95 protein-coding genes and 1 tRNA gene (2 of these 96 only partly in view) are annotated in these 115343 nt (G+C 35.0%); 64 read left to right on the top strand and 32 right to left on the bottom strand.

Going from position 1 to position 115343, the window contains the following annotated elements; all coding sequences use genetic code 11:
- Positions 1-475, top strand: the final stretch of a protein-coding gene (locus ACGLWY_RS04965) for an aspartate kinase (RefSeq protein ID WP_396618548.1). Its footprint begins 848 nt before the window's first position; 475 of the gene's 1323 nt are visible here — the last part of the coding sequence; the start codon falls outside the window, past its left edge; it ends in the stop codon at positions 473-475.
- Positions 476-536: 61 nt separating this feature from the next.
- On the opposite strand, the gene ACGLWY_RS04960 is transcribed toward ACGLWY_RS04965, so the two are convergent.
- Entirely contained in the window at positions 537-1829 is a 1293-nt protein-coding gene (locus ACGLWY_RS04960; protein ID WP_396618547.1) for an aminopeptidase P N-terminal domain-containing protein, read from the bottom strand.
- Positions 1830-2019: 190 nt separating this feature from the next.
- Here ACGLWY_RS04960 and ACGLWY_RS04955 point away from each other — a divergent pair, with 190 nt between their 5' ends.
- The 6 genes from ACGLWY_RS04955 (at position 2020) to ACGLWY_RS04930 (ending at position 9003) form a co-directional block, all read left to right on the top strand.
- The gene (locus ACGLWY_RS04955; RefSeq protein ID WP_396618546.1) at positions 2020-3834 is read left to right on the top strand and encodes a T9SS type A sorting domain-containing protein; all 1815 of its coding nucleotides are present in this window, start codon (positions 2020-2022) and stop codon (positions 3832-3834) included.
- 272 nt (positions 3835-4106) lie between these two features.
- Positions 4107-4787 carry a succinate dehydrogenase cytochrome b subunit gene (locus ACGLWY_RS04950; RefSeq protein ID WP_396618545.1) on the top strand — a complete coding sequence of 227 codons (681 nt, stop codon included), beginning with the start codon at positions 4107-4109 and terminating at the stop codon, positions 4785-4787.
- Between the two features lie 10 nt (positions 4788-4797).
- Positions 4798-6810 (top strand): fumarate reductase/succinate dehydrogenase flavoprotein subunit, encoded by a 2013-nt coding sequence (locus ACGLWY_RS04945; protein WP_396618544.1) that lies wholly within the window; start codon positions 4798-4800, stop codon positions 6808-6810.
- 26 nt (positions 6811-6836) lie between these two features.
- Positions 6837-7199, top strand: coding sequence for a four helix bundle protein (locus ACGLWY_RS04940; RefSeq protein ID WP_396618543.1), 363 nt, complete (start codon positions 6837-6839; stop codon positions 7197-7199).
- A gap of 42 nt (positions 7200-7241) precedes the next feature.
- Positions 7242-7985 carry a succinate dehydrogenase/fumarate reductase iron-sulfur subunit gene (locus ACGLWY_RS04935; protein ID WP_396618542.1) on the top strand — a complete coding sequence of 248 codons (744 nt, stop codon included), beginning with the start codon at positions 7242-7244 and terminating at the stop codon, positions 7983-7985.
- A gap of 82 nt (positions 7986-8067) precedes the next feature.
- The gene (locus ACGLWY_RS04930) at positions 8068-9003 is read left to right on the top strand and encodes a M28 family peptidase (RefSeq protein WP_396618541.1); all 936 of its coding nucleotides are present in this window, start codon (positions 8068-8070) and stop codon (positions 9001-9003) included.
- A 112-nt stretch (positions 9004-9115) separates the two neighbouring features.
- On the opposite strand, the gene ACGLWY_RS04925 is transcribed toward ACGLWY_RS04930, so the two are convergent.
- The gene (locus ACGLWY_RS04925; RefSeq protein WP_396618540.1) at positions 9116-12538 is read right to left on the bottom strand and encodes a hypothetical protein; all 3423 of its coding nucleotides are present in this window, start codon (positions 12536-12538) and stop codon (positions 9116-9118) included.
- Between the two features lie 170 nt (positions 12539-12708).
- Between ACGLWY_RS04925 and ACGLWY_RS04920 the strand changes: the two genes are divergently transcribed.
- From ACGLWY_RS04920 to ACGLWY_RS04900, 5 genes are all read left to right on the top strand, one after another.
- The gene (locus ACGLWY_RS04920; protein ID WP_396618539.1) at positions 12709-13473 is read left to right on the top strand and encodes an exodeoxyribonuclease III; all 765 of its coding nucleotides are present in this window, start codon (positions 12709-12711) and stop codon (positions 13471-13473) included.
- Positions 13474-13513: 40 nt separating this feature from the next.
- Positions 13514-14473, top strand: coding sequence for an OmpA family protein (locus ACGLWY_RS04915; RefSeq protein ID WP_396618538.1), 960 nt, complete (start codon positions 13514-13516; stop codon positions 14471-14473).
- A 245-nt stretch (positions 14474-14718) separates the two neighbouring features.
- Positions 14719-15759 (top strand): NADP(H)-dependent aldo-keto reductase, encoded by a 1041-nt coding sequence (locus tag ACGLWY_RS04910; protein ID WP_396618537.1) that lies wholly within the window; start codon positions 14719-14721, stop codon positions 15757-15759.
- Between the two features lie 356 nt (positions 15760-16115).
- The gene (locus tag ACGLWY_RS04905; RefSeq protein WP_396618536.1) at positions 16116-16976 is read left to right on the top strand and encodes a cupin-like domain-containing protein; all 861 of its coding nucleotides are present in this window, start codon (positions 16116-16118) and stop codon (positions 16974-16976) included.
- A 62-nt stretch (positions 16977-17038) separates the two neighbouring features.
- Complete coding sequence (locus ACGLWY_RS04900) at positions 17039-17530, top strand: DUF6646 family protein (RefSeq protein ID WP_396618535.1); 492 nt, start codon at positions 17039-17041, stop codon at positions 17528-17530.
- A gap of 340 nt (positions 17531-17870) precedes the next feature.
- On the opposite strand, the gene ahcY is transcribed toward ACGLWY_RS04900, so the two are convergent.
- Entirely contained in the window at positions 17871-19187 is a 1317-nt protein-coding gene (gene ahcY, locus ACGLWY_RS04895) for an adenosylhomocysteinase (RefSeq protein WP_396618534.1), read from the bottom strand.
- A gap of 137 nt (positions 19188-19324) precedes the next feature.
- Between ahcY and ACGLWY_RS04890 the strand changes: the two genes are divergently transcribed.
- Positions 19325-19951: a 4'-phosphopantetheinyl transferase family protein gene (locus ACGLWY_RS04890; protein ID WP_396618533.1), complete on the top strand. Its 627-nt coding sequence runs from the start codon at positions 19325-19327 to the stop codon at positions 19949-19951.
- 42 nt (positions 19952-19993) lie between these two features.
- Positions 19994-20716: a geranylgeranylglyceryl/heptaprenylglyceryl phosphate synthase gene (locus ACGLWY_RS04885; RefSeq protein ID WP_396618632.1), complete on the top strand. Its 723-nt coding sequence runs from the start codon at positions 19994-19996 to the stop codon at positions 20714-20716.
- A 62-nt stretch (positions 20717-20778) separates the two neighbouring features.
- On the opposite strand, the gene ACGLWY_RS04880 is transcribed toward ACGLWY_RS04885, so the two are convergent.
- From ACGLWY_RS04880 to ACGLWY_RS04870, 3 genes are read right to left on the bottom strand one after another with little or no spacing between them, the layout of a single operon-like run.
- The gene (locus ACGLWY_RS04880) at positions 20779-23619 is read right to left on the bottom strand and encodes a sugar-binding domain-containing protein (RefSeq protein ID WP_396618532.1); all 2841 of its coding nucleotides are present in this window, start codon (positions 23617-23619) and stop codon (positions 20779-20781) included.
- A 32-nt stretch (positions 23620-23651) separates the two neighbouring features.
- Positions 23652-25595, bottom strand: coding sequence for a rhamnogalacturonan lyase (locus ACGLWY_RS04875; RefSeq protein ID WP_396618531.1), 1944 nt, complete (start codon positions 25593-25595; stop codon positions 23652-23654).
- Positions 25596-25628: 33 nt separating this feature from the next.
- Positions 25629-27800, bottom strand: a complete 2172-nt coding sequence (locus ACGLWY_RS04870; protein WP_396618530.1) for a T9SS type A sorting domain-containing protein — start codon at positions 27798-27800, stop codon at positions 25629-25631.
- Positions 27801-28249: 449 nt separating this feature from the next.
- On the opposite strand from ACGLWY_RS04870, the gene pnuC reads away from it, so the two are divergent.
- From pnuC to ACGLWY_RS04845, 5 genes are all read left to right on the top strand, one after another.
- Entirely contained in the window at positions 28250-28888 is a 639-nt protein-coding gene (gene pnuC, locus ACGLWY_RS04865; RefSeq protein ID WP_396618529.1) for a nicotinamide riboside transporter PnuC, read from the top strand.
- Positions 28843-29412 (top strand): AAA family ATPase, encoded by a 570-nt coding sequence (locus tag ACGLWY_RS04860; RefSeq protein WP_396618528.1) that lies wholly within the window; start codon positions 28843-28845, stop codon positions 29410-29412. The genes pnuC and ACGLWY_RS04860 overlap by 46 nt, the downstream gene beginning before the upstream one ends.
- Positions 29412-30953 carry a DUF4301 family protein gene (locus ACGLWY_RS04855; RefSeq protein ID WP_396618527.1) on the top strand — a complete coding sequence of 514 codons (1542 nt, stop codon included), beginning with the start codon at positions 29412-29414 and terminating at the stop codon, positions 30951-30953. Before ACGLWY_RS04860 ends, ACGLWY_RS04855 begins: the two co-directional genes overlap by 1 nt.
- Positions 30954-30957: 4 nt before the next feature.
- Positions 30958-31365: an alternative ribosome rescue aminoacyl-tRNA hydrolase ArfB gene (arfB, locus tag ACGLWY_RS04850; protein WP_396618526.1), complete on the top strand. Its 408-nt coding sequence runs from the start codon at positions 30958-30960 to the stop codon at positions 31363-31365.
- A gap of 427 nt (positions 31366-31792) precedes the next feature.
- Positions 31793-33961, top strand: a complete 2169-nt coding sequence (locus ACGLWY_RS04845) for a TonB-dependent receptor (RefSeq protein ID WP_396618525.1) — start codon at positions 31793-31795, stop codon at positions 33959-33961.
- 155 nt (positions 33962-34116) lie between these two features.
- Here ACGLWY_RS04845 and ACGLWY_RS04840 read toward each other — a convergent pair whose 3' ends face one another.
- Positions 34117-34569 carry a hypothetical protein gene (locus tag ACGLWY_RS04840; protein ID WP_396618524.1) on the bottom strand — a complete coding sequence of 151 codons (453 nt, stop codon included), beginning with the start codon at positions 34567-34569 and terminating at the stop codon, positions 34117-34119.
- 406 nt (positions 34570-34975) lie between these two features.
- On the opposite strand from ACGLWY_RS04840, the gene greA reads away from it, so the two are divergent.
- Complete coding sequence (greA, locus tag ACGLWY_RS04835) at positions 34976-35449, top strand: transcription elongation factor GreA (protein ID WP_117173337.1); 474 nt, start codon at positions 34976-34978, stop codon at positions 35447-35449.
- A gap of 92 nt (positions 35450-35541) precedes the next feature.
- Positions 35542-35931, top strand: a complete 390-nt coding sequence (locus ACGLWY_RS04830) for an HIT family protein (RefSeq protein ID WP_396618523.1) — start codon at positions 35542-35544, stop codon at positions 35929-35931.
- Here the strand turns inward: ACGLWY_RS04830 and ACGLWY_RS04825 are convergent.
- Both ACGLWY_RS04825 and ACGLWY_RS04820 read right to left on the bottom strand, forming a co-directional pair.
- Positions 35926-36276: a hypothetical protein gene (locus tag ACGLWY_RS04825; protein WP_396618522.1), complete on the bottom strand. Its 351-nt coding sequence runs from the start codon at positions 36274-36276 to the stop codon at positions 35926-35928. The genes ACGLWY_RS04830 and ACGLWY_RS04825 overlap by 6 nt on opposite strands.
- Positions 36277-36286: 10 nt before the next feature.
- On the bottom strand, positions 36287-37435 hold the full coding sequence (locus ACGLWY_RS04820; protein ID WP_396618521.1) for a sensor histidine kinase: 1149 nt from the start codon (positions 37433-37435) through the stop codon (positions 36287-36289).
- A gap of 224 nt (positions 37436-37659) precedes the next feature.
- Here ACGLWY_RS04820 and ACGLWY_RS04815 point away from each other — a divergent pair, with 224 nt between their 5' ends.
- The 3 genes from ACGLWY_RS04815 to aat all read left to right on the top strand — a co-directional run bounded on the left by ACGLWY_RS04815 (position 37660) and on the right by aat (position 39679).
- Positions 37660-38529, top strand: a complete 870-nt coding sequence (locus tag ACGLWY_RS04815) for a flavin reductase family protein (RefSeq protein ID WP_396618520.1) — start codon at positions 37660-37662, stop codon at positions 38527-38529.
- A gap of 53 nt (positions 38530-38582) precedes the next feature.
- Positions 38583-38960 (top strand): DUF3127 domain-containing protein, encoded by a 378-nt coding sequence (locus ACGLWY_RS04810; RefSeq protein ID WP_396618519.1) that lies wholly within the window; start codon positions 38583-38585, stop codon positions 38958-38960.
- An 89-nt stretch (positions 38961-39049) separates the two neighbouring features.
- A complete protein-coding gene (gene aat, locus ACGLWY_RS04805) occupies positions 39050-39679 on the top strand; it encodes a leucyl/phenylalanyl-tRNA--protein transferase (protein WP_396618518.1) in 630 nt (209 codons plus the stop codon).
- 204 nt (positions 39680-39883) lie between these two features.
- Here the strand turns inward: aat and ACGLWY_RS04800 are convergent, their stop codons facing one another.
- Positions 39884-40450 carry a DNA-3-methyladenine glycosylase I gene (locus ACGLWY_RS04800; protein ID WP_396618517.1) on the bottom strand — a complete coding sequence of 189 codons (567 nt, stop codon included), beginning with the start codon at positions 40448-40450 and terminating at the stop codon, positions 39884-39886.
- Positions 40451-40547: 97 nt separating this feature from the next.
- Between ACGLWY_RS04800 and ACGLWY_RS04795 the strand changes: the two genes are divergently transcribed.
- On the top strand, positions 40548-41165 hold the full coding sequence (locus ACGLWY_RS04795; RefSeq protein ID WP_396618516.1) for a thioredoxin family protein: 618 nt from the start codon (positions 40548-40550) through the stop codon (positions 41163-41165).
- Here the strand turns inward: ACGLWY_RS04795 and ACGLWY_RS04790 are convergent.
- Complete coding sequence (locus tag ACGLWY_RS04790; RefSeq protein WP_396618515.1) at positions 41149-41871, bottom strand: hypothetical protein; 723 nt, start codon at positions 41869-41871, stop codon at positions 41149-41151. The two genes, ACGLWY_RS04795 and ACGLWY_RS04790, sit on opposite strands and share 17 nt — an antisense overlap.
- Before the next feature lie 549 nt (positions 41872-42420).
- Here ACGLWY_RS04790 and ACGLWY_RS04785 point away from each other — a divergent pair.
- The 3 genes from ACGLWY_RS04785 (at position 42421) to ACGLWY_RS04775 (ending at position 46023) form a co-directional block, all read left to right on the top strand.
- Entirely contained in the window at positions 42421-42795 is a 375-nt protein-coding gene (locus ACGLWY_RS04785) for a hypothetical protein (RefSeq protein ID WP_396618514.1), read from the top strand.
- A gap of 124 nt (positions 42796-42919) precedes the next feature.
- Positions 42920-43894 carry a helix-turn-helix transcriptional regulator gene (locus ACGLWY_RS04780; protein WP_396618513.1) on the top strand — a complete coding sequence of 325 codons (975 nt, stop codon included), beginning with the start codon at positions 42920-42922 and terminating at the stop codon, positions 43892-43894.
- Positions 43895-44517: 623 nt separating this feature from the next.
- The gene (locus tag ACGLWY_RS04775; RefSeq protein WP_396618512.1) at positions 44518-46023 is read left to right on the top strand and encodes an aminotransferase class V-fold PLP-dependent enzyme; all 1506 of its coding nucleotides are present in this window, start codon (positions 44518-44520) and stop codon (positions 46021-46023) included.
- A gap of 116 nt (positions 46024-46139) precedes the next feature.
- Here ACGLWY_RS04775 and ACGLWY_RS04770 read toward each other — a convergent pair whose 3' ends face one another.
- On the bottom strand, positions 46140-46628 hold the full coding sequence (locus ACGLWY_RS04770; protein WP_396618511.1) for a helix-turn-helix domain-containing protein: 489 nt from the start codon (positions 46626-46628) through the stop codon (positions 46140-46142).
- A 384-nt stretch (positions 46629-47012) separates the two neighbouring features.
- Between ACGLWY_RS04770 and ACGLWY_RS04765 the strand changes: the two genes are divergently transcribed.
- The 11 genes from ACGLWY_RS04765 (at position 47013) to ACGLWY_RS04715 (ending at position 63297) form a co-directional block, all read left to right on the top strand.
- Positions 47013-47354 (top strand): hypothetical protein, encoded by a 342-nt coding sequence (locus tag ACGLWY_RS04765; RefSeq protein ID WP_396618510.1) that lies wholly within the window; start codon positions 47013-47015, stop codon positions 47352-47354.
- A gap of 99 nt (positions 47355-47453) precedes the next feature.
- On the top strand, positions 47454-47831 hold the full coding sequence (locus tag ACGLWY_RS04760) for a sigma-70 family RNA polymerase sigma factor (protein ID WP_396618509.1): 378 nt from the start codon (positions 47454-47456) through the stop codon (positions 47829-47831).
- Between the two features lie 320 nt (positions 47832-48151).
- A complete protein-coding gene (locus ACGLWY_RS04755) occupies positions 48152-48679 on the top strand; it encodes an RNA polymerase sigma-70 factor (protein WP_396618508.1) in 528 nt (175 codons plus the stop codon).
- Positions 48680-48748: 69 nt separating this feature from the next.
- Positions 48749-49006, top strand: coding sequence for a hypothetical protein (locus ACGLWY_RS04750; RefSeq protein WP_396618507.1), 258 nt, complete (start codon positions 48749-48751; stop codon positions 49004-49006).
- 398 nt (positions 49007-49404) lie between these two features.
- The gene (locus ACGLWY_RS04745; protein WP_396618506.1) at positions 49405-50586 is read left to right on the top strand and encodes a FecR family protein; all 1182 of its coding nucleotides are present in this window, start codon (positions 49405-49407) and stop codon (positions 50584-50586) included.
- A 112-nt stretch (positions 50587-50698) separates the two neighbouring features.
- A complete protein-coding gene (locus tag ACGLWY_RS04740) occupies positions 50699-51889 on the top strand; it encodes a T9SS type A sorting domain-containing protein (protein ID WP_396618505.1) in 1191 nt (396 codons plus the stop codon).
- A gap of 228 nt (positions 51890-52117) precedes the next feature.
- Positions 52118-53737: a T9SS type A sorting domain-containing protein gene (locus tag ACGLWY_RS04735; RefSeq protein ID WP_396618504.1), complete on the top strand. Its 1620-nt coding sequence runs from the start codon at positions 52118-52120 to the stop codon at positions 53735-53737.
- 594 nt (positions 53738-54331) lie between these two features.
- Positions 54332-57592 (top strand): SusC/RagA family TonB-linked outer membrane protein, encoded by a 3261-nt coding sequence (locus tag ACGLWY_RS04730; protein WP_396618503.1) that lies wholly within the window; start codon positions 54332-54334, stop codon positions 57590-57592.
- Between the two features lie 140 nt (positions 57593-57732).
- Complete coding sequence (locus tag ACGLWY_RS04725) at positions 57733-59157, top strand: RagB/SusD family nutrient uptake outer membrane protein (protein WP_396618502.1); 1425 nt, start codon at positions 57733-57735, stop codon at positions 59155-59157.
- 194 nt (positions 59158-59351) lie between these two features.
- On the top strand, positions 59352-62024 hold the full coding sequence (locus ACGLWY_RS04720) for an alpha/beta hydrolase family protein (RefSeq protein ID WP_396618501.1): 2673 nt from the start codon (positions 59352-59354) through the stop codon (positions 62022-62024).
- Positions 62025-62094: 70 nt separating this feature from the next.
- Positions 62095-63297, top strand: a complete 1203-nt coding sequence (locus tag ACGLWY_RS04715) for a thioredoxin fold domain-containing protein (protein WP_396618500.1) — start codon at positions 62095-62097, stop codon at positions 63295-63297.
- Positions 63298-63656: 359 nt separating this feature from the next.
- On the opposite strand, the gene ACGLWY_RS04710 is transcribed toward ACGLWY_RS04715, so the two are convergent.
- The 5 genes from ACGLWY_RS04710 to ACGLWY_RS04690 form a co-directional block, all read right to left on the bottom strand.
- Complete coding sequence (locus tag ACGLWY_RS04710; protein WP_396618499.1) at positions 63657-63929, bottom strand: DUF6520 family protein; 273 nt, start codon at positions 63927-63929, stop codon at positions 63657-63659.
- A gap of 426 nt (positions 63930-64355) precedes the next feature.
- On the bottom strand, positions 64356-64628 hold the full coding sequence (locus tag ACGLWY_RS04705; RefSeq protein ID WP_396618498.1) for a DUF6520 family protein: 273 nt from the start codon (positions 64626-64628) through the stop codon (positions 64356-64358).
- A gap of 152 nt (positions 64629-64780) precedes the next feature.
- Positions 64781-65896: a hypothetical protein gene (locus ACGLWY_RS04700; RefSeq protein WP_396618497.1), complete on the bottom strand. Its 1116-nt coding sequence runs from the start codon at positions 65894-65896 to the stop codon at positions 64781-64783.
- Positions 65893-66348, bottom strand: a complete 456-nt coding sequence (locus ACGLWY_RS04695) for a MauE/DoxX family redox-associated membrane protein (protein WP_396618496.1) — start codon at positions 66346-66348, stop codon at positions 65893-65895. The genes ACGLWY_RS04700 and ACGLWY_RS04695 overlap by 4 nt, the downstream gene beginning before the upstream one ends.
- A 525-nt stretch (positions 66349-66873) precedes the next feature.
- On the bottom strand, positions 66874-67557 hold the full coding sequence (locus ACGLWY_RS04690) for a hypothetical protein (RefSeq protein WP_396618495.1): 684 nt from the start codon (positions 67555-67557) through the stop codon (positions 66874-66876).
- Positions 67558-68110: 553 nt separating this feature from the next.
- On the opposite strand from ACGLWY_RS04690, the gene ACGLWY_RS04685 reads away from it, so the two are divergent.
- Positions 68111-68656 (top strand): sigma factor, encoded by a 546-nt coding sequence (locus ACGLWY_RS04685; RefSeq protein ID WP_396618494.1) that lies wholly within the window; start codon positions 68111-68113, stop codon positions 68654-68656.
- Positions 68657-69749: 1093 nt separating this feature from the next.
- Here the strand turns inward: ACGLWY_RS04685 and ACGLWY_RS04680 are convergent.
- Together ACGLWY_RS04680 and ACGLWY_RS04675 are read right to left on the bottom strand one after the other, a co-directional pair.
- Positions 69750-69829, bottom strand: a tRNA-Leu gene (locus tag ACGLWY_RS04680).
- Positions 69830-70078 (bottom strand): GIY-YIG nuclease family protein, encoded by a 249-nt coding sequence (locus ACGLWY_RS04675; protein WP_396618493.1) that lies wholly within the window; start codon positions 70076-70078, stop codon positions 69830-69832.
- A 288-nt stretch (positions 70079-70366) separates the two neighbouring features.
- Here ACGLWY_RS04675 and ACGLWY_RS04670 point away from each other — a divergent pair, with 288 nt between their 5' ends.
- The 3 genes from ACGLWY_RS04670 (at position 70367) to pth (ending at position 72919) form a co-directional block, all read left to right on the top strand.
- Positions 70367-71308 (top strand): ribose-phosphate pyrophosphokinase, encoded by a 942-nt coding sequence (locus ACGLWY_RS04670; protein WP_396618492.1) that lies wholly within the window; start codon positions 70367-70369, stop codon positions 71306-71308.
- 54 nt (positions 71309-71362) lie between these two features.
- Positions 71363-71995 carry a 50S ribosomal protein L25/general stress protein Ctc gene (locus ACGLWY_RS04665; protein ID WP_396618491.1) on the top strand — a complete coding sequence of 211 codons (633 nt, stop codon included), beginning with the start codon at positions 71363-71365 and terminating at the stop codon, positions 71993-71995.
- Between the two features lie 297 nt (positions 71996-72292).
- Positions 72293-72919, top strand: coding sequence for an aminoacyl-tRNA hydrolase (gene pth, locus ACGLWY_RS04660; protein ID WP_396618490.1), 627 nt, complete (start codon positions 72293-72295; stop codon positions 72917-72919).
- 265 nt (positions 72920-73184) lie between these two features.
- Here pth and ACGLWY_RS04655 read toward each other — a convergent pair whose 3' ends face one another.
- On the bottom strand, positions 73185-76268 hold the full coding sequence (locus tag ACGLWY_RS04655) for a reprolysin-like metallopeptidase (protein ID WP_396618489.1): 3084 nt from the start codon (positions 76266-76268) through the stop codon (positions 73185-73187).
- Positions 76269-76439: 171 nt separating this feature from the next.
- On the opposite strand from ACGLWY_RS04655, the gene ACGLWY_RS04650 reads away from it, so the two are divergent.
- From ACGLWY_RS04650 to ACGLWY_RS04595, 12 genes are all read left to right on the top strand, one after another.
- Entirely contained in the window at positions 76440-77375 is a 936-nt protein-coding gene (locus ACGLWY_RS04650; RefSeq protein ID WP_396618488.1) for a bifunctional riboflavin kinase/FAD synthetase, read from the top strand.
- A 128-nt stretch (positions 77376-77503) separates the two neighbouring features.
- The gene (gene serS, locus ACGLWY_RS04645) at positions 77504-78775 is read left to right on the top strand and encodes a serine--tRNA ligase (RefSeq protein WP_396618487.1); all 1272 of its coding nucleotides are present in this window, start codon (positions 77504-77506) and stop codon (positions 78773-78775) included.
- Positions 78776-78953: 178 nt separating this feature from the next.
- Positions 78954-79076, top strand: a complete 123-nt coding sequence (locus tag ACGLWY_RS04640; RefSeq protein WP_257791458.1) for a hypothetical protein — start codon at positions 78954-78956, stop codon at positions 79074-79076.
- Between the two features lie 340 nt (positions 79077-79416).
- A complete protein-coding gene (locus ACGLWY_RS04635; RefSeq protein WP_396618486.1) occupies positions 79417-81192 on the top strand; it encodes a tetratricopeptide repeat protein in 1776 nt (591 codons plus the stop codon).
- Positions 81193-81305: 113 nt separating this feature from the next.
- Positions 81306-81632, top strand: a complete 327-nt coding sequence (locus ACGLWY_RS04630; protein WP_396618485.1) for a DUF4286 family protein — start codon at positions 81306-81308, stop codon at positions 81630-81632.
- Between the two features lie 209 nt (positions 81633-81841).
- Positions 81842-82615 (top strand): 16S rRNA (adenine(1518)-N(6)/adenine(1519)-N(6))-dimethyltransferase RsmA, encoded by a 774-nt coding sequence (gene rsmA / locus ACGLWY_RS04625; RefSeq protein ID WP_396618484.1) that lies wholly within the window; start codon positions 81842-81844, stop codon positions 82613-82615.
- Between the two features lie 10 nt (positions 82616-82625).
- Positions 82626-83999 (top strand): magnesium transporter, encoded by a 1374-nt coding sequence (gene mgtE, locus ACGLWY_RS04620; protein WP_396618483.1) that lies wholly within the window; start codon positions 82626-82628, stop codon positions 83997-83999.
- 245 nt (positions 84000-84244) lie between these two features.
- Complete coding sequence (locus tag ACGLWY_RS04615; protein WP_396618482.1) at positions 84245-85180, top strand: 2-hydroxyacid dehydrogenase; 936 nt, start codon at positions 84245-84247, stop codon at positions 85178-85180.
- A gap of 24 nt (positions 85181-85204) precedes the next feature.
- Positions 85205-85663, top strand: a complete 459-nt coding sequence (locus tag ACGLWY_RS04610; RefSeq protein ID WP_396618481.1) for a DUF1801 domain-containing protein — start codon at positions 85205-85207, stop codon at positions 85661-85663.
- A 1-nt stretch (position 85664) separates the two neighbouring features.
- The gene (locus tag ACGLWY_RS04605; RefSeq protein ID WP_396618480.1) at positions 85665-86051 is read left to right on the top strand and encodes a VOC family protein; all 387 of its coding nucleotides are present in this window, start codon (positions 85665-85667) and stop codon (positions 86049-86051) included.
- A gap of 85 nt (positions 86052-86136) precedes the next feature.
- Positions 86137-86901, top strand: a complete 765-nt coding sequence (locus tag ACGLWY_RS04600; protein ID WP_396618479.1) for a sulfite exporter TauE/SafE family protein — start codon at positions 86137-86139, stop codon at positions 86899-86901.
- Positions 86902-86966: 65 nt separating this feature from the next.
- Positions 86967-87311, top strand: coding sequence for a TM2 domain-containing protein (locus ACGLWY_RS04595; RefSeq protein WP_396618478.1), 345 nt, complete (start codon positions 86967-86969; stop codon positions 87309-87311).
- Positions 87312-87482: 171 nt separating this feature from the next.
- Here the strand turns inward: ACGLWY_RS04595 and ACGLWY_RS04590 are convergent, their stop codons facing one another.
- From ACGLWY_RS04590 to ACGLWY_RS04580, 3 genes are read right to left on the bottom strand one after another with little or no spacing between them, the layout of a single operon-like run.
- Entirely contained in the window at positions 87483-89312 is a 1830-nt protein-coding gene (locus ACGLWY_RS04590; RefSeq protein ID WP_396618477.1) for a GNAT family N-acyltransferase, read from the bottom strand.
- A 22-nt stretch (positions 89313-89334) separates the two neighbouring features.
- On the bottom strand, positions 89335-90585 hold the full coding sequence (locus tag ACGLWY_RS04585; protein ID WP_396618476.1) for an aspartate kinase: 1251 nt from the start codon (positions 90583-90585) through the stop codon (positions 89335-89337).
- Position 90586: 1 nt separating this feature from the next.
- Positions 90587-91066: a GNAT family N-acetyltransferase gene (locus tag ACGLWY_RS04580; protein ID WP_396618475.1), complete on the bottom strand. Its 480-nt coding sequence runs from the start codon at positions 91064-91066 to the stop codon at positions 90587-90589.
- 208 nt (positions 91067-91274) lie between these two features.
- Between ACGLWY_RS04580 and fbp the strand changes: the two genes are divergently transcribed.
- A complete protein-coding gene (gene fbp / locus ACGLWY_RS04575) occupies positions 91275-92282 on the top strand; it encodes a class 1 fructose-bisphosphatase (protein WP_396618474.1) in 1008 nt (335 codons plus the stop codon).
- 51 nt (positions 92283-92333) lie between these two features.
- Here fbp and ACGLWY_RS04570 read toward each other — a convergent pair whose 3' ends face one another.
- The 8 genes from ACGLWY_RS04570 to gltB form a co-directional block, all read right to left on the bottom strand.
- The gene (locus ACGLWY_RS04570) at positions 92334-94199 is read right to left on the bottom strand and encodes a SulP family inorganic anion transporter (protein ID WP_396618473.1); all 1866 of its coding nucleotides are present in this window, start codon (positions 94197-94199) and stop codon (positions 92334-92336) included.
- A gap of 98 nt (positions 94200-94297) precedes the next feature.
- The gene (locus ACGLWY_RS04565) at positions 94298-94954 is read right to left on the bottom strand and encodes a DUF2490 domain-containing protein (protein ID WP_396618472.1); all 657 of its coding nucleotides are present in this window, start codon (positions 94952-94954) and stop codon (positions 94298-94300) included.
- Between the two features lie 25 nt (positions 94955-94979).
- A complete protein-coding gene (locus tag ACGLWY_RS04560; RefSeq protein WP_396618471.1) occupies positions 94980-95609 on the bottom strand; it encodes a carbonic anhydrase family protein in 630 nt (209 codons plus the stop codon).
- A 60-nt stretch (positions 95610-95669) separates the two neighbouring features.
- Positions 95670-96488 carry a universal stress protein gene (locus ACGLWY_RS04555; RefSeq protein WP_396618470.1) on the bottom strand — a complete coding sequence of 273 codons (819 nt, stop codon included), beginning with the start codon at positions 96486-96488 and terminating at the stop codon, positions 95670-95672.
- 6 nt (positions 96489-96494) lie between these two features.
- Entirely contained in the window at positions 96495-98087 is a 1593-nt protein-coding gene (locus tag ACGLWY_RS04550; RefSeq protein ID WP_396618469.1) for a SulP family inorganic anion transporter, read from the bottom strand.
- Between the two features lie 257 nt (positions 98088-98344).
- Complete coding sequence (locus ACGLWY_RS04545; RefSeq protein ID WP_396618468.1) at positions 98345-98599, bottom strand: hypothetical protein; 255 nt, start codon at positions 98597-98599, stop codon at positions 98345-98347.
- A gap of 220 nt (positions 98600-98819) precedes the next feature.
- Positions 98820-100283 carry a glutamate synthase subunit beta gene (locus ACGLWY_RS04540; RefSeq protein ID WP_396618467.1) on the bottom strand — a complete coding sequence of 488 codons (1464 nt, stop codon included), beginning with the start codon at positions 100281-100283 and terminating at the stop codon, positions 98820-98822.
- A 4-nt stretch (positions 100284-100287) separates the two neighbouring features.
- Entirely contained in the window at positions 100288-104802 is a 4515-nt protein-coding gene (gltB, locus tag ACGLWY_RS04535) for a glutamate synthase large subunit (protein WP_396618466.1), read from the bottom strand.
- Positions 104803-105269: 467 nt separating this feature from the next.
- Here gltB and ACGLWY_RS04530 point away from each other — a divergent pair, with 467 nt between their 5' ends.
- The 7 genes from ACGLWY_RS04530 (at position 105270) to ACGLWY_RS04500 (ending at position 111877) form a co-directional block, all read left to right on the top strand.
- Entirely contained in the window at positions 105270-106292 is a 1023-nt protein-coding gene (locus ACGLWY_RS04530; RefSeq protein WP_396618465.1) for a porin, read from the top strand.
- Positions 106293-106394: 102 nt separating this feature from the next.
- Positions 106395-107678: an ammonium transporter gene (locus tag ACGLWY_RS04525; protein WP_396618464.1), complete on the top strand. Its 1284-nt coding sequence runs from the start codon at positions 106395-106397 to the stop codon at positions 107676-107678.
- Positions 107679-107806: 128 nt separating this feature from the next.
- Entirely contained in the window at positions 107807-108145 is a 339-nt protein-coding gene (locus ACGLWY_RS04520; RefSeq protein WP_396618463.1) for a P-II family nitrogen regulator, read from the top strand.
- Positions 108146-108178: 33 nt separating this feature from the next.
- Positions 108179-109420, top strand: coding sequence for an ammonium transporter (locus tag ACGLWY_RS04515; RefSeq protein WP_396618462.1), 1242 nt, complete (start codon positions 108179-108181; stop codon positions 109418-109420).
- Between the two features lie 166 nt (positions 109421-109586).
- A complete protein-coding gene (locus ACGLWY_RS04510; protein ID WP_396618461.1) occupies positions 109587-109925 on the top strand; it encodes a P-II family nitrogen regulator in 339 nt (112 codons plus the stop codon).
- Between the two features lie 23 nt (positions 109926-109948).
- On the top strand, positions 109949-111181 hold the full coding sequence (locus ACGLWY_RS04505; RefSeq protein WP_396618460.1) for an ammonium transporter: 1233 nt from the start codon (positions 109949-109951) through the stop codon (positions 111179-111181).
- Between the two features lie 357 nt (positions 111182-111538).
- Positions 111539-111877: a P-II family nitrogen regulator gene (locus ACGLWY_RS04500; protein ID WP_396618459.1), complete on the top strand. Its 339-nt coding sequence runs from the start codon at positions 111539-111541 to the stop codon at positions 111875-111877.
- Between the two features lie 122 nt (positions 111878-111999).
- Here the strand turns inward: ACGLWY_RS04500 and ACGLWY_RS04495 are convergent, their stop codons facing one another.
- Complete coding sequence (locus tag ACGLWY_RS04495; RefSeq protein ID WP_396618458.1) at positions 112000-114588, bottom strand: phosphoenolpyruvate carboxylase; 2589 nt, start codon at positions 114586-114588, stop codon at positions 112000-112002.
- A gap of 559 nt (positions 114589-115147) precedes the next feature.
- On the opposite strand from ACGLWY_RS04495, the gene ACGLWY_RS04490 reads away from it, so the two are divergent.
- Positions 115148-115343: the beginning of a hypothetical protein gene (locus ACGLWY_RS04490; RefSeq protein ID WP_396618457.1), read on the top strand. It continues 1634 nt past the right edge of the window; 196 of the gene's 1830 nt are visible here — the first part of the coding sequence; the start codon lies at positions 115148-115150; its stop codon lies beyond the right edge, outside the window.

Raw genomic sequence — 115343 nt, 5'->3', positions numbered from 1 at the left:
TACCTTAATAAACAACGACCATTCTGAATGTGGAGTGAAAGCCATGGCTGCTAAAGATGGTATTACCGCTATTAAGATAAAATCTGGTAGAATGCTACAAGCACACGGGTTTTTAAGAAAAGTATTTGAAATTTTTGAAACATACGAAACGTCTATAGACATGATTACCACATCGGAAGTTGCGGTGTCTTTAACTATTGATGACGATAAAAACTTAAATAAAATTTTAGCTGAATTGGAAAAATTCGCAACCATTGAAGTAGATAAAAACCAAAGTATTATTTGTTTGGTTGGCCATTCGGTTGTAAACCATCAAGAAACTTATAAGCTGTTTCAAATACTGCAAGATGTAAAAATTAGAATGATTTCCTATGGAGGAAGCAACAATAATATTTCACTTTTGGTAGATACCAAAAACAAAATCAATACGCTGCAAAAACTAAACGATTATTTATTTGAATTAGTCACTCTGTAAATTGCAAAACTTTAGTGTTGTAGGCAGCAAAAGGGTCGTTGAAAAACGACCCTTTTATTTTTTATGAATTCATAATATCTTCAATTTCCTCAATTTCAATAGGAATGTTTCGCATTAAGTTAAATGGTTCTCCGGACTTTTGAATAACCACATCATCTTCTAGTCTAATACCGAAACCTTCTTCTGGAATATAAATCCCAGGCTCTACGGTAAACACCATGTTGGCTTGCATAGGTTCGGTTAAAATCCCATAATCGTGCGTGTCTAAACCCATGTGGTGACTGGTGCCATGCATAAAATATTTCTTGTAAGCAGGCCAATCGGGGTTTTCGTTTTGTATATCGGCTTTGTCTAACAAGCCTAAACCTAGCAATTCCGAAGTCATTATTTTCCCAACTTCCACATGGTAATCTGCCCAAATGGTTCCGGGTGTTAATAACTTTGTGGCTTCATTTTTCACTCTTAATACGGCATTATAAACCGCTTTTTGTCTATCTGAATATTTCCCGGAAACAGGAATGGTTCTACTTAAATCGCTAGCATAATTGGCATATTCAGCAGCAGTGTCAAATAAAATTAAATCGCCTGATTTACATTGTTTGTTGTTTTCAATATAATGCAAAACGTTGGCGTTGTTCCCAGAAGCAATAATGGGTGTATAAGCAAAGCCTTTAGAACGGTTACGCAAAAACTCGTGCATTAATTCAGCTTCAATTTCATATTCCCAAACATCAGGTTTTACAAAGTTTAAAATTCTACGGAATCCTTTTTCGGTAATATTACAAGCTTGTTGGATAAGATCAATTTCAATTTGATTTTTAACCGAACGAAGGCGTTGTAAAATGGGGGCGCTTTTAGCAACACTGTGTGCTGGGTATTTTTCTTTTAACCATTTGGTATAACGGTCTTCACGGGTTTCGGTTTCAACATTGGCTCTGTAATGTTCGTTGGTGTTAATATAGACCGTGTCGCATTGTGTCATTAACTCAAACATGATTTTTTCCATGTCTTGAAGCCAATACACCGTTTTAATACCACTGGTTTCAAAAGCTTTTTCTTTGGTTAGTTTCTCACCTTCCCAAATAGCAATATGAGCATTGGTTTCTTTTAAAAATAAAATTTCTCGATGTTTTTCCTTTGGACAATCGGGAAACAACACCAAAATGCTTTCTTCCTGGTCTACACCACTTAAATAAAAAATATCACGATGTTGTTGAAAAGGTATAGTACTATCGGCACTTATGGGGTAGATGTCATTTGAGTTAAAAACAGCCAAACTATTAGGTTTCATCTTAGCTGTGAAGTTTTTTCTGTTATTAATAAAAAGTGAAGAATCTATTGGTAAATATTTCATGTGTTTGTTTTTATATGATTACTGAATATTTAGCGCAAAAAAGTAGTGGTATGCAACCTTTAAACTTCTTGTTTTGCATTATGTAATGCATTAAGAATGATAAAAGTAATAAAACTAAATAAAATTTATATTTAATAATTCGTTATATTTGATACTGCTCCATTTCGAAATTACTAAAGTAGTTAGCATAATGAAAAAAAATATAATGCATATTAAAGTGATTTTGTTATTGATGATATTAGTTTCATGTAACATAAATGCACAAATTCTACTTAAAGAGGCTTCGTTAAAAAAGCAAATTGAAAACTCAAGCTTAGTTGTTGAAGGGCAAGTTATTTCAAAAAAATCGTTTTGGGATGCTGAAAAAAAGAATATTTATACAGCAAATACAGTACGAATATATAAAGTTTTTAAAGGAGGCGTATATGAGACCATAGAGGTTATAACCAAAGGAGGAACCGTTGGTTTATCTGCTGAAATTGTTACCCCAAGTTTAAAACTGCATGCTAATGATATTGGAATATTTATGCTATATGACAATAATGTTAAGTCAAGTGTTTCTAACAAATCTTCTCTAAAGCAATTTAAACCTTATGGCTCGTTACAGGGGTTTTATAAATATAACTTATATAGTGACGAAGCTATTAATCCTTTCAATAAAAAGAAAGGAATTGCAACTTCTTTCTATGATGAAATTATGAGTCATACCAACACATCTTATATTGAAGTTACTAATTTTGACAGCTCTAAAAAACAAACGAACTTAAATAAAAGCGCATTGGCAGCTCCAGGCTCCATAACTTTTACTCCAACGACAGCTACTGCAGGAACCAAAACGGTACTTACCATTAACGGAACTGGTTTTGGTACAACCAAAGGCAAAGTGTTATTTAGTAATGCCGATGATGGAGGTGCTACTTTTATTGAAGCTTTAAATACACAAGTGCTCACTTGGTCTGACACGCAAATTACAGTTGAAATTCCTTCTGAAGCAGGAACAGGACAAATTAGAGTAACCGATAATGGGGCTGCTTCGGCAACTTCAACGAATAGTTTAACAATTACTTATTCAGAAATAAATGCATATTATGATGCTGATGATATGACTAGTACGGGCGGTAGCAATGGACCTCTTCCAGTTTATGCTTATAGAGTTCAGCACTTTAATAATAATACTGCTGGTGGTTACACTTGGCAAATGTTTACGGACTTTAATAATAATGCAAATGCAAAAGCAGCATTTTTAAGGGCATTTGACACATGGCGTTGTGAAACAGGTATTAATTGGATTATTGGAGATACCACTATAAAAGACGTTTCTTCTCAAGATGAAACCAACGTAATTAGATTTGATAACGGCGATGAATTAGAACCAACCGAAATAGGTAGAGCCCACACGTGGGTTAGTGGTTGTGCTACTAATGGAACAGGTAGTTGGATTGTTACGGAAATTGATTTGATGTTTGACGATGCTACTAATTGGAATTATAGTTCAGCTACCAACTCAACAGGGATTTCTCAATATGATTTTGAAAGTACGGCACTTCACGAGTTGGGACATGGGCATCTTTTAGCTCATGTTAACGATACAAATGATGTTATGAACTATGCTGTTTCAAACGCTGAAGAACAAAGAGTATTGGGAACCAGTAATATCACTGCTGCAAATACTATCCAAACAAGAAGTACGGGTTCCATGGTATGTGGGCAACCTTTAATGACAAACCATCCCTGTTCTTTGGGTATTGAAGAAGAAGAGTTAAATGCCGCGATTAATATATATCCCAATCCAACAAGTGGTCAGTTTTACATAAAAAACACGTCACTTATTAATTTAGATAAGATAGTTGTGTACGATGTTAGAGGTAGGTTAATATCTCAGCACGATATGACTAATGCATCAAAAACACAAACCATTAACTTACTTGGTGTGTCAAAAGGCTTGTATTTTGTTAAGATTCTTTCCGAAAGCGCAGAAATTACTAAAAAAATACTTATAGAGTAGGTTTGTTTTTCTTAGAAAACAGTTTTAAATGACACTTAAAGTATAGTTTTTGACTTTTGAAGTATTTATTTTGTTGTGATATTTTTAAAAGACAATAAAATATTTTTGTTTTATTGTCTTTTTTTGTGTTTAAAAATAGCAATTCTAAAAACGTTTTTAAAAACTAAGTATTATTACTTATAATTGTTCTAAATTAGAATTTTACAGCTCAACTTTTTGCCTATGAATTTATTGTAAATTACATTTGTAAACTATACTTAATAAATTAAATAATGAGCGGATTTTTTAAATCTTCAATCGGAAGAAAAGTAGCCATGGCGCTTTCAGCTTTTTTCCTCATGTTTTTCTTACTTCAACATTTTACAATTAACCTTTTATCAGTTTTTAGTGCCGACCTTTTTAACGAGGTCTCTCACTTTATGGGGACTAATTGGTTAGTTCAATTTGCACTACAGCCTGTGTTGATTTTTGGAGTGGTTTTTCACTTTGTTATGGGCTTTATTTTAGAAATAAAGAACAAAAAAGCAAGAAATATTGCTTATGTAAAAAACAACGGTGCTGCAAATTCTACCTGGATGAGCAGAAACATGATTTATAGTGGTGTTGCTATTTTAGCATTTATCATTTTACATTTTATCGATTTTTGGTTTCCAGAAATTAACACAAAATTCATACAAGGCGATTGGTCTGGAATGCATGAAGGTGTTGAAGGTTACCGTTATTATGAAGAACTTACACATAAGTTTGTAAGCCCAATTAGAGTAGGCGCTTATGTAATAGCGTTTGTGTTTTTAGCATTGCACTTGTTGCATGGTTTTACATCGGCTTTTCAATCTATGGGGGCAACTGCTGGAAGAAAGAAAACATTACAAAACATAGGAAAGGCATATTCAATTATAATTCCTTTAGGATTTATAGTTATTGCGCTATTTCATCATTTAAATCACCATTAATCTCAGATATATGGCATTAGATTCAAAAATACCACATGGTCCAATTCAAGATAAATGGACAGATTATAAAAATCATATCAATTTAGTAAATCCGGCTAATAAACGTCACATTGATGTTATCGTTGTTGGAACAGGATTAGCAGGAGGTTCTGCTGCGGCTACTTTGGCAGAGTTAGGTTATAATGTAAAAGCATTTGCTTATCAAGATTCACCTCGTAGAGCACACTCTATTGCGGCGCAAGGAGGGATTAATGCTGCCAAAAATTACCAAGGTGATGGTGATTCAACGTATAGGTTGTTTTACGATACTGTAAAGGGAGGCGATTACCGTTCCCGTGAAGCTAACGTATACCGTTTAGCTGAGGTTTCTGCTAATATTATCGACCAGTGTGTGGCACAAGGAGTTCCTTTTGCCCGCGATTATGGTGGATTGTTGGACAACCGTTCGTTTGGAGGTGTTTTGGTTTCAAGAACTTTTTATGCTAAAGGACAAACAGGTCAGCAATTATTATTAGGGGCTTATTCAGCAATGAACCGTCAAATTGCACGTGGTAAAATTGAAATGTTCAACCGTCACGAAATGCTTGATGTTGTTAAAGTTGATGGGAAGGCACGAGGTATTATTGCTCGTAATTTAATTACAGGTGAAATAGAACGTCATTCCGCGCATGCTGTGGTTATTGCTTCTGGTGGTTACGGAAATGTATATTTCTTGTCAACCAATGCTATGGGAAGTAACGCTACTGCTGCTTGGAAAATTCATAAAAAAGGGGCGTATTTCGCAAATCCTTGCTTTACTCAAATTCACCCAACATGTATTCCGCGTTCTGGTGATTATCAATCTAAATTAACCTTGATGTCTGAGTCGTTGCGTAACGACGGACGTATTTGGGTACCAAAGAACATTGAAGACGCTAAAGCACTACAACAACGCAAAATAAAACCAACCGATATCGCTGAAGAAAACAGAGATTATTTCTTGGAGCGTCGTTACCCAGCGTTTGGTAATTTAGTACCTCGTGATGTGGCTTCTCGTGCCGCTAAAGAACGTTGTGATGCTGGTTTTGGAGTGAACGCTACCGGTGAAGCGGTGTTTTTAGATTTTGCTTCAGCAATTACACGTTATGGAAAAACACAAGCTAAAATTCAGAATATAGAAAATCCATCGGATGCTAAAATATACGAATTAGGTCAAGCAATTGTAGAAGAGAAATACGGCAACTTATTCCAAATGTATGAGAAAATTGTAGATGAAGATCCATACAAAACACCTATGATGATTTACCCTGCAACACACTACACCATGGGAGGAATTTGGGTTGATTATAACTTAATGACTTCGGTTGATGGTTTATATTGTATTGGTGAAGCTAACTTCTCAGACCACGGAGCAAATAGACTAGGAGCTTCGGCGTTGATGCAAGGATTGGCAGATGGTTATTTTGTATTGCCTTATACTATTGGCGATTATCTTTCTAATGAAATTAGAACAGGTAAAATTCCAACCAATACGCCAGAGTTTGATGAAGCTGAAAAAGAAGTAACAGATAGAATCAATTTCTTCATCAATAATAAAGGAACACATTCAGTAGATTATTACCACAAAAAATTAGGTAAAATCATGTGGGATAAATGCGGCATGTCTCGTAACGAACAAGGTTTAAAAGAAGCCATGGTAGAAATAAAAGCATTGCGTGAAGACTTCTGGAAAAACGTTAAAGTACCAGGTTCTGCTAACGAAATGAATCCAGAATTAGAAAAAGCAGGTCGTGTAGCAGATTTTCTTGAGTTAGGTGAGTTATTTGCAAAAGATGCACTTAATAGAAACGAATCTTGTGGAGGTCACTTTAGAGAAGAGTCCGTTGAATTAGACGGCGAACAAAAAGGTGAAGCAAAACGTAATGATAAAGATTACGCTTACGTAGCTGCTTGGGAATACAAAGGAGAACCAGCCGATGCGGTTTTACATAAAGAAATATTAGAATTTAAAGATATTGAACTAAAACAACGTTCTTATAAGTAATTTAGTGACTAGGCAATAGCCATTAGATGAGTGAAATTAAAACATATAAAGATTTATTGATTTGGCAAAAAGGAATTGAAATCGTAAAGGAAGTATATTTTTTATGTAAAGAAATTCCAAACGATGAAATATTCGGATTGCAAAGCCAAATTAAACGATCTTCAATTTCAATTCCATCTAATATTGCAGAAGGCTGGGGGCGAAATTATACTAAGAATTATTTGCAATTCTTAAGATATTCAAGAGGGTCTTTATTAGAATTGGAAACTCAAATTATAATAGCAAAAGAATTAAATTTTATTTCAACAGAAAGTTTTAATAAAATTCAAGATTTAATAACTGAAGAAAGTAAAATGTTAAATGCCTTTATAAAATCAATTGACAAGTAGTTTTTACTATTCCCTTTTGACTTTTGGCTAATAAACTATAAAATGAATCTAACACTTAAAATTTGGAGACAAAAAGACTCGAAAGCAAAGGGTCAAATGGTCGATTATAAAGTAACTGATATTTCAGAGCATATGTCTTTTTTAGAAATGATGGATGTTTTGAATGAACAATTAGTAAATACTGGAGAAGAGCCTGTGGCTTTCGATCACGATTGTCGCGAAGGTATTTGCGGTATGTGTTCTATGTATATAAACGGTGAAGCCCATGGTCCAGATAGAGGCGTAACAACTTGTCAATTACACATGCGTATGTTTAAAGATGGCGATACGATTACTATCGAACCATTTAGAGCAACTGCATTCCCTGTGATTAAAGATTTAGTGGTCGATAGAACATCTTTTGAACGCATTCAACAAGCAGGCGGCTATATTTCTGTTAATACTTCAGGAAATACACAAGATGCGAATTCGATTCCAATTTCTAAACACGCTGCCGATGAAGCTATGGATGCAGCAACTTGTATAGGTTGTGGTGCATGTGTTGCTACGTGTAAAAACTCATCTGCTATGTTATTTGTTGGAGCTAAAGTATCGCAATATGCGTTATTGCCTCAAGGACAAATAGAAGCTGCAGATCGTGTTCGTAACATGGTAGCGCAAATGGATTTGGAAGGATTTGGAAACTGTACCAATACAGGTGCTTGTGAAATTGAATGTCCAAAAGGCATTTCATTAGAAAACATTGCTCGAATGAACAGAGAATTAATGAAAGCGAGTTTATCATAATAATCTCCTTTCATCGATAATTTATAAGACCCAGGCTTTTGCTTGGGTTTTTTATTTAGATTTGGTTACTTAATTCATAAGAATGAAAAAAACGCTTTGCCTTTTTGTGTTGGGATATTTTTTGAACACAACGTGTTATGCACAGACGATGCATCCTAATAATTCCAAAACATCCTTGTTTGACGAATCTATGCTCCTTCAACATATTAAAGCCCTGTCATCTGATGCTTTTGAAGGACGAAGAACAGGAACAAAAGGTGGGGAAAAAGCCGAAAAATACATTATCAATCAGTTTTCTGCTGGTCATGTTTTACCGTTAGGAAAACGTTATGGGCAACCTTTTTCATTTTCTCATGAAGGAAAGCATTATAATGGCGTTAATGTTTTAGGATTAATAAAAGGATCTTTATATCCAGAGAAATATATTGTTATTAGTGCGCATTACGACCATGAAGGTATTAAGAATGGACAAATATATAATGGTGCAGATGATGATGCTTCAGGAGTGAGTGCCTTGTTTAGTTTTGTTGAATATTTTAAAAACAACCCACCCAAACATTCGGTTATTTTAGCTGCTTTCGATGCCGAAGAATTGGGATTGCAAGGGTCTAAATACTTTGTGAATCATTCAATTATTCCTCTTAAACAAATTATGGTAAACCTGAATATGGATATGATTAGTCGAAGCGACACCAACGAATTGTTTACAGTTGGCACAGTTCATAATGAAACTTTGAAACAAGTCATTACAAATCATACCTATTCCAAAAAAATAAACTTTTTAGCAGGTCATGACGAAGGTAATTGGAAAGACAATTGGACCTATGCTTCCGATCATGCTAACTTTCATAAAAAAGGCATTCCATTTTTGTATTTTGGTGTTGACGACCATGAAGATTACCACAAACCAACCGATGATTACGAGAACATTCAACCAGAATTTTATATAGAAGCCGTAAAAGTAATCATGTCGGTTTTTGAAAAAATAGATGTATTAGCTTTTCCTGCAAGGTTTTAGCTTTTCCTGCAAGGTTTTTAAAACCTTGTAGGTCTAAAGCTATTAGTTAAATCATATTTACAGGGTTTTCTATACCTACAAGGTTTCTCAAGGTTTTAGAAACCTTGCAGGATTAAAAATAAGCTTTCAGTTGTACCGTTCCTGTATGAATGGTTTTGCTGGTTTCGGTTTTTCTGCCAAAATAACTTAGGTTTAGGTCTAAGAAGTCAGTTAGTTTTTTTTGTGCCAGTACACTCCAAGTAAAGTTTTTGCCAGGTTGCAAGCCTTCCAACATTTGATATGAAACGGGTGTGTTGGCATTGCCATCAAATCTATTGGAGAAAAAGTTAAACTCGCCAATAATAGAATTTTTTTGATTACTAGAAAACGTAAATGAAGTCCCATATTTTTGTTGTCTTAAAGTTTCTAAACCACCAATGGTATTTTCTTTACTGGCATATTGGTAGAAGAGGTCGAAACGCGAATTATCATTAAATAGATAGGATAATTTTGGGTTTAATCGGGTTTCATCAAAATGGTAATTTTTACTTGCGAAATTTTGACTTAAGCTTTCATTTTTTTCGAAATCTGATTGAAGCGTTATCAACCAACTTTCAGCAAATTTATGGTTGAAATTAAACTGATGGCTTTTCAATCCGTTTTCAACAAATCCAATAGATAAAATGTTGCGGGTTTTGTTTGAAAGGTAAGTGTAAGATGTTGTGAAATGTTGCTTTCCACGATTAAAAAACAGGACGTTCCTAAAATTTAATTGAAGCCCTAATTGGTTTTCCGTACTACTTTCAAAAGGGTTTAAGTTAAAACTACTGCCATCCCGTTTTAATTTTCTGTCTATCAAATAGCTAGTTTGGTTATAAAAATGCGACCAGAATTTTTGAGTTTTATTTTCGGAAACTGACCATTGAGCTAGATTAATAGTAAGCGTTTGACTCAGCCTATTTTGATGCGTTTTTATATAAACCCGATTGGGTAATAACACGCGAATGTATTTGCCTTGGTCTTGAAATTGGGCTATTTCAAATTCCTCTAATTCTTGAATGCCGTTTTCGTTGTAATCAATCCACGTGTAAGTGCCTTGTCCAGGCTCTACTTCAACATACGTAAAATCTTGTTGTGGTAAGGTACCCGAATTGGTTTCAAACAAAGTGTTCCATTGTACCAATTGTTTAAAGAGTTTTTGGTTGAACTGCAAGCGGGAATTTATGGATTGCTCGTCATCAATGGTTTCGTCTTCACTTTTTAAGGTTCTGTAATTTGCATATAAGGCTAAGTTGGTATTGGTATTTTGAATAAGTCGTGTGTCTAAATAAAAGGTGTTTGACGTATTTACTTTTTGCAATTGATTGTTTCTAATGCTATCATTCGCCCTGTTTTTATAACCAATTTCGGTGAAGATTTTTGTGCTATCTCCAACACCAAAAAATACTTCGTACGATTTGAATTTCTGACTTAAAGGTGTTAATTCTTGTGTTGAAACCGTTTTTTGCTCATTGTCTTCAATAGCTAATTTAGTGCCTAACCAACTTTTGTTCATACTATACGCAATGGTGTTGGATGATCTTAAAAATGTTGAGGTGTTGGTGGTTGAATTGGCATTTAAAAAGCTAGAATATGATGCAATCCTAAATTTATTAAGCACTAAAAACGTATTGAAAACATGGCGGTTTCCATTAAAATTTTCAGAAAAGCCTAAATGCTCAAATTGATAGGTAGCGTTTCCTTTTTCAGGATGATTCAAACTTATACCAGAAGTAAACAAGGTTTGATTGCCGAAATTGACGGTGGAAGTACTAGCGGACGTATCATTTAAATTCCAATCCCTATTGAATTCGGCATTGTACAAACGTTCAATAGTTTTAAAATTTTCCTGAATATAATCGGCATCTGCAAAAACTTTTAAACTCCATAAACTATCATTTTTAGTGATGTTTTGTGAGATTTTAAATTTACTGGCTACCCCGTCATTATTGGCATCGTTTATAGTTGAAAACAAGTTTAAATCGTTTTTACTTGCAGCTATTTCAAAACCTATATCTGTTTTTTTAGTAGGTGTATAGTTTCCATTTACTACGGCTATTTGAAGTTTTGTTGGTGCAATTAATTGAATTATGGGAGCATAATCTCCTTGTAAAGAACCTTTATACTCATAAATATTGTTAATGGCATTGTTGCTTTTTAAAATATAATCGCCTTGGTTGGCACCCACTTGGGTAAACGTAACGCGGTATAAGGTGTCGTTTGGATCATTTGAAAACACAAAGGTTTCAACACCATCTATAAGTTCTTTTTTGTATAAAATTCTGTTATCGCTATAAGATTCTAAAACTTCTGATGGTGCTACCATTTGTGTTCTATCGTCTCCTGCATTCGCTAATATTTGTACTTGGGCTTCAGATAAGTTTTGTTGTAATGGTTGATTTTTAGCATCATTTTCAGAATACACCGAAATACCAATATTCAGTTTATCGCTTTTAAAGTTACTGCCACCATATGCCACTAAACGCGAATAGTTGCGTTCGCTGTATTGATAATCGACTGTAATCCGCATTTCGGACGTCATAGGAAAGGTCGAATTGAAAATAATTTCACCGGCGTTATAATCAATAATATAATCTTTGTCTTCACCACGTTGCGCTACGAGTCCGTTAACATAAACCGTTTCGCTCCCCGAGACAATAAGCACAAACAACTCGCCATTTTGTCCTTGTAGTTTATAAGGCCCTTGGTTACCTTCTTGTGCTTTAAACTGACTTCTTGTAAACTGTCCACGTACCAAAGCGCCGGCGGCAAACACATTGGTTTCGGTTTCTTCATGATTTAAAGTGGCATTTACCGATAAACCTTGAACACGTTTAGAGAAGCTCGCAAAATAAGAATTGGTGTTTTGTAAATCGATATCGCCTGCACGCACATTCCAACGATCGCTGTACAGTTCAATAAAAACTTGGTCGAATTCATCCAATCGCTGGCTATAACCACTTTCTTGCAATGGGATATTGGCATCTTGAATAGAGGCTCGCAGGGACACTTTATCACTAAGTTTTCCCGAAATTTGAAGGTCTAATTCACTATTTAAAACCGAGTTTTGATTGTTGCCAACCGTAACACCCCTAGAAATACTACCAGAAGTTGTTAGGCCATCAAAAGGAATGTAGTTTTTAGTATCGTTGGATTGCGAAAGTTGGTAAAGCTTTTGAAGATTATCGGTGTTTTCAACAATAATAGCATCGTCTAATTGTTTGTAGGTTTTGGTTAAAAACTCGGGGTATTTTAAATAATTGATAATGATAGAATCGGTTTCAACAGGTTTTATAAATTTTAAAAAGGCTTTTCCAAAATCAACTTCATAAAAAGTAGAATCAATAACCACGTTGTTGTTGGTTTTAACTGAAAAATAGTTAGGGTTAATACTTATGGTATCAATAACAACACTATCTTTTACAGCAACTTTTTTAGTTCTATAGTTAGAAACTGGATTTTGTGAAAAGCCACAAAGCCCAACAAAAAAGAAAAAAAGGCAGGTTATAAATTTCATTAGATACTTAAACTTCAAATAGTTTAAAATATTTTGTTAATACATTTCGTTAAATGTGGCACAAAATAATAGTGTAAAAGTAACGCATTATTTATTTTAGCTGAAACAATACACTTTTAAAAGTGTATTGTCCCGACTTCATGTCGGGATCTCATAAAAAATAAAAAAAAATGAAAATAATCTCATACAACGTAAATGGCATTCGCGCAGCAATAAATAAAGGGTTTATAGATTGGTTAAAAAATGCCAATCCTGATGTCATTTGTTTACAAGAAATTAAAGCTTTAAAAGAGCAACTGGATTTGGATGATTTTGTTGAAGCAGGCTACGCATATAATTATTGGTTTAGTGCTCAAAAAAAAGGCTATAGTGGTGTTGCTATTTTAAGTAAAATAAAACCAAACCATGTAGAATATGGCACAGGAATTGCTTCGATGGATTTTGAAGGTCGTAACCTTAGGGTCGATTTTGATGGTGTTTCGGTAATGAGTTTGTATTTGCCTTCGGGAACTAATGACGCAAGGTTAGACCATAAATTTGAGTACATGGATATGTTTCAAGATTATATAAATACCCTCAAAAAAGACATTCCTAACTTAATTATTTGTGGCGATTACAATATTTGCCATGAAGAAATAGACATTCACAACCCTAAAGGTTTGAGCAATACCTCTGGGTTTTTACCAGCAGAACGCAAATGGATAGGGGCGTTTATTAATAATGGATTCACGGATTCTTTCAGACACTTAAACAAAGAGCCAGATAATTATACTTGGTGGAGTTACCGTGCAAATTCAAGAGCAAACAATAAAGGTTGGCGATTGGATTATGCCATGGTTTCAAATACCATACAAGAAAAGATAAAAAGAGCCGTTATACTGTCAGACGCTGTGCATAGTGACCATTGCCCTATTTTATTGGAAATTGAAAATTAAACCCAAATTTATTAAACCAAAAACCGTAAAGAATTTAAAAATGATTAAAAAAATCTCGTTAATTACGTTAACATTAGTAGTTGCTGCTTCGTGTGTATCTCCTAAAATTTACAAAGATTTAGAAGCAAAATATGCCAATCTAAAGCAAGAGAATAGAAAATTATTCGATGAAAACGAAGAGTTGTTATACCAAAAAACAACTGCCGAAAATAATCTAAAGCAACTTAAAACAGCTTATGCAGAAGCGGTTTCAGAACGCGATAAATTGCAAAGCGATTACAATGCTGCCAAGGCAAATTTAGAAACGCTAAAAGCTTCTTACGATGCTTTAGAAAAAAACAGTTCGGCAGCCATCGCATCAAATTCACAAAAAAACAGGGAATTATTGGCACAGTTAGAAGCTAAAGAACAGGCTTTGGCAGATGAAAACCAACGATTGGAAAATCTTAAAAAAGAATTGCAAGACCGCTCGAATCGTGTAGCAGAATTAGAAAAAGTTATTTCAGATAAAGATGCTGCTATGACCGCTTTAAAAGATGCCATATCTAAAGCGTTGACAGACTTTGAGGGTAAAGGACTAACCGTAGAACAACGCGATGGCAAAGTATATGTTTCAATGGAGAACAAATTGTTATTTAGTTCAGGAAGTTGGGCGGTAGGCACCGAAGGTAGAAGAGCCGTACAACAATTAGGCACCGTTTTAGCAAGCAATCCCGAAATAGCTGTTTTAATTGAAGGTCATACCGATAATGTACCATACCAAGGAAACGGTCAAATAGTTGGCAACTGGGATTTATCCACTAAACGTGCTACGGCAATCGTAAATATTTTAAGAGAGAACGCAGCTATAAACCCCGAAAATTTAACTGCAGCAGGTCGTGGTGAATTTGCACCAATAGCAACCAACGACACGCCCGAAGGAAAAGCAAAAAACCGACGCATCGAAGTTATTTTAACACCTAAGTTAGACGAGCTTTCAAGGTTGTTAAACGATAATTAATATTTGGGCGTTACCACAAGGGTCGCGCTTTCAGCTATATCTTTTTTGCTTTTATTGGCAAAAAAGGATGCCGCTTCAATCACTAACGCAATATAAAGCCTAAAAAGGTATTAACATATTTTTAAACCTTTCAGTTCATTTGTAACTGAAAGGTTTTTTATCTTTAACATCTTATTCAAAAAATTCAACCACAAACAGTCTAACTATCTAAGTGCCTAAAAGAGCATCGTTCTAACAATCTAAAAATGAAATACACTACCATACCAAAAACCGATATAAAAGTTAGTAAAATATGCCTAGGCACCATGACTTGGGGAAACCAAAATACTGAAGCCGAAGGGCATGCCCAATTAGATTATGCCCTAGAACAAGGTGTTAATTTTATTGATACTGCCGAAATGTATCCTGTGCCAGCAAGTCCAGAAACGCAAGGTGCAACCAGTAAAATTATAGGCACTTGGTTACAAAAAACAGGAAACCGAGACCAAGTTGTATTGGCAAGTAAAATTGTGGGCCGCCCGAGCGATTATACGGCCCATATTAGAACCACGGGAATAACTTCGGAATCCATAAAAGAAGCCATAGATAAGGAGCTGAAACGCCTACAAACCGATTATATCGATTTATATCAAATACATTGGCCAGAGCGCGAAACCAACACCTTTGGAACGCGCGATTACAAACACAACCCTGATGATACATGGCAAGATAATTTTAACGAGGTACTACATGCGTTGGAACAACAAATTAAAGTAGGTAAAATTCGTCATGCAGGTATGTCTAATGAAAAAGCTTGGGGAGCGATGCGTTATTTAGAAGAATCTAAAAACCATGGTTTACCACGAATGAAAACCATACAAAACGCCTATTCGTTAATAAACAGAGGCTTTGAAGGTGATATGGCAGAAATATCCATACGCGAAAATTTAGGTTTGCTAGCCTATTCGCCCATGGCATTTGGAGTCCTTTCGGGTAAATATATAAAAGGAACAGCTGCCGATAATGCCAGATTAAAATTATTTCCAAGGTTTGCACGTTATAGCAGCGAACAAAGCACCGAAGCAACAAAACATTATTTAAAAATAGCCGAAGATAATGGCATGACCTTGGCGCAAATGAGCTTAGCTTTTGTAACACAACAACCTTTTGTAACTAGTAATATTATTGGTGCTACCAATTTAGAACAACTTAAAGAAAATATTGGAAGTATTGATGTGACTTTGAGTGATTCCATTTTAAAGCAAATTAATGAGGTGCATAATGTAATTCCTAATCCTGCTACTTAATTCCTGCGAAAGCAGGAATCTTAAGATTTAAATCTAGTTACCCTTGTCGCTATCGCTAAGCTTTGCTTAGTGACGGTAAGAGTAAGTGCAATTCCAAATTTGTAGAATAATTTATTATGGTTCGCTGCTTCCGTAATAGCGAATGAAGCGGCATCCTTTTTTTCCAATAACAGTAAAAAAGATACAGCGAAATATTTATATTGATGAGTTCATATTTATAAAATATTAAACCACGAATAAAAATGCAGTGCTTTAGCAATTGCACTTAACTCAATAGAAGGGTTTGGCAATGCTCAAAATACTATTTCTTGTTTCATTACGTTTTCTTAACTTTGGCATACTAAATCAAATAAGCCTTGTCGTTGAACTTACAAGATATTCCTCGTGTAAAAACAATTACAAAAGAGGACTTTTTAAAACACTATTTTAAACCACAAAAACCTGTGGTTATAGAACGTTTTATAGACCATTGGCCTGCTTACAACATGTGGAATTTAGACTATATGAAAACCGTTGGGGGTGAGATTACCGTCCCATTATACGACGATAGACCGGTTGATTATAAAGATGGCTTTAACGAGCCACATACCAAAATGAAATTAGCGGACTATATAGATTTGTTAAAAAGCGAACCTACTAAATACCGTATTTTTTTATGGAATGCCATTAAGGAAATACCACTATTGCAAAATGATTTTTCATTTCCCGATTTTGGTTTACGCCTTATGAAAGGCCTCCCGATGCTGTTTTTTGGTGGACGCGACTCACACACCTTTATGCATTACGATATTGATCTAGCTAATATTTTCCATTTTCATTTTGAAGGCAAAAAACAAATTATTTTGTTCGACCAAAACCAGAACAAATATTTGTATAAAGTACCGCATGCACTAATTACCCGTGAAGATATTGATTTTGCTAACCCCGATTTTGAAAAATGGCCCTTGCTAAAAAAAGCATGGGGTTACCAAACCGAACTAAGCCATGGCGAAGTATTGTACATGCCCGAAGGTTATTGGCATTACATGCGCTATATAACTCCTGGTTTTTCTATGAGTTTACGTGCCATAGCCCGTAACCCTAAAAATTTCAGTAAAGCTATTTACAATATTGTTGTTATGCGGAATTTTGATAACGCCATGCGTCGTATGAAGGGTCAAAAATGGATTGATTGGAAAAACCAACAAGCTATTACAAAAACCCATAAGAACTTATAAATAAGACGGTTTTTTTACAATAACTTATATATATTTGCCCACTTAAAATTTAAACTTAAATCATGCGAAAAATAATTTTATTAGTAACTATTCTTAGTGTAACTCTTAGTAATTCTCAAGCTTTTATAGGTAGTGGAGACAACAAAATTCAGTTAGGAGCCAATCTTCAAAATAATGCTACTGGTATTACTATTAGTTACGATTTTGGTTTGGGTGAAAACATGTCGGTTGGTGTATCATCATCTTATGCTTTGGGCCTTAACGATGATATTTCTGCTAGTTTTGGCGACCGTTTTGATGTTAAAGGGCGTTTTAATGCCAACTTAGGAAACGTCGTTAATGTCGATGAGAATTTTGATATCTACCCAGGTTTAAACCTGAGCCTTAAAAATTTTGGTGGCCATTTAGGGATGCGTTACTTTTTTACAAATGGCTTTGGTGTTTTTACAGAGTTTAATGTGCCTTTTGCAAAATATAATACCGGTGTTTTAGATGCTGGCGAAAAACTACACAACCAGTTTACACTTAACTTAGGGGCTTCTTTTAATTTATAAAATGATATTAAAAAGAGGCTGTCTAAAAAGTCTAGTTCTATGTCATATTGAGCTTGTCGAAGTATTTTAACTTACTGGTAATCAATATCGGTTTCGACAAGCTCAACCTGACAAACTAACGTCATTTTATATTGCTTTTTATAAAATAAAAAGATATCTCAGACTAACAAATGCTCTATGCTTTGGTACGTCATGCTGAGACTGTCGAAGCGTATCATTGACATAACTTGATTTTGATCCTTGTGTTGAACTCAGGTCTTTAAGTGACAAAAAATCCCAAACAATTCGTTGCTTGGGATTTAATTTATTAGTGATACTGAAACAAGTTCAGCATGACGTGTTAATATCTATAATACTCAGGTTTAAAAGGACCTTCAACCGATACACCAATATATTCAGCTTGATCTGGTTTTAACTCAGTAAGCTCAACACCAATTTTAGCTAAGTGCAATTTGGCTACTTTTTCATCAAGATGTTTAGGTAACATATACACATTGTTTTCGTAGGCATCGCTATTGGTCCAAAGTTCAATTTGAGCCAAGGTTTGGTTTGTAAATGAATTACTCATTACAAAACTTGGATGGCCAGTGGCACAACCTAAATTTACTAAACGGCCTTCTGCAAGTATAATAATGTCTTTACCATTAACAGTGTATTTGTCCACTTGAGGTTTAATAGTGTTTTTGGTGTGGCCGTGGTTTTTCTTTAACCAAGCCATATCAATTTCATTATCAAAATGTCCAATGTTACAAATAATGGTTTTGTCTTTTACAGCTTCAAAATGTTCACTACGCACAATATCTTTGTTCCCAGTTGTGGTTATAATGATATCAGAGTTTGGAGCAACGGTTTCTAGTTTTTTAACTTCAAAACCATCCATAGCCGCTTGTAAAGCACAAATCGGGTCAATTTCTGTAACAGTTACGATACTTCCAGCACCTTTAAAAGAAGCTGCGGTACCTTTACCTACATCGCCATAACCACAAACAACCACACGTTTTCCAGCAAGCATTAAGTCGGTAGCACGACGAATGGCATCCACGGCACTTTCTTTACAACCATATTTGTTGTCAAATTTACTTTTTGTAACCGAGTCGTTTACATTAATGGCCGGCATTGGTAATGTTCCTTTTTTAACGCGTTCGTATAGTCTGTGAACACCTGTGGTGGTTTCTTCACTCAATCCTTTAATACCAGGTACTAACTCTGGATAACGGTCTAAAACCATATTGGTTAAATCGCCACCATCATCAAGAATCATGTTAAGAGGTTGTCTGTCTTCACCAAAGAAAAGGGTTTGTTCAATACACCAATCAAATTCTTCTTCGGTCATATCTTTCCAAGCATAAACCGATGTTCCTGCAGCAGCAATGGCAGCAGCAGCTTGGTCTTGGGTAGAGAAAATGTTACAAGAACTCCAAGTAACCTCAGCGCCTAAAGCTTGTAACGTTTCAATTAAAACTGCTGTTTGGATAGTCATATGCAAACATCCTGCAATACGTGCGCCTTTAAGTGGTTGCAAATTTCCGTACTCTTCACGTAAGCTCATAAGCCCTGGCATTTCGGCTTCAGCTAATTCTATTTCTTTTCGTCCCCAAGCTGCAAGCGAAATATCTTTTACTTTATTGGCTACATAAGGAATTGTTTTTGTACTCATATCAACTTTTTATTTTTTCTTTGTTTTATAAAAAGAAAACATCTTTGGAATCATATTAAAATAGTTAAATTGCTCAACAAAAATGTTTAATCTGCCTTAGGCAGTGCAAAGATAACTAATAACTTTTAGAAAATTAAATGCCTCTTTACAAAACCATTACTCCTAATTCACAAACTGTTGTTAAAATCTGGAAAATTTCAGAATCTTTTGATGATTTAATGCAATCAGTAAAGCTAAAACCCGAAAGTTTACAGCGTGTTTTAGGTATGAAAAGTGAATTGCACCAGCGTGGGTTTTTAAGTGTACGCTGTTTATTGGCCGAATTTGGATATGAAGATGCCGATTTGTTTTATGATGGAAACGGCAAACCTCATTTAAAAGATGGTAAGCAAATTTCCATTACCCATTCGTTTCATTTTTCGGGAGTCATAGTTAGTGACAATGTTATTGGGATTGATATTGAAAAACAACGCAATAAAATTAGCGTGATTGCTCATAAATTTATTGATTATGAGTTTAGCTATCTTAATGGACATGCAGCAGATTATGTTAATAAACTAACTGTTATTTGGTGTATAAAAGAATCGTTGTACAAACTGTTTGCAACCCCGGGTTTGAGCTTTAAAAAACATTGTTTGGTAATTCCAGTATCTGATAATGACTATGAAACCATTGCTTGGATTGATTATGAAGACAAAAAATACCGCTACCAAGTCCAATTTTTAGAGTTTGAAGGTTTTACTTGTGCATATGTCATTAAATAGAACAGACCATTTTAAGATCATATTTGTGTATTCGTGGCAGAAATAAAAAACATATACCAAAGCATATTAAAATCGATTGCTACTAAAGAGAAACTTTTAGCTGTTTTAATAGACCCCGATAAGTTCTCCATTGAAAATACTAAATTTTTTCTAGGTAAAGTTAATGCTTCTATAGTAACCCATATTTTTGTTGGAGGTAGTACGGTTGAAGAAGGCGTTACCCATATTTTAGTTGCCGAAATAAAAAAGCAAACGAAGCTTCCTGTCATATTATTTCCGGGAGATGTTACTCAAATTACAAACCATGCCGATGGTTTGTTGTTTTTAAGTTTGATTTCCGGTAGAAACCCTGATTATTTAATAGGAAAGCAAGTGGAGTCGATTTCAAAACTTCGAAAGACAAAATTAGAGGTTATATCAACAGGTTATATACTTGTTGAAAACGGTAAAAAAACAGCGGTACAAAGGGTTACAGGGACACTACCAATAGCCAAAACAGCTATTCAAAATATAATTGATACCGCCAAAGCAGGGGAGTTGCTGGGAATGAAAATGATCTATTTGGAAGCGGGCAGCGGTGCTAAAAATCCAGTATCTTCAGCAATTATTAAGTCGGTTAAACAAGAACTGCAAATACCATTAATTGTTGGCGGCGGTATTAGAAATAAACAACAACTAGCGTATGCCTATGACTCTGGTGCCGATATGGTAGTTATAGGCACTGCTTTTGAAGAAGATGAAGCGTTTTTTGATGCTTTAAAATAAAGATTGATGTTTTCAAAATATTTCCATTATCCCCATTGAATCCATCGCTGTTTAATCTAAAATTATGGGTTTTCTGAAACATATGAATTCCATACTTTGCGTTCTTTCTGTTCAAACAATTCTGAAACAATATCTAATGAAATTGCATCATTAGGATTGAAATTGTCTGAAGTTAAATACTTTAAAATACTATGATAAAGTTGTTTTGAAACGGGTTTAGTATCATCAATGGCATCTAGATTTATACTGCAAACCATTAGTTTTCCGTTATTAACTTTAGCCTCAAAAAGCATAGCTAATCTTCGGTTTAAAAACCAGGTATCAATAGGTTGGATAATGGGTCTGAAACTTGCCGGGAAATTTTCAAGATTCATGATTTGTTGTCTGTTTCCTATTTCCCACCATTGTAAATCGGCATAATAATCGGTTGGAAAATCATTAAATATAGGGTGTTCATTTTTTATAAGAATACCTGTTGTATGCGGTGGCCTCATTTTAAACCAAGAGGTATTCCAAAAAACAGGTGTCTGATATTGAACAATGTCTTTGCCATTCTCAACTTTTCCAGCTGTTAATAATAATACGTTTCCTCCTTGGTTTAAAACTTGTTTTGTTTTAGAATCTAAGGTTTTGGTGATATGAACATTTGAAGTATCTATATGATAAAGTGTTTTAGGGTATACCCAAATATTCCAACTGTTGGTGTAATTTCCAATCGAAACTTTTAGTGTGAATTTTGATGCTTTACTAATAAAGTTTAGAGGAATATTAATAGCGCCTAATGTGTTGCCTTTTCCTAATGGTATACTTTTATTTTTAAAATTTCCAGATTGAACAACGTCGTTTTGGTCATTAACCAGTTCCCATTTGGAATGAGTATTTTCTAAATGATACCCACTAAAGTTTGCTACTTCAACTTGGGCAGTTAAGGTTTCATTATTGTAAAATGTATATTTTGGGAGTCTTATTAGAGGTACAACATCGTTACAAAATGATTTAAATTCATCTGCCGAAATATATCCTTTTTCATCCCAAAAGGCATCTAAAACACCAACAAGAGCTGTTCCTTGTCCTGAAAAATCGTTTAAACTTAATAATTGAAATCCTGCTAAATTGGGCGTTCTAAGTGTCGCTTCAATTTCTTGTTTGTAACAAGATGCTTGTAATTTTCCAGAAGCCATTAAAAAATCGTGTGCTTGGTCTGCCATATGATGATCTTTTAAATCTTCTTGAAACAATTCAAAATTCTTAGCTTTTAAAGCGCCTGTGTATTTTTTAATTTCATCAAAATTAGGATATGCACACCATTGCCCCATTTCGAAGGTTACATAAGGTCTATCTTGGTTTTCAGTTTTGTTTCTGTAGTCGAACATGCTTTCAGGTTGCGTGTCTTTCCACTCCAGTCCTCTAGGAGGTGACCTTACAATAAAATCGCTATTTTCAATAATAGACCAACTTCTACCGGTAGATGCTCCAGTGAAAACTCGTTGTGGGTCGTAGGCTTTAAAATGACTTACCCAATTTTCTAAATAGGGTACATAATCTCCAGAAGGTTCGTTTCCGTAGGCCATCATACAGAACGATGGGTGATTTCCATAAGTATCGATAATCCTTTTGGTTTCTTCCATTAAATAATTATCAATTGGTTTTCCATTTCCTAAATCAACCGAGTATTTTGCCCAACTAGGCCCTTCAATTTGTAAATAGATGCCTGCTTTATCGGCAGCTAAAAAAGCAGATCCCGGTGGACAATATGAATGAAAACGCATGTGGTTTAATCCAAACGATTTACATATTCTAAAAATTCGCGCCCATGATGCTTCATCGGTTGGTGGATATCCAGTTAATGGAAATACGCTACATTCAGTGGTTCCTCTTAGAGAAATAGGACTGTTATTTATTTTAAAATGTTTGCCTTCAATTTTAAACTCTCGCATTCCAAAAACTTCTTTTTTGGTATCTAGAATGCTTTCATTCTTTTTTAAACTGATTACTATTTCATAAATATTTGGTGTAAATTCGTTCCATGTTTTGAAATGATTACCCATGGGAATAGTTGCAATTAATTCGCTTGAAGCATTATCAAATTTAAACGTTGATGTGTTTAAAATATGCTCATGGTTTAATCCGTTTATTTTAATTTCAGCATGCAATGTTGCATTTTGTTTTTTATTCAGAATTATTTTTGCTTCAATAGATTTATTGGAAATATTGGGAGTTATCTTAATTTGATTAATGCTATATTCATATTTTGGAGACAATATCATATTACCAATAATGCCGTTCCAGTTCCCTTGTGTATGGTCTGAAATACTATGTGAATTGATGCCAACATCTAAATCTCTAATGGCATTATCTAAGCGAATGGTTAAGAGGTGTTTCCCTGGTTTTATTCTTTTTTGAATTGTAAAATTGTGAGGAACAGATAAACTATTTTGTTTTCCTACATAAATAGTATCTATCCAAACTTGTGTTTGCCAATGGGGTCTTTCTAATGACAAGGCAAGGCTTTTATTTGTCCAATTCTCTGGAATTAAAATCTCTTTTTGATACCATACAGCACCAACATAACGTTTGTTTGGAGTCAACCAAAATGGAAATTTTAAGCTATCTTTTTTCCTGTATTTTTTCATGGCAGGATTAAAATACCAAGTGCTATCGTAAATACTTCCTGTCCATTCTGTTTTTAGTGTTGGGTTGTAGCCAATACCTTTATCTCTTAATGAAGCAGGTAATTTAATACTGTCTTCAAATTTAAGTGTTTGCCAATGTTCTATTAAGCCTATATTATTAGGGTCTAATTTGTATGACCAATGCCCCTCAAGATTTAATTTTTCAGGTTGATTGTCACATTGAAAGAACGCAAATATTGAAAATAAGATGCACCAGAATTTTGTTGACATACTGATATGTTGTTTGTGATGATACTATTTTTTTACTGAGACTTCATTGTCTTTTTAGCTAAATAAATATAGGGAATTTTAGGTGTTGTCATGCCATGTCCTAAATAGAAACCCGTATGTGCAGGTTGGTTATACCCTACATTTTGCCATGCAATACTGGTGCGATATAGCGGATCGTGCATCAAGGTAAAAATACGCTCCGTGGTGCTATATGGTGTTGAAAATATAACTAATTCGGTGTTTTTTGAATTTCGCCAGATAATCTCTTCTCTCCAATCTCCCAATATATCGGCAATTAAACAGGGATTGGATTTTGTACCATTATTGCTTTTTAAGCTCATGTCATCATAATTATAAGCTGTAAGCAGAATCTCTGAACTTTTACTATTGGGATTCCATTTTGTAATGACTGTCTTATCTACTATTTCACGTAGTAAATCGCCATCCCACCATGCAAACATGTTAAAACTAGCGCCTCTTCTACCAGTTGAAGGGTATGTTGTAGAGATGACTTCGCCTTTAGCATTATGCACTCCAGAGCCGTTAGATGCCCAACTTTCAGTACCCGTATGGTTAGGGTCAATATCGGCTGTAACGCCTCTTCCAAAATCGCCTTTTCCTGCAACACTCCATAATACCTCACCTGTTTTGGGGTCTCTATAGTCTATAGCGGGAATATTTTTGCCATTGGCTACTTCATGCGTCATAAAATATTCCAAACCTTCACGAGTAGGGTCGAAATCTCCTAAATGACTCGCATCACCATGTCCAAAACCTGTGGAATATAGGCCTGTGCCATCATCATCAATAGCACAAGATCCATATTGTATTTCATCTTTCCCATCACCATCAACGTCTCCAACAGTGATGCTGTGGTTCCCTTGCCCAAAATACGCTTCGTTGCCTTTTTTATTGGTGTCGAATACCCATCGATTTGTTAGTTTACCATCTCTATAGTCAAAAGCGGCTAAGACGGTACGTGTGTAATAACCTCTAGCGAATACTAAACTAGGACGTTTTCCGTCGAGATATGCTACACATGCTAAAAACCGATCTACCCTATTTCCGTAACTATCACCCCAATCGGAGATGTTTCCTCTTGCAGGAATATAATCTTGTGTTGTTATAAAAGTTCCGGTTTCACCAGAAAAAAGACTCAAATATTCGGGGCCTGATAAGATGTAACCATTAGGAGTTCTAAAGTCTGCCGTGGGATCACCTAAAACAGTTCCTGCTCCATCAACAGTACCATCAGCAGTTTTGCATGCTATTTCTGCTTTTCCATCACCGTCAAAATCATAAACTAAAAATTGTGTATAGTGTGCGCCCGAGCGGATGTTTTTGCCTAAATCTATGGTCCATAACACAGTGCCATCCAGTTTTAATCCTTGTAAAATGGTGTTTCCTGTATAGCCTCTATGGGAATTATCGTGTGAATTTGAAGGCATCCATTTTAGTACCAGTTCGTATTCACCATCACCATCTAAATCGCCAACAGAAGCGTCATTGGCTTCATAAATATAATCTCTACCGTCTGGCGATGTTCCTCCCTCAGGAGCAGAAATAGGGATTGTTTTGTAGATAGTGTTCCAAACGTTTTTTGGTTCTGACATTTTTTGCTCTATACCATTTATAATGACCGATACACTATATGTTTCGTTTGTGGTTATAGAGTCAGTAAAGTTGCTGGCACCTGTAATGGGAGTTTTATTTAATAGTGTTGTGCCTCTATATACATTATATGAAGTATTTTCAAACTCTGAAGCAAAAATGCGCCAACTTACTAAAACCTCGTTGCTGTTTTTTCTAACGGCCAACACACTTCTATCTAAATCTTCCATTTGTTTTTGAGCCATTACAGGCAAAAATATAAGCGTGAAAACAAGATAAAGAAAGGTCATTCTCCAAAAATAAAAATGATCTTTTTTAGGAGTGCAAGGTGTTTGTAATTCAGTTATTAGTGATTTCTGTTTCATTTACAACATGTTGTTTGAGTTCAATCCGAAAAGTTATTTTAATATAGTTTTAAATACCTTTACCCCGGTTTCTTGTGTTATTTTTACTAAATACAAACCTTTGGGATAGGTGCTTAAGTCTATGCTATTAATCGTATTGGAACTTTTTTTAATTAAAGATTTACCCATACTATCATACACTTCGATAGTGCCACTATATACTTTGGAAATATATAATTTACCAGTGGTTGGATTTGGATATATTTTTATTGACGAACTGTTTTTTGTACCGCTATCTTCAATAGAAAGCGTGTTATTAGCTAAATAAATATTAGGAACAGTGGGTGTTGGCATACCAACTCCTAAATAGAAACCTGTATGTGCAGGTTGATTGTAACCTACGTTTTGCCAAGCAATACTGGTACGGTATACAGGGTCGTGCATTAAGGTAAAAATACGTTTGGTTGTTGGATTGGGTGTTGAAAAAACAACCAGTTCTGTATTATCCGATTTTCTCCAAATGATTTCTTCTCGCCAATCGCCTAATATATCAGCAATTAAACACGGATTGGATTTAGTACTATTGTTGCTTTCAACAGAAACATTATCATAATTGTAAGCTGTTAAAATTCGGTCTGTGCTACCTGTTGTTGCATTCCACTTGGTAATAACTGTTCTATCCACTAGTTCTCTTAATAAGTCACCGTCATACCAAGCAAGCATGTTGAAAGTGGATCCAGAGCCTGCCGTTGTTGGATATGTTGTTGAAATGACAGTACCGTTAAGGTTGTGTATTCCCGAACCATTTGATGCCCACATTTCGGCTCCCAAATGATTGGGGTCAATATCTGCTATAACACCTCTGCCTATATCTCCACTGCCTGGAACGCTCCAAAATACGTCACCTGTTTTAGGGTCCCTGTAATCTATTTGTGGTACTTCGGGTCTATTTGCTTCTTCATGAACCATAAAATATTCCAAACCATCACGAGAAGGATCAAAATCCCCTAAATGACTGGCATCTCCATGTCCAAAACCTGTAGAATACAAAACAGTACCATCATCATCTATGGCGGCAGATCCATATTGAATTTCGTCTTTTCCATCACCATCTACGTCGCCTACAGTTATGCTATGGTTTCCTTGACCATAAACGGCTTCTTTACCACCTCCATCATTGGTGTCAAATATCCAACGATTTATTAATTGGCCATCTCTGTAATCAAAAGCTGCCAGCACCACACGTGTATAATAGCCCCTGGCAAAAACCAAACTAGGTCTTGCACCATCAAGATAAGCCACACATGCTAAAAACCGATCGACTCTATTTCCGTAATTATCACCCCAACTAGATACGTTGCCTCTAGCAGGTATGTAGTTTTGTGTGGTAATAAAAGCTCCGGTTTCTCCATCAAAAAGGCTTAAATACTCAGGACCGGATAAAATATAACCACTAGTATTGCGATAATCGGCATTGGCATCGCCTAAGACCGCCCCAATACCATCAGTGGTTCCATCGGCTGTTTTGCAAGCAATTTCAGCTTTTCCATCGCCATCTAAATCGTACACCATAAATTGCGTGTAATGGGCACCCGAACGTATGTTTTTACCTAAATTTATAGTCCATAAAACAGTGCCATCCATTTTCAATCCTTGTAAAATGGTGTTACCTGTGTAGCCACTATGTGCATTGTCCTTAGAATTGGTGGGCATCCATTTTAAAATGATTTCGTATTCGCCATCGCCATCTAAATCTCCAACAGAAGCATCATTGGCTTCATAGGTATAGCTTACATTGTCAGGGGTTGTTCCTCTTGCAGGAGCATTTATAGGTATTTTTTTATAGATGTTGTTCCAAACATCAACTGGTTGGGAAACTTCTTGTTCAACACCGTCTATAATGGCAGACACACTATAGGTACCATTGGTAGATGTATTATCTACATAGTTACTTGCACCAGTTATTGGTGTGGTATTTAATAGCGTCGTGCCTCTGTAAACGTTGTAAGAAGCATTTGTGAATTCTGAACCCAAAATACGCCAACTTACCAATACTTGATTGGAAGAAGAACGTACAGCCAATACACCACGATCTAAGTTCTCCATTTGCTTTTGAGCTATAACAGGTGTTGTTGTTAGTATAAAAGCCAAAACAAGTAGGCTGTTTTTTAAATAAGCAACTAAGTCTCTTTTTGGTACCATATTATTAAGTAGTTTTTTTGTCATAAAAATGGTTTGGTTTTAGTTAATTGCTTATAAACAAATGTAGACTTTCCATTTAAAGAGGCTGTCCTGCTCTATCCTGTTATGCCTTCTAAAATCTATAAGATAATATATTTAAAATAAAGGTGTAAGTATTTGTTTTTAACCATATATTAAAAAGTTTGGTTATGAAATTTTGATTTTTTTTGCGTTTAATAAGTCATCCATATTGGACACAATTTTTTAGCCAATTATAAAAAGTTTAAATAAGTTCATAATAATAGTTCTTTGGAAAGAAATGTATATTTTTCTCTTGGAAGAAAACAAAGTATATTTAGGGCCTCAATTAATTGATAATAGTCAACTACCTAGGGCAAGCCCATGAAGCATTTATAGGAAGAAGATTAAAAATTTGAGGCAAGCCTAGGAGTATTCAAATCTCGATTATCGAGTAACACCAAATAGATACTAAAATGAATCAGTTTTTTGATTTTTTCTTAAACACATATAAAGATAAAGATACCTTTGTCGTTATTTTAGAAGCTATTGTTTTAGTTACAGGTATAGCAAGCGTTTGGTACGCTAAAAAAGAAAATATTTTAGTGTACCCTACAGGATTAGTTGCAACAATCATTTCTGTCTATCTTTTGTTAAAAGATAAACTGTATGGTGATATGATGATGAATCTTTACTTTTCCATAATGAGCGTTTATGGCTGGTGGAATTGGTCAAGAACTATAAATAATGAGAAAGTAGTTAAAATTTCAAGAACAAATACCAATGAAAAAATGATTGGGCTTGGGTTGTTTGTTTTAACCATTGGTTTTACATATTTGGTTTATAGAATTTTTGGTGGAGAAATAACAATCTCTAACTATGTTGATATGCTTACTTCAGGCATGTTTTTTACGGCAATGTGGTATATGGCTAAAAAGAAAATTGAAAGTTGGACCCTTTGGATTATAGCAGATATTATTAGCATTCCGCTTTATGCCTATAGAGGTTGGGGAATGCTTTCGTTTCAATATCTTATTTTTACAATTTTAGCGATTCAAGCTTATTTTTTATGGAAGAAAAGTATCGACAAGAACCTTCAAACTGCATCAAAGTAGTGTTATTTGGACCAGAATCTACTGGAAAAACAACCCTGTCTGGGCAATTGGCAAGATATTACAATTCGGTTTGGGTGCCCGAATACGCACGTGAGTATCTTCAAAATAAATGGAATAACGAACGTAAAACCTGTGAGCCAGATGATTTATTGCCTATTGCTAAAGGACAAATTAAGTTAGAGAATAAATTAGCCAAAAAAACCGATACTGTTTTAATTTGCGATACCGATTTGTTAGAAACTAAAGTGTATTCCGAAGCGTATTATTTAGGTTATTGCGATCCAATTCTTGAAAAATATGCTTTGCAAAATACCTACGATTTATATTTTTTAACTTATATTGACACCCCTTGGGAAGGTGACGATTTAAGAGACAAACCAGAAGAGAGGACTGAGATGTTTAAAGCGTTTGAAGACGCATTGATAGTAAATAAGCGCCCTTATGTGTTGCTTAAGGGAAATATGAAGGAACGTTTAGAAACTGCTGTTAAACACATAGACACCTTATTAAAGAAGCACAAATAATGTTTTCAGATAAAGATATACAACAAATAATAAATCACGGACTAACGGTTGAGAAAGTGAACAACCAAATAAAGATTATTAAATCTGGTATGATTTATTCTGATTTAGTTGAAGCAGCTACCATAGGAAATGGCATTTTAAGAATTGATGCAGAAAAGCAACAAGGCTATATAGATAGGTTCGAAAACAACCGTAACCAATTGTCTATTGTCAAGTTTGTACCAGCTTCTGGTGCTGCTACGCGCATGTTCAAATTCTTGTTTCAGTTTTTAAATGAGTTTAGTACAGCGCAACAAAGCATAGAAGCCTATTCAAAAAAAAATAATGCCATTTCGGTATTTATAAAAGGGTTAGAAAAACTTCCTTTTTATGAAATTGCTAAAGAGAAAATGCATCAAGCAAATTCTAATATAGATGCATTACTATTGGGTGAACACTATGTTTTGTTTGTAAAAACAATGTTAGATGCCAACCAATTAAATTACAGTTTTTATCCCAAAGGCCTGTTGCCGTTTCATAAATATAAGAATGATGTTTCAACGGCGTTTAAAGAACATTTAATTGAAGCTACCATGTATGCTTCATCAAATAACCAAGCGAATTTACACTTTACAATTTCTGAAGTGCATAAAGCGATGTTTGAAAAGGAATTGAAACTGGTTAAAGAGCCTCTTGAAACAGAAACCAATACTAAATTCAATGTATCATTCTCGTATCAAAACAAATCTACTGATACGATTGCTATAACATCCAGTGATAAACTTTACAGAACAGAAGACGATAAACTGCTGTTCAGGCCATCGGGCCATGGCGCTTTAATAGAAAATCTTAATGCGCTCGATTTTGATTTTATTTTCATTAAAAACATCGACAACATTGTTGTTTTAGAACAAAACATAGAGGTTTCTAATTATAAAAAAATGTTGGCAGGCATCCTTCTGCAAATACAAACCCAAACTTTTAAGTATTTAAATAAATTGGAAGATGATGAGATTTCGGAAGATGAAGTTAATAACATCGAATTATTTGTAATTAACCGAATTAATGTAGAGCTAGAAGAAGCTTATAACATGTACACTCTAAAAGAAAAAAGAGACTACTTGCGCCATAAACTTAACAGACCAATTAGAGTCTGTGGGATGGTTAAAAATGAAGGAGAACCAGGAGGTGGTCCTTTCTGGGTGAAGGACAGTAATGGGGCTGTTTCTTTGCAAATAGTAGAGTTTGCCCAAATTGATATTGAAAATCAATCTCAAAAAAATATTGTAGATAATGCAACGCATTTCAATCCAACAGATTTGGTTTGCGCTGTGAAAGACTATAAAGGAAACAAATTCGATTTAACTAAATATGTAGATCCAGATGCTGCTTTTATAACCCTGAAATCTCTAAACGGTGTAGATATTAAAGCCTTAGAACTCCCTGGATTGTGGAATGGCAGTATGGCATATTGGAATTCTATTTTTGTTGAAATTCCACTATCGACTTTCAACCCCGTAAAAACAGTAAACGATTTATTAAAACCTGCACATCAAGTTTAAAAGAATGATTAACGAAGATGCCTTGTTACAAGAATTGACTTTTAAAGCCGTAAGAAGTTCGGGTGCTGGTGGCCAACACGTTAATAAAGTATCATCAAAGGTTGAACTTGTTTTCAATTTGTTTGAATCCTCGGTTTTTAGCGAGGAATTAAAAGAACGGCTCACAAATAAACTTCAAAACAGATTAACAAAAGAAGGTGTTTTAATCCTACAATGTGATGAAAGTAGAAGTCAGCACAAAAACAAAGAACTAGTTATTAAACGTTTTTTAGATTTAGTAAATAGAGCTTTAATAATTCCAAAGAAGCGAATCCCAACAAAAATACCAAGAGCCGTTATAAAGAAACGGCTAAAAAGTAAACGTAAACTATCTGATAAAAAGGTAAATAGGCAAAAACCAGACGTCGATTAAAAATAATTGTCAATGGATAATCGATAATTGTCAATGGATAATTACCTTTGCATTGTTCTCAAAAAAGGGGTGCTTTTTCAGTTAGCAGTCATCAGTTTTAGTTTTCAGTCACCAATTTTGACTTTTAACTTTCAACTTTTTCAACTTTTAACTACCTAAAGGCTGAGATCATACCCAATGAACCTAGAACAGGTAATGCTGTTTAGGGATTTAATTGATAGTACAGAGTATAGCAAATACAGTAATTACTTTGCATGATTCAATAAAACAATAATTATTAACCATAAGAATAATTACCTCTTTTTATTCGATTATAAACATAATCGTAATGAAATCCACTATTCTTAAACCTTCTTCAAAAAGTTATAATCGCTTTTTAAGGAGATTCAGTTTCGACTTTTTTAAAAAAATCAGCGAAACTAAAAACATGTCCCTTTTTTTAGCAGTATTCGTGTTATCAATCAGTGTTAATGCACAAGACAATCAAGTTCAGCAAGATTCAACAAAAACAGAAAAATTAGATGAAGTTTTAGTCAATGCTGTTCGTGTAAATACCACATCGCCTATTACACACTCAAACATTACCAAAAAAGAGTTGGAAAAGCGTAATTTAGGACAAGACATTCCAACGCTTTTAAATTATTTACCATCAGTAGTTACAACTAGTGATGCAGGAGCTGGTATAGGATATAGTGGCATTAGAATTCGAGGTGTTGGTGGAGAATCTACCAACGTAACAATTAATGGAATCCCTTATAATGATGCCGAAAGTTTAGGCACTTTTTGGGTGAATTTACAAGATTTATCATCATCGGTAGAAAGTATCCAAGTACAACGTGGTGTTGGAACATCAACCAATGGTTCTGCCGCTTTTGGTGCTAGTATTAATATTTTAACAGATGCTATTAGCGATGATGCATCGGCTTCTATATCTAATAGCTATGGTAGTTTTAATAGTTTAAAGCATCATGTAAAGTTTAGTACAGGCTTGATAGATGACCACGTTGAAATTTCTGGACGTTTGTCTAAAATTACATCAGACGGATTTATAGACCGAGCCAGTTCAGATTTAAAATCATATTTTTTACAAGGCGCCTATAAAGACGATAATACCTTAATTAAAGCGCTTGTTTTTGGCGGTCATGAAAAAACATATCAAGCGTGGTATGGTGTAGATATATATACCATAGACACAAATAGAACTTATAATGTGGCAGGTACTATCATGGATAATGATGGCAATATGACTGGGTTTTATGACAATCAAGTAGATGATTACAAACAAGATCATTACCAGTTACATTGGAATGAGCGTTTTAACAACCAATTATCTTTAAATGTGGGGTTAAATTATACTAAAGGATATGGCTTTTATGAAGAATATGTAGACAATTATTATTATACAAATGTATATGGTTCAGACGATTCCAAATTTTCATTTTTAGGTCTTAATCCTATAACGGTAAACGGAAATACCGTTGATAGTATGGACTACATTCGTAGAAAAGCACTAGATAATAACTTCTATGTGGCAAATGCCAGTTTAAATTATAAAAACGACAGATTAAATATTATTACAGGTGGTTCTTTTAATTTATACGAAGGTGACCATATAGGAACTATCATTTGGGCAGAATATGCAGCAAGCATTGGAAACGATTATCGTTATTATTTTGGGCAATCACGAAAAAGGGACGCTAGTGCATTTTCTAAAGCAACCTATAAAATAAACGAAAAGGTTAGTGCTTATGCAGATATACAATACAGATATGTCGATTATAAAACAACGGGAATTGACTCCAAACGTTCGTTATTTGAGATAGATAAACATTATAACTTTTTTAATCCTAAAGTAGGAATAAGCGTTGACCTGAATGCGTCAAATAACTTATATGCCTCTTATGCTAGAGCGAATAGAGAACCCAGTAGAACAGATTTTGAAAACAATACAGAAGTAAGGCCAGAGCAGCTTAATGATTTTGAATTAGGTTATAGATATCATGCTGAAAAAATAAAGTGTAATGCCAATGCTTACTTTATGCAATATAACGATCAGTTAGTGTTAACAGGAGCTTTAGATGACGTCGGAAACCCCATTAGAGCCAATGCGGGTAAAAGTTATCGAGTTGGTGTCGAGTTAGACGGTGTTGTTGCGTTTTCTAAACAGATTTCATTACAAGCTAATGCTACCGTAAGCAGAAATAGAAACCTAAACAAAAATCAGTTTTTAAACGGAACACCTTTAGGTGAAACCGATATTGCTTATTCACCTAATTTTGTGTCGAGTACTGCAATTAATTATATGCCTATAAAAAATATGCAAGTCTCTCTTATTAATAAATATGTAGGGAAACAGTTGTTAAACAACATTCAAGATGAAGATTCCAGTCTAAAAGCATATAGCATATTGGATTTTAATGCTAGTTACGAATTTAAGACCAAAGCTGTTTTTAAATCTATTTTAGTTAATGGTCTTATAAATAATATTGCAGGAGTAGAATACAATTCAAATGGTGCCGATTATGGTGGTGGTTACTATGTGTACTACCCGCAAGCAACTACCAACTTTTTAGTGGGCGTTACCTTTAAATTTTAAATTTTTATCTCAAATTTTAATTAGAAAGAGGTTGAATCTGAAAAGTCTATTTAGAAGTAAATTGTCACATTGAGCGCAGTCGAAATGATTGATAATCTAACTGATAAGGTTTTCGACTGTGCTCCTGATATTAAAGTTTACTTTTTGGCCTCTTTTTAGTTAAAAACTCTAATTATGGAGCCTGCAACTTCAACTTTATAGCGTATTAACGTGTAAGAACCTGTGGTGCCTTCTCTTTTATCGCCATTTAGTATATCGTATGAATTACCATCATCACAATTGCAAGTTGCAATAATACCTTCAACACTTAGTTTTGAACATGTACTTATTTGATGGTTTGGGTCTGTTATTTCAAAAGCATTGTAATTAGTACCACCAGCGTAATATAGTACCACGCCGTTTATACCGTAGGGGCTGTTTAGAATAACAAAATTCCCAGGAAATTTTAATTGGCTAAATTCTGGTAAATTGGTATTGATTAAGCTACCGGTGTTAAATTGGTAATTAGGCAAATAAGGATTCTTGGTAATGGTGTTGTCAGAGCTACAAGCTGTCAATAACAAAAAACAAATTATGTATAAAAAGGACTTCATGTTTAAGTGTATCATAATTTTCAATTGAACTCATTTAAAGTTTTTGAAATTAAGCAAAAATTAGGGAATTTTAGTTCTGTTAAAGGCTTTTTTGAGTTGCATAGCAGCGCTACGGAAGGAAGAAAAGGCAAAAACAGAGCTAAAATCAGCAATTTTTTAGCAAATTGAAAAACTCTAAATGAGTTCATTTACAACATTAAGCAAAATGAGTTAAATATTTTGTATATTTCCTCTTAATATTCTTATTTTCATTTAAGGTAAGAGGTAAAGTACTTTATAAGATATTCATAAATATTTGACTAAAATTTTGTACTTTTGTTATTCAATCTCGTATATACGAGATTTTTTTTATGCTGAACTCCTGTACTTAGCGTAGTCGAAGTGGGTTTCAGCATTTTATTATTAATAAAACGATGAAGTTATGAGTAAAGTATCATACTATACACCAGAAGGGTTAAAAAAATTAAGAGACGAACTTAAGCAATTAAAAGATGTGGAACGTGTTAAAGCATCCAAAGCCATTGCTGAAGCTAGAGATAAGGGAGATTTAAGTGAAAATGCCGAGTACGATGCCGCTAAAGAAGCACAAGGAATGCTAGAAATGCGTATTTCTAAATTAGAAGATGCTTTAGCAGGTGCGCGTATTATTGATGAGTCGCAATTAGATAATTCTAAAATATTAGTGTTATCTAAAGTGAAGATAAGAAACCAAACCAATGGTATGGAAATGAATTATACATTGGTTGCCGATGGTGAAGCAGATTTGGCTTCGGGCAAAATATCTGTTAATTCGCCTATCGGAAAAGGGCTATTGGGAAAATCGGTTGGCGATGTAGCCGAAATACAAGTGCCAAATGGCGTGATGAAATTTGATATTATCGAAATTTCAAGATAATTTAATTCGAAACATTTTTTTAAAAGATTCCTGATTGATTTAATCAGGAATCTTTTATATTTACAGTTATTCATACATCAACAAAAAACGTTATGGCTTCAATTTTCACTAAAATAGTTAATGGCGAGATCCCTTGCTATAAGATTGCCGAAACAGACGAATTCTTAGCATTTTTAGATGTTAATCCAAACAGTAAAGGACATACGTTGTGTATACCTAAAAAGGAGGTTGATAAGATTTTCGATTTAGATGAAGCTACTTATACGGGTTTAATGCAGTTTTCAAGACGTGTAGCCATAGCCATTGAAAAAGCCATTCCCTGTAAACGCATAGGTGTTACCGTTATTGGATTGGAGGTGCCTCATGTCCATGTGCATTTAATTCCGTTGCATACTATGGAAGATGTGCGTTTTATTCAAAAAGCCAAATTATCTCCCGAGGAGTTCCAAGAAGTAGCAAGCCGTATTAGAGCGGAATTATAGTTTGGTAGAAACTAAAAAGGCCACAATGCAAATAGCTAGTATGATACCCGAAAAAATAGCCAACCATGATGCTCTTTTTAGCCGTGTAGATGGGTTTTTTGGTGTAATCGCCTTTTTGTGATATTCAAAAACACGTTCAATATCATCGGTCCAATTTACAGGATAAACAGTACTCTTGCATGTTTTACAAGCCAAATCATATTTAATTTCAGGAGTGATGGCTTTATAAAAACTGGTTTCAATGGTTTTTTGTTTAACGGTTAAGTATAAACCATCGTTATTGTAGCAAAATGGGCAGTTATTATTTAAACACACCTCTTTTATAAATACAAATTTTTCAGCCATAATTTACAGTTTATGCACGTTTAAGTGTTATTTGAAATGTGGTTCCTTTGCCTTTTTCAGATTGTAAAACCTTTATTTTACCATCATGAAAATCTTCAATAATGCGTCTGGTAAGCGATAAGCCCAATCCCCAACCACGTTTTTTAGTAGTAAATCCAGGTTCGAATATTCTATTGAAATCTTTTTTAGAGAGCCCTTTGCCAGTATCGGTTACAGTGACCATAATAGTGTTTTCCAATTGGGAAATTTCAATGGTAATTTTGCCACGACCTTTCATCGCATCAATGGCATTTTTCACTAGGTTTTCAATACACCAACTGTACAGTTGTTTGTTTAAATTTACTAGAATATCACCTTCCGGTATTTTAAGATCAAATTCAATAAGGTTTGAAGATCTGGCCTTTAAATAATCGTAAGAATCGATGGTTTCTTTTATTATATCGGCGACCTCCAAAGTAGGTATGGATCCTATTTTGCTAAAACGTTCGGTAATAGTTTGTAATCTGTCAATATCTTTTTCAATTTCAACAATATAATCGGGGTTTGTGTTTTCGGTTTTTAAGATTTCGGCCCAACCAATTAAAGAAGATAGCGGTGTGCCTATTTGGTGTGCTGTTTCCTTTGCCATACCAGACCACAGCTTGTTTTGGGTCGCGTTTTTATTACTTCGGTAAAAAAAGAAAATAACCGCACCAAAAAGAAATACAATAAGCAATAAGGCAAGCGGGTAGTATTTTAGTTTGTTCAGCAATTCGGAATTCCCATAATAAATGGTGCCAACAATACTATCTCCTAATTTTACTGAAATGGGTTTGTTTTCCTGTTTAAACCTCACTATTAATTTTTTAAGGTATAAAGAATCTGTTATTTTAGCATCATTAATATTGTTATAACTGCCTAAGCTACCATCTTCATTTATAACCAGCATAGGTGTGGTTTTGTTACTATTCAGTATTTTAAGGGTTAAATCTAAATTGGCATTGGTTTCAGAATTTATAAAATCGGTTTGCGCAAACGACCAATTTTCCATTTTGGTACGCTCTTCTTCTTTAAAATGCTGAAAAAACTCATAGGTTTTCCATAAAATAAGAGATACAATAGCAAATGAAGCTACTATAATTAACCAACGCAATGTATTACTGTATCTTGTAAAAATCATTATTTAAATTAAATAACTGGTAATATAATGCAAATCTGTTAATATTATTGTCCAAGTTGTTAGTAAAATGGTTTTTTGTTATACATTAGATTGGTTACATTTGCTTAGACAGTCTTTAAATAGTTAAAATTCAATATTTATGACTAAGTGAAACTAATCACATCTATTTTGTTAAGTTATTAATAAAATAAATTGTTAGTTTTGTTGAAAATTAAAAAAGTTTGATGCTTTCAATAGATCCGAAAACCTTATCAACCAGTAAATTGCATGGTTATTTGTTAAGTGCCGTGGCACCAAGACCTATTGCTTTTGCGAGTACTGTTGATGTTGATGGACGTGCTAATTTATCACCATTTAGCTTTTTTAATGTGTTTAGCGCAAATCCGCCCATATTGATTTTTTCGCCATCACGTCGTGTAAAAGATAATACTGTTAAGCATACGCTTAAAAACGTATTGAAGACAAGAGAAGTGGTTATTAATGTGGTGAGTTTTGATATGGTTCATCAAGCATCGTTAAGTAGCACCGAGTATCCCGAAGGGGTTAACGAGTTTGAAAAGGCAGGTTTTACCATGTTGAAATCTGATATAGTAAAACCATTTCGTGTCGCAGAGTCGCCCGTACAGATGGAGTGTAAAGTGAACGATATCATAGAATTGGGAACTGAAGGTGGTGCAGGAAATTTGGTTATTTGTGAAGTGGTAAAGCTTCATATTGATAAGGATGTTTTGAATGAAGATGGCTCCATAAACCAAGAAAAATTAGATTTGGTAGCAAGAGCAGGAGGTAGTTATTATAGTCGTGCAAAGAAGGGCTTTTTTGAAATACCAAAACCCTTAACCACATTAGGTATTGGGATTGATAATTTTCCTGAAGACGTTAAAAATAGCATGGTGCTAACAGGGAACGATTTAGGGATGTTGGGCAACGTAGAAAGTTTGCCAACCGAAGCAGATGTTGATAATTTTATTAAAGATATCAGTAAAAGATATCCAAATATAAAAACGGCAACACACAGACAAAAACATAAACTGGCACGTAACTATTTAAGTTTTGGCGATGTTGAAAGTGCTTGGAAAATATTGTTGTCTTAAATTTTAGACAATAAACTAGTAAAGAATAAATAATAAGAATAAATACAGATTAAATGGAAGTTCAAGGAAGAATTAAAATGGTAGGAGAAACTCAAACTTTTGGAGGTAATGGGTTTAGAAAAAGAGAAATTGTAGTTACTACGGAAGAGCAGTATCCACAACACATTATGGTGGAGTTTGTGCAAGATAAATGCGATTTACTTAACAGTTATAAAGAAGGGCAACAAGTAAAAATAAGCATCAATTTACGAGGAAGGGAATGGGTAAACCCACAAGGTGAAACCAAATATTTCAACTCCATTCAAGGTTGGAGAATTGAAGCATTACAAGCAGCAAGTTCAGATGGTAATTTGCCACCGGTACCTCCTATGGATGCTTTTGAGCCAGCAGGTAATTTAAACGAAGACGATCACGACGATTTACCGTTTTAATCAATTCCTGCGAAGGCAGGAATCTCATAAAACCAACCTCTTTGTTAAATAAAACTAAGAGGTTTTTTACTTTTAAAGAATTGCTATCCATGCATTACCTAACCCAAGACATAAAATTCCCTGATGTTACCGAAGCCACCGAAGATGGTTTGTTGGCTATTGGAGGCGATTTATCGGAAGCACGTTTAATACAGGCCTATAAACAAGGGATATTCCCATGGTTTAGTGAAGGAGAACCTATTTTATGGTGGTGTCCCAATCCGCGTTTTGTGCTCTTTCCCGAAAAGTTGAAGGTTTCAAAAAGCATGAAACAAGTATTAAAAAATAAAGGCTATGTGGTTACGGTAAATAAAGATTTTAGGGCGGTAATAACTGCATGTTCCAAAGCCAAGCGAGACGGACAAGCAGGCACTTGGATTACTAGCGACATGATTGAGGCTTACGTAAAACTGCACGATTTAGGCTATGCAAAATCGGTTGAGGTTTGGGATAAAGACAGGCTAATTGGTGGTTTTTACGGTATAGATTTAAACAACGGCGTGTTTTGTGGCGAAAGCATGTTTGCCAAAATAAGCAATGCCAGTAAAGTAGCGTTTATTACATTTATTCAAAATACCCATTATAAACTGATTGACTGCCAAGTCTACACCAACCATCTGGAGAGTTTGGGGGCTGAGGACATTTCTAGAGACTTATTTTTGAAGTATTTAAGCATCTAAAACTTCTTGGGCTAACGCTAAGATGAAGGATTAGGCGAATAAGAGGAAAATAAAACCGCTGTAAAGCCTACATTTTTAAAATGCTGTTTGTTTTTTGTAGGTGGATTTTTAGACTGAAATAAAAATCAAAATTTATATGATAAGTTGACTAAAACTTACGTTATAGAAAAAAATAATCAATAAAGAATATTAAAAACCCCTACTTTAAACCTCTCCATATCTAAAACACCCAATCTCATGGTCATTAACCATACCGGTTGCCTGCATATGAGCATACATAACAGTAGAGCCTACAAACTTAAAACCTCGTTTTTTTAAGTCTTTGCTCAAGGCATCACTAATGGCAGTGGTAGGTGGCGCTTCTTTATAATTTTTCAGCTTGTTTTTTATCGGTTTGCCATCAACAAAATCCCAAATGTAGGTGCTAAAGCTTCCAAATTCTTCCTGAATTTTCATAAAAGCTTGGGCATTGGTAATGGTGGCATTAACCTTTAGTTTATTGCGAATAATGCCAGCGTCTTGTAGCAGCTCATCAATTTTATTTTGATTGTAAGTTGCTATTTTTTTGTAATCAAAATGATCAAAAGCAGCTCTGAAATTTTCACGCTTGCGTAAAATGGTTATCCAACTTAAACCCGCTTGAAAGGTTTCTAAAATTAAAAATTCAAAAATGGTGGCATCGTCATATACGGGAACACCCCATTCCTGGTCGTGGTATGCTTCATATAAAGCATCGCCAACACACCAACCGCATCTGTGTTTTTTAGTCATAATGGTTTTTGTAAATATTAAAGTAAAAGTATGACAATTATCATCTGATTTAAAATAACTAGACGCTAATTTTGTAGTGTTCAAAAAAATAACCAACATGAAATCCATTATAGCTCAGAGTACAAAACGAGGCATAAGTTATCAAGCTTACAGAGAGTTGATGAAACAATTAGTAGAACAAAAAACAACAACAGGAAACGATAAAACACGAGTTTTAGCAAACTTTACAAAGCTAAACGACAAACGCATGAACCGTTGGGATAAAACTTTAAAAATTTCGAAAGTGGTCCAACAAAGAATTAACGAATTTGAACAGGATGTTACTTGGTTGGTTATTGCCGAAAGTTGGTGTGGTGATGGGGCTCATGTACTGCCTGTGTTAAATAAAATAGCGGAATTAAATAACCATATTAATTTAAAAATTGTACTTCGCGATGAAAATCCTGAGCTTATGGACTTGTTTTTAACCAATAAAAGCCGCTCGATACCTAAATTAATTATGATTGATACCGAAACAGGCGACGTTTTAAATAGCTATGGACCCAGACCAAGCGAAGCAACAAGTCTTGTAAGCCGTTATATAGCCAAATACGGGATTTTAACACCAGCATTTAAAGAAGATTTGCAGCATTGGTACAATAACGATAAAGGACAAAATATTATTGAAGATGTAACCAATATGCTTTGCGATTTACAGTCTAATGTTTGCCAATAAAACTAAAGGTAATAGAACCCAACTGTGAGTTTTTGGAAGCGTCAGCACTAAATTGTGAGTTTTTGGCATACTCTAAAGCATGCTCAATTAAACATTCATTTTTAGAGTTTGAAGCGTTGTTTACGTAGGCTTCTATAACACTGCCATGGGCATTAACCGTAATATTAATAACAATTTTCCCGTCTACTTCACATAAATAAACGGGAATAGGGATATACACTTTTTTTCTGTTTACTAAGGAAAAACTAACAGTACTTTTAGTATTGACCCCTTGGGTTTGTTGCTGTTTTAACAAATCGTTTACCTTACTGTAAGATGATAATTCTTCTTTGTCAATTGCGGGCTTTAAAGGTTTGTTCTCGTCAAGGCTGTTAGACTCATCATCTTCACCATCGTTTTCTTCGCTAGATTTTGGCACATAGTCTTCTGGAGGAGCAATTTGTTTATAGGCTTGCGCAAAATGCTTGTTGTCTTCTGTTTCATTAAAAGCTTTGTTGGTTTCGGCTTTGCTGTTGTTTAGTTTATCTAAAGCCTCTATTATTTTTTTGTCTTCTTCGGTGAGTTCTTTTTCAGGTTCTAATTCGTAGTAGCTTTCAGCAATGGCTTCTTCTTTGTTCTTTAAGCTTAAATTAAAAATAGACAAAACGACCGTTCCTGAAATTAGGAAGGTTAGTAGTAGGGCTTTATGTTGATCTGTGAGGCGCAAATAGTTCTGTTTTATATTGGGTACATAACTATATACGGCAAAATAACACAAAAAGTTTAAAATAATACCATTTAAGCTTTGAAAAGACTGTAATTAACACCCTTTTACTTCTCTTTCTACTTCAAAATAGGATATTTGTGGGCTTGCTTTTTGTAATAATTAGTTATTTAGCGATTATTAAAACAGACATGCAAAAAGATATTTGAATATCAATTTGTTGTCATTTAGTCTATTTTCTTTATTCTTTTTTCTTTTAGCGAAGCCTTGAATCTTTAATAGGACACTGATGAAACCAAACAATTAGCTTCTATGAACTTTATAAGTTAGTATGTCTAGCTGAAGCTTTAAAAAAGTAAGTCAGTAAAAAATAGAAAATAGTCCTTATATAGTCTAAAAGTACGGGTTTACCGCATCTGCATTAAAATAATTCTTATTATATTTGATGTGTTTCAAATGATTCCCTCTTAAGATAAAGTTAATGCAAATATAATTAAGTGCATATATAACACTTTTACAAATGTTTTATTTTGAAGGCCAAATTATAGTATCATGTTGAGCAACTATATAGAAAATGAGTGCGCTAAGTTTTGGATTGAAAAAGAAATTCTTTTTGTTGTTTACAAAAACGATGTGTCTGTAGATCTTGCTGGAGCTATGAAAGTTGTTAAGGACCGACTCTTTCTACAACAAGGCAAAGCATTTTTGGTTTTTTGTGATATGAGAGGCGTTAAAAGTGCAGATAAAGCTGCGAGGGACTATTTAGCATTGGAAGGCTCAGTACTAATCAAAGCTGTTGCCTTATTAGTTAATAACCCAATATCTTACGCAATATCGGGATTTTACATTAAAACAAGCAAACCCATTATTCCTACTGAGGTATTTACCGACGATGCCGAAGCTTTAGCGTTTTTGCGCTCCTTATAATTGCTCCTTATAATTTATCTAATTAAATTTTTGATTTTCAGCTTAAAACAGTAAAAAGAGTAGTGTTAACCCTCAATTATTAAACAAACCCATGTACAATGTCTGATAGCTTAATAAAGATGAAATGGAAAGACTAAAAAAAATTCACGCCATCCTTGTGGAGTTTGCGAGTGGAAATTTTGCGTACAGGCTTGAAAGAAGCAACAAGAATGATGACATTGAAGCACTGGTAGAACTGGTTAACATGACCTTAGAAGAAATAAAGGACTCTTTTCTCCATCAAGGCTACGTAAACATACATGAAACTTATAAATACGTTGTACAAATGTTCTTCCTATTGGATAAAAAGGAAACCATTATAACATATAATTCTCGAATAAAACAATTATTGCTTTTTGATGATAGTGAATTACAAGGAAAAGCGTTTTCTTCATTTTTGACTCAAAAGTCTAAATTAGCATGGGATCATTTAAAGTCTAGGTTAGTGTCCGCAGGTCTAAACCCTCACGAGGAATATATTGTACTGTCCTTTAAAACCAAAAAGCGTTTAACTTTGACAATAAACTGCTTGGTGGGTAAATTTATTGATGAAACTAGCCAATCAGAAAGGATCATAATAACGTCCATGGAAATTGTTAAGAACAGTAAGGAAAGGGAAATAGCATTAAGGGAAACGGTAACCTCTGCAAAGAAAAAGAATAAAAAGGGCAAGCATTCTCCTTTTGCTGATAACCAAAATAGAGGCTTTCACCTAAATTCGTCAGATATTAGTAAAATTCGTGGGATTCATGCCTACATCCTTAAAAACCTAGATAAACCGCTTTTACCATTAATAGAATTGGCCCATACCTTTGGAACCAATGAATATAAAGTAAAACATGGGTTTAAACAATTATATGGACATACTGTTTTTCGTTTTTTAATAGATGAAAGGCTAAAAAGAGCAAGCCTCTTAATTCAGCATACCGATATTCCCTTAAAAGAAGTGGCACATATAGCGGGTTTTGTAAGCATCCCTCATTTTTCCAAAGCCTTCAAGAAAAAATATGGTTACACGCCAAGCGATTTGAGAAAGCAATCCTATAAAGGTTCAATGTGATTTGAAGCGGTTTGTATCGCCCCTCCTTTTTTAATTTCATTCTTCTTGAAGCAATTTTTACAAAAATCCCTTTAGGATAAGTTTTAATCCCTTTCAGGCAAGTTTTATCATCGATCTTTGGGCCTGCTTATCAGTAATTAGTAATTGATTTCGGTTGCGCCAGTCACCATCTAATTGGAGTTCTTAAGATTGAGCGTAGCCGAAACTAATTAAAGAGAGCATTTTAATATGATTAATCATCCCGATTCCCATAGCTGTAAATACCCGAATATTATTTTTTTTGTGTTTGCAATTTTTGAATAATATTTTCTGCTCAAACGAAGCCTTTTAAAATTTTCGGAAGTTTAATCTAAACAACTCCCCGATGTCTCTGCTTTGGGTTTTGCTTCGCCAGTTCGCTTTGCTCGTGCCTAATTCACATCTCCTTTAGAGGTAAGAATGTTAGAAGTTAAATCACATTAAATTACATTTAAGCCAGTAATTGATTATTTTTTTTGAATATTTAATAATTTAATCGCTAAATTTTGATTATTTTTGAATAATAAGTTACAGTTGATAATAGAAATCAAGAACAGTCTTACCGAAAACAAACCAACTGAATGGATTTATAGCAGTAAAAATATATGGGCAGTAATAACAAGGAAAGCATCATGGAACGTTTTGATTTGGAAGCTTACTTTAAGCAGTTCGGCGATCAAATCATAGGAATTGATCAGGAATTCATGTCTCCCTATGGTAAAAAACGGATTATTTACGCAGACTGGACAGCCAGTGGCAGACTGTACAGGCCCATAGAGGAAAAGCTCATAGATACCATCGGGCCTTTTGTGGCCAATACCCATACGGAAACCTCTATAACGGGGGCTTCCATGACCAAGGCGTACCATCGGGCAAGAAGCATAATCAAAACCCACGTCCATGCAAACAATGATGATATCCTGATAACGGTAGGGACGGGGATGACCGGTGCCATTAATAAATTACAACGGCTTATGGGTCTTAAGGTCTCGGAGCAGCTCATGTCCTATACCCAGATTCCGGATCATTTAAAACCAATAGTATTCATATCGCACATGGAACACCATTCCAACCATACATCATGGTTGGAAACCATTGCCCATGTGAAAATCATACCCCATACAGAGGATGGGCTAATCGGGATGAAATCCTTGGAAACCTTATTGGAATCCCATAAAGACCACCCATTAAAGATTGTGGCCATTACGGCATGCTCCAATGTTACGGGCATTAAAACGGATTACCATCAAGTGGCTAAAATAGCCCATGCCTATAATGCCTTGTGCTTCGTGGACTTTGCCTGTTCGGCACCTTACGTGGCTATGGATATGCATCCTGAAGATCCAGAGGCCTATTTGGACGCTATCACGTTTTCCCCACACAAATTTTTGGGCGGACCTGGCACTTCCGGGGTCCTTATCTTTAATAAAAAGCTATACAGGAATCTGGTGCCAGATATTCCAGGAGGTGGCACTGTTTCCTATACCAACCCTTGGGGAACCCGGGATTATATAGACGATATTGAAACGAGGGAGGATGGCGGTACGCCAGGATTTTTGCAGGCCATACGGATTGCCCTATCCATACAGCTCAAGGAACAAATGGGGGTGGACAATATACTCAAACGGGAAGCTGCCATTAATACCAAGGTGTTCGATAGACTCAAAAACATTCCAAATCTCCACATTTTGGCAGGGGAGCATACCAATCGCTTGGGAATCTACTCCTTCTATGTGGTGGGATGCCATTATAACCTTATTGTAAAGCTATTGAACGATCGCTTTGGCATACAAACCAGGGGCGGCTGTTCCTGTGCCGGCACCTATGGGCATTACCTGTTGCAGGTAGATGAGCCTTTATCCATGGCCATTGAGAAAAAGATTATGGATGGATGCCTGATTGATAGGCCGGGTTGGGTACGGATGTCCATCCATCCAACCATGACAAACCGTGAAATAGATACCATCTGCGATGCCATAGAGGCTGTGGCAGCCAATCATGGGGTTTGGGGCAAAGACTATGAATATGACGCCCTAAAAAATGATTATATAAATTTAAAGCCAGACCATGAACGGCAGCAAGTAACCGAAACTTGGTTTGATCTGGCATAAGGAATGCCACAATTCGTGATTTTGTGCACAACCTGTACCTATTAAAAATAAATACGAATCCATACGAAAAACAATTAGTGGTACAACCAACAGAGCCAAGGCTACTATTGAATTTATTATTGCTTTTTTCTTGTGGAATAGTAATTGATGTTTTTCTTTTTAGATGCTTTGAGAATACCAATTTGAACCATTCTATTAAGTATAACGGATATAGCTGCAGTAGAAGATTTTATTTGATAATCTTCCTCAAGTTCTTGTAGGATGTCATGAGCAGTTCTATCCTTTAAGAAGTAATTATCTGCAAGATATAATTTTACACGAGCGGTTAGACGGGATTTTTCTTTTCTAGAAGGCGATAGTTCGTATCGTGTTTGAGGGTCTATTTTTAAATCAAGAATGTCTTTTGGATGGGATTTAATGGCTTTGCAGATTTCAACAAAGTAGCTTAAAGTTAATTCATTACCATCTTCAAGGTTTCGAATGGTGTTATATGTGAATCCAGTCATTTCAGATATGTCTTCTATTTCTAGTTCACTTTTAATTCTTTGAGCTTTTACCCTTTCCCCAATTTCTTTTAAAAGTTGTTCGTTTTTATATTTAGTCATATTCAAATTGAACAAAATACCGAACAACATAAAATAATTTATAATGAAATTTTGTTGTTAATAAAATTAATTATATATTCACATAATTATTAGTGAATTGCAACTCTTTTGTAGTAATATTAGAAGCATTCGCTCTGAATTTCGTCTTAGAAAACTGGTGATTTTAAAAGGAACGAAATGATAGGTAAGATGCTCGCGCCTTAGGGTGCGGGCTCACTTATTGTTCCTCGGTATACCAGTACCTCTAAGGCAGTAAGCTGAGTTCCGCGCCTTTTTTGTTTCCGTACATAAAGGGCTTAATAGGGTATTGACCTTGTTTTTCAGGCAACTTCAACTTTACAGAACACCATAAAAAAAGCATGTATTAACCTTAAACCTGACCCCATGGAAAAAAACAAGGAACCTATAGAGCCCCATGCCTTTATACTGTCACAGCACGATATTATTACCTCATTAGCTCTATTGGTGGACAGATCCTATCTCAGCAATGCCGTTAAAGCTCACTGTGGCACCGCGCTCAAGGTTATAGGCATTATAAGTACCGATCTGGTCTATAGCACAGGGACACATCTTTTATTAAGAAAAGAATTTGACAGATTCTTTAAATCGCTTCCATCTGCATATTTTAACAACAGGGAATTGATACCTGTCGTTACGCTGACCAAGAACATAAAAAAGTGCATTGAAACAAATGAAATTGTGGCCATTGGACAGGAAGATGTATAGTCTTAAAAAAGACGAAAAACATATAGTTGGGATGCTTTGTCCCAATCAGGACCATTTATTACTGTTTTTTAATTTGATTAACTCCATTCCAATAAAACCATGAAGGAAGGCAAAAAAGAACCAACACTTAAGGACTACAACACACTTTTTAAGAGCCTGTACCCACAACTGTGCGTATTCGCGTATAAGTACCTTGATGATTTGGAGGCCTCAAAGGATATCGTTCAGGAGGTTTTTATTAAGGTATGGGAAGATAAAACTGCTTTTCAAGATGAAGACCATACCGCCGGCTATTTTTATAAGGCCGTAAGGAATAAATGCCTTAACCATCTAAAGAGCAAACGGCCCGCGCTCAAGGTCATGGGGATTATATATACCAATCTCGCCTATGACACGGGACCCAGCTTTTATCAAGAAAGGAATTTGACGACTTCTTTAAATTATTTCCTGAGCCATTTTTTAATAATAGGGGTCTAATTCCGGTAGATAGGATAGTTGAAAATATAAAAAAGTGTATTAAAACAGATAAAATTATGTGTTTTTAACTTATGGGTCCTAATATTCCATTTTTAAATTCATTTAAGACCTTAATTTAAGACATCTGTTATAGAACTGAAATGCTATGGTTAACATATAAATATTAAGTATATGCGATTTATTTTGTGTGATTTTATACGCATACAGCATGTAAATTACAAATTAAATTCTTATCTTAGAAGTAATTAGGGACTCTCAGATTATCTTAATCTTTATATATTACATCACAAATTAGTAATTGCTATTAACTAATTAAAAATATGTTTAGGATAAAAAACAGCTTAAGCTTGAGGGAATTTGAAAAAATTTTCGAACGTTTGTATGATCGCTTATGCTTTTTTGCGAACAAGTATGTTAAAGATGTCAACCATTCCGAAGATATCGTTCAGGATGTTTTTATTAAAGTATGGGAAAAAAAGCTTTATTTTGAAAACCAAAACAAGACCGATGGTTTTTTTTACACAGCGGTAAGAAATAAATGCTTGAATTTTCTGAAAACTAAATACACCAAGGATTTTAAGGCTTACCCTACTGATGAGTTGGAAATTTTACAAACAGATAGCTATTTTATGTCTGAAGTTGTACAAACAGAAACCTCTGCACTTATTGAAAAAGCCATTAATTCGCTGCCCGATCAAATCGCCAAGGTTATGAGATTAAGCCTTGAAGGTTGCACAAACAAAGAAATAGCTGTAAAGATGAACATATCTGTTAATACGGTTAAGTCTTATAAGAAAAATGCGTATATAAAATTCAGGGAAACGTTAGGCCATTTAACAATTGAATAAAGTTCCTTACAGTTTACCATACCCACTTTCCCGTTCACATTCGTTATAATAGTATAACATGCTATTATTATGAACAGTTTTGATAAACTAAAATCCCTCTCAAAAAAAACTACATGGTCTTTATTGAAAGAGGAAAAAACCACAGATTTGGAAACGTCTGATTTGTTTGATGAAAATGAAAGAAAGCAGTTGCTTTTTAACATAACCGATGCGAGCAAAAATGACGAATATACACAATTTACCAACAAATTAAACAAGCAACAAGCTTGGAAGAACATTATGGGCAGCGAGTTTACCATACCCACTTCCCGTTTACATCCGTTATAATAGTATAACATGCTATTATTATGTACAGTTTTGATAAACTAAAACCCGCTTCTGAAAGGGGGATTTTTTTTGTAAACTATTTTCAACCTGCTACCTGCTGTGCTAAGTTTGAAACTTCGCATCATTATTACTTAAAACAAAAAACGACATTTATTTTTTACTTAAATGTAGCTTGTTTTTATTTTATATTTTTTTTATTTATTATCGCTTCGAACAACGTTACAAGCTTACAAACACTTTGCTTACTCAATACGGTACGAAGTTGAAAACTTCGTACAGCACATACTTCGCGCAGCGGGAAACGTTAGGCCATTTAACAATTGAATAACGTTTTTTTAAGGTTTACCACACCCACTTTCCCGTTCACATCTGTTATAATAGTATAACATGCTATTATTATGAACAGTTTTGATAAACTAAAATCCCTCTCAAAAAAAACTACATGGTCTTTATTGAAAGAGGAAAAACCCACAGATTTGGAAACGTCTGATTTATTTGATGAAAATGAAAAAAAGCAACTGCTTTTTAACATTACCGATGCGAGCAAAAAAGACGAATATGCACAATTTACCAACAAATTAAACAAGCAACAAGCTTGGAAGAACATTATGGACAGCGAGAAGCAACACAGAACCGTAAACATGCGCCCTTGGCTTTATGCGGTGGCAGCAGCTGTTGTTATTTTATTTGGCATTACCATTTTCTTTAATAAAGACAACCAATTACAAATAAATCAACAGCCAGTTATTGTTGACAACCATATCGAAATAGGCACCGATAAAGCAACATTGATCTTAGAAGATGGTACTGAAGTTGTTTTAGAAAAAGGAACAACGTACCAAACAGCGAGTGTAAATAGCAATGGTGAAAAAATAGTTTACCTGCCTACCGGGCAGGCAGGCGAAAACAATACTTCCCACAAATTAGTCTATAATTACTTAACCATCCCAAGAGGGGGGCAATTCCAACTCTCTCTTTCAGATGGTACACAGGTGTGGTTGAACTCTGAAACCCAACTAAAATACCCTGTAAGTTTTACCGACGGCGAAAGCCGTCAGGTAGAACTGTTGTACGGAGAAGCTTATTTTGATGTCTCTCCGAGTACAGAACACAATGGCGCAACATTTAAGGTACGCCATAAATCGCAAGACATTGAAGTATTAGGTACGGAGTTTAATATAAAAGCCTATAAAGATGAAACTCATGTTTATACCACGTTGGTAGAAGGAAAAGTAGCGGTAAGTACTGAAACCGAAAACCAAATACTGGCACCAAACCAGCAATTCAATCTGAATATCCAAAATGGCAGCATGACCATGGCTACAGTCGATGTACACGTAGCAACCTCATGGAAAGACGGCGTGTTCGATTTTACAAAAATGCCATTAAAAGCCATTATGAAAGTATTATCCCGTTGGTATGATATGGATGTCGTATTTGAAAATAAGGATCTCGAAACTATCATTTTTACAGGAGTCTTAGAAAAAGACCAAAGCATAGAAGAGATTATGTCAGCCTTAAAAAGTACCAACCTTATAGCAGGTTATAACATACAAAACAAAAGATTAATTATAAAGTAGGAGTCCCAGGCATATAAATCTATCCATGTAGCTGAACACGCAGAGTATATTTTTAAACCACAAGATCAACAATAAAAAGATCTTAATTGCTAACTATCAAACAACTCTTATTATGAAAAAAATTACGTTTTTATTTGCAGTATTAGCACTCTTTTTTAATTCAGTTAGTGGTCAATCTGTTTTCACGTTCGAGACGGCAGTCGATAACGGTGACAATGTAACAGAGACCGTTGACGGTGTACTCCTTACGGTTACGGGCAGTCCGGACCTGGCCATTTTCGATGCAGATCTGAGCGGCAACTATGGAGGGGGCACGGGCTATGATATATGGACATCGTCCCCATCAAATTCAGTTACGTTTACCTTTGACCAGCCCATAGACATTACTTCCATACTGGCCATTGAGGGCGACGGAAGTGTAGCCACGGACTATACCTTTACACCCACGGGCGGAGGGGGCAGCAATGCTGTGGTTGTCGCAACCACGCCAGTATTTGATGGTATCGTAGTAGATCTAAATTGGGTAGGGGTCACGTCCTTTACGGTAACGACCTCAAACGGTTCCGGTTCATACTTCATGTTTGACGATCTATCGTTCTCACCAAACAGCTATGTCCCACCAACACCGAACATTTTCGCATTTGAGACGGCAGTCGATAACGGCGACAACATCACCGAGACCGTTAACGGCGTGCTCCTTACGGTTACGGGCAGTCCAGACCTAGCTATTTTTGATGCAGATCTGAGCGGCAATTACGGAGGGGGCACAGGCTATGATATATGGACATCATCTCCATCAAATTCAGTTACGTTTACCTTTGACCAGCCCATAGACATTAATTCCATACTGGCCATTGAGGGCGACGGAAGTGTAGCCACGGACTATACCTTTACACCCACGGGCGGAGGTGGCAGCAATGCCGTTGTTGTCGCCACAACGCCAGTATTTGATGGTATTGTAGTAGATCTAAATTGGGTAGGGGTCACGTCCTTTACGGTAACGACCTCAAACGGTTCCGGATCATACTTCATGTTTGACGATTTATCGTTCTCGCTAAATACATTATCTACAGATGACTATGTTTTTGAAAAAACAAAAGTGTATCCAAACCCAGTAGAGAATATCCTTCATGTTAAAAACATCTCTGATTTAAAATCTATTAAAGTATATAATAATGTAGGTCAACTGGTATTGGAGAGTAAAGAAGCAATCATTGATGTGAGTCTCCTTTCACAAGGCATGTATATTTTACAAATAAATACTAGCCTAGGTACGGAGACTAAAAGAATTATTAAGAAGTAAATGTAAACGCCACGCTTTTTTAGCGTGGTTACTGAATTTAGAGACATGATAATTATTTCCTGAACCCTGTCAATCCCGATAGTCCCGATAGCTATTGGGATCGGGATCGGGATTGACAGGGTTTGTGGAATTGGCATAACTGACTTAAATTGAAGTGTATAAAGACCTTATGAGCGAATATAAAAATAAGGCAAAGTATATGTCCATTAAACTTAAGAAATTACTGTTATGAAAAAAATTACACTCATACTAACCCTACTCACACTATCCTTCAACACGGTGAGTTCACAAACGGTTTTTGGCTGGGAAACGGCGACAGATAATGGTGCCACGATCACAGAAACCATAGACGGCATCACGGTCACCCTATCAGGAGACCCAGACCTTGAATTATATCCCGGCGGTGATTTTGGAGGCACATCGGGAGATGTGGCATTGACACAAAATGTGATTACCTCATTAACCTTTACATTTTCCCAGCCTGTAGTGGTCAATTCCATTATAGCGATAGATGGATTAGGCGCTACTAATGTAGATTATACATTTACCCCAACGGGAGGCTCTAATTCCCCAGTGACAAGAACATTAACATTAGGGCAAGCGCCACCTATTAATTTAAACTGGGTTAATGTCACCTCCTTTACAGTAACATCTACAGGAGCAAAGTTTGGTTTTGATAATCTGTCGATTGATACCGGAACCAATGGACAAACCTTTTTTGAATGGGAAACAGCCAATAATACAGGAGGCACCATTACCGAAACTGTTAATGGCATTGGTGTGACGGTATCAGGAGATTCCAGTTATGCCTTAACAGACTATGGCGGTGCATTAGGTACATCGGGAAATGTAGTGCTGTCCAATGCAACAAGAACGTCCATCACATTTACATTCGACCAGCCCGTAGTGGTGAATTCTATTTTAGCAATAGAAGGCACAGGCGCCAATATAGACTATACCTTTACCCCAACAGGCGGTACTAATGACCCGGTGACAGCCTCACTAGTTTCAGGAGTCACGGCCGTGAGTTTAAATTGGATTGGTGTCACCTCCTTTACGGTAACATCTTCCGGAGCAGAGTTTGGCTTTGATAATTTATCAGTGACTGGTCTTGGTAGCTCTATTTTATTTGATTGGGATACGAATGCTACTCAATACTATAACGAATTTGGTAGATCTACATATGCAGATGAAACTATTAATGGAATTACAACTACGGTAACATCAAATGATTTTGATGCAGATGGTGTGGCTTTGACTACTTATATTATAACAAGGGCTACAGATGTTGGAGGGAATCCTATAGGTACAACAGGTAACTCTATTGAAAGAGGGGGACAAAACCCTGGGTCAGCTATTGTTTCGTTTTCTGAACCCGTAGTAGTCAATTCATTGTTGCCTTATAATTACTTTGGTTATTTTGGTGAAGTTGACTATGCGTTTATTCCGACAGGCGGTAATAATTCGCCGGTTACCATAACAATAGTTACAGGTATTAACCCAACAGTTGACTTAAATTGGGTGGGTGTAACGTCCTTTACAATAACACCGTCGGCTAATGCATATATTGGATTTGACAATTTATCAGTGAATTCTTTGGTATCATTAGCGGTTACAGATGATTATGCATTTCAAAAAGCAACAGTGTACCCAAACCCGGTAGAAAACACCCTTTATATAAAGAATGTATCAGATTTAAAATTTGTAAGAATATATAATTTATTAGGACAACAGGTCTTAGAGAATAAAGCGGCAGAAATTGATGTTAGTGAGTTATCCAAAGGGCTGTATCTGTTGCAGCTAATTACTGATCAGGGTATGGAGACAAAACGGATTATTAAGAAATAGATAATAGATATTAGACAATAGACATAAGATTAAAGAAAACAAAAAGGCATCGAGTATATACTACATATAAGATGGAGATCACGCCCCTGTGCTGAACTTGTTTCAGTATCTGTCGTGATTAGTTCGACCATCTATTTTGTCTTCTCACGCTTTAGGCGTGATTGCCAAAATAGGGTTTCACTAAAAAAGGAGGAAAACAGTCATCACCTTAGAACGTAAAAAACTGTATTTCCCCAGCCCGAGCGTTAAAAAACAGTCTAGTAGACTGTTTTAGAGAAGGGGCCAGCTTGCGCGTTGGCATATAAAATCGCCATGATTTGGAGACACAAACACCAATGAAAATAAAGCGATTGCATATGACCATTAAAAAACAATAAATATTTACATATGAAATAAAAACAGATAAACAAAGGGAAGAAACAGTTTTCACCTGGTAAGTAAGTAACTGAATCTCCCCCTAAACACATTAATCAATATATAAACTAATTAATGAATTGTAAAGTTATAAAAATAAAAATAATCTCTGTTTTTTTCTTCCTAATAGTCCCGATAGTAATCGGGATCAGGAAAAGAAAAGCCTTTATAGAGTTCACCATGCGAATCTTTATACTCTTGTTTTGTACCACACTGTTCAGCTTAACACCAAAGCATGTCCTATCTCAAAATGATAAGATTGTTATAGATGTAGATACTGTGATGTCTGTTGATGCTGTATTCAAGATTATAAAATCACAAACAGATTATAGGTTTATTTATTATGGCGATTTGTTTAAGGACCTTCCAAAGGTACCGCTCAAAAAAGGTGCTATTAGGCTTCATACCTTATTAAACCAGAGTCTTTCGTCAGGCGATCTTAATGTCATTTTTACAAAAAACAATACCATTCTAATAAAGGAAAATCTCAACAACCAAATACAACAACAGACAGTCTCTGGTACCATAACCGACCAAGCAGGTCTTCCCATACCAGGAGCAACCGTTTTGATAAAGGGAACCACAAAAGGTACCGCTACCAATTTAGAGGGGCATTATAAGCTAACGGTTACTGATCCTGCTAATGTATTGGTCATTTCTTCCCTAGGTTTTGAGACGCAAGAAATTACCGTTGGTAACCAAACGACTATTAATGTGTCCTTTAGGGAAAGCATTAGTGCTTTAGACGAAGTGACCATTAATGCAGGCTATTATAAAACCTCCGAACGGGAACGAACCGGGAGCATCGGTAAAATTGAAGCAAAAACCATTGAAAAACAACCCGTCAACAATCCTTTGGCCGCTATGCAGGGCTATATCCCCGGCGTCAATATTACCCAGGATTCAGGAATCCCTGGGGGCGGTTTTAACATAGAGATCCGAGGAAAGAATTTTATAGATGGAAGTTCAGACCCCTTGTATATTGTAGATGGGGTTCCCTATAGTTCCGAAGCATTGGGAGAGCCTACAAAAGCTAATGTTGAAATTACTTCAAATAACATCAGTCCTTTAAATTTAATCAATCCTGCAGATATTGAAAGTATAGAAGTGCTTAAAGATGCTGATGCTACAGCCATTTATGGATCTCGGGGCGCTAATGGTGTGGTGCTCATTACCACTAAAAAAGGTAAGGCAGGAAAAACACAAATTAAAGTTAATGTAACAACCAGTATGGCATCTGTAACTCGTTTTGTAGATTTATTAAATACCGAGCAATATTTAGACATGCGACTGGAAGCCCTTGCTAATGATGGGTATACCTTAGAAACAATATTAGAAGCCGATCCTAATTTTGATGATAAAAACCCCGACTTATATGTATGGGATCAAAATAGGTATACCGATTGGCAAAAAGAGCTTATTGGGGGGACTGCCTATCGCAACACTGCACATCTATCTTTTTTGGGAGGCTGTGAGCAGACCCAATTTTTATTTAGTGGCGGCTATCAAAATGAGACCACCGTATTTCCGGGAGATTCAAAATATGGAAAGGCATCAGTGCATAGCAATATCAACCACCAATCACTGGACAAAAGCTTTCAAATAAATATCACAACAGACTATACAGCAGACGATAAATGGCTTCCTCAAAATAGATTAGGTTTGCAGTCCTTTAGGTTGCCACCAAATGCGCCTGCACTATATGAAGAAAATGGCGATTTAAATTGGGAAAATGACACTTGGATAAACCCACTGGGGCAGCTGGAAAACAAGTTTCGTACACAGAGCAATAATCTTTTACTTAATTCAATGCTTTCCTATCGTCCCATGACTAATTTGGAAGTTAAAGCCAATCTGGGGTATACAGACTATAGATCGGAGCTATATAATACATTTACAAGTGATAGTAGAAGCCCTACCAGTGGGCTCACGTCTGCAGATGCTGTTGTATATACTAATAATGTCTCCAGTAAATCCTGGATTGTAGAACCACAGGTAAACTGGAAAACAGACTGGGGCAAGGCCAATCTTAATCTCTTAATGGGGGTCACATTCCAACAAAGGAAATCAAGTAGAATCAGTCATTATGGAGATGGTTTCGCCTCCAACGATCAAATCTTGGATCTTTCTTCTGCCAAAACTCTTAGGGTTTCTTTGGATGAAGATTCGGAATATAATTATCAATCCGTTTTTGCACGGCTAAATCTTAATTGGGATAAAAAATATATTATAAATATCACAGGTCGTAGAGATGGGTCCTCTCGTTTTGGCCCCGGCAGGCAATTTGGTGATTTTGGAGCCATAGGTGGGGCATGGCTATTTTCAAAGGAAACATTCCTAAAGCATAATACGTTTTTAAGTTTTGGTAAACTTCGCAGTAGTTATGGGATTACGGGTAGTGATAATATAGGGAATTACGGTTTTTATGATTCCTTTACCACTTCAACTGTGAACTACAACGGTTCAGGGCTGGAGCCTTCCAGATTATTCAACCCTTTCTTTGGTTGGGAAGAAAACAAAAAGTTTGAAGTGGCTCTGGAGCTTGGTTTTTTACAGAATCGTATCATGCTCACAACAGCATGGTATAAAAATCGTTCCTCTAATCAACTGGTGGGCATTCCTTTACCGGAGACCACTGGTTTTACCATTTTAAATAGCAATTTTGATGCTACCGTAGAAAATACAGGTTTAGAGATAGATTTCAGGTCTACAAATGTCCATAACAAGCACTTTAAATGGACGACGACCTTTAATACCTCGGTACTGAAAAATAAACTGGTAAAGTTTGACGGCTTGGAAAACTCTACCTATAGGAATCAATATGTAGTAGGTCAACCACTAAGTATTGATAAAGTGTATCACCACACAGGGGTTGACCCAGATACAGGCATACACCAGTTTGAGGATTATAATAATGATGGACTTATAGATAAACAAAATGACCAGCAATGGATCGAGCACACCGCCCCAAAATTTTATGGAGGCTTGGGTAATAGCTTAAATTACAAAAACTGGAGCTTGGATATATTTTTCCAGTATAAGAAGCATAAGGCTAATTTTATTGCAATATCTGGATTGCCTGGGACATTTGAAAACCAACATGTATCCGTATTAAATCGCTGGCAGCAAGTTGGAGATCAAACCTCGATAGCACAATATACACTTGGTACAACTTCAGTCGCAGGCAGAGCATCTATACCATATTTTGAGAGTAACGCGATTTATGGAGATGCCTCCTTTATCCGACTTCGAAATGTCGATTTAAGTTATAAAATTCCTAAAGAGGTGGTCTCCGGAATGGATATCAGCATTTATCTACACGGTCAGAACCTCTTAACCTTTACTAAATATATAGGTTCAGATCCGGATCAGGTAAATAATTTAGGAGGACGTCTGCCATTATTGCGGCAATTTACCTTGGGCCTACAACTTGGGTTTTAATCAGGGCGGAGCGTGAATAAAATGTCTTGAAGACATTTTTAGCGAACGAGCCAGCCGGCGCATTGGCAAAGTGAACGATCTGGCGAGAGCGTTATCTAAACGGTAATTGAAATAAAAACATGAAAAAATAATAAACACACATGCATACCAAATTAAAAACATATCGATGGGGTTTTATATCAGAATTAAATACATGGGCACTATTATGCTTAACTGTTTTAATGTTTTTGATTATCGCCTGTACAGAATTTGTGGAAGTAGACCTCCCAAAGAACCAATTGTCCACAGAAGCTGTCCTTAATGACCCGAGCACAGTAGACGCTGCCCTAAAAAGCATCTATGGTAAAATGCGAACGAATAGGATAAACCGCCAAATGGGTTTATATACCGATGAACTGGAAGAAGGGCCGGGATATTCTGGATTACCATCACCATACCAAAACCATACCCTGTTGGCAAATGACTCCAAAGTAAAGTCAATTTGGGGCAGCGCTTACAACCAGATTTATACGGCTAATTTGATTATAGAAGGGCTTGAAAATTCAGTAACCTTAAATTTAGAGGATAGAAATCAGTTTAATGGAGAAGCCCTGTTTATTCGAGCCTACTTACATTTATTATTAGTAGAGCTTTTTGGCGATGTGCCTTATATCACCACTACAGATTATATAGTAAACACGACCGTATCCCGTATGCCAAGAGTTTTGGTGTACGAGCATATTATAGCAGATTTAATTTTGGCTCAAAGCTTACTTCCCGATACCGATTTCAGCGGGGATCATACGCGCCCTTATGCTACAGCGGCAGAAGCGGTACTGGCAAGAGCTTATTTATATAGCGAAGACTGGGCATTGGCAGAAGCTGCTGCTAATAATGTTATTGCTGAATTTGGAGACTTGCTACCGGATTTAAGCCAGGTTTTTCTAAAAGATGCTGCAAGCACGATCTGGCAATTTAAACCAGATGCTGAAGGTGAAAATGCAGATGGAGATCAATTTATAATCATAGGATCTCCTATAACAGTTTTAAGTGACTTATTATATTTTGCGTTTGAATCGGGTACCATATTCAGCCCTGGCGATCAGCGTCAATCTGGTGAAACCGCATGGATAAAAGAAGTCTCTACCAGTTTAGGAACATTTCGGCATGCTTATAAATATAAAGAAAGAGGCCTTACATTTTCACCAAATGGAACACCGAGTTCAAAGGAATATCCAATACAACTGCGTTTGGCAGAACAATATTTAATTCGTGGGGAAGCCAGAGCACATCTGGGAGATATTCCAGGTGCCCAGGCAGATATAAACGCTATTCGAAATAGGGCAGGTCTAGGGAATACAACAGCAAGCACTTTAGAAGCATTATTAGAAGCCATTCTACAAGAGCGCCGCGTAGAATTGTTTACAGAAAAGGGGCACCGTTGGTTTGATTTAAAGCGTATGGGAAAAGCCAAAGAAGTATTGGAGCCCATTAAACCGGGTTGGAGAGACACGGATATCTTACTGCCTATCCCGGAATCCGAAATTTTGTTGAATCCAAATTTAACACAAAACGATGGCTACTAGTCCCCGCGTACTTGTCTGCCGAAGCTTTAGCGTAGGTAGAGGAGGGGATCTCATGAAGAGAACCTAAAACATAATAGAAAAATATTCAGTCACTTTTATTAGAGAGGTCAAAAACAAACACATCTTTAACAAACAGATATTATCAATTAAGAAGAAAGATTACCGCCTACGCGGGAATGAAAAAAATATAATAAATGAAAAAAACAATCACCATAACACTCCTATTATTCTGTGCCATAAACACACAGATCTACCCACAATCGGAAACGGATAATACCCAACAAAAAAGGTACTTAACCCCTAAAGATTATAACTTATGGAACAGGTTATCCGGGCAAGAAATCTCCAATAACGGTGATTGGTACGCTTATAGTTTGCATAACAGTACTAGTAGAGAATCCACCCTATTTGTAGGGGCTACCAAGACCGATGCCAAGTACCATTTTCCTTTTGGCTCCAACGGTCAATTTAGTAATGGAAGTAAGTGGTTTACCTGTATTGTTCCGAAAAAAGGCTTGGGGATATTGGATTTGGAAAGAGGGGCCACTCGTTGGATTTCAAATGTGTCTAAATTTGAATTATCTTCTGACGATAAGTATCTGATAGCCTCTATAAAACCCATGGCTTCAACAGAGCAGCCAAGTCTACTCATTATAGATTTAACAACAGGGAAGCAGGAAACGATTGTAGGAGTTGTAGAATATCAGATCCATCCACTATCCAATAAGCTGGCATATATTTTAGATATGGAAGGAAAAAAAAGCGTGGTACTGCACACTTTGGAAGCTGCTCCTAAAACCACTGGCATTACTGAAAATAAATTGTACACCTATAAAAAACTGCGTTGGAGCAGTAACGGAACAGCATTGGTTTTTTTACAGGAAGCACCAGAGGGTTCAGAAAAGCAAAAACGACACAAGTTGTATTACTATAATACTAAACAAGGGCAATCAAAACTTAAATGTCTGGATCCTACCATAGATACTGCCCTTTTTGGAGGTATGGATATAGGGGAATATAAATTGAAGATTTCACAGGATGGATCTGTAGTCTTTTTTGAGGTTGTTGATAAGAAGAATTTAGACATGATGATAGGTGAAAATTTACCTGACAGTGTTCAGGTTTGGAACACAAAAGATAAGCGTATTTACCATAGACTAAAACTTGATCAGCTGTATGGTTTGGGAGAATTCGGTTTATGGAAGACGTCCTGGTGGCCCCTAAAAGATAAGACCATGGTACTAGAGACTAAAGCACTTCCCGAAGCAGAGGTTTCCATAAACGGGACTTATATGCTCTCCTATAACCCTATAGCCTACGCACCTCACTTTAAAATGAAAGGAGATATAGACCTTTATTTGACTAATCTGGAAACAGGAGAGCAAAGTCTGTTTTTAAAACAACAGGAATATGGAGAGAATGGCTTTAAATTTAATGTACAGTTTTCCTCTACAGGCAAGTATATCAATTATTTTAGGGACAAACATTGGTGGATCTACGATTTGGAAAAGAAAACCCATACCAATGCCACTAAAGGTCTTGCGGTACAGCTTTATAAAACAGAGGATGATGGTGCCGATTCAGGAGGTTTGGAGCCCTATGAAGGGCATGGCAGAACTCTATATTGGACAAATGAGGACAAAGAATTGGTGATTTTTGATAGGTATGATGTTTGGTTAATTTCTCCAAAGGGCAAAGCCCGAAAGCTTACTAATGGCAAAGAAAAACAGATCCGCCATAGGTTTGAACCTAATTTCTATAAAGAAGGACAGTTAGATCCATCCCAGGGCATGGTATTTAGAACCTTTGGCACAACAGATAAAGCATCAGGGTATGCTGTTTGGAAACCAACAAAAGGTATTAAAGATATTGTTTATAAAGACATGCATGTAACAGAGCTTAAAAAAGCAAAAGACCGTAAAGCTTATATCTACAAAGAAGAATCTTTTGAAACGTCTCCTCGTATAAAGTACTGGGAAAAGGACATGTCCGAAGCCGGGACCTTGTTGGAAACCAACCCACAGCAAAAACAGTTCCATTGGGGCAAAGCGGAGCTTATTCATTATACAGGACCTGAAGGTCAACCACTCCAAGGCGCGTTATTCTACCCTGCAAACTATAAGCTTGGTGAAAAATATCCCATGATCGTGAATATATATGAACAACTATCTGATAAGTTACATATTTATGAGGCTCCTACAGAGTATTTAGGAGACGGATTTAACCGCACTAATTATACGGCTGACGGGTATCTCGTGTTTTTACCGGATATCAAGTACAAGTTCAATGATCCCGGGATATCGGCCGTACAATGTGTAGAGGCAGGTGTTAGGGCAGTATTCAAAAAAGGGATCGTGGAAGAAGATCATATTGGTCTAATAGGCCATTCCTTTGGGGGTTATGAAACGGTATTTGTCGTCACCCAAACAGATATGTTTGCCACGGCTATTGCTGGGGCAGCCAATACGGATCTGGTTAGCATGTACCATAGTATAGCGGTGGGTGATTATGATATAAGTCGAATGTTCTGGTTTGAGAGTCAGCAATGGCGGTTTACCGATTCTTTTTATCAAAACCCGGAGGCCTATTTACGTAATTCACCCTTACATCATGCGGCTAACATCAATATACCGCTGTTGTTATGGACTGGAGGCAAGGACGCTCGCACAGATTGGCGCCAGAGTATTGAACTGTATATGGGACTCCGTCGTTTGGGCAAGGATGCTACACTGCTATTATATCCTGATGAAGCCCATGGCATCCGTAATAAGTCAAATGCTGTTGATCTTACCAGACGAATGAAGGCGTGGTTTGATAAATATTTAAAGCCGGATCGAGCCAGCCTGCCAACAAGCGTTAAAAATTAGTTCAGTAAACTAATTTAGTGAAGGGGCTTTTAGATTTAAATAATAAAAAATGCAAAAACATCGAAGAAAGATGAATAAATCAAAAAAAGAAATCGTGTTGTTTTCGTTAATCTTAATGATAACATTTACTTTAAGCTGTAAAGATACACAAGAACAAGGCATCCATTTTAAAACTGGAGATTGGACATCCGTTCTAGCACTGGCTAAAACCACAAACAAGTTAATTTTTGTTGATGTCTATACCACCTGGTGTGGACCCTGTAAGTGGATGGACAAAAACACGTTTCAAGATAAAGAAGTAGCCAATTATTTCAATGCAAAATTTATATCCTATAAGCTAGATGCCGAAAAAGGAGAAGGTGTAGAGTTAAGTAAAAAATTTAGGGTTACCAGTTTTCCCTATCTATTATTTGTGGATAAAGAAGGAAAGCTTGTCATAAGGCAAAGTGGTGCGCTTGATATAAAAGAAATGCTTGAATTTGGAGAAAAAGCAATCCATTCAGAAAAGGATGCTATATTAATGACTTCAGAATACCAATCAGGCAATAGAACTCCAGAGTTTATTCTCAACTACCTTGCTTTTTTAAAGGAAAGAGATTTGCCAACAGAAGACATAATGATTAGGTATTTAGAGGATCTTGATGAGGAACAATGGCTTTTGCAAGAAAACCTGAATCTAATCAATAAGTATATACGGAGTCCTTATAATACCGTATTTGAGTATTTGGTAAAACAAAGAGGTAAGTCCAATAATGAACCCTATTTGATGGGGTATATTCCTTATGCTACATACGATAAGTACTTAAGACGTATTATTAGGGAAAAGAGCACTACAGAAGAAATTAATAAACTATTGTCTCATGCTAAATCAAGATTAAATCCAATAGAAATTGCAGCTTTAAATTTTAAAGCAAAAATACGTACAGCCAAAAGAGATGAGGACTGGGATGCTTATGTCAGCCATTATATTACTTATGTAAATGCCCTTCCCAAGGATCAAACTGGAGGTCTAAATAATTACGCATGGGAATTTTACGCTAACGATAACATCACAGACCCAAAGGCCATAAATGAAGCACTAGGTTGGATGAATAGGGCTTTGCAAAGTAGTAAGAGTTATGCTAAATTAGATACCAAAGCGGCTTTGTTGTACAAACTGGGAAGAAAAGAAGCCGCACTAACAGCTGCTGATAACGCTGTTAAATTTGCAGAAAAAAATGGAGATAATGCCTCGTCAACATTAAAACTTATTGAGAAGATAAAAGCTAACTAATGTCGATAAAAAAACAATCATACTAGTTTTTAATCTCTTTATAGGCTTTCCTATGTCTGCTCAAATTTTAAACCCAGCAAAATGAACGGCGTCTTAATTAAAGCTAAACGTTAAAACACGAAGAAATCGTTGAACTTATCTTAAAGTCAAACTAGATGATACCTGACATTTATACAATAACATTCAGAACCATAAATCTGGTCCATTAAAAACTGGTATTGAGTTTAAACCTAAAGATAGTTATAAACTAGTAGGAGATGCTATTACCGTTGATACCAAAAATGAATTTGATGTCAACTATTTTGAGCACATAGTGAACCCCTTTTTTGGATACCTTTTTCTTAAGCTTTAGAAAATTACTAATCTTTAGACAATATAAGTATACATGTAGTTTGAGTAGCATTTCTAGATTCAAACGCAAGAACACCATTAGGTGTTCCATCAACAGTACAATTTAATCCCCCTATACTGCAATCAATACTCTGTTGGATTAGAGTACAAACTGAGGGTGATGTTTGAATATAATATTGACTCACTGTATCACTTTCATTAGTAGAGAAAGCAAAAGAAGCTACAATAGCCAATGTAAAAGCAAAGGCTGCTAAACTCTCTTTTAAAAAATTAGATTTCATAATATAAATATTTAAATATTAAAAAATAATGACCTACTCTTTTTTACAGGTTTTTAATCTCATTCCTGTCACTACGCAGTAGGTTTTCATTTCATAAATTCATTATTGTAAAATATTACATAATGGATTTTAGTTTTTCTTCTCTATGTTATAGGCATAAAAGCTAAATTCATAGGTATTCTCTACAACGTTTTACAGATCAACAATAAATCTGACTCATTGAAACAGTTATCGAGTTTAAACCTAATGATGGTTATAAATAAGTAGGAGATGTTATTACCGCTGAATAGCTGCCATTTAAATATACATATTAGAAAGCGGGATTATAGTATTAAATAAAATTTATAAACATCATAGTCGGAAGAAAAATCTTCCGACTATGATTACCCATTTTTGGGTACCTTTTCCTTAAGCATTAGAAAATTACTAATCTTTAGTCAATCGATTTAAACATGTGGTTTGAGTACCATTTCTAGATTCAAACGCAGGAACCCCTGAAGGGGTTCCATCAACAGTACAATCTAGTTGATCCCCTGGACTACAATCAATACTCTGTGAGATTAACTCACAATCATTAACATTTTGAATATAGTATTGACTCACCGTATCACTTTCATTAGGCGTAAAAGCAAAAGAAGCTACAATAGCCAAAGAAAAAGCAAAGGCTGCTAAACTGTTTTTAAAAAAATTACGTTTCATAATATAAAAATTTAATAATTAAAAATTAATGACCTACTCTATTTTACAGGTTTTCGGTCTCACCCCTGTCACTACGTAGTATTTTATATGCTGAACTTGATTCAGCATTTTCAGTATTACAAAGAATTTATTAAAATTCTTTTCAGATCTCCTCACTTGGAGTCCGCTATATTAATATTTACACCCTCTTTTGAATCAGGTAATAATCCCTTAAAACGATTCGTATCCAACCTGTAGGTCACAATATGATTCCCAATGAGTCCAATAAATTTATCATTAAGAATTCGAAATGATTTTAGTTTTTCTTTACCTATGTTATAGACATAAAAGCTAAATTCATAGGTATTCTCTGCAACATTGTACACATCAATAACAGATGCCTGTTCCCATACCTCAATGGGTTCATAGCGCCCCACCAGTTTGGACTTAACAAAAAGATAGGTTCCATAAGTAGCACTATTCCCGTTTACCAATAGTGCAGGAGCCGCCATTTTCTGTTGGTTTTTGGAGGCTATTGTGCCGACTTTTATTTGAGCATGACTAATAGTATCAATAGTTTTCCCCCGAAGACTCAATTCCAGATTATTGTCGGCAACAATATATTGATTGCGATAGTAGTAAGTATATATCAACTTTTGTAACTGGTGATTGTATTGCAGTACCCCATCCGTATCAAACATACCATCTATCTGTCTCTGTAACAAGTCATGGGAAAGATCTAGTTTGCTTGTATCCAAAAGGCTAATCTTACCAAGCACATTTTCATTACTCTTACTGCTAACCGCCCGAATGACCACATTAGCAGAATCTATTGGTTCAATTTTCGCAAAATAAGCATTAACGTTCAAGATAGAATGTGCCTTCCAATCGGTCGTGTTACCCCTTCCAATATAAGGCATCATCCCATCAGCAAGAAAGAAATAAGGAGGAATGACTCGAAGTTGTACAAATCGGAATGGGAGGGTGTCCATGTCCAAAGCCAAACGGATTTCTTTTTTTTCTTGAAGGGAAGTGTCCAGAATTTTTAGATGTAAAGGCGCCATTTTATTGCCCAGGTAAATTAGCCCCTTATCAGCCCCGGCTATATAATAGGAATTATAGCCAAGGTCTAATTTTTTATCCTGTATAGCTGGATGCCCTGGAAACCGACGAATAAAACTATTGTCACGATGTAGTCCTCTTTCAGACAGGCTAAACAACACGGAAACAAAACCGATACCAGCTATGGCACAGATTAAAAGCGTTATATAGGTTTTTTTGAGTTTCATATGCTTGCATATTTAAGGGTTGTGTCATTTTTTTGTGGACTCATGATTATAATCCCGATAAAAGCCAGAATTACAAAACCGATATTAAATATTAAATGCTCCGTCCAACCCAGTTTTTCAAGAACGCCCCCACAAGAACAAGGAATGTGGTCACTAAAATTCAAAATGATAAAAATATAGGCAGTAAACATGACCATAAGAGTAAAAGCAGCATAGAGAGCCAGTAACCTAAACCGGGGAATGACCAGCATAATTGAGATTAGAATTTCAAGGGATGGTACTACCCAAGCCACCCAACCCGCATAAGCGGTAAGTACGGGAGATTGCCCTATCTGAATGACAAATTCATCAAAAACCAAAAATTTGTTTAATGCTGCATATACAAATAATAGTATATATAGGAAACAAATTAATTCCAACAGAATACTTTTATGTTTACTAGAGATTTTCATATTATTTATAACTAATTGTTTATTAACAATACAAAGATGGGTGATGAAAATGTTCTGTAAAGGATAAAAACTTTCCTTAGAGGGATAGAACTTGTCTCTGGTGTAAAAAAACTTGTCTGAGAGGGATTAGTTGTGTGAAGCTGAGGGATAAGTCCCTGTTTTGTTAATTCAATGTTGGGTTAATTATAATATTTCCTGCCTTTAAAATGGTTTTACCCTTCCGTCTTCAAATCCTATCGGATTTAAATCCACCTTCCCTTTTTTAAGGGAAGGAGTTGTTTGTCGTATTGATTTCAATGTGGGTATCACCATGATGTTTCCTGCCTTTAAAATTCCCTTTAAAAGGAGACATGGCTTCAGTTTTACAGAAAAAAACCGGAGACGAGGTGGTTTTAGCTTGGTATTTTCGGCAAAAAACTATATCTGGTTCAAAAATTCCTATTTTTTCGCTTCAATCAAAAAAGTTTAAACGAGTTCGTGGATTAGCTACAAATATTGGGGATTGTTTACGAAGGTTCCCTGTCTTTAAAACATCTGGTACGAATGCTCATAATGTTTTAATGTGATATATGGCAGATGGCTTAATTTTAACCTGAAGCCCTTCAATTTTATTTGGTTAACGATTTCCGTTCTATCAATACCAAAGGCACTAGACATATAATAAAGATATTCTTCTTTGTCGTCTGAAGTGGGTTTTTCATCTCCCAAACTATTAAAGATTGTAAAAAAGCAATGCCAGTGCGCTCCACAATCAATAATTTTAACATGTAACATTTTGGTTGTTTCAAAAAATCTTTTAGGAAATCTAAAGGTATATTGACTCAATGTGTATCCGAATTTATGATACGCCATAAAAATAAAGGCTGTGAGCACTTCCGGGGTTACTGTTAATTTTTTGAGTAACTTTTCTTGATCTTCTTTACTGTCGGTTTTTAAAAGCTGAATTAAGTTTTCTGGAACTTTTATGGCTTGGAATTCTCCTTTTAGTTTTAACCAATCATTAAAAGCATTTTTAAATATTTCCTTGCTCATGGCCGAAAATTCCTTTTCACCGGTCATTTCTTCTTTAGGAATGCCATTTAAAATCATTTGTTTTATGATGATTTTATTTTCATATTGTTCAATGGGGTTTTTCATTTCAAAATCCCTGTCTTCAAACGCTACGAATTTTTTGTTGGTCCTTTTATGTGTCAATAAGTGTTGTATCATTAGCTTTTTTTTGCCTGAGATTACTTTAGATAACAAATAAAGCTAAGAAAACTTATCTCTAACGAAAAATAACTTGTCTTAGAGGGATTATATTATTCAAAATGAATACTTTAAGAGCCTATGACACATCTTTAATCTTTCTTAAATTATCAAATTGAGCCTGTTTTCTATATCCCTTGGGGTGTGATTATATGATTTCTTAAAAGCCATTGTAAACTAAGAATAATCGTATTGTACCTATCATTAGGTCTTTGGTTTTGATTCTCTTTAGAAACTATACAAAGATGGGTTCTGAGCAAAAAAAAGAGGCCTCTTAAAATGGATACCTCTTTAGTAAATACTTATATTAAGACAAACAATATGGAATACTGCAATTCCATTTCTATTGCTTTATTAGTTAGAAAGATTGAGTTTTAAAGGAGACATACTTGTCTCTAAGGGATAAAAACATGTCTGAGAAGGATTTTTGTGGGTAACACATATAATAACCTTTACAATTATGTAACAATTCACTTATATTTAGGAAACTTATTATTGAATAAGCCATAATATCATGGAAGGTGAGCAAAAATCAAAATTTAAAAGTTATAAAAATCTTTATGGAATTTTATATCCACAACTTAGCGCCATTGCATATTATTATGTTAAGGATATAGAGGCATCTAATGAAATTGTTCAGGAAATATTTCTTAATGCATGGGCAGATTACACTGAATTTGATAATGATATAAATGACAATGATATAACAGAGTTCTTTTATGATACCGTAATAAATACCTGTATGAACACTATTAACGATAAGCAAAAATTAAAAATCAAGAGTTATAGGGAGGTTTTTAAAAGTTTATATCCTCAACTTAGCGCTATTGCATATCAATATGTTAAGGATTCACAGGAGTCAAAGGAAATTGTTCAGGAAGTCTTTCTAAATGCATGGGCTGATTACACAGAATTTGATAACGAAAACGATAAAACTGTTTTCTTTTATGATGCTGTAGTAGATACATGTGTTGACAATATAAAAGCTAAACTGACCAAAGGCATAGCACACAATAAGCCTACAAACCCAGTGATGGGTGAGTCTAAAAAACAACTATAACCCCCGCTGACGCAATAGAAAATATATTAAGTACGCTACCAAAAAAAGAAGCCGATGCTATTAGACGTAGCATTGAAGATTATAACTAAAGACAGATCCAAAGGCTTTTTTTAAGAGGAATATCCATAATACTTATGCTACTTGATTTTTTGTTTATAATTCCGGCTACGCCCAATCTGAAGAAGTCCAATGTAATGGTGACCAAGCGCAACCGAATTATTAACTAACTAACCAAAACAAAGGTCGATGATAAAACTTATCTCAAATGGATTAAAACTTATCCGAAAAGGATTTTGTAATAAACCCATAGATAAAAAACGCTTTATTGATTGACATGAAGTATTTAGAAACAAAATTTATATTGAGTTTCTGATTTGTTTTAGTTTTGACTTTAGAAATTCTTTAATTTCCAACTAAAACTCAACATAACGTATTGTTTTAGAACAGTACTTTGAGAGTCTTGAATATAGTTTTTTTTGCAATGCGCTTTGCGTTTGTATTTTGATTTAATAAATCTTCTACATTAGCCTCTTTCTTAGTTTTAAAGGACGAAACATTAAATTCTAAAGATGTTTTATCTACTTCGGTGATTAAAGTTCTGGAAATTTTAAATGGTTTGGTTTGCGCTAAAGCTACTGTAACACAGAAAATTGAGAATGTAAAAAATAATATTTCATGTGTTTACAGCTATTGGGATAGACATGCTTAATCAGACTTGAAATGCTGTCTTTATTAATTTCGGCTACGCACAATCTTGAGGATTTCAGCAAAGGGGGGTGACTGGGCGCAACCGAAAGTTAACTACTAACTAAAAAGCATTAACAAAGGTCGATGATAAAACTTGTCTCAAATGGATTAAAACTTGTCCGAAAAGGATTTTGTAATGTTGCTTTAAGATCAAAAAAGAATGAATTTACAAAAGGAAAGGAGGTACAAACCATTTCTAAGCACACTGGATTCTTATTGGATTGCTTTTTTAAATTTTTTGGGTGTAGCTATGTTTTTTAGCCACAAAATAAAATTTAATCATATAAATAATAAAACAAAAAACCCGTAAACAATTAATAATCAATTGTATTACGGGTTTTGTCTGTACTCAAGGCGGGAATCGAACCCGCACTCCGAAGAACCGGATTTTGAATCCGGCGCGTCTACCAATTCCGCCACTTGAGCTTATTTTTGAGAATCTCGAAGACTTCTCAATTTTTCTTTACCAATACCAGATTTCCAATATTTTTCTCTAATTCTTGCCTCTGGTCTGGTTTCACATGCTTCTGAATAAATTAATTCATAAGGAATGTAAAATTTCGTAGTTCTTTCTCTACCGTCATTATGCCTTTTTATTCTGGCTTCCAAATCATGCGTTAATCCAACATAAATATAATTATGTTTTTCACTTGATATGGCATAAACATAATACATAATAATTTAAAATCAGTAAAATCCTTTTTCTTTATTAAAGAATCAACCTAATTAAAGAATCAACCTAATTAAAGAATCAACCTAATTAAAGAATCAACCTATATGTTAGCGCGCCTGCCTACCGGCAGGCAGGCACTTGAACTTAAATAGGACTGCAAAAATATATATTTTTTCTATAATATTCATAAAAATAGTGAGCAATATACTTTTTAGGTTAAAATAAATGTATAAATTTGCACCTCGTTTAAAATACGGCGCGCTTTTGCGCTATAAAACAATAAGTTAACCATGCCAATAGTGATTACCGAAGCCAAAATTTTTGCATGTACTCAAAGTAAGGTGCTTGGAGAGAAAATTGCTAAAGCTTTTGGGTCTGAACTAGGCAATGTGATTACCTCTACTTATAGCGATGGCGAATTTCAACCATCATACGAAGAATCTATTAGGGGCACACGTATTTTCATTATTGGTTCTACCAATCCGGGACCAGAGAATTTAATGGAAATGCTGTTAATGATTGATGCTGCCAAACGTGCTTCGGCAAGACACATAACCGCAGTATTGCCTTATTTTGGATGGGCAAGACAAGACAGGAAAGATAAACCAAGAGTGCCAATAGCCGCTAAATTAGTGGCTAAAATGTTGGAAGCAGCAGGAGCAACTCGAATTATCACTATGGATTTGCATGCAGACCAGATACAAGGATTTTTTGAAAAACCGGTCGATCATTTATTTGCATCAACCATTTTCTTGCCTTATTTACAAAGTTTAAATTTAGATAATTTAACCATTGCATCGCCAGATATGGGAGGTTCCAAAAGAGCTTATGCTTATTCAAAAGCATTAGAGTGTGATGTGGTAATTTGTTATAAACAGCGTGCCAAAGCCAATATCATTTCCCATATGGAATTAATAGGGGACGTTACTGGTAAAAATGTCGTATTGGTTGATGATATGGTTGATACAGCCGGAACACTAACAAAAGCTGCAGATTTAATGATGGAGCGTGGTGCATTAAGTGTAAGGGCTATTTGTACCCACCCTATATTATCTGGAAACGCATACGAGAATTTAAACAATTCAAATTTAGAAGAATTGATAGTAACCGATTCCATACCTATTAAACCTTTAAGTGATAAAATTAGGGTTTTAAGTTGTGCCGATTTATTTGCCGAGGTTATGGAAAAAGTACACAACAACAAGTCTATTAGTTCAAAGTTTGTCATGTAGGCTCAAAAGGCTGGCATAAAAAAGAATAATAATTATTAACTATATATTTTAAAAATGAAATCAATTACAATCAACGGATCTCAAAGAGAAAGCGTGGGCAAAAAAGCAACAAAAGCCTTACGTAATGCTGGTCAGGTTCCTTGCGTATTATACGGAGGAGATAAGCCAGTTCATTTCAATGCAGAAGAATTAGCGTTCTCATCACTTGTGTACACTCCAAATGCGCATACAGTTGTGATTGCTCTAGAAAATGGTGAAAAATACAATGCTGTTTTACAAGACATTCAATTTCACCCAGTAACAGACAAAATTTTACACGTAGATTTTTATCAGTTATTCGAAGACAAAGAAATTACTATGGAAATTCCAATCAGTTTTGTTGGAAACTCCCGTGGTGTTAAAAATGGTGGTGTATTGCGTAAAAACAGACGTAGCTTACGTGTTAAAGCATTGCCAGCTAACTTACCGGATTTTATTGTGGCAGATATTACGCCGCTTAAAATTGGAAGCAAACTTTACATTACTACATTACAGAACGATGCTTACAAATTCATGCACCCAGACAATACAGTAGTTTGTCTTGTAAGACGTTCAAGAGCGTCAGTAGATGCATTTGATGATGAAGAAGAGGAAGCAGCTGAGGCAGCGGCAGAAGCAGCAGCTGAAGTAGAAGCAACTCAAGAATAGATATTTTTTTAATTAAATACAAAAAGCATCCTGTATTATTCAGGATGCTTTTTTATTTTTACAATGAACTCAATATAAGTAAAACCAATTTTGAACATTACAAAAAATAAACCTATTAAAAAATGGGGCGTTCCCCTATCGGGTCGGCTAGGAGTTTATCTTGAGCGAAGTCGAAAGGTTACAAGTCCTCGCTCGTACCCCGCTGTGGGCTTTCCACTGCTATCCCTAACGCATTTTCAGCAAATCATAAGTTTGGTGATTCTACAAGGTGTTTTCATTTTTAATATGTAAAATACCATGTGGAAATTTTTATTAAGGTTATTTAAAAAGAAAAGTCATCCAAACGAACAAGATACCATGAAAAAGTTTTTAATTGTTGGTCTAGGAAATATTGGCGAAGCGTATGCCAACACCCGTCATAATATAGGATTCAGAATTTTAGACCATTTTGCTTCACAAGAAAATATAGCTTTCGAAACTAAAAAACTAGGAGACACCGCCACTTATAAACTAAAAGGAAGAACCTTTGTTTTTTTAAAACCAAGTACCTACATGAATTTAAGTGGAAAAGCAGTGGTCTATTGGTTAACTAAAGAAAATATTCCGTTAGAAAATTTGTTGGTAATAACCGATGATTTAAACCTGTCTTTTGGAAGTATTCGTGTAAAAACCAAAGGGAGCGATGGTGGACATAACGGATTAAAAGACATACAAGCAAAGCTAAATACCACAAACTACAACCGTTTTAGATTTGGTATCAGCGATGCATTTAATAAAGGGCAACAGATTGACTATGTGTTGGGAGAATGGACCGATGAAGAAAACGAAAAACTTAAAGAACGCTTAGATAAATCCATCGAACTTATAAAATCCTTTGGTTTAGCAGGCATCAATATTACCATGAATACCTTTAATGGCAAATAAAAGTTGATTTGTTCGTGAGACTGAACTTGTTTCAGTTTTACATAACTTATCATTAGCTTATTGATTCACATTGAGCATTATCGAAAATAAAAATATATTTTTATTTGAAGATAGAAGCGCAGCTTGCGAAATGCTATTAAAAACGATATTTCTAATGTCTTCGACTGCGCTCAGACTGACACAACTCAATATATTTTGATTTTTGTCATGTACTAAATTATTTAAAATGAATTACAACGTTTTTTTTCTTCAAAAAGGACCTTCATTATTTTATTATAATCTTTTTAGTAGATTTCCTAATGCCGTCACTTACAATTAATAAATACATACCAGATTGTACATTATTTAACTGCAATTCCTGACTAAAATCACCAACATTCGGGAAATTGTTTTTATAAATATGCCTTCCTCTAATATCAAAAACAGCAACATCAATCGCTCGTTCCAATGAGCCATTTAATTGAATAACAAACTTGCCATTATTCGGGTTAGGAAACACCACGAGATTCTCGAAACCAAACGCATCAATAGTTGTGGTAGGCATAATACTTAGGGTGTAATCCTCAACTTCACCATCAAATCCATTTTCGCAAGCGCTAGGAGGGCCATCATCATCAAATTTTGTGCTTACCCTCATAATGGTTTTTCCTAAACTGGCATCTACTGGAACAGTAATAGAAAGTGATGAGTTTGAAGTAGCACTATTGGTAACATTAGTGGCTGTACCTAAATTATATTCTTCCCCAGCGTCATTAAAGCTACAATTCTGGTTCCAATCTATCCATACCTTGGTACCTGTTGTAAAGTCTCCGTCGGTATTTACGTGTACTGTTAAAGGATAACTGCTATCTCTATTTAAATTGGTAGAAATATTTGTGTAATTATTATAACCAGAAGGTTTTCCTGATGCGTTATTAATGGTGTTAAATTGTACCAATGTAGTACTGGTTTCGTATTGAGTATTTGCAATAGAGGTGCAAAGCCCATTGTAAAAAGGAAAATTTAAAACTTTATTTTTAGTTATTGAAGATGAAGTGCCGGTTACCGTAATTGGATAATCTCCTTGTGGAACACCAGATAAATCGTTAATAGTCATGGTAACAGGTCCAGAAGCATTTAAATTTGCCGGAGAAAAAGTTACAGAAGAACCACTTGGGTTTCCCGATGCGCTAAAAACAGTATTTTCAGAAAAACCATTAGCAGTGACATAATTAAAATGGAATGTTGCTGTTGTGTTGGCACACTCTAAGGGATCTAAAGTTTCTTCAACAATAAAAAAATCGGGGTTTGATGAAATGGAAAAATCAAAATTTGAAACATCGTAAAAAATATTATCGGCAGCTTCAATTAATAGTCTGGCTAGCGATGTGTCTGGAATTGAAGGTACTGTATATGAAAAGGCACCATCGTTAAGTGTGTTTGATGCAACGTTTATAGGAAACGTTAAACCGCCATCGGTAGAGAGTTTAATATTTACATTTTGGCAGTTTATGGTAGCATTGGTTGTTTGCCCAACCTCCCAATTTATAGTTACGTTGCTGCCTTGACCCCAAGACACAGGGTTTGAAATAGTAAATGGCGTTACATCTTCTACGGTTATTATCATGGTATCAAAACTGCTTTGCCCACCACTGGCACTAGCAGGAGCTCTATCCCTTACGGTTAGTGCCCAATTTAAGTTTCTTCCAACAGTTGAAACTGTTTCCCAATCACTTCCTAAAGAGGGGCTGGTTTGAATGGTGTTTCCAGCTAATACGCTACTTAATTTTGGGATATATCTATCAGAAGTGTTTGAAGGAGGTAAAGACCTATTCATAGAACCAGAAGCTAAAGTTGGTCCGAAATTTAAATGATTTACGAGGCCGTTGTCTATTTGTTCCCAACAATAGGTTAAGTTATCACTACCGTCTGCATCGGTGGCAGAGCCTTTTAAAACATAGGCTGTTCCAGCAGGAATGTAATAATCGTTTCCAGCATTTGCAATGGGTGGATTATTGGTGATTACTTCTGTTGTTTGGCAACTTTTACCACTCAAATTGTTTAATATTTGTTTAATGCTTTGATAATGAAAATAAGGGTCGCTATTGTTTTGCACATCATCTTCACCAGTAATTCCTGCATACGCCATAATAGTACTGCCACTTCCTGGTTCGGAATTCACACCTGTACCTTCATTTTCATAAGCAAAGGTGTGGTTAGCTCCCATTTGATGTCCAATTTCATGAATTACAAAATCTATATCAAACGTATCGCCTTCTGGGATGCCATTTGATGGAGACGTAAATCCTGCACCTTTGTTTTTATCTTTATTGTTTATAGCATTATCATTTGTGCAAACACAGCCAATGCATCCTGCATTTCCACCTCCGCCAGTTGCACCAAATAAATGGCCAATGTCGTAAGCAGCATTTCCAATGGTATTAGTTAAGTTATTTTGAAGTTGAATACTCCACCCGTTAAGATCATCACTATCATTGTTTATTTCATCATCAGTGCCTACATTGGCATCAGAATAGGGGTCGGTTGTAGCGTCTGTATATATTAATTGTGGGGCATTAACAAGTTCAAAAGTAACTGCCATGTCGGTTTCAAAAATTTCATTAACCCTGTTTAAAGTTGCATTAATAGCCGCTAAAGCATCGGCAACGGCGTCACCATTTCCAGAAATGCCATCATCATGATATGCTGTATATTCGGCAGTTGTGGAAATAGCTATTCTGAATTTTTGAAGTGTTTGGTTGTTAGCACCTCCTTCATTAATGGCTATTTTTGAAGTTAAACCATTTTTATTAAACGTTTCATTTAGCTCATCAAGGGTTTTGCATTCAAAGATGTTTTTTGTTTTATTTTTATCCGCTCTCCGGTATAAAATGTATTCATTGGAACCTTTTGATGCGGGCTGCATAAAAACAGCAGGTTTACTACTGTAAGAAATCATGGTTTGTACGCCTTGTGGCGAAACACTCATACGCAATCGCGTTCCAGGATTATTAGTGCTTATGCCCACATACGATTTTATATCAGGATATTTTGCCGCTAAATCTGGAGCAAAAACAGAAGCTTCGTAAATTCTAAAAGTTTCTAATTTGCCATTTTCACCAGGCATGGTAATTATGGTTGCTTTTTGTTTTGCTTTTGAGCTTCTTGAAACAGCACCAGATAGCGATTCTTGCAACGAATTGCTATGAAGTTTGAAAGCATGAACACTGTTTTTGTTTAAATGAAATTTTGAAATTATCTTGGAATCTTTAATGGTTTCAACCTTTTCCCATGAAGAATTTTGAGAAGATACCGAAAAGATAAACAAAAACATTGCTATTGATAAAACATAATGTAGTTTTGCTTTCATAAGTAGATATTGTTGTTTTTGAAAGGTCATATGGTATCGCCTTTTTATTTACTGTGGTTATTTAAAACGTTTGTTAATGGCGATTTCATAAAAAATATTTGGAACTGTTTTTATTAAACACTGTTAGCAAATCTAATTTTTTTTAGTTAAAGTAGCAATTAAATGCTTGTTATGAGCAAAATTAAAGATATAAAAGCATACAAATCGGTAGAACCAACTATAGTTACCATTGGTACTTTTGATGGGGTTCATGTTGGACATCAAAAAATAATTAAGCGATTAATTAATATTGGGAAACAAACCCATTTAAAATCTGTCATCCTTACTTTTTTTCCGCATCCACGCATGGTGTTACAAAAGGATTCTAGTATTAAGTTGATAAATACCATTAACGAACGTGGTGCTATTTTGGACGCCTTAGGTTTGGATTACTTGCTTGTTAAAAAGTTTACAAAAGCATTTTCTAGACTTTCTGCGGAAGATTTTGTTAAGAAAATTTTGGTAGATAAGTTAAATGCCAAAAAAGTAATTATTGGCTACGATCATAGATTTGGAAGAAATAGAAACGCTGATATTAATGATTTAAGGAAGTTTGGAGATTTATATGGTTTTGAGGTTGAAGAAATTTCAGCACAAGATATTAATGAGGTGTCTGTAAGCTCCACTAAAATTAGAAAGGCTTTAGAAGAAGGTGATATTGCCAAGGCAAACACATTTTTAGGTTATCCTTTTATGCTAACAGGAAAAGTGGTAAAAGGGAAAGCTTTGGGCAGACAGATTGATTATCCTACTGCAAACATCCAAATAGCTGAAGATTACAAATTAATACCGAAACACGGATCTTATGTCGTGAGTTCTGTTATTAATAACCAGGTTATTTATGGTATGATGAATATTGGTTTTAACCCTACCGTTGAAGGCCAAGAAGAAACCATTGAAGTGCATTTTTTCGACTTCAACAAAAATATTTATAACAAAACCATTCAAATAGATTTATTGCACCGGTTGCGTGATGAGCAAAAATTTGAATCCGTCGAGGCTTTAAAAAACCAATTATTAAAAGATAAAGAGGTGTCTTTTGCCTATATAAAATCGCATTTTAATTAGGTTTTCACGTTATACTGAACTCGTTTCAGCATCTCATAATCATTCAAAACCATAAATTTGATTTTACTTTCAAAAGACATCAAATTATAGTGGCAATTCATTAAATTTGTCGCTTAAATTTTCAAGACATGCTACAAGTCCCTTTTATTAGAGAAAACAAAAATTTGGTAATAACCCGATTAGCAAAACGAAATATAGATGCTACTGAAATAATTCATAACGTCATTTCTTTAGATGAAGAAAGAAGACGGATTCAAACCGAGTTGGATAACACCTTGGCAGAATCGAACACACTTTCAAAAGAAATTGGGAACTTATACAAATCAGGCGAAACACAAAAGGCCAATCTTTTAAAAGAAAAAACAAGTCAGTTAAAAGAAGTTTCAAAAGAATTAACAGAAGCACTTAATAATAAAGCAGAAGAATTAAGCCAATTACTTTATAAAATTCCGAATGTTCCAAACGAGATAGTGCCTAACGGAAATTCTGATACCGATAACTTAGAAGTTTACAAAGAAGGCAACATTCCTGTATTGCATGAAGGTGCTTTGCCTCATTGGGAATTAGCAAAAAAATACGACATCATCGATTTTGAATTAGGAAACAAAATAACAGGAGCAGGATTTCCTGTTTATAAAGGTAAAGGTGCTCGGTTACAACGTGCTTTAATAGCTTATTTTTTAGATAAGAATACCGCTGCGGGTTATACCGAATATCAATTGCCTCATTTGGTAAACGAAGCATCAGGTTTTGGAACCGGACAATTGCCAGATAAAGAAGGGCAAATGTACCATGTAACCGAAGACAACTTATATTTAATTCCAACTGCTGAGGTGCCTGGAACCAACATTTTTAGGGATGTGGTGGTGAACGAGAGCGAATTACCGATAGGTATTACAGGTTACACGCCCTGTTTTAGACGTGAAGCTGGAAGTTACGGAGCACATGTTCGCGGACTAAATAGATTGCACCAATTTGATAAAGTGGAGATTTTACGAGTTGAACATCCAACAAAATCTTATGAAGCGTTGGATGGTATGGTAGAACACGTAAAAACCATTTTGCAAGAGCTAAAATTACCATATAGAATATTAAGACTTTGTGGTGGCGATTTAGGGTTCACTTCGGCTTTGACATACGATTTTGAAGTGTTCTCAACCGCTCAAGACCGATGGTTGGAAATATCTTCAGTATCAAATTTTGAAACCTTTCAAGCAAACCGGTTGAAATTACGTTTTAAAAACAGCGAAGGTAAAAACGAACTGGCACATACACTAAATGGTAGTTCTTTAGCTTTACCTCGTGTTTTAGCAGGTATTTTAGAAAATTATCAAACAAAGGATGGTATTGTAATTCCTGAAGTTTTACAAGCATATACAGGTTTTAAAATTATTGATTAAAACAAAATAAATTTCTCAAAAAAAGAAACAAAAACTTACAACATTTTAATATTTTATTTAAAATAATCGACCAAGTGTGAAGTAGTAACGTTTTTTAGCAACTTTATTGCGTTTTCTTTTGCGTATCTAAAAAATATTTTCGAAGTTAGGGGCACCAAATCTATTAAACCTACTGACCATGAAAAATATTAAACGCTTAGTAATTTTAATTACACTAATTTTTTTCGCAGGTAAAGTATTATTTTCAGATTTTGAAATATCAAAATCTGAAAATAATGAAACTGCTATTGTAAGTAAATAGGGGTTTTATTCTTAATACAATCTTTATACAAAGACTGTCCCCAATCAGTATTACAACGTTTTTTATATTAACGGTAGTTAATGGAACTTTTATTTTGGTTGGTTAGTGCCCGAATTTTTATTCGGGCATTTTTTTTATAATTATATTAGCAGTAGCTACTCAGCTTATTTGTTGAACTCATCTTGACTTTTTTCAATTGGTTGCAAAATGAAAAAAGTCAAGATGAGTTCACTATCTTTACCACATGAAATCGCTATAATTAAGAAGTTTTTTTGTGAAAAATACCAACAAACAAAAACGATTGATTTATTCCAATGAAAAGTAAAATAATTTTTTATAAATGAAAATCCTATTTATTTTATGCTTTCTATTTAGTGCGTATGCATACTCACAAGACGACATATTGGCTAGAGATTACTATAAAAATGGAGATTTTGAAAAAGCACTATTTGAATATAAAAAGTTATACGCCCAATCGCCTTCAAACATTAATTATATTTTTCAAATAGTTAGTTCGCATCAAGAATTAGAGCAATATAATGAAGCACAATCATTTTTGTTAAAACTCATGGAACGTGTTAATTATCCAGTATTTATGGTGGAATTGGGCTATAATTACCAACTTAAAAACGATTTGGAAAATGCTAACATCAATTATAATAAAGCTCTGGCTAGCATTGATGAAAATCCTATTAACGTATCTTCCATTGCTAGAAGTTTTCAAAGCCATTCACTTATAAATGAAGCTATTATTGCGTATGAAAAAGCCATGAAACTAAAATCGGATTATAATTTTAATCTACAATTGGCACAGTTGTATGGAGAGCAGGGAAACATTGAAAAAATGTTTATTAGTTATGTTGATTTTGCCGAGTCCAATCCATTTTCATTACCTAATATTAAACGAGCTATAAGCGATTTTATAAGTGAAAATAGCGAGAATGAACACAATATTATTTTTAGAAAAATTTTGCTTAGAAAAGCACAACAAGAACCAAATATTATATGGAACGAGTTTTTAAGTTGGTTGTTTATTCAGCAAAACGATTTTAAAAAAGCATTTGCACAAGAGAAAGCTATTTTTAGTAGACAACCCGAAAGTTTAATCAGAATAGAAGAATTAGCAGATATTGCCTTTAGTAAAAACGAATTGGAAACCGCCAAAGAAATATATACATATATAACAACCAACTCGCAAGATTTAGATGTTTTATTGGAAGCGCACCATCATTTAATGCAATTGGAAATAAAGCAAAGTACGGAAGATAATTATAATGTTATTGATGCAAAATATATCGAGTTATTAAACAAATTTGGAACTTTTTCACAAACTTTAAAACTTCAAATTGCTTATGCACATTTTTTGGCTTTCAATAAAAGCGACCCGAAAAAAGCGACGTCTTTTCTGGAAAAAACATTACAGTTGCCATTAACTGAATTACAACAAGCCGAAGTGAAATTAGAATTGGGAGACATTTTGGTTTTACAAGAAAAGTTTAACGATGCTTTAATTTATTACACACAAATACAGCGAAATGTAAAAAACAGTACCGTATCACAAGAAGCACGATACAAAGTAGCCAAAACCAGTTATTATAAAGGCGATTTTAAATGGGCAGAATCACAACTTAAAGTACTAAAGGCTTCAACGTCGCAACTTATAGCCAATGATGCCTTAGATCTAAAACTGCTTATTTCCGATAATAAATATGAAGATTCACTTCAAACCGCTTTAAAAAGGTATGCAAAAGCCGATTTATTGTCGTTTCAAAACAAAAATAATGAAGCTATAGCCTTGTTAGACACTATTTTAAACGAACACAAAACCGAACCCATCATACCACAAGCCTTGTTTAAACAAGCGCAATTATTTGAAGAAAAAGCCCAATTTGATAAAGCCGAGGCCAATTACAATGCTATTATTACAAATTATGGAGAAGGTATTTTAGTTGATGATACCTATTTTAAGTTGGCAGAACTCTACGAAAATCAATTAAATCAGCCAGAAAAGGCAAAAGCACTATACGAAAAAATTATTTTTAACCATGCCGATAGTATTTATTTTGTAGAAGCAAGAAAGCGTTATAGAGCGTTACGAGGTGATGCTATTAATTAGATTTTAGACAATTAGATGGTTAGATTGCTAGATTATTAGAAGGTAGCCCAGAACCCAGAACCCAAAACCCAGAACCCAAAACCCAATACCCAGAACCCAATACCCAAAACCCAATGATCATATACAACGTAACTTCAAACATAGACGAAAGCATTCATCACCAATGGCTAACTTGGATGAAAGAAGAACATATTCCACAAGTATTAGCTACTGGAAAATTTGAAAAAGCAACGCTTACCAGAGTTTTGGTAGAAGAAGACATGGGAGGCGTTACCTATTCGGTGCAATACCGAACATCATCACGCGCAGCTTTAGAGGCATATTATAAAGAAGATGCACCAAAATTAAGAGGCGAAGCTCTTAAAAAATTTGCAGATAAAGTATTGGCGTTTAGAACTGAACTTGAAATTGTTGATGAATATTCAGTTACTTTTAAATGAAAAAAAGATAATAGAAAATAGGCAAGAGATAATAGAGATAAAAAAAGACAAAACAATCGTTGTCCTTCGCGAGTTATTCTTGTTATATTCGTACCATAACATAAAAAACGATTTACGGATTACGCTTTTTTTTAGCAAATAAACAAAACCCTAGACCTAATACCTAACACCCTAAAACCAACACCCAAAAACCCAACACCCTAAAACAAATGACAGTAAAGGCAAAAAAGCATTTAGGACAACACTTTTTAAACGATGAGGATATTGCGCAAAAAATTGCCGATACACTTACGTTAAAAGGCTATAAAACGGTTTTAGAGATTGGTCCGGGTATGGGCGTTCTAACTAAATATTTACTAAAGAAAGAAGTCACCACCCATGTTATTGAAATTGATACCGAATCGGTAGCCTATTTACAAGCCAATTATTTAAATCTGGCACCACGGATTATTGAAAAAGATTTTTTAAAATATGATTTAAACCAAATATTTAAAGGCGAGCCATTTGCTATTATTGGTAACTTTCCCTATAATATTTCAACCCAAATTGTTTTTAAAACTTTAGAGATGCGTGACCAAATTCCTGAGTTTTCGGGCATGTTCCAAAAAGAAGTGGCCGAACGTATTTGCTCAAAAGAAGGTAGTAAAGTGTATGGTATTTTGTCAGTGTTAGCACAAGCCTATTACGATGCCGAATATCTATTTACGGTGCCGCCAACAGTATTCAACCCGCCACCAAAAGTAGAATCGGGCGTGTTACGGCTCACAAGAAAAGAAGACTATTCTTTACCATGCGAAGATGCCTTATTCTTCAAAGTAGTGAAAACGGCATTTCAGCAACGAAGAAAAACACTTCGTAACAGTTTAAAAGCATTCAATTTAAGTGATAATTTAAGAGAAGGTAGTATCTTTGACAAACGTCCGGAACAATTAAATGTTCAGCAGTTTATAGAGCTCACACAGTTAATCGAAAAAGACATTTAAACATCGCATTTTGTCTGAAGAAATAGAAAACATACAATTTGAATTAACCGATGATTTAATAAATCAGGTAGAACGTCTTATAGAAGTAAATGATGATAAAGCACTTCAAAAACTTTTAAAAGACTTTCATTACGCCGATATTGCCGAAATTTTAGATGAATTAGATTTAGATGAGGCCGTATATATTATAAAGCTTCTAGATTCCGAAACCACTGCCGATATTTTAATGGAACTCGATGAAGACAATCGAGAAAAAGTATTAAGAAACCTATCTTCAAAAGAAATTGCCGATGAAATTGGTGAATTAGATACCGATGATGCTGCCGATATCATTTCTGAATTACCAGAAGAACGTAAGCGTGAGGTTATTTCACATATTGAAGACGAGGAACACAAGGCAGAAATTGAAGAATTACTGGCTTATGATGAAGATACGGCGGGTGGACTTATGGCAAAAGAGTTGGTTAAAGTCTATGAAACATGGACGGTTGCAGGCTGTTTGCGTCGCATAAGAGGACAAGCCAAAGAAGTAACCCGTGTCCATTCCATTTATGTGGTAGATAAGCAAAATAAATTGGTTGGGCGTCTATCATTAAAAGACCTTATTGTTGCTAAAAGTGATCAAAGAATAGCTGAATTATCTAACTCTAGCGTCGATTATGTAAATGTGCACGACGATGCCGAAGACGTTGCCAGAGTGATGCAGAAATACGATTTGGAAGCCATTCCAGTAGTAGACGATAACCAAATATTATTAGGTAGAATCACCATTGACGACATTGTAGACGTCATGAAAGAAGAAGCCGAGAAAGATTACCAATTAGCAGCAGGTATTACCGCCGATGTAGAGGCCGATGATAATATTTGGGAGCTTACCAAAGCCCGTTTGCCATGGCTGCTTATAGGTATGTTTGGAGGTATAGGGGCAGCAAGTATTATTAGCGGATTTAACGATGCCATGCTAAAGTTTCCAGCACTTTTAATGTTCATTCCGCTTATACAGGCAACCGCAGGAAATGTTGGTGTACAATCATCGGCTATCGTAGTGCAAGGTCTGGCAAACGATTCTATAGATGGTAGTGTTTTAAATAGACTTTTTAAAGAATTTCTATTAGGTTTAGTCAATGGGCTAGCCATTGCATGTATTGTATTACCTATAAGTCATTTTGCATTTGATACGACCTATTTAGAGTCTTTAACTATATGTGTAGCCTTAATTTCAGTCATTATAATGGCAGCGTTAATAGGCACATTCATCCCTATATTTTTAGACAAACGCGGTATTGACGCCGCCGTAGCCACAGGGCCATTCATTACCACAAGCAACGATGTGTTCGGTATTTTAATGTACTTTTTAATAGCCAAATTAATATTGGGCTTTTAAATAATTTGGGCGTTACCACAAGGGTCGCGCTTGGAGTTTATCTTGAGCGCAGTCGAAAGGTTACAAGTCCTCGCTCGTACCTCGCTGTGGGCTTTTCACTGCAAATGCGTAGCATTCACGATTTCATTAGTTTGAAATAGTTTGAAGAGCCATCCTTAACGCAAAATCAGCAAGGTAAAAAACGTCATGCTGAACTTGTTTCAGCATCACATAATAATTACATTTGATTTTTGAAATGGCATAACATGAAAATCCTTCACCTAGATACCAATCACGACCTTTTAATCAATCAACTAAATGATTTAGGATTTACCAACCATGAAGACTATAAATCTTCAAAAGAAGAAGTCGAAACCAAAATTTCAGATTATGATGGCATTATTTTAAGAAGCAGATTCACTATTGATAGACAATTTCTAGATGCTGCTACCAACTTAAAATTTATTGGTCGTGTAGGAGCTGGATTAGAAAATATAGATTGCCATTATGCCAATAAAAAGGGCGTCACATTAATAGCAGCACCCGAAGGCAATAGAAATGCCGTTGGCGAGCATGCTTTGGGCATGTTGCTATCTCTATTCAACAAACTAAATAAAGCCGATCAAGAAGTTAGAACAGGCAAATGGTTACGGGAAGCCAATCGAGGTATAGAACTCGACGGAAAGACCGTTGGTATTATTGGTTATGGCAACATGGGTAAAGCCTTTGCGAAAAAACTGCGTGGATTTGATGTTGCCGTACTGTGTTACGACATACAGGATCAGGTTGGCGATGCCAATGCAAAACAAGTGCCCCTAAAAGAATTTCAGGAAAAGGTAGATGTTGTAAGTTTACACACCCCACAAACGCCTTTAACGTTGAACATGATTAACGCCGATTTTATCAATCAATTTCAAAAACCGTTTTGGTTCATCAATACGGCACGTGGTAAAAGTGTCGTTACGGCAGATTTGGTCTCTGCATTAAAATCTGGAAAAATATTGGGTGCTGGGTTAGATGTTTTAGAATATGAAAAAGCATCTTTTGAAGATATGTTTACGACAACCATGCCCGAACCATTCCAATATTTAATAGCATCACAGAATGTTCTTTTAACACCGCATGTTGCTGGATGGACCGTTGAAAGCAAAGAAAAACTGGCACAAACCATTGTCGATAAGATTAAAGCGAAATTTTGTTAACTTTAAGGTTTTAAAGCAAACGAAGTGTCATATCAAGCAAATTTACCCGAAGATTACATCAATCAACTTCCTCAAGATAGGCAAGAACCCATTAAGAAGTTGAGAGAAATCATTAAAAATAAGATTCCAAAAGGATTTGAGGAAACTATGAGTTATGGTATGATTGGTTATGTAGTGCCTCACACCTTATATCCAGATGGGTATCATTGCACGCCAAAATTACCTTTGCCTTTTATGAGCATTGCTTCACAAAAAAAATCCATAAACATATATCATTCTGGGGTATACGCTAAAAAAGAATTATACGATTGGTTTGTAGCTGAATATCCTAAATATTGCAAGCGAAAACTAGACATGGGAAAAAGTTGCGTTCGTTTTAAGTACTTAGACGATATTCCGTATAAACTTATTGGTGAATTAGCTTCAAAGATAACTGTTGATGAATGGATCTCCATTTATGAACAAGCCATAAATAAACTATAAAATGAAAAACAGAGTTACAGGTATAGGTGGGTTGTTTTTTAAAACGAAAGACCCCAAGGAAACAAAAGATTGGTACAAAAAGCATTTAGGATTCAATACCGACGATTATGGCTGTACCTTTTGGTGGAAAGACAAAGAAGGGAGCAATTGTTCAACCCAATGGAGTCCGTTTGCTGAAGATACCAAATATTACGAGCCCTCAAAAAAAGACTTTATGTTTAATTATAGGGTTGAAAATTTAGTCGAATTAATAAAGGTTTTAAAAAGCGAAGGCGTTACGGTTGTTGGAGACATTGAAGAATACGAATACGGCAAATTTGGCTGGATTTTAGATAACGATGGCAATAAAATTGAACTTTGGGAACCCATAGACAGTGCTTTTTTGTAAACTTTAAGACCCAAGACCCAAGACCCAAGACCCAAGACCCAAGACCCAAGACCCAAGACCTAACAACTAACACCCATCAACCAATTTGACTTATTTCGAAATTCTACAATCATTTCATTTAACCGTATTGCAATGGACAGCTATTTGTTTTGCGGTTTTTTTATTGGGTTTATCAAAATCTGGTATAAAAGGCATTGGGATTATTATTGTTTTGATACTGGCTTTTGTTTTTGGTGAAAAAGCCTCCACAGGTATTTTGCTTCCTATGCTAATTTGTGCGGATATTTTTGCTGTGGTATATTATAACAAGCATGCGCAATGGTCCTATATAAAAAAATTATTGCCTGCTATGGTTATTGGGGTTTTAGTAGGCGTTTGGGTAGGTAATGATATTTCTGAAGTTGTTTTTAAACGCATTATGGCAGTCATCATTATTGGGTCTGTGCTCATTATGTTTTATATGGAAAACCGAAAGTCTACCACCGTGCCAACCAATAAATGGTTTTCTAATTCAGCGGGATTTCTGGCAGGTTTTACGACGATGGTTGGTAATTTGGCAGGTCCTATTTCCGATATTTATTTTCTTGCCATGCGTTTGCCCAAAAACGAATTTATTGGTACTGCAGCTTGGTTATTCTTTATAATAAATGTCTTTAAATTACCCTTTCATTTTTTTGTTTGGAAAACTGTTAGTGTAGAAACGTTGGTTTTGAATTCGATTCTAATACCCATGGTTATTTTGGGCTTTTTCTTGGGAGCTTATATTGTGAAACTCATTTCAAATGTTAATTACAGACGTTTTGTGCTCATAGTCACGGCTTTGGGAGGCATTATTATGTTAATTAGATAACATACGTTTTTAAAAACCAATCTATTTTTTTTATACCTTTAATTTTCTAACTAACACATATTATCATGTCTGACGAAAAAAATTTAAACGACGATTTAAAAGAAACAGCTTCGGAGTTTGCCAGTGGAGCTAAAGAGACATTTGCAAAAACAAGTGGCGAGAACAAAAAAATATTAGCAGGCGTATTAGCTATTTTTCTTGGTGCTTTAGGAGTTCATAAATTTATTTTAGGGTATACTAAAGAAGGTATAATTATACTTGTAATAACTTTAATCCTAGGAATTCTTACTTGCGGTATTGCCGGTTGGGTTATGGGGATTTTAGGTTTAATAGAAGGGATTATTTACCTAACTAAATCGGATGAAGAATTTTATAACACATACCAAATAGGCAATAAGCCTTGGTTTTAAAAGAATTTTTTGAAAGAGGCTGTCTAAAAAGTCTAGTTCTATGTCATATTGAGCTTGTCGAAATATTTTAACTTACTGGTAATCAATATAGGTTTCGACAAGCTCAACCTGACAAATTAAATTTAAAGGACTTTTTAGACAGCCTCTTTTTATTTTTTAAAGTATTACAGCTTATTCCTCATTATTCTCCATAAACTTACGTTCCAGTTCTGCTTGAAACTCTTCCATAACAGGACGTACGGTACTTTCGGGCAAGTCGGCAATTCGAATATACATCAATCCATCAACAGCATTATTAAATAAAGGATCTACATTAAATGCCAGTAATTTGGCGTTTTGTTTTATATATTTTTTAAGAAGAACAGGCAGACGCAATGCACCTGGTTCGATCTCATCAATAATTTTGTCAAATTTGTTTAAATCGGCTTCGGTTTCATCAAAAACAAAATCTTTGTCGGCGTCTTTTAGTTTTACTTTAAATTCTTTTTTAGGACTCACATACTGTGCTAAATAGGGGTCGTAATAATGCGATTTCATAAACTCAATCATCAACGATTTCGAGAAATTAGAAAACTGATTGCTAATACTCACACCGCCAATTAAAAATTTATGTTCAGGATAACGTAATGTAATATGCACGATGCCTTTCCAAAGTAAAAATAACGGCATTGGTTTTTGTTGATAGTCTTTAATAATGAAAGCACGGCCCATTTCGATGGACTCACTCATCATTTTATATAACTCGGGTTCAAACCTAAACAAGTCTTGTAAATAAAAACCATCAATCCCGTAGCGTTCAAAAATTCTAGAGCCTAAGCCCATTCTATAGGCTCCTACAATGATATTACTACTATTATCCCATAGAAACATATGGTGGTAATAGTTGTCAAAAGCATCTAAATCTATGGATTCATTAGTGCCTTCTCCAACTTCCCTAAAAGTAATTTCGCGTAAACGACCAATTTCGCGCAGGATGTTAGGAATTTTAGAAGCCTCAGCTAAAAAGACTTCATAATTTTTACTTTGTAACAGTCTGGAATCATCCTTACGTAACGCTTCTACCTCACTAATCATTAATGCATTGTCAACAGGTGTTACAATACGTTTTGGAGCTTTAGGTGTTTTTAAAGTAGATTGAATGTTATCTAATATTTTCGATTTATTTTCAAAAGAATTCGATAGCATATAGGTTTTTCGTCTTAAAAATTCTGAAAAATCGTCAAGAGAGGTATGTTCTTTTTGGTCTTCAACCGAAATGGGTTTTCCTATTCTAACCTTAATGGTACGCCTTTTTTGCGTTAATACTTCAGAAGGTAATTTGGCAGTTCTTAACGTATCGCTAATTTTTGATAGCTTATAGAATAATCGGCTGTTTTTCGCATGAAAGTAAATAGGCACTACAGGAACTTCGGCTTTTTTTACCAATTTCATGGCTGCTTCTTCCCAAGGTTTATCAACCATTAATTTGCCATCCCTGTAAGTGGACACTTCTCCTGCAGGAAAAATACCTAGTGGACAGCCTTCACGTAAATGTAAAATGGCATTTTTAAAACCTACAAGACTCGATTTTACGTCTTTCCTATCCTCAAAAGGATTTACAGGCATAATGTAAGGCTTCATTGGCTCGATACGGTGCAATAAAAAATTGGCAATTATTTTAAAATCGCTACGCTGTTCGAGCATTAGTTTTAAAAGTAAAATACCATCAATACCACCAAGTGGATGGTTTGAAACCGTAATGTAAGCGCCATCTTTAGGAAGTCGCTTTAAATCTTCTTCAGGAATTTCAAATTTAATTTGAAACTCATCCAAAATTTTATCTAAAAAATCGACACCTTGAAGATGTTTGTTGCGCGTGTAAAATTTATTTAGAGTTGAAATCTTAAGCACTTTCATAAGCAACCATCCAATAAACGTTCCTATAAAGCCATAGTTGTCTACGTTTATTACTTTAGCCACTTCTTTAGCTGAGACTAATCCTGAATCTTGTTGTTTGGTCATGACTGTAAATGTACTAAATTGTTTACTCACTTACTACTTGAACAGTTTCTTGTGTTAATTGTTTTAATAACACCGTTTTACCTTCTTCAATTTGGTTAATTGCGTTCTGGGTATAATGCCTAATGGTGTAAAGTGATACGTTCTTATGGCAAGTTACTTTAAATTTCGCTTTTAAATGATGTAATAATTTGTCAAGATTATCATAAATGTTATCGACACAAACCGAAAAACTAATGGCCGAATTTTGAATCACATCCACTTTCATTTTGTATAAGTGTAATAAATTGAATATGTCGCTAATGTTTTCTTCAACGATGTACGAAAAGTCTAAAGATGATAATGAGATTAAAACTTGATTCTTCTTAACTATAAAACAAGGAACCATGGGGTCTAAAGTAATGTTTTTACCTATTCTAGTTCCTGAAGCTTCTGGGTTTAAAAATGACTTTACATACAAAGGAATTTCTTTACCTTGTAAAGGTTGTAAGGTCTTTGGGTGAATAACCGAAGCACCGTAAAATGCTAATTCTATGGCTTCGCGGTAACTTATTTGGTTAAGCAATTGGGCATTTTCAAAATAGCGAGGGTCGGCATTTAATATTCCGGGAACATCTTTCCAAATAGTTACACTATCGGCATTTAAACAATAGGCGTAAATAGCTGCTGTATAATCGCTACCTTCTCTACCTAAAGTGGTTGTAAAATTATTAGGATCGCTTCCTAAAAAGCCTTGGGTGATATTTAAAACAGTTTTATTGAAATTTGATGTGATATGCTGTTGTGTTTCTTCCCAATTAACATTTGCGCTTCGGTAATAATTATCGGTTTTAATATGTTCGCGAACATCTATCCAGTTATTTTTTATTTGGATACTGTTTAAATATGCACTAACAATAGCTGTTGAAACCAACTCGCCATAGCCTATAATTTGGTCGTAAACAAAATTATAATCGGGTGATTTATTGGACGATAAAAATTGGTTGAGTTCATTAAAAAAGGCGGTTACTTTTTTAAAAACTTCATGGTTTTCGTTATCAAATAAATCTAATAGAATTTCATTGTGGTACTTTATAACTTCTTGTAAAGCGCTTTGTAATTCGGTTTTATTATCAAAATAATTTTTAACAACAAGTTCTAAAGCATTGGTTGTTTTTCCCATTGCAGAAACAACAATTAGGGTGTTTTTGTAGCCTACTTTTTGCAATAACGAGCCCACATTTTTAACACTGCTGGCATCTTTAACCGATACGCCACCAAATTTAAATACCTGCATATTATAGTTTTGAAATATAGTTTTTTATGCTCTGTTCATCCATATGAACAACACGCCACGCCTCTTTTATAGTAGCGCCTTTTTGTTTATAAAATTTTATGGCTGGTTCGTTCCAATCAAGCACCTCCCAATTAATGCGTTTCACGCCTAATTGATGGCCGTATTTAACAACTTCATCTAATAGGGCAGAACCTAATCCAGTGCCTCTAGCAGTTTCGTTAACAATTAAATCTTCTAGGTGAATTGTTTTTCCTTTCCAGGTAGAATAGCGGTTATAGCCTAATGCAATTCCTTCAATTTTCGAATTTATTTCAGCCACAAAACAAAAAAATGCAGGATGTTCGCCAAAGCCATCTTGTTGTAAATCTTCAACAGTTATTATTACCGCTTCGGGTTCTTTTTCAAAATAAGCTAATTGATTTATTAATGATAGCACTTGCGGCATATCTTCTTTTTTAGCTTTTCTTATTGTGAAACTCATAATTTTTTTTAATTATTTCATCTGTTTATATCTATTGTTTTTTATCGGTCAGATGCTATACCTAATTTATTTTTGTCTTTTGAAGCAAATTTTGTTTAAGGTATTTCAAATATAGTTTAAAGTTGAATATATAAAAGATTAATCTTGAACGAAAACGTTGTAGTTCATTAAAAAATAGCAGATATTTGTAGCAATAAAAATCTAATTTATGTCTCATAAAAAGCAAACCTTAGGAGAATTTATTATTGAAAACCAATCCTCTTTTAAATATTCTTCGGGTGAATTATCTAGTCTTATTAATTCTATTAGACTAGCTGCCAAAGTTGTAAATCATGAAGTTAATAAAGCAGGTTTAGTAGATATTATTGGAGCTGCCGGTGATACAAACATACAAGGAGAAGACCAACAGAAGCTGGATGTTTATGCGAACGAAAAGTTTATCCAAACACTTACAAATAGAAATATAGTTTGTGGTATTGCCAGTGAAGAGGAAGACGATTTTATTGCTATTAATAGTCAAGATGAAAACCATCAAAATAAATATATTGTGTTAATAGACCCATTAGATGGTTCTTCAAATATTGACGTCAATGTATCTGTCGGAACTATTTTTTCAATTTACAGACGTATTACACCTATAGGAAGTCCTGTTACCATTGAAGATTTTTTACAAAAAGGAAACATGCAAGTAGCGGCAGGTTATGTGGTTTATGGAACATCGACCATGCTTGTTTATACAACGGGTGCAGGTGTTAATGGGTTTACGTTAAACCCCGCTATTGGATCCTTTTATTTATCGCATCCTAATATGCAGTTTCCAGAAGACGGCCATATTTATTCTGTTAACGAGGGGAACTATATTCACTTTCCACAAGGAGTTAAAAATTATATTAAATATTGCCAAAAGGAAGAAGGTGATAGACCATACACGTCTAGGTATATTGGGTCTTTAGTGTCCGATTTTCACAGAAACATGATAAAAGGCGGTATTTACTTATACCCAAAAAGTTCATTAAACTCCAATGGTAAATTGCGTTTGTTATATGAATGCAACCCAATGGCTTTTTTAGCGGAACAGGCAAACGGTAAAGCCAGTGATGGTTTTACCAGAATTATGGATATTAAGCCAACGGAATTGCACCAACGTGTGCCTTTTATTTGCGGTAGTAAAAACATGGTTGAAAAATGTGAAGAGTTTATGCGCGATGCACAGTAAAAAATAAGCTTTATAAAAAATGCGAACTTCTCGGTTCGCATTTTTTGTCTATTAGTTCAGATTTAAACCGTTTTTAGCTTTAATCCATTTAATGCACTCATCAAAAGTATCAAAAATTTGTTCTCTTGGCATTAGATCTGGAATGATGTCAATACGCTCCATCATGTATTTTGGTTGATTTAGCAAATCAACAAATAGGGGAGTGATGCCATTTTTATTAAGTTCCTGAAGAACGTCTTCCATAGCATATAGCCCAGATTGATCCATATACTGCATACGGTCTAAACGAATAATAACGATTGATGCCGTTTTTGGAATTTGTGCCGCTAAACTTAAAAATTCGTTTGTAGAGCCAAAAAACAAAGGCCCTTTAATGTGCTTAATAAACACTTTTTCTTTTAATTGATCTGGAAAATCAAGTTCGTCCTTCCAAGCTTCTTCCTTTAAAGATTTAACATCAGAACGTTCGGCAGTTAAATCGCCTATTTTTTTCATAAACATTAAAGACGCTATAATAAGCCCAATACCTACTGCATAAACTAAATTCCAGAACGAAGAAAGTAGTAAAACAACAAACATAATAATGACTTCTGAACTTACTTTAATAGGTCCAATTTTAGCATCTCTTGGTAAACTTGGCACGGCTTTAAGTCCTTTATAATCCATAACCCCTATACCGACAGTAACTAATATACCTGCAAGTACCGCCGCTGGAATTCTTGATGCAATGGGGCCAAGACCTAGTAAAATAAAAAGTAACATGATACCGGCAATCATACCAGAAAGTTTTGTTTTTCCCCCAGAATTGATATTTACAACCGTTCGTATGGTTGCGCCTGCACCTGGAATACCGCCAAAAAGTGCTCCTATACTATTACCAATACCTTGCCCTATAAGTTCTTTGTTGGGGTTATGTTTTGTCTTGGTCATGTTATCGGCTACAACACTTGTTAATAAAGAATCGATGGCACCTAACAAAGCCAAAGTTAAAGCTGTAAAAACATAAGGTGTTATGCTTGCAATACTAAAACTTGTGAAAATTTCTAAATGAGGAACTGGTATCCCACTTGGAATTTCTTCAATGGGTCTGTAGTCTAATCCAAACGCTATGGCTGCACCCGATACAACAACCAAAGAAACCAAGGTGCTAGGTATTTTGGTGGTAATACGCTTAAAACCATAGATGATGAATATGGTTGAAAGTGCTAAAATTAACTCTAACCAGTTAATGTTTTGAATAGCTATAGGCAATACTTTTAAGGTTCCCAAAACCCCAGAAGCCTCGTTTTTGGCTAGTGTTTTTGATTCTTTTAAAATATCGTCATCAGTAATAAGTTTGGCTCTGTTTACCGTTTCTTCAAAATCTTCTAAAACCAAAATACCTTCACCAGCTTCTTCTTTTAAAATATTTTCTAAAATTAATTCTTCGGCTTGGGGTTTAAATTGGCTTACAAACTCTATATCTTCTTTTGGATAATATCCTATAGAAGGTAAAATTTGTGTAATTAAAATAATAACACCAATGGCTGTCATAAAACCGGAAACCACGGGATAAGGAATATATTTTATGTATTTACCAAGGCCTAAGATGCCCAATCCCACTTGCATAAAGCCCGCTAACAAAAATACGATAAGTATTGCTGGGAAAGCTTTTTCAACATCACCATCGTTTATGGCAATGATGCCTGCAATTACAACCATACTCACAGCCGTCATAGGAGCTGTTGGTCCAGAGATCTGAGTGTTTGTGCCTCCAAAAAGTGCAGCAAAAAAACTTAGAAAAATGGCGCCATAAAGTCCTGCGCTTGGACCCAGACCAGATGATACCCCGAAAGCTAAAGCTAAAGGTAATGCTACAATACCAGCCGTAATACCGCCAAAAGCATCGCCTTTTAAATTTGAAAATAGGTTCTTCATAATGGAATTTATTTTAAAGTTCTAAGTTAATTATTTAAAATTAGAATAGAGAAAGAAACCAAATACATAAAAAGCTATGGAGCTATTATTTAAAATTTTTAGAAAGTTACAAACGCTATCAAATTAAATTGATCTCTGCTTGATGTCTCAAAAAACTGATTCATATACCCTGCTTCTAGTTTTAGATTTTTATTTAAGCTATAACCAATACCCCCATAAACTCTGTTTCTATCAAAAATGGCACTTTCGGTATTCAAAAATACTTCGTTGTATGCCGAAAAATAATATTTGCTTGCTTCGAAAAAAGGAATATTTAAACCTAAGAAATAACGAAAGCGCATTTTAAAATCATCTTCAACAAAGCGTTGTTCAAAGCGGTAACGATGGTTTAATGTTACGCTTCCGATGTTTTGCTTTGATGTAAATTGTTGAAAAATTCGATGTTCATTTACGCTCAGTTTATCATCGGTATTACCTATATAATTTTCAGATAGAATATAGCCATAGCCTAATAGGACATTATTTTTATCTTCGTTAAACGTATAACCTAAACCAGTTCTTAACAGTAATTGTTCTAAATCGTCAATAACATTATAATTTCGGTATTGAATTTCGTTATGGATATTCCATTTAGAATTTACCTTTTTGTTTCCAATGTATATGAGCCAATTACCAAAATTGCTGTCTTGAGCATTTATAAAGTCAGGCAGCACCAACGCTAACGTTAGTGCTACCATACTTATTCTCTTCTTCATAATATGTTTAGTGCTTTTATATTTTTTATTCAAAAAATGTAACTTCACCTGTGTTGATGTCATACATAGCTCCAACAATATCTATTTCATTATTGTCTTCCATTTCTTTTAAAATAGGGCTTTGTTTTCTAATGTTTTCTATAGCGATGCTTACATTTTTTTCTGCAACACGATCTACAAAATCTAGGTTTTTAGAATTTCTTAAGCTTTTGTCTGTTGGTTCTGTTACAGATTCAACAGCAGGTTTAATTTTACCTAACATAGTGGTTAAATTGCCCAGTTTGGCATCGTCGCAAGCGCCTTTTACAGCACCACAACTGGTATGTCCTAATACCACCAATAATTTGGTTCCTGCAAGTTTACAGGCAAATTCCATACTGCCTAAAATATCTTCATTTACAAAGTTTCCTGCAATACGAACACTGAAAATATCGCCTAAACCTTGGTCGAATACTAATTCGGCGGAAACTCTAGAATCTATACAACTTAAAATGGTTGCAAACGGAAATTGTCCTTCACTAGTATCGTTAACTTGTTCTAATAAGTTCCGGTTTGCCTTTAAGTTATTTTGGAATCTTTGATTTCCTTCTTTTAAATATTGCAATGCCTTTTGAGGCGTCATGGTTGCTTGGGTTTCTCTTGTATGTGCTTTCATCTGGTTTTTAATTTTCTATTTACTTATGCTGTAAATACTGCTGTAAATACTATTGTTATACTAATAATTTTGTTTGCCTGTTAACAGGAGAGAGGTATTAAGTTTTTTTATAATAGACTTAATATCCTGCGTTGTTGTTTTGGATTTATTTTTTGAACCGTTTTCCAATCTATCTATGCACAACAGGTTAATATTATTTTTAGATATGTAGTTTGAAAGATTAGCAATAGTATGGTCATTTTCTTCAAATACATATTCTATGGTATTGATATTTGTAGAAAAAATGGTTTCATCCAATACTTTAGATTTTTTAATGATTTTAAATGATTTTATAGGTGTTTGGGTATGAGCTAGCAAATCTTGGGATAAAGAGGTACTAAGCGTTGTTTCAATGTTATTTAAAACACCTAATGATAATTTTCCATCGGGCTCTAACGTGTTATTTGCATCTGCTATTAGAATGGTGCCACTAAATTGTTTTAAAACAAATTGAATAATTTTATCACCATTTAAATTTAGTAAATTGTTTTTTTTCTTTCCTAAAACAATAATATCTGGTTGTTTTTCTTTAATACAGCTACTTATTTCGTTTTTAACATTACCAAATGCAAACGAGTAATTGATGTTTATTTGATGGTTCTCTGAAACAGATTGTATTATCTTTTTTATTTTTTTATCGGTAGCCGTATAATCTTGGTTAATGATACGAATGGCAGATAATTGATTGTCTCTTTCAACAATATCTGAAGCGCTTTTTACATAAAAAAAGTCCACTTCAGCATCAATCATTTTTGCTAGACTAACAGTCGTTTTTAGCGTTGTGCTTGTCGATTTTTTTAAATCGGCAAGCACTAATATTTTATATTTATTTTTTTTCATGATGTTTTAACTTAAGCTTAATTTCGATTTTGGTCTCTCGTTAAAGAACTTGATGAAACTTGATGGATTTTCAACAATACCACGTTTTGAAACAAGTTTAATATCGATGTTTCGTTCTTTAGCTTTAAATAGAAAATCTTCAAGAATCTCTATAATATCATGGTCTAAATAGCGGGTTTTAATGAGATCCAATTCTAAATAGGTGTCTCTTGGCAAATTATCTAATTCTTTAAGAATGGCTCCTTTGTTAAAAAAAGTAACCTCTTCTGCAAGCGTCATTTTTATTTTATGTTTACCATTGCTTTTGTCTTCAATATGAAGGAAATGTGAATTTTGGTAGCTTTTAAGTAAAATTACCACAACACCGACCATAAGTCCTAAGCAAATTCCAAATAGTAAATCGGTAAACACAATGCCAACAACGGTTACTATAAATGGAATCCATTGTTTCCATCCTAGTTCATACATTTTTTTGAATAAAGATGGTTTTGCCAATTTGTAACCAACAACCAAAAGGATAGATGCTAAAACCGACAATGGGATCATGTTAAGTAAACGGGGAATTAATATAACCGATACTAAAAGTAGAAGACCATGTAATATGGTCGATAATTTACTTTTTCCACCAGATTGAATGTTTGCCGAACTTCTAACAATTACCTGTGTAATTGGTAAACCGCCAATTAAGCCAGAAATCATGTTACCAGTGCCTTGCGCCAATAACTCACGGTTTGTAGGTGTTACATTTTTGTCGGGGTCAATTTTGTCTGAAGCTTCAACACATAATAAAGTTTCTAAGCTTGCTACTAATGCAATAGTAAAGGCAGTAATCCAAACATCTACATTTGCTATGGCAGTGAAATTTGGGAAACTAAATTGGCTTAAAAAATCGGTAGCACTATCAGGAATAGGCACACTAACCATGTGCTTTTTCCCAATAGACAATAGTTCATGATTTTGGGTTACAATAAAAAAGATAATTCCTAAAACAACCACAACAAAAGGTCCTTGAATTAATTCGAATATTCTAGACTTTTTACTTAATACTTTATCCCAAAGAATTATTAATATCAAACTAATAAATCCAATTAAAGCAGCTCCAGGTTGTATATTTCCTAACATGCTAAATAATTCTGAAAAGGTGTTGCCACCATCAATTTCAAAAAATTCAAGATCCCAAGCCGACTCTTCATCATACCCGAAAAAGTTTGGTATTTGTTTTAAAATAATGATGATACCAATACCCGTTAACATCCCTTTGATAACAGATGAGGGGAAATAATATCCAATAACTCCGGCTTTTAAAACTCCAAAAAGTATTTGAATAGCACCACCTAAAACAACAGCAACTAAAAAGTTTTCATAACCTCCCAATGTGCCAATGGCAGTTAAAACAATAGCGGCTAAACCTGCTGCAGGCCCACTAACACCAACTTTAGAGCCACTTAAGCCTCCAACAACAATTCCTCCAATAATGCCAGCAATTAAACCCGAAAATAAAGGGGCGCCACTGGCAAGAGCGATACCTAAACATAATGGTAAGGCAACAAAAAATACAACGATACTTGCAGGCAAGTCGTTTTTAATAGTTTTAAACATATTATAATTAAATTTTACTCTTGGAAGTGGTTTAAACTTTTTCTAATTGGTTAAAAAATCGTCCTTTTTTGCCCAGTCTACGCCTTTTTTTTCTTTCCGTAGCGATGCTATGCAACTCGAAAAAGGCTTTGATTGAACAAAAAATGACTGATTTTTACTTCAATCGCAAAAGGTTAAACTACTTCTTGGTTAAAAACCAAAAGTTATTAAACGTGATTGATTAGTTGACTTTTTTCAAAGTCAGAAAAAAACAGAAATTATAATATGATGTGTTCTGGTGGTGGAGAAATTAAATTGAGGTGGGGTTTTGAATAATTTTTAAAATGATAACAAAAAAACAGATGGCTTTTTAACTTGAAATCGGTTAAAAAATCATTGTTTTGTAATGAAAACGGCGATATCAAGTTTTTGGTCTTGCCGTTTTCTTCTTCTTCTGTTATAGAGTAGAATATAGAAGTATCAATAGAATCATCTAATACAACAATTACAGATGGCGCTACTATAAGTGCCATAAATAGTGTTGTAAAAAATATTGCTATTGCCTTTCTAATCATCAAAAAAAAATATTAAAAGCAAATATAGTATTTAACATTTTCTATTATGTTAAATATTTTTTAAAATGATTTAAACTTGGATGGTTTTGAGTTGTTTTTAATTTTAAGCAAAAATATTTACAGATACAGCATAAAAAAACCCTTTATTAAGAATAATAAAGGGTTTTTTGTGGGTTTTTTATAAAGCTACTAAGTCGCCAGCTTCATTTTTAGTAGGTAAATCGGATTTACCCATTAAATAAATATCGACTTGACGCGCTGCTTCTCGGCCTTCGGATATAGCCCATACAATTAATGATTGTCCTCTACGCATATCGCCAGCAGTAAAGATGTTAGGGATATTGGTTTGGTATTTTCCGTATTCAGCTTTGTAGTTAGAACGGGCATCTTTTACAATCCCTAATTGGTCTGCAATAGTGCTTTCTGGGCCTGTAAATCCAAGAGCAAGTAAAGCTAAATCGCATGGCCATGTTTTTTCGGAACCTTCAATTTCTATTAATTGAGGACGCTCACCTGGAATCATTTTCCATTCGACATTTACCGTTTTTAAAGCTATTAGCTTGCCTTTTTCATCTTTAATAAACTCTTTGGTGTTTATTAACCAGTTACGTTCAACACCTTCTTCGTGCGATGATGATGTTTTTAACTGTAATGGCCAAAAAGGCCATGGAGTTGTCGGCGAACGGTGTCCTGGAGGTTTTGGCATGATTTCAAAATTCACTACCGATTTTGCGCCGTGGCGGTTTGATGTTCCAACACAATCTGATCCTGTATCTCCACCACCAATTACTATGACATGTTTATCGGTTGCCAAAACTTGGTTTTTAACTTCTTTACCAAATAATACTTTGGTTTGTTGAGTTAAGAAATCCATAGCTTGTACCACACCATCTGCATCAGATCCGGGTGTCGGCAAGCTCCTTCTTTCTGTAGCGCCACCACAAAGTACCACAGCATCAAAGTTCTTTAATTCTTCAACATCGTAATTTACACCAACATTTACATTGGTTTTAAAAACAATGCCTTCGGCTTCTAAAATGGCAATTCTACGGTCTATGATACCTTTTTCCATTTTAAAATTAGGAATGCCATAACGTAATAAACCTCCAACTTCATCATCTCTTTCAAAAACAGTTACGGTATGACCTGCTCTGTTTAATTGTTGTGCAGCTGCTAAACCCGCAGGACCAGAACCTACAACAGCAGCGGTTTTACCCGTTCTTGTTTTTGGTGGTTGAGGTTTTATCCAGCCTTCTTTGAAAGCACGCTCTACGATTTGTTTCTCAATGTTTTCAATAGAAACGGGGTCTTCAATAATGCCTAATACACATGATTTTTCACAAGGTGCAGGACATAAACGTCCTGTGAACTCTGGGAAATTGTTAGTTGCATGCAATAACCAAGAGGCTTTCTGCCATTCACCTTGATATACCATGTGGTTAAAATCCGGTATTAAATTACCAAGTGGGCAACCACTGTGGCAAAAAGGAATACCACAATCCATACAGCGCGATCCTTGTTTTGAAATTTCCGTATCACTTAAAGGAATGGTAAATTCTTTATAATGTTTTAAACGCTCTTTTACAGGCGCATTGCTTTCATCTTGTCTTTCAAATTCTTTAAATCCTGTTACTTTTCCCATGACATTATGCTATTGTTAGTTCTTCTACCATTTGTTCTTCAGTCTCTAAACGTTTTAACGCACGTTTATATTCGGTAGGCATCACTTTTACAAAGTTCTTTAAACTAGTTTCCCAGTTTGCTAATAATTTTTTACCTTGGTTACTGTTTGTGTATCGAACGTGTTTTTCAATTAATGCCTTTAAATCTCGGGCATCTTCATTTAAAACTTGTTCAAATTCTATGGATTGGGTATTACATAAACCGTTTGTGAATTTATCTTCAGGGTCGTAAACATAAGCAATACCACCACTCATACCTGCAGCAAAGTTTCTACCTGTTTTGCCAAGTACAACGACTTTTCCTCCAGTCATATACTCACAACCATGATCTCCAACGCCTTCAACAACAGTAATGGCTCCAGAGTTCCTAACGGCAAAACGTTCGCCAGCAATTCCATTGATATATGCTTCACCTTGAATAGCTCCGAATAAACAAACATTACCAACAATGATATTGTTTTCTGCAATAAAATCGGCTTTTGCAGGTTTTTTAACTATTAATTTGGCACCTGATAATCCTTTGCCCAAGTAATCGTTCGTGTTTCCTTCTACTGTAAATGTTAAACCATTAGCACCAAAAGCTCCAAAACTTTGACCAGCTGAACCTGTAAAATTTATATTAAGGGTATCTTCTGGTAAACCTAAATGGCCATATATTTTTGAAATTTCATTACTAACGATAGCTCCAACAGTACGATCGGTATTGTGAATTGGATAGGCTAAAGTCATTTTTTCTTTTCTATATAAGGCTCTGTGAGAGTCTTTTAATATTTTAAAATCAATAACATCATCTAAATTGTGATCTTGTTTTTCGGTATTCTTAACGGTCATTGATTTATAAGCTTCTGGACGGTGTAAGATGGCTGATAAATCCAATCCTTTTGCTTTATAATGGGTAATTGCTTTGTTGGCGTTAATTTTATGGGTTTGACCAACCATTTCAGCTAAGGTTCTAAACCCTAATTGTGCCATAATACCTCTTAATTCTTCAGCAATGTAGTAGAAGAAATTAATAACATGTTCAGGTGTGCCTTTGAAGTTTTTACGTAACTCTTTATCTTGGGTTGCAATACCAACTGGACAAGTGTTTAGGTGACATTTACGCATCATAATACAACCTGAAGCAACAAGAGGAGCTGTAGCAAAACCAAATTCTTCTGCTCCTAATAAAGCAGCGATGGCAACATCTCTACCGGTTTTTAATTGACCATCACATTCCACAACAATTCTACTTCTTAAGTTATTTAAAACTAACGTTTGTTGTGCTTCGGCTAAACCAAGTTCCCAAGGTAAACCAGCATGTTTTAATGATGTCAAAGGAGAAGCTCCTGTACCACCATCATAACCAGCAATAAGCACCACATCGGCTTTTGCTTTTGCAACACCAGCAGCAATGGTCCCCACACCAACTTCTGAAACTAATTTAACATTAATTCTAGCTTCACGATTGGCATTTTTTAAGTCGAAAATTAACTGTGCTAAATCTTCAATTGAGTAAATATCGTGATGCGGTGGCGGTGAAATCAATCCAACAAAAGGTGTTGAATTTCGCGCTGCAGCAATCCATGGTAATACTTTTTCGCCGGGTAATTGTCCACCTTCACCAGGCTTTGCTCCTTGAGCCATTTTAATTTGAATTTCCTTCGCATTGGTTAAGTAATGGGATGTGACGCCAAAACGACCTGATGCTACTTGCTTAATAGCCGAGTTACGACTATCGCCATTTAAGTCTGGGTGGAAACGTTTTCTGTCTTCACCACCTTCTCCAGAATTGGATTTACCGCCAATACGGTTCATGGCAATGGCTAAGTTTTCGTGTGCTTCTCTAGAGATAGATCCATAAGACATAGCACCTGTTTTGAAACGTTTAACGATTTCGGTCCAAGGTTCTACTTCGTCTAATGGAATGGGGTCAAGCTTATCAAATTCAAATAAACCACGAATGGTCATTAAATTTTCAGACTGTTCGTTTACGGCTTTGGCATACACATCGTAACTTGCTTGGTCGCTTAATCTAACCGCCTGTTGTAGCTTAGCTACGGTAGTTGGGTTGAACATGTGACGTTCACCATTACGTCTCCATCTGTAATCGCCACCAATATTCAATCCTAAACGTTTGTCTATTAAATTATCTGGATAGGCATATTTGTAACGTTCGTTAATTTCCTTTTCGATTTCATACAAGCCAATACCTTCAATTCTTGAAGCTGTATAAGGGAAATATTTTTCAACAAATGCAGAATTGAAACCAACTATTTCGAAAATTTGAGAACCTCTATACGAATGTAACGTAGAGATTCCAATTTTATTCATAATTTTCAAGATGCCAGAGCCAATAGCTTTATTGAAGTTATTAACCGCTTTTTCTTCATCCATACCGGTTATGAAACCTTCTTTTACTTGTGAACGGATAATTTCATTTACCATATATGGGTTGATAGCACTTGCACCATAACCAAATAAGGTAGCAAAATGATGCGGTTCGCGAGGTTCTGCCGATTCGATAATGATATCAAAATAAGAACGCTTGCGTAAACGGTTCATTTGGTGGTTTACGTAAGAACAGGCCAACAACGCAGGAATTGGTGCGAAATCTTTATTGACACCTCTATCGGACAATATGATGATGTTTACACCTCTATCAATGGCTTTAGAAACTTGGGTGATCATGTCTTCTAAAGCATCTTCTAAACCATTAAGTCCTTGAGATTTTGGGTATAAAATATGAATAGTTTCTGCTTTAAAACTTTCAATTTGTATGGTTCTGATTTTTTCTAAATCGGCATTGGAAATCACAGGATTTTGGATTCTTAGTTTTCTACACTGTCTTTCTGTAATGCTGAAAATGTTTCTATCTTTCCCAAGATTTAAACTAATATCGGTTACAATTTCTTCACGAATACCATCTAAAGGCGGATTGGTAACTTGTGCGAATAATTGTTTGAAATAATTTGAAATTAATTGAGGTCTATCCGATAATACAGCCAGAGGCGTATCGGTACCCATAGAGCCTAAAGCTTCTTTACCGGCAACAGCCATAGGTGTGATAACTTCCTGAATATCCTCGAACGTATAATTAAATAAACGTTGTCTTGTTTTAATGTCGATAGTTTCTATCGGGCAAGTTTCGTTAGTGTAAGGCACATCTTTTAAATGTAAACGTGTCTGGTCCAACCATTTTTTATAAGGTCTTTCAGTAACAATTTTACTTTTAATTTCTTCGTCTTCAATAATGCGTCCTTCATTCATGTCTACCAAGAACATTTTTCCTGGTTCCAATCTACCGTGTCTTTCTACATCTTCAGGAGCAATATCTACTACCCCAATTTCAGACGCCATGATTAATTTACCACTTTTGGTTATGGTATATCTAGAAGGTCTTAATCCATTTCTATCCAGTAAAGCACCAATGTAGTCACCATCTGTAAAAGGGACAGAAGCTGGACCATCCCAAGCCTCCATGATGCACGCATTGTACTCGTAGAATGCTTTACGTTCTTCAGACATGGTTTTGTGTTTTTCCCATGCTTCAGGAATCATCATCATCATAATCTCAGGAAGCGACCTGTCGGTATGTGTTAACAATTCAACCACCATATCCATAGAAGCAGAATCTGATTTACCGGGTAATATAATGGGGAATAATTTTTCTATTTGAGGTCCGAAAACGTCACTTTTCATGATTTCTTCGCGAACACGCATTCTACTTACGTTACCACGAAGGGTATTAATCTCTCCATTTTGACACATAAAACGGAACGGTTGTGCCAGTTCCCAAGTAGGCATGGTGTTGGTAGAGAAACGTTGGTGTACCAACGCTAAGCGGGTTACCAAATCTTTTTGTTGTAAATCGGTATAATATGGCCCAATATCTTCAGGCATAATAATACCTTTATAAATAAGGGTTGTAGTAGATAAACTTGGTACGTAAAAATAGCCGCTTTCAGAGATTTTGGATTCTCTAATAGCATGCTCTGTAATTTTACGGGCAGCATATAATTTAGCTTTAAAAACAGCTTCGGTGATAGCTTCTGTTTTTCCAATAAAAAGTTGTTCAATATTAGGTTCTGAAGCTAGTGCAATTTCTCCTAAATTAGAAGAATCCACAGGCACTTGTCGCCATCCTAATATAGATAAACCTTGTTCTTTTATTTCTTTTTCAAAAGTGTTTTTACAAAATTGATATTGGTTAGATATTTTAGGTAAAAATACCATACCTACGGCGTACTCTCTTTGTTCAGGAATATCAAAACTACACACGCGTTTAAAATAATCGTGAGGAATATCAATTAACAAACCAGCGCCATCACCAGTTTTTCCATCGGCACTTACACCACCACGGTGCTCTAACTTTACTAGAATTTCTAACGCATCATGGATAATTTGATTTGTCTTCTCTCCTTTAAGATTACAAATAAACCCTGCGCCACAGTTTTCGTGTTCAAATTCAGGCAAATACATTCCTTGTTTCTTCAGCATAATCAACAAATATTGGTTTAAAAACTTGAGTTGAAATGCTAAGATATGACCTTGTTTTTGAATAACAATAGAGGGGAATTCATTATTTCGATTTTAGAAGTGAAGTTTGGCTAAAAATAATTATATGTTAATAATAAAGTGATTTTTTAATAAATATTCAACACATAAATTATTCTAGAATAAATTAAGGATTACTGAAATTATGCTAATAATTATTCGCATTAACGAAAATAAAATCACTAAAAAATAGAAAATACTGACGATAATTCAATTATGCTATTTAGTAAAAAATCAAAAAATCAAAAAAAAATACAAATCACCCTTTAAAAATTAGGGTAAAAAATGAAATATTCATAAAAATACGTAGAACACCCCTTCTTTTTATGGGGGTTAAATTTTTTTAATTTAGTTTTACGTCATTCTTAAGGAACAAACCAAAATTAATAAACTTAAAAACTCAAAACATTATGAAAAAAATTATTACCCTTTCAATGCTTTTTATGGCAACGGCGTTATTTGCACAAGAAGAGACACCTGAGCCAAAATTTACTTTTAGTGGTAGTGTAGATGCATATTACAGAGCAAATTTTACATCACCTAATGATGAAAATGCCCAAGCACCAGGGACATCGTTTGCTAATTTGCCAGGGTTTGCTTTAGGTATGGCTAATGTAATTGCTTCTTACGAAGGTGAAAAAGTTGGTTTTGTTGCCGATTTAGTATTTGGCCCAAGAGGTACTGATGCTATTTTTGCTTCTCCAATGTATTCTGCAACAGGCGACATTGTAAACCAATTATATGCTTACTGGAATGTAAGTGAAAGCGTTAAATTAACAATGGGTAACTTTAACACCTTTTTAGGATATGAGGTTATTTCTCCAACAGCTAATTTTAACTACAGTACATCTTATTTATTCTCTTACGGGCCATTTAGCCATACAGGTTTAAAAGCAGATTTTACTTTATCTGAAGATTTTAGTTTAATGTTAGGTGTTATGAACGATACCGATTTAACGGAGTTTAACCCAACAGGAGATTATGCTTTTGGGGCTCAATTAGGCTTTAAAGGTCAATTCTTAAATGTATTAGTAGACCCATCTTTTACTGAAGTTGATTTTACAGGTGGTTTTGATGTAACCGATTCTTTCTTTTTAGGAATTAATGCTGCTCATTTAAGTTATGAAGATAATGCAGGTGGTTTTACAGGAGGGGCTTTGTATCCACAATTAGCGCTGTCTGATACATTTACACTTGGTTTAAGAGCTGAGTACTTTGATCAAGAAGTTAATCCAGATTTCGATCCAATTGGAACAGGAATGGATTCTAGTGTATTTGCTACGACTTTAACAGCAAGCTTTGCTATTGACAATTTAACTATCAAGCCAGAGATTCGTTTAGATTCTGCTTCTGATGATGCATTTTTAGACAACGACTTAGCAGGAACAAAAAGTCTAAGCTCTTTTGTACTAGCTGCAATATACTCTTTCTAAATAGTATAAAACAACCAATCAAAATAAAAGGAAAATAAAGCAATTGCTCAATGAACCTAAATTGCTTTATTTTTCTTTAACTAACCCTAAAAACTTATTATTATGTCAATATTTAACACACCCCTCTTAATTCAAGATACCGCCGCTATAGAAGGCGACATGGGAATGCTTTGGATGCTTATTTCAGGTATTTTAGTATTCTTCATGCAGGCAGGATTTTTCTTAGTAGAATCTGGAATGACCGATTCTAAAAATGCGGTAAACATCGCCATGAAAAATTTCCTGGACATTGCAGTAGGCTCATTGGCTTTCTGGTTTGTTGGATATTCATTAATGTACGGAGCTGATGCGTCCGGAGGTTTCCTTCATTGGGGAGGTTTTACCTTCTCTCAAGGAGCTGCCGATTTATTCTTCCAAACGGTGTTTGCTGCAACAGCTGCAACTATTGTATCTGGAGCTATCGCTGGAAGAACTAAATATACAACATACGCTATTTTTAGTATCGTTATGACTGCTGTTATTTATCCAATAGCTGGTGGTTGGGAATGGAATGGTGGCTGGTTAAATAATACCGATGGCATCATGCCTGCCGAATTTATTGATTTTGCAGGGTCTTCAATCGTTCACTCTGTAGGTGGATGGGCGGCACTTGTTGCTGCCTGGATGGTAGGACCAAGAATTGGTAAATACCTTAACGGTAAACCAATTGAAATGCATGGTCACAACCAAATGTATGCTACTTTGGGTGTATTTATCCTTTGGTTAGGATGGTTTGGATTTAATGGTGGATCACAATTAGCTTGGGGTGGCGACGATGCTACAGCAGCTTCTCAAGTGGTGCTTGTAACTAATTTAGCGGCTTCTGCTGGAGCTATCGCAGCATTATTATTTACTTGGATTAAAAATGGAAAACCAAATTTAGGAATGACCTTAAATGGTGCGCTTGCTGGTCTTGTTAGTATTACTGCAGGATGTGGCAACATGAGCGAGGGTGGTGCTGTATTAGCTGGTTTATTAGGTGGCTTACTTGTTGTTTTCTCTATTGGTTTTGTTGAAAAAACCTTAAAAGTAGATGACGCTGTAGGTGCGATATCTGTACACGGTGTAGCCGGTGCTTGGGGTACTTTAGTAATAGGACTTTGGGGTGTTGACGGTGATACTGGCATTGGTCTTTTTAACGGTGGTGGTGCTGCCCAATTAGGCGCTCAAGCTATAGGTGTTTTAGCATATGCTGTATGGTCTATTGGACTGTCTTATATTTTCTTACTTATTTTGAAAAGGACGATAGGATTAAGAGTATCTGAAGCTGAAGAAATTGCAGGTCTTGATATTTCTGAACATGGTTCTTTAGCTTATCCTGGTAAGAGACAAAGAGAAATAGAATAATTCATATAAAAACACAAAATCGAAAAAAGCCTTATTGTTTTAATAAGGCTTTTTTTGGTTCATAAAACTAAAATTATTTAAAACCAAAAAGCTTTTAAAGATTTATTGAATTTGAATATATACTTATTATGAAAAAAATCGAAGCAATTATTAGAAAATCCAAATATCGTGTAGTGAAAGACGCACTTCATGCTGTTGGGGTTAATTTTTTCTCGTACTGGGACGTGACTGGTTTGGGAAATGAAAAGGAAGGCCATGTATATCGAGGAATATCGTACAGCACAAGTGATATCCAGCGTAGGTATCTTTCCATTGTCGTTAATGATGATTTTGAGGAAGTAACAGTAAAAGCCATTCTTGATGCTGCATCAACCGGAGAAGTAGGTGATGGTAAACTTTTTGTTTCAGAAATAACAGAATGCTACAGAATTAGAACTGGTGAAAAAGGAGGAGACACTTTAAGGTAATCTATTGAAACAATCAATTTAACTAATTTAATTATGGAAGAAATAGTAAAAAATATAGCCGATATTAATGGTGTGTTAGACATCATGTGGATATTAATTGCAGGGGCTTTGGTTTTCTTTATGCAAGCTGGATTTACACTTGTAGAAACTGGATTTACAAGATCTAAAAATGCAATTAATATTATTATGAAAAATTTAATGGACTTTTGCATTGGGTCTGTTGGGTTTTGGTTAATAGGTTACGCACTTATGTATGGTGATGACATAGGGACATTTATAGGAACACCTTCATTATTCTTTAATGATGCAGGAGAAATGCACAATTTATTCTTTCAAACCGTTTTCTGTGCAACAGCAGCAACAATAGTGTCTGGTGCCATTGCAGAAAGAACCAAATTTACAACATACTTAGTGTTTTCTTTATTGATGACCGTCCTTATATATCCCGTTTCAGGACATTGGGTTTGGCAAGGTGATGGTTGGTTAACAAAACTTGGATTTATTGATTTTGCGGGCTCTAGTGTAGTTCACTCTGTAGGTGGATGGGCAGCTCTAGTTGCTGCGTTATTGGTAGGTCCTAGAATTGGAAAATACACAAACGGAAAATCTAACGCCATACCTGGACATAGTATTTTATTTGGTGCATTAGGTGTATTTATTCTATGGTTAGGTTGGTATGGATTTAATGGCGGCTCACAATTAGCAATTTCTGGTGAAAATGTAACTGCAGTTTCAAATGTAATAATTACAACAAACATAGCTGCTGCGGCTGGTGCGCTTGCAGCAATGTTTTTTACTTGGATAAAATATGGCAAACCAGATGCTTCTATGACATTAAATGGTGTACTTGCAGGATTGGTAGGTGTTACAGCAGGTTGTGCAGCGGTAGATAATTTTGGAGCACTGGCAATAGGTCTTATTTGTGGAATATTAGTTGTAGTTTCAATTGAATTTGTAGACAAGAAATTAAAAGTAGACGATCCAGTAGGTGCAGTTTCAGTACATGGTATTTGTGGTGCAGTTGGTACATTATGTGTCGGTTTATTTGCAACCGATGGTGGTTTATTCTATGGTGGCGGTTTTGGGCAATTGGGTGCACAAGCAGCAGGTGTTTTTGGAATAGGAGCATGGGCAATAGGGGCTTCATTCGTTGTGTTATATATTCTTAAGAAAACAATGGGCTTACGCGTTTCTGAAAAAGAAGAAGTAGAAGGTCTTGATATCCACGAACATGGTATGGAAGCTTATCCAGATTTCAGATTAAACGAGCATTAATAGCATTTATATTTAATAATAAAAATATATTTTTTCAAAAGTATCCCTAAAATATTAGGGGTACTTTTGTTTTTTTGTCATTTATCAAAAAGGCACCCCTTGTCTTTTGTACCCTTTTTAAATTAATTCTTTACTTTTGATTTTTCAAATTTAAAATTTTAACAGGATGAAAAAAATTGAAGCAATTATTAGAAAATCCAAATATCGTGTCGTGAAGGAAGCTTTGCACGAAGTTGGTGTAAACTTTTTCTCGTACTGGGATGTCACGGGTATTGGAAATGAAAAGGAAGGGCATGTATACCGTGGTGTAACCTATAGTACAAGTGATATTCAACGCAGATATTTGTCTATTGTAGTCAATGATGATTTTGAAGAAGCTACGATACAAGCCATTCTTCGTTCAGCAGGAACAGGTGAAGTAGGAGATGGTAAAATCTTTGTATCTGATGTCAAAGAATGCTACAGGATAAGAACTGGAGAAAAAGGTGGAGACACTTTAAAATAATAATCAGCTAATAAAACAATATTATGGAATTACTTACAACAAATAATGTATGGATGATGATCTGTACAGCACTTGTGTTTTTTATGCACTTAGGATTTTCTTTTTTAGAAATTGGATTAACAAGACAAAAAAATACAATAAACATTTTATTTAAAAATATTTTTATCATTACTATAGGATTGCTGCTTTACTGCTTTGTAGGGTTCAACCTTATGTATCCAGGAGAATTTAATGGATTTTTAGGGTTTTCAGGCTTTGGGTTAAGTTCACCATTAACAGCTGAAGGTGCTTTGGATTTAACATATAATGAAGGTTATACCTATTGGACAGATTTCTTGTTCCAAGGTATGTTTGCCGCCACTGCTGCCACTATCGTTTCTGGTGCAGTTGCTGAGCGTATCAAAATTGTACCATTCATGATTTTTACAGTAATATATGTTGGATTCGTTTATCCAATTGCTGGATCTTGGAAATGGGGAGGTGGATTTTTACAAACATTAGAAACACCATTTTACGATTTTGCAGGTTCTACATTAGTGCATTCTGTTGGTGGATGGGCAGCCGTTGTTGCTGTTTGTTTATTAGGTCCACGTATTGGTAAGTTTAAAGAAGGAAAACCTCAAGCGATTCCTGGTCATAATTTACCATTAGCGACTGGTGGTGTTTTAATTTTATGGTTAGGATGGTTCGGATTTAATGGTGGTTCTGTACTTTCTGCAGATCCAGGATTAACATCATTAACGCTTGTAACAACTTGTTTAGCAGCTGCGGCTGGTGGCGTTGTAGCGATGTTGGTATCTACAGCTATGTACAAAAACTTAGATTTAACCATGTTCTTAAATGGTATATTAGGTGGTTTAGTTGGTATTACTGCAGGGGCAGACCAAATGAGCCCTACCGATGCTATCTTAATTGGTTCTATAGCAGGTACTTTAATTGTTTTTGCTGTGGCTTTTATTGACAGACTAAAATTAGACGACCCTGTTGGTGCTATTGCAGTTCACTTAGTATGTGGTGTTTGGGGAACATTGGCAGTAGGTATTTTTGGAAAATTGGCTGGTGTAGATCAATTTATTAGCCAATTAATAGGTGTGGGGTCTTATGCTGTATTCTGTTTAGTAACGGCATTCATCATTATTTTTGCACTTAAGAAAACCGTAGGAATCCGCGTTTCTGAAAAAGAAGAATTAGAAGGATTGGATGCACACGAACATGGTATGGATGCGTATCCAGACTTTAGATTGAATGAGCATTAATCTATAGGTTTTAAATATAAATTGAAAAAAAGAGGTTTTGCCATGTGGCAAAACCTCTTTTTTTATTGTAATTATAAAAGTTAATACTCTAAGAGACGACTGTCTAAGTTTTATCTTTTGGTTCTTTTGTGCGTATTTTTCGTTATACTTCAACTATTTTGAGATTCATAGCTATGTACCTCTCTCTCGCGGCAGACTGGCTCCTTCACTAAAAAGGTCTCCCAGACCTTTTTTATACGCTTGGCCCTGTCTGACAAAACACACACTATAGAATATTCTAAAAACAAAATTCAGACAGTCCTAAAGATATTGTCAATATTTCCTTAAATTTGAAATAAACTGCTAAATGGAGTTATTATGAAGAAAATTGAAGCACTTATTAGAAAATCCAAATATCGTGTCGTGAAGGAAGCTTTGCACGAAGTTGGTGTAAACTTTTTCTCTTATTGGGATGTTACCGGTATAGGAAACGAAAAAGAAGGACATGTGTACCGTGGGATAACCTATAGTACAAGCGATATTCAACGCAGATATTTGTCTATTGTAGTCAATGATGATTTTGAAGAAGTGACCATACAGGCCATTCTTCGTTCTGCAGGTACAGGTGAAGTTGGAGATGGTAAAATCTTTGTGTCTGATGTCAAAGAGTGCTACAGAATAAGAACTGGAGAAAAAGGCGGTGATACTTTAAGATAGCTCGATATAATTATTAATAAGGAGAAATAAACGTTGTTCTATTTAACAGCTCCAAAACATAAAAGGCTGTCTTGAGAATTCAAGACAGCCTTTATTATATTAAAAACTTGGTGTTTTAAATGTTATGCCGAATTTCTACTAGCATTAATATTTCCAAAAAGAGAGCGTGTTACTATCTTTTCAAAAATTTTAATTTGCTCGGTATCTTTTACGTCTTCTTTTTCCAGTTCCTGAATCTTTTTAAGCGCATACTGCTGTATGGTAAGTAATGGTAAAACAATAGATTCCCTAACTTCAATAGAAGCCTTTCCCGAAGGCTCGTTTTCCATTAACTGTTTATAACCGGTGAGTTTTAACAATAATGTTTTTGTTGTAATATATTCGCTGTAAATAATATTCCAAAACGCACCAAACTCTTTGTCTTTAGACATGTATTTAGTTAAATCGAAAAACGATTTTGTTAAGCTCATCATGCTGTTTTCCAACAACGTTTTAAAGAATTTGGAGTTTTTGTAAAGCTGTTCAACTTTATAAAATTCGCCTTTATCTTCATACTTTTTTAAGGCCGTTCCAACGCCAAAAAAACCGGGAACATTTTGTTTTAATTGGCTCCAAGACCCCACAAAAGGAATGGCTCTTAAATCAGAGAAAACTAATTTATCTGAAGAGCCTCTTTTTGATGGTCTACTTCCAATATTGGTTTTAGCATAATATTTTAAAGTACTCATGCGTTCCAAGTACGGAATGAACATGGGGTGGCTTTTAAAATCTTTATAGGCTTGGTAGCTTGTTTCGGCTAAATCGTCCATTACAATTCTATCTTCATCAGATAGTTCATGTTTTTCTTTTCCTAAGCGGTTAAACATGCCCGAACTTATAAGCTGTTCTAAATTGTATTGAGACGAATCTAAAGTTCCAAAATTAGAACTTATAGTTTGTCCTTGAACGGTAAGCTGTACTTCTTTATCTTCAATTTTAGGTCCTAAAGATGCATAAAACTGGTGTGTTTTTCCACCACCTCTTGCCGGCGGACCTCCACGACCATCAAAAAATATAGCAGTAATACCATATTTTCTAGACATTTCGGTAAGCATTTCTTTAGCAGTATAAATACCCCAGTTTGCCATTAAATATCCACCATCTTTGGTACCATCAGAAAAACCTAGCATGATAGTTTGCTTGTTGCCACGGTTTTTTAAATGTGCCATGTATGCTGGATTTGTATATAATTGCTCCATGACGGCAGGGGCATTTTCTAAGTCGGTAATGGTTTCAAAAAGTGGCACCACATCTACGGTTAAGTCATCTTTAAATGCCACTATTTTAAGCATGGCAAAAAGCTGCATCATATTTAAAGCCGTTTGGTTGTTGCTAATAATATATCTATTAGCTCCGCGCTCGCCATTACTTTCTTGTATCTCTTTAATAGCCTCAATGGTTTTTAAGGTGTTATAAACCATTTCATCTTCAAATACATTGATATCAACACTTATATCTGCAACTTCCGATAAAATTTTAATTTGTTCAGCCTCAGATAAATCGTGGTAATTTTTTGGGAATGAAGTATTCCCATTGCTAATTAAATGGTCAATTACTGTTGTGAAAACAGCATGATGAATTCTACTATCTTGTCTAATATCCAAGGTTGCAAAATTATAGCCGAATAAATGGAGTCGGTTAATTAAGCTGTTTATTTCATTAACATAAAGAGACTGGAAGTCTTCAACAATGACATTTCTAATGCTTAATAATTCTTTAAGAAACTCTTTTGAAGTAATAGCATCAGGATAATCTAAGTTGATGCTAAAATTGTAGAAAATAGTTTCTAAGCGTATAACACGCTCTTCAATACCTCTAAAGGTCAATTTGCGTCTTAAGTTTTTTAAGTCGGCATAATATTTTTTTAAGATAGCTTGTTTAAGCTTTTTCGCTACGCGAAGGGTCGTATCTGGTTTTACAAATGGGTTTCCATCGCGATCACCACCTGGCCAAAAACCAATATTGATTATTTCGTTATGTTTTTTGCCGTCATCGTAAATATTCTGTTGGATGTAATTGTAAATTTCTCCAAAAGATTGATAAAAAACATTTTCTAAATACCATATTAAGCTTTTTGCTTCATCGTAAGGTGTTGGCTTTTCGTGTTTAAAGAAAGGTGTTTTTCCTAACTGAGCAAATAGGTTGTTAATTTCAGACAGGTTATTTTTTTTAATAGCCTCGGTTAAATCCGTAATAATACCAAGTACAGAGCCTGGGTAAAATTGTGTTGGGTGCGCCGTTAAAACAATGCGTACTTTAAACTCTTCTAGATAACTTTGTAAAGCTTCCAAATTGTTACTAGAAACAGCCGATTCTTTAAGGTTTCTTAAAGTACCAATACCTTCCATGTTGTTTACAATAGGGAAAGCAGCATCTTCAACAGCATCAAATAAAACCACTTGACGCTCTATATATTGTATAAACCTAAAAAGTAGATTTATTTGGCTTTCCTTAGAGCGTCTTCCTTGGTATTTTTTAAAGAAAGTATCAACGATGGTGGTTGGATCGTCTCCATTTTTAAATCCTTTTTCGCAGGTTTCATGAAACAAAGGCAGTAACGCCCCTGTTTTTGTAATAGCATCAAAAGGTAAGGTCATAAATATACTATTGTATATTTGGTATTTGGATAGTACGTGTTGTTTGAATCGTGTTAATTTCGGTTCTACAGACATAAGGTAGTTCAGTTCTATTGAAAATTAACCATAAAAGTAAGGAAGCTTTAATTAACGAACATAGAATTTTTAAAATTTTATTGATTTTTATTATTTACTGAATTCTGATTGAGAATAATTAAAAAAATGCTCACTTAATCTGAATCTTTATAACCTAATTTCTTTCCAATACTTTACAGAAGCCACGTAAAGCTTGCTTTTTTTTATACAGCTCTATTTGGAAGTATGTTAGAAGTATGACAATTGTCATGTTTTGTTTTGTTATTTAGTTGGTACTTCGCATCTTTTAAGTTTTCATAAACTTGTTCAAAACAAAGGGAAATTACAATTGCCAATTTTGAATGAACTCATCTTGACTTTTTTGATTGAAGCGAAAAACAGAGATTTTAGTTCCATTTTTTAGCTTTTTAGCACTCTATAGCAGTGCTACGGAGTAAAAAAATAGGTAAAAAATGGGACAAAAAGAGCATTTTGCAGCCAATTGAAAAAGTCAAGATGAGTTCAATACTAATTTTTATTAATGTAAATACTTTGAAGGTATTTTATAAACAAGAAACAAATGAATAAAAACCATACATTCCACATTCCCGTGATGGGCATTGGATTTACAATAGACGCACCGTTAAAAGTTGCTCAATACGGAATAGACTCTGTAATCTCATTGGTTGATGATATTTTGATTGAGAAATTGAGAAAAATGTATAGTGAAAAATTTGAAATTCCCTATACTGAAATAACTGATAAAATAGATGATT

It is taken from the genome of Mariniflexile sp. HMF6888 (assembly GCF_044335535.1).
In the GTDB taxonomy this organism is placed as follows: Bacteria; Bacteroidota; Bacteroidia; order Flavobacteriales; family Flavobacteriaceae; genus Mariniflexile.
The sequence above is the reverse complement of the archived record's forward strand: the minus strand, read 5'-3'. Positions and strand labels throughout refer to the sequence as shown.

Bases quoted from the DNA above. Each gene is read 5' to 3' on its own strand.
- ACGLWY_RS04960 (WP_396618547.1), bottom strand. From the start codon at position 1,829: ATGAAATATTTACCAATAGATTCTTCACTTTTTATTAATAACAGAAAA.
- ACGLWY_RS04955 (WP_396618546.1), top strand. From the start codon at position 2,020: ATGAAAAAAAATATAATGCATATTAAAGTGATTTTGTTATTGATGATA.
- ACGLWY_RS04950 (WP_396618545.1), top strand. From the start codon at position 4,107: ATGAGCGGATTTTTTAAATCTTCAATCGGAAGAAAAGTAGCCATGGCG.
- ACGLWY_RS04945 (WP_396618544.1), top strand. From the start codon at position 4,798: ATGGCATTAGATTCAAAAATACCACATGGTCCAATTCAAGATAAATGG.
- ACGLWY_RS04940 (WP_396618543.1), top strand. From the start codon at position 6,837: ATGAGTGAAATTAAAACATATAAAGATTTATTGATTTGGCAAAAAGGA.
- ACGLWY_RS04935 (WP_396618542.1), top strand. From the start codon at position 7,242: ATGAATCTAACACTTAAAATTTGGAGACAAAAAGACTCGAAAGCAAAG.
- ACGLWY_RS04930 (WP_396618541.1), top strand. From the start codon at position 8,068: ATGAAAAAAACGCTTTGCCTTTTTGTGTTGGGATATTTTTTGAACACA.
- ACGLWY_RS04925 (WP_396618540.1), bottom strand. From the start codon at position 12,538: ATGAAATTTATAACCTGCCTTTTTTTCTTTTTTGTTGGGCTTTGTGGC.
- ACGLWY_RS04920 (WP_396618539.1), top strand. From the start codon at position 12,709: ATGAAAATAATCTCATACAACGTAAATGGCATTCGCGCAGCAATAAAT.
- ACGLWY_RS04915 (WP_396618538.1), top strand. From the start codon at position 13,514: ATGATTAAAAAAATCTCGTTAATTACGTTAACATTAGTAGTTGCTGCT.
- ACGLWY_RS04910 (WP_396618537.1), top strand. From the start codon at position 14,719: ATGAAATACACTACCATACCAAAAACCGATATAAAAGTTAGTAAAATA.
- ACGLWY_RS04900 (WP_396618535.1), top strand. From the start codon at position 17,039: ATGCGAAAAATAATTTTATTAGTAACTATTCTTAGTGTAACTCTTAGT.
- ahcY (WP_396618534.1), bottom strand. From the start codon at position 19,187: ATGAGTACAAAAACAATTCCTTATGTAGCCAATAAAGTAAAAGATATT.
- ACGLWY_RS04890 (WP_396618533.1), top strand. From the start codon at position 19,325: ATGCCTCTTTACAAAACCATTACTCCTAATTCACAAACTGTTGTTAAA.
- ACGLWY_RS04880 (WP_396618532.1), bottom strand. From the start codon at position 23,619: ATGTCAACAAAATTCTGGTGCATCTTATTTTCAATATTTGCGTTCTTT.
- ACGLWY_RS04875 (WP_396618531.1), bottom strand. From the start codon at position 25,595: ATGAAACAGAAATCACTAATAACTGAATTACAAACACCTTGCACTCCT.
- ACGLWY_RS04870 (WP_396618530.1), bottom strand. From the start codon at position 27,800: ATGACAAAAAAACTACTTAATAATATGGTACCAAAAAGAGACTTAGTT.
- pnuC (WP_396618529.1), top strand. From the start codon at position 28,250: ATGAATCAGTTTTTTGATTTTTTCTTAAACACATATAAAGATAAAGAT.
- ACGLWY_RS04860 (WP_396618528.1), top strand. From the start codon at position 28,843: ATGGAAGAAAAGTATCGACAAGAACCTTCAAACTGCATCAAAGTAGTG.
- ACGLWY_RS04855 (WP_396618527.1), top strand. From the start codon at position 29,412: ATGTTTTCAGATAAAGATATACAACAAATAATAAATCACGGACTAACG.
- arfB (WP_396618526.1), top strand. From the start codon at position 30,958: ATGATTAACGAAGATGCCTTGTTACAAGAATTGACTTTTAAAGCCGTA.
- ACGLWY_RS04845 (WP_396618525.1), top strand. From the start codon at position 31,793: ATGTCCCTTTTTTTAGCAGTATTCGTGTTATCAATCAGTGTTAATGCA.
- ACGLWY_RS04840 (WP_396618524.1), bottom strand. From the start codon at position 34,569: ATGATACACTTAAACATGAAGTCCTTTTTATACATAATTTGTTTTTTG.
- greA (WP_117173337.1), top strand. From the start codon at position 34,976: ATGAGTAAAGTATCATACTATACACCAGAAGGGTTAAAAAAATTAAGA.
- ACGLWY_RS04830 (WP_396618523.1), top strand. From the start codon at position 35,542: ATGGCTTCAATTTTCACTAAAATAGTTAATGGCGAGATCCCTTGCTAT.
- ACGLWY_RS04825 (WP_396618522.1), bottom strand. From the start codon at position 36,276: ATGGCTGAAAAATTTGTATTTATAAAAGAGGTGTGTTTAAATAATAAC.
- ACGLWY_RS04820 (WP_396618521.1), bottom strand. From the start codon at position 37,435: ATGATTTTTACAAGATACAGTAATACATTGCGTTGGTTAATTATAGTA.
- ACGLWY_RS04815 (WP_396618520.1), top strand. From the start codon at position 37,660: ATGCTTTCAATAGATCCGAAAACCTTATCAACCAGTAAATTGCATGGT.
- ACGLWY_RS04810 (WP_396618519.1), top strand. From the start codon at position 38,583: ATGGAAGTTCAAGGAAGAATTAAAATGGTAGGAGAAACTCAAACTTTT.
- aat (WP_396618518.1), top strand. From the start codon at position 39,050: ATGCATTACCTAACCCAAGACATAAAATTCCCTGATGTTACCGAAGCC.
- ACGLWY_RS04800 (WP_396618517.1), bottom strand. From the start codon at position 40,450: ATGACTAAAAAACACAGATGCGGTTGGTGTGTTGGCGATGCTTTATAT.
- ACGLWY_RS04795 (WP_396618516.1), top strand. From the start codon at position 40,548: ATGAAATCCATTATAGCTCAGAGTACAAAACGAGGCATAAGTTATCAA.
- ACGLWY_RS04785 (WP_396618514.1), top strand. From the start codon at position 42,421: ATGTTGAGCAACTATATAGAAAATGAGTGCGCTAAGTTTTGGATTGAA.
- ACGLWY_RS04780 (WP_396618513.1), top strand. From the start codon at position 42,920: ATGGAAAGACTAAAAAAAATTCACGCCATCCTTGTGGAGTTTGCGAGT.
- ACGLWY_RS04775 (WP_396618512.1), top strand. From the start codon at position 44,518: ATGGGCAGTAATAACAAGGAAAGCATCATGGAACGTTTTGATTTGGAA.
- ACGLWY_RS04770 (WP_396618511.1), bottom strand. From the start codon at position 46,628: ATGACTAAATATAAAAACGAACAACTTTTAAAAGAAATTGGGGAAAGG.
- ACGLWY_RS04765 (WP_396618510.1), top strand. From the start codon at position 47,013: ATGGAAAAAAACAAGGAACCTATAGAGCCCCATGCCTTTATACTGTCA.
- ACGLWY_RS04760 (WP_396618509.1), top strand. From the start codon at position 47,454: ATGAAGGAAGGCAAAAAAGAACCAACACTTAAGGACTACAACACACTT.
- ACGLWY_RS04755 (WP_396618508.1), top strand. From the start codon at position 48,152: ATGTTTAGGATAAAAAACAGCTTAAGCTTGAGGGAATTTGAAAAAATT.
- ACGLWY_RS04750 (WP_396618507.1), top strand. From the start codon at position 48,749: ATGAACAGTTTTGATAAACTAAAATCCCTCTCAAAAAAAACTACATGG.
- ACGLWY_RS04745 (WP_396618506.1), top strand. From the start codon at position 49,405: ATGAACAGTTTTGATAAACTAAAATCCCTCTCAAAAAAAACTACATGG.
- ACGLWY_RS04740 (WP_396618505.1), top strand. From the start codon at position 50,699: ATGAAAAAAATTACGTTTTTATTTGCAGTATTAGCACTCTTTTTTAAT.
- ACGLWY_RS04735 (WP_396618504.1), top strand. From the start codon at position 52,118: ATGAAAAAAATTACACTCATACTAACCCTACTCACACTATCCTTCAAC.
- ACGLWY_RS04730 (WP_396618503.1), top strand. From the start codon at position 54,332: ATGCGAATCTTTATACTCTTGTTTTGTACCACACTGTTCAGCTTAACA.
- ACGLWY_RS04725 (WP_396618502.1), top strand. From the start codon at position 57,733: ATGCATACCAAATTAAAAACATATCGATGGGGTTTTATATCAGAATTA.
- ACGLWY_RS04720 (WP_396618501.1), top strand. From the start codon at position 59,352: ATGAAAAAAACAATCACCATAACACTCCTATTATTCTGTGCCATAAAC.
- ACGLWY_RS04715 (WP_396618500.1), top strand. From the start codon at position 62,095: ATGAATAAATCAAAAAAAGAAATCGTGTTGTTTTCGTTAATCTTAATG.
- ACGLWY_RS04710 (WP_396618499.1), bottom strand. From the start codon at position 63,929: ATGAAATCTAATTTTTTAAAAGAGAGTTTAGCAGCCTTTGCTTTTACA.
- ACGLWY_RS04705 (WP_396618498.1), bottom strand. From the start codon at position 64,628: ATGAAACGTAATTTTTTTAAAAACAGTTTAGCAGCCTTTGCTTTTTCT.
- ACGLWY_RS04700 (WP_396618497.1), bottom strand. From the start codon at position 65,896: ATGAAACTCAAAAAAACCTATATAACGCTTTTAATCTGTGCCATAGCT.
- ACGLWY_RS04695 (WP_396618496.1), bottom strand. From the start codon at position 66,348: ATGAAAATCTCTAGTAAACATAAAAGTATTCTGTTGGAATTAATTTGT.
- ACGLWY_RS04690 (WP_396618495.1), bottom strand. From the start codon at position 67,557: ATGATACAACACTTATTGACACATAAAAGGACCAACAAAAAATTCGTA.
- ACGLWY_RS04685 (WP_396618494.1), top strand. From the start codon at position 68,111: ATGGAAGGTGAGCAAAAATCAAAATTTAAAAGTTATAAAAATCTTTAT.
- ACGLWY_RS04675 (WP_396618493.1), bottom strand. From the start codon at position 70,078: ATGTATTATGTTTATGCCATATCAAGTGAAAAACATAATTATATTTAT.
- ACGLWY_RS04670 (WP_396618492.1), top strand. From the start codon at position 70,367: ATGCCAATAGTGATTACCGAAGCCAAAATTTTTGCATGTACTCAAAGT.
- ACGLWY_RS04665 (WP_396618491.1), top strand. From the start codon at position 71,363: ATGAAATCAATTACAATCAACGGATCTCAAAGAGAAAGCGTGGGCAAA.
- pth (WP_396618490.1), top strand. From the start codon at position 72,293: ATGTGGAAATTTTTATTAAGGTTATTTAAAAAGAAAAGTCATCCAAAC.
- ACGLWY_RS04655 (WP_396618489.1), bottom strand. From the start codon at position 76,268: ATGAAAGCAAAACTACATTATGTTTTATCAATAGCAATGTTTTTGTTT.
- ACGLWY_RS04650 (WP_396618488.1), top strand. From the start codon at position 76,440: ATGAGCAAAATTAAAGATATAAAAGCATACAAATCGGTAGAACCAACT.
- serS (WP_396618487.1), top strand. From the start codon at position 77,504: ATGCTACAAGTCCCTTTTATTAGAGAAAACAAAAATTTGGTAATAACC.
- ACGLWY_RS04640 (WP_257791458.1), top strand. From the start codon at position 78,954: ATGAAAAATATTAAACGCTTAGTAATTTTAATTACACTAATTTTTTTC.
- ACGLWY_RS04635 (WP_396618486.1), top strand. From the start codon at position 79,417: ATGAAAATCCTATTTATTTTATGCTTTCTATTTAGTGCGTATGCATAC.
- ACGLWY_RS04630 (WP_396618485.1), top strand. From the start codon at position 81,306: ATGATCATATACAACGTAACTTCAAACATAGACGAAAGCATTCATCAC.
- rsmA (WP_396618484.1), top strand. From the start codon at position 81,842: ATGACAGTAAAGGCAAAAAAGCATTTAGGACAACACTTTTTAAACGAT.
- ACGLWY_RS04615 (WP_396618482.1), top strand. From the start codon at position 84,245: ATGAAAATCCTTCACCTAGATACCAATCACGACCTTTTAATCAATCAA.
- ACGLWY_RS04605 (WP_396618480.1), top strand. From the start codon at position 85,665: ATGAAAAACAGAGTTACAGGTATAGGTGGGTTGTTTTTTAAAACGAAA.
- ACGLWY_RS04595 (WP_396618478.1), top strand. From the start codon at position 86,967: ATGTCTGACGAAAAAAATTTAAACGACGATTTAAAAGAAACAGCTTCG.
- ACGLWY_RS04590 (WP_396618477.1), bottom strand. From the start codon at position 89,312: ATGACCAAACAACAAGATTCAGGATTAGTCTCAGCTAAAGAAGTGGCT.
- ACGLWY_RS04585 (WP_396618476.1), bottom strand. From the start codon at position 90,585: ATGCAGGTATTTAAATTTGGTGGCGTATCGGTTAAAGATGCCAGCAGT.
- ACGLWY_RS04580 (WP_396618475.1), bottom strand. From the start codon at position 91,066: ATGAGTTTCACAATAAGAAAAGCTAAAAAAGAAGATATGCCGCAAGTG.
- fbp (WP_396618474.1), top strand. From the start codon at position 91,275: ATGTCTCATAAAAAGCAAACCTTAGGAGAATTTATTATTGAAAACCAA.
- ACGLWY_RS04570 (WP_396618473.1), bottom strand. From the start codon at position 94,199: ATGAAGAACCTATTTTCAAATTTAAAAGGCGATGCTTTTGGCGGTATT.
- ACGLWY_RS04565 (WP_396618472.1), bottom strand. From the start codon at position 94,954: ATGAAGAAGAGAATAAGTATGGTAGCACTAACGTTAGCGTTGGTGCTG.
- ACGLWY_RS04560 (WP_396618471.1), bottom strand. From the start codon at position 95,609: ATGAAAGCACATACAAGAGAAACCCAAGCAACCATGACGCCTCAAAAG.
- ACGLWY_RS04555 (WP_396618470.1), bottom strand. From the start codon at position 96,488: ATGAAAAAAAATAAATATAAAATATTAGTGCTTGCCGATTTAAAAAAA.
- ACGLWY_RS04550 (WP_396618469.1), bottom strand. From the start codon at position 98,087: ATGTTTAAAACTATTAAAAACGACTTGCCTGCAAGTATCGTTGTATTT.
- ACGLWY_RS04545 (WP_396618468.1), bottom strand. From the start codon at position 98,599: ATGGCACTTATAGTAGCGCCATCTGTAATTGTTGTATTAGATGATTCT.
- ACGLWY_RS04540 (WP_396618467.1), bottom strand. From the start codon at position 100,283: ATGGGAAAAGTAACAGGATTTAAAGAATTTGAAAGACAAGATGAAAGC.
- gltB (WP_396618466.1), bottom strand. From the start codon at position 104,802: ATGCTGAAGAAACAAGGAATGTATTTGCCTGAATTTGAACACGAAAAC.
- ACGLWY_RS04530 (WP_396618465.1), top strand. From the start codon at position 105,270: ATGAAAAAAATTATTACCCTTTCAATGCTTTTTATGGCAACGGCGTTA.
- ACGLWY_RS04525 (WP_396618464.1), top strand. From the start codon at position 106,395: ATGTCAATATTTAACACACCCCTCTTAATTCAAGATACCGCCGCTATA.
- ACGLWY_RS04520 (WP_396618463.1), top strand. From the start codon at position 107,807: ATGAAAAAAATCGAAGCAATTATTAGAAAATCCAAATATCGTGTAGTG.
- ACGLWY_RS04515 (WP_396618462.1), top strand. From the start codon at position 108,179: ATGGAAGAAATAGTAAAAAATATAGCCGATATTAATGGTGTGTTAGAC.
- ACGLWY_RS04510 (WP_396618461.1), top strand. From the start codon at position 109,587: ATGAAAAAAATTGAAGCAATTATTAGAAAATCCAAATATCGTGTCGTG.
- ACGLWY_RS04505 (WP_396618460.1), top strand. From the start codon at position 109,949: ATGGAATTACTTACAACAAATAATGTATGGATGATGATCTGTACAGCA.
- ACGLWY_RS04500 (WP_396618459.1), top strand. From the start codon at position 111,539: ATGAAGAAAATTGAAGCACTTATTAGAAAATCCAAATATCGTGTCGTG.
- ACGLWY_RS04495 (WP_396618458.1), bottom strand. From the start codon at position 114,588: ATGTCTGTAGAACCGAAATTAACACGATTCAAACAACACGTACTATCC.